We start from the raw sequence: 115343 nt of genomic DNA on the forward strand, positions 1-115343 counted from the left end.
CACTTCTTGGTCAACGAGTGGCCGGACACGCTCAACGAGAACGGATAAATCCATATCCCCGGTGTAAGACACGTTCGCACGCCGCACGCTTCGCCGCCTTCTTGCCATTATCTCACCTCACAACTGAATAAGAGCCTTGACTGCTCCCGGCAGGCTTCGGCCCTCATCCTTGTAGGTTACGGATATATTTCCAACCCGTTCACTGGTGACGCCTTGTTCCCTCATTAGCGTTTGGGCAAGCAAGACACAAGCCAATTCATATTTCTGTGGCAATGTCGAAGCCGGAGCGCCTTCCTCGTCGCTTGGCAGGATATATCCGGCTAAATATTCCACATCAATCAAACGCGCGCCACAAGGCCAGCCGGAGCGTTTAAACAGCATCCCGTTTTCAGATTCGATCTTGAAGGAATCGTTCTGCTGTTCGTTATCATGGATGCTCAGTTTGGATACCGAATGAATCGGGAAGTTTCGAAGCCGGAGGAACTGGGTTCCAGGACCGTCCAACGTCTGTTGGTATGTCTTGTATTCAAAGCTCCGATTACATTCCCGTTCGATCCATTCAGACGCTGCAGCTAATGCAGACAGTAAATAAAGATCCTGTGAAGTGTCGTCCAGCGGAATGGACAACATTCCTTTAGCTCTTTGTAGTGTCGTCAGCATCAGAAGCACCGCCTGCCGTATCATCATCAGCTTTTGTTTTATCTGAAGCAGCTGCCTTTGTTTGTTTTGGCAAGGCTTGTCCTTCGTCATCCTCAGCAATGACACCAGCAGCCCTCAGTTTGTTGGCTCGTTTCTGATCCGCAGGGTATAACTCGCCCGGTTCAATCACGGTATTGGTTTCCTGATCGTTAAAAGCTGAGATAACCGTGTAATTCAGTTCTTCACTTTTAGCAGCCATAGTCCGCTTTCCTCCTGTTAGGCCCGGAAACCCGGGCCAGATAATTTATTGATTTAAGGCGTTGGAATGCCCAATTTGATAAACGGTGACACCTGATATCCGTTTTTCATCTCGAATGGGCCGTTAACCCATGGCTTACCATCCACGTTCCAGAAGGCTTTGATGATTGTTTTATTTTGTTTGAACAATGGATGTTCAGAAGCTTGGATAAAGATACCCGAACCATCCTTGATCAGGTAGTAACCCATGTCTGCAAGTACCAGGTCGCCTTCTTCACCAAGGATTGGCGCGTTCTCTTTGAATCGGATTGGATAACCCAGAAGCGTGCCTGTCATTTTATCAGCAACGTTCGGTTGGAAGATCAGATTCCCCGCTTCATCCTTCATTGTCAGGAGTTGTGGCAAGATAGATTGGGATGCAGCCCAGATCAATGCACCACCAAGCTTGGCCTGAGCAATCATGGCAACAATATCAGCATAGGTGATCAGGTTCGCTGTTTTACGTGCCACTGTAATGGCAGCTGGTGACACCATCGCGCCGCTTGGCTTACCAGTTCCGCTCCCGTACAAGAACGCATCGTCTTCAGCTGCAGCAATTGCACCTCTGAACAACTTTGTGATGATGGTGTTTACTGCCGGAGCGTTTCGCAAAAGTTTGTCTGTAACAACGATATGAGCGGCAACCTCATGAGGGGTCAAAGTCAGGTCTCTGAATTTAGCGCTTGTCTCAGGTTTTTCGTCACCTTCACCGATCCAGTTCACCTCTACGCCGCCATACATGTTGGAACCGGCACCCTGATCAAGTGCAGGGAATGTAGTGCTGGAGTCAGGAGCATTTTCATCAGCCGGAATAACCAATGCACGTGGACGAACCACTGCTTCTTCTGGCGTGATTTCAAACAATTGCGCCGAGAACTTAGGAGGCACGAAAACCCCGCCTGAAGCTTTTGTTCCTGCAGCCATTTCCCGATACTCTTTCAAACGTGGGTCATACGGGTCCGAACGGTAGCAAGAAATCAGTTCGCCCAAGCTGCGGAACTCACTTTCATGAGCTGGATCTTCAGGTGTATGTTTTGCCCCGCTGCCACCCATGGCAAACTGTTGGGCGCGTTCTTCCAGTTTAATTTCATCTTCCAAAGAACGGGCCTCTGCTTCCATGGTAGTAAAGTTGGTTTCTTCATCATCAGTAAAGCCGCGCTTTTCCGTCTGAGCCAACACAATCAGTGAACGCATTTCCTCTTTCTTTGCAGCGAGTTTTTTTCTCAATTCGATAAGATTTTTCAAGCAATCCATCTCCCTTATAGGTTCAATTTTCGTAATCGCATTTCCAGATCATTTGCAATGGCCCGTTGTTCTTCCTCGTCATCTTTTGTTGTCTCAATCGTAGGCCGGGCTTGGAAAGTTTCTTCCGCTGAACGAATACCCACAGAGGACTGAGGATAGGCAGGAGTCGTTACCGGGCTAACTTCGAATAATTCAGCTTCAATAACAGACCGAATCGGCATATCTGGATTTGTTTCGTCCCACTCTTCCTTGGTTGGGCGAAAAATAAAAGACGACCCCCGCACGTCTCCGCGCTCGATCGTCTCCACATATTTTTCCGCCCAACTCGGAGGCGTGATTTCATATCTCAGTCCAATGTCATCCTCAGTCACAAGCAACGTTCCCGGTGTGCGTCCTAAAATCTCACGTGCGTCATGTTGCCACGAAGCATAGACATCCGGGTTAATCAAACTGGCCGCAAATGCCCCACGCTTAAAACGTTCTTGAAACATGCCAAAAATCGGATGTGATAACTGGTCCCACCTCACAGCGTAACCAATGATTTTTGTCGGTTCTCCATCAACTTTCCGAACCTCCGGCCGACTCTCCGGTATGATCAGTTCCCGTTGTTCTTTCGTTTTGTTTCCCATCTTCGTTATCACCTCCCTCCGGTGGAATAGGATCAGGTTTATTCTGATTTTTGTAATACTCGTCCAACATATCTAATGGCAACATATTGAGCGGAACAAAATATCTGTCTCCACCTTCAATTGGGTTGTCGTTTTCCTTCTCCCGAATGTCATTCTGAGAATAGACCCCGATCATGAACATTTCTTTGTAAAATGCTGCACGTGCAGTTGAATCCCCTCGAAGCAATCCTTCAACGAGATGTTCCGCGAAGAACCGCTTTTGCTCATTCAGAGAAAACAACTTCCAGTTGATGGTCTGTTCCCATCTGATCAGCCAAGGCCGGAGAGAATGAATGACAAAATCAGTAGACTGTTGCTCGATGTTAGAAAAGGAAGCTCGTTCAAGGTCCGCCATCATGTGTGGAGGAACACGAAATACCCGCGCAATCTCAAGTATCTGGAATTTTCTCGTTTCCAAGAATTGAGCATCATTCGGTGGAATCGTGTTTTTAGAAAATGTCATCCCTTCTTCAAGCAACATGAGACGGTGAGCCTTCCCAAGTCCTTCGTACTTCTCCCGAAGCGACTTTTGCAGCCTTTCAAATGCTGCATCCGATAAAGTACCAGGAAGCGTTGCGACAGCACCCACGTTTGTTCCATTCTCAAAGAAATCTGCTCCGAACTGTTCCGTAGCCAACGCCAGCTCCACAGCCTGCCGCGCCCAATGAATAACGGAAACTCCTTTTGTACCATCGAATCCAAGACCCGGTATATGGAACATGGCATAAAACGGAACGTTGTGTTGCTTTCCGTCTTTTGTTGTGACTCTGAAGAACGGATCCCCTTCTGCTGTTTCCATATGTTCGACCCGATGAGGTGGAATCGGCCAGAGAGCAACAATTTCCCCAGCTGTGTCATATTCGATTTCCGCGTAACAGTTACCCCACAACAAAATATGAGCCATCATGGTTTCACGGAAGGTAAACGCCGTCATCCTTGAATTGGGCCTGCTCTGTAAAAGCTCAGCAATTTTGTGTTTAGTCCGGATTTTACCTCTTGGGTTCAAACGCTTGTAAACTGGTAGCGGCAGTGAAGCCACAGATTCCGAAAGAATCCTGACACATGTAAGCACCGCCGTTGATCGCATAGCTGTTGATTCTGTGACAGTAGCCCCCCGGCCTGTGAGAGCGCCGAACGCTTTATACATCCACCTTTTCGGGTTCTCCAAATCACTTGTATCGCTTGACTCACTTGGTTGGCTTCTCTTCTCCAAAAACTTTGAAACAAATGGTATCCGCAGTGTGTACACCCCCTTTCATTAAATCGCTCTAACGCCTCGATCTTCGTAAACGGATCTTTTCGGTTTAGCCGAATTGGAAAGCGTCAGTTTGTGGGCATCAATAACAGCGTCCACCGGGTCAATCCTCTTCGTTTTAGAAGAAGGGTCCTTGTCTATCTTGATTTCTCCAAAACTATTGCTGACCGTCTTGGCGTTCGCCATGCTCCATGTCAGCAGCTTGTTCTTCCGGTCATAAATCACGTTCTTGGCTTCAGTTTCCAACCTGAAATCCACCGTAGCGTCATTCAAGCTCTTGGCACTCTGAACGATCTCAACCAGATCCACTCCAAATTCCTCAAGGTCAGACAAAAAGGCATCTGCGTTGTGTGGATCATACGCAATGCCCAGTAGCTTGAGATTATGTTTTTTGATCAGATCCCGGTAATAAGACAAGATGTATTTATAATCCGTCTTCACGCCGCCCATGGTCTCTGTCGGAGTCAGTAACCCTTCCATAATCCACATGTCATAAGGTGCAAAGTCACTCTTCACATGCTCGTCTACTCTTGCTGCAGGGATCCAGCTATGTGAATGGATGTAATACTTGCGCTGCCCGTCGATATCCAACGGAAATTCCAATGCACCACTCGTAAGGTCACCACCTGAAGACAAGTCCAGCCCCAGGTAACATTCTTTGCCTGCCATGTCCTCAATGGTCGTATCAGATTCACATGCCACCCAGTGTTCCATATTCATGTACTGCGTGTCCGAAAACTGCACCCATCTGTTCAGTGACTTGGTCAAGAAGTTGCGAAGCTCTTCGCCTTGCTGAACCTTCGCTTTGATCGCTTCAGCACGCAAGCTGTCCAACGTCTCCGGAGTCCAGAGAGGATTCGCCTTCGGCCAGTTCGATTCTTCCCAAACATCGTCATCCTTGTCCAGCTCACAAATAAAAATAAACTGCGTTTCATCGGCATGAGCGCCAGACAAAACCATCTTGCAATATTTGTACAACTCATAGCATGGACCGTTGATGTTAAATCCGGCTGTTGTGATAACGGAAATAAGACACTGCTTAAGCTTCTTGGTTCCGTCCGCAAGCAGCTTGTACATCTGGTTATCCTTGTGTAAGTGATATTCATCGACGCTCGCAAAGTACGGCCGGAAACCGTCTATGGATTTTGTATCCCGGCCAAGCGCCTTGATTTCCCCTTTGGAAATTGTGCAAAGAATCGTACTTTTGTAATCCTTCACGTCAAATAGGCCGGACTCGTATTCAGTCCCACCTAATTCAGGATCAGCATCGATAAACTTGATACACTCTTTCAAAACAATTCGTGCCTGAGCTTCCTTCGTTGCCGTGCAATACACTTGCGGATAGTTGTATCCATCAAAGTTGCCATAGAACAGGGATGGCACAGCGTTCTTTAATGATTTTCCGTTCTGTCGTGCTACCTGAACATAAGATGTTCGAAAACGACGATATCCATCTAACTTTAACCAGCCGTTCCAGCTCCCGAATATGAAATCTTGGAAACCCCACAACTCAAGCGGCAAAGGTTCTTCTCCCTCAGCCAACGTTAAGGACTCAGCAAAATCAATTAATTCGTGCGCCTTTTCCGGATCAAATACGTACGGGAAATCTTTCGTGCCTTGCCTATCCAAATCCCGAAGGTGACGTTCGCAAGCTTGTCGCTGAGCTTGTCCGGCTATAATTCTCCCTGAAGTAACTTCAAGAGCATAGGCCGTTACCCTGTCCGTTTCCCCAACAGTGTTGTAAGGATAGATCTGAGGGTTAACCACTCCGGTTACCTCCGAATTTCCCGAACTTGCTTGGAGGTTTTTCTTTCTCCTTTGGTTTCGGAACATTCTTGACCTTGGATAACGGGTTCAGAAACAAACGATCCTGCATCTTCAGAAGCATATCCATTTTTTTATTAACGGCTGTCTCGATTTTCAGGATGCCTTCAATGGATGCCAGCTGAGAGAGGTATTTCTGCGCTCTCAGTCCGTACTCGTTCAGATCCTGTTCTGATTCCTCAGCTTTTCGAGTTAATTCCTCGAAATATTCATCGAATACATAATCTTCAATGGAAATTCTCTCGATTTTTTGATACTGTTTCAGCAGTTTTTCATATTCAGAATATGTCCGGCAATACATCCCTAAAAGTCCAACATCTGAGCTTGAAAGTAGATTCACGCCTTCCGCAGCTGCTGCCTTATAATCCTTCATGCATTGTTTCCAATGAGAGAAGGCAACCGTGTCATCCTTTACAAACACTGGCGGTTTCAGCTTTTCCAATTCTGTCTTTCCTAGCTTAACCTCACCTTCTTGTCTAGCTTGGAGCTGCGCTTTAGTTAATCGGTTAGGGTTACCCTCCGCGATGTGGAGACCAACCGGTTTGGCGTTTCTTCCCATCAGGGCATACCTCCTAAACGCCGAAAATATTATAAAACGAGTTTTTACGCGAAATAAGTCCGACGCGGTCTATCAGCCAAAGGGTTTTCAGAGATTTGACCCCCCTACCCCTTGTCGAACAAATTCTTAGCCACCTCAGCTGCAATACGTTTCGTTATCTCATCTGTATCTCTTTGAGTCAGATTCCCTTGGATATCAATCGTGATGTTGTGTTCATTCGGACTCTTATGTGAGTGAGAGATGTACGACCCGCGCCCATCGTAATATCCTACTGGTTGGGCATAGCCTCCACACTTTGTACATGCAGTTCCGTCTTGATTCGTCCAGCCTGTCTGTTCATTCGAACACACTACACAGACCAACCTCATCTCCTTAGCCATTACCAAACCCTCCATCTTCTTTAGCGGTCTTGATATCGTGGCATTGCTTGCATAGTGGCTGCCAGTTGCCACGATCCCAGAACAGTTGCTTATCTCCCTTGTGGGGCTTGATATGGTCAACTACCGTTGCCTCCTGTACATAGCCTTGCTTCCAACAGTACGCACACAGCGGATGCTTCTTGAGGAATCCAACCCTGGCTTTACGCCATCGGCTATCATATCCGCGCTCAGCTGCTGTTCCTCTATGTTGGTCATAGCTATGTACTTGGTCTTGGTGGTCCTCACAGTACCTGCCCTCTGTGATAGTTGCCTTGCATCCCTGCTTACTGCAGAAGCGTTTAAGTGGCATCTTGACCATCTTCTTCTGGAAGCTCTTCAACAATCCATTGTTTGTCTCCACGGTATGGAACTGGCTCCACTTTGCACTTGGTTATCCTGTATGTCTTCCCCAGGACATCTAAAGCATCCATCACTGTTTCCACATCTTTACGACTCCAAAACTTCCCACTGTACATCCTTCATCCTCCTTCCAGCATCTTGGTATCTTGCATACTTGCTTAGTGCCGGCCCACTCGCCCCATATGCAGCCTTTGCATTTCTCTGGCTGATCCGGAGAAGCAATTGGCACAGGCGGGGCCTTTCTCGTCGCTCTCGTAATCATTCCATGTCCTCGAATTTCTGCTTTAACGCTTTTTGTGTTTCTTCCATCTGCTTGTACGCCTTAACCTGCTGACGACTGGCGTAGGCTTGATATGTGTACGAGACAATCGCTGTTATCAGTGCTGTATATAGCAAAACCGTCATTATATCTCGCATATTAGCACCTACTCCTTGCAATCTGACGAACAGGCTTGCGATTTATAACTTGATGCCTCATCGGCTGCCTGTATGGTGCGCTCTTTGTTCGAAGAGGCTGTAATTGCCGTATATGCTTTTCTTGCTCTTCTATTTGACGCGCCTCTGAAGTCAGCATTCTTAAAATCAGTTGAATGGAATCACGGTTTTTATTCAGGAATGCCATGATCCATTGGTGCATCCGTTCCAGCTCTTCGCCCAATGCCCTTAAAGCCTCTCCCACTGTTTGCCCGTGTCGTCGCCTTAGTTCCTCCCATGAATCTGAATCATTCATCCCCTAAACTCCTTTCATATTTACAAGCGCTTGGGATTAGATAAAAAAAGAGCCACCCGATGTTGGATGACTCAAAAAAGGATATGAAGAAAATTTCATCGGCCTTGCCGGGACTCGAACGCCAGCCGCTGCCTGTAGGCCATAATAGTATCCGTACTTCTATCCCGCCCGGATGGAGCGGCTGTGGGGAGTCTAACCCCATTCCCACACCGCACCCTTGACGATCCACGTCTAAGGATATCCCATCCCACAGCACAGCCGAGTTGCCCACGGGATAACGGTGCTAGGCACACCGGGGAAGAATTTTCCTTCCCTATGTGCCTAACTATAAATTTGAACCACAGACGTTGTGCCGACTCACTACAGACGTACTACAGACGCGGTTTTCACTCTATTTGTCCAATCAGCTTCAAGGTTTCTGCTACAGACTCTACACCTCGAACAATTCTCCTGTCCACTGATCTATCTGTTATGTTACCGAATCTTTTGACAGTTCCCCACCGTGTGTTACCCCGGACGAAACGAAACTCCATCACCCTGCGAACATCATCATCTTGAATAAGTTTCACCGCCATTTCTATGGCATCTGCTTTCTGTTGGTACTCTACTTTGACTTGCTGTTCTTTTTCAGTCAGTAGCAAGCGACTATTCAGAGCTTCAGAAGTTTGCCGCATACGCAGGTAACGTTTCAACATGCTTCGTGCAGATTCAAAGTCCGTCTTGTCCGCTTTTGGAAATAACTCCATTTGGATCACCGCCCCCATGCTCTGCACCCTTTCCTGATTGTTCAGTTAGCCTCTTATTTTCAACGAAAAGCAATGTGGCTTGTTTCTGCCAGTACGCTACAGACTCTGTGAGAGAGTCAATTTCACTCTGTTGAATCTTCATGTGCTCAGTGAATTCCTTATCTTGGTTGTACATAGCCTCTCTGTTGCTATCTGCCAGCGCCCTATACTTATCAAGCTGCAGGAGTACCGCACAGAATAATTCATAGTCAGACTCATTAAAGCATTCCCTTGCCAGACCGTCTATTTTGGCTTGTGCTGCTTCCAATGTCGGTTGGGTCATTTTGCTACCGCCTGACCTTTTTCAAGCTCTCTATACTCATCCTCGGGAATCTGACTGATGATTGCTGTCGGTCGTATGCGCTTCTTCTCCGATATCTCAGCGATTGCTCTTGCTGGATGGCTGCTTTCGAACAATTCCACTAGCTTACCGTTCAGCTCAGTTTTAAAATATCTTGTCCTTACCATATTTCTCCCCTCCATTGCACATTGTTACATGTTCAAAATACAAATCCGAATCATCCAACTCTTCATCATCAATGCGGGTGATTTCGAATACCCGGAGACAAACCGGGCATTCTACTGTATCCCCCAACTCATAATCAATGTCCATCATGCTGTCCCCTATTCAAAACATCCGTGCCTGTCGGTATGAAGCACCCCATCCACCATCTTGTAATGGGATCTCGTTTGTTATCTCCAAGCTACTGGGGGGATATGGCGCCGTCACACATGCAGGATCAAAATCTATAACCTTTTCACCTTTGCGATTTGTACGGTATTTCATAGGCCGGTTATCATAGCACCAAAGCATGTCGTCCTGGATTTGATGGACAACCACCATTTTCCCTTTATCTAATCCGCTTTTGAGTCGGCACACCATCCCAGGCTTAAATTCTTCAAAGTAGAAGAACAGGAAGGCCATGCTTTATCACAACTCAGCTTTCATTCGATCAATTAGCCCGTTTGTGGCAGCCTTATACTTGGCGTGCAATTCTTCATCTGTTTTCCCGACGATCTCCAAAGCTCCAAGCAAATTAGCAAAAGCATCATTCAGGTTTTTGAAGTGTGCTTTGAATATGGCTGCTTCCTCACCAGTCCCCTGTGCTACCTTCTTCCGGAGTTCAGCCAACTCGGCCTCAATCTCTGCCGGAACCTTCTCCACAATCGCAGGAACATCGATAGGCTTTGCTTTCAGTTCCTGTTCAAGCTTCTTTATCTGTGCCAAAGACTCAGCGTGTTCCCGTTTAGCCTTCTCAAGTTCTTCCTGAAGCGCAGCGGATTGTCCATCATCTTCACCTGAATCATCTTTTGCAGCTGCAGCCGCCGCTTCCTCTGCTTGGGCTTCTAACCGTTCAACAATCAAAGCATGTTCTGCCTGCTGTGCTTCCAGTTTTTCTCGAAGCTTCTGCTCCTTCTCCATAGCCTTCTTTGCCTTCTCAGCTTCCGCCTGAGCTGCTTTGAGGGCCTTTTCAGCATCTTTACGTGCTTTGACCGCTTCCTGTAGTTCACGAGTAGACATACTATCCACATCATTTTCCTGTACGAAGGCTTCTCGTTCCTCAGCCGGGATCCCAAGCAAGGCCACAGCCTGCGTATAGCTTAAACTTCCAAGCGCTTGGGAATCGGCGTTATCTCCAAACAAAGTGAGCTGATCGGATCCGTATTCCTTAAACAATTTCATCAAGTTATTTGCAGTGCTTTGAGAGTAATCAACAGAGTCAGCCAGCCAGTTCATCCAATCACCATGCTGCATCATCTCTTTCGCTTCTGTTAATCGGCGTCCGATCTCAATAGATCCGTGAAGCATAATCTTTTTCGTTTGATCCTTGATGCTGTTGATTTCGATTGCGATTGTCTCAATGGTACGAATGGCTAATTGGCTCATACGGCTACCCCCTGTGGTTTCTTAGTGTTAGTTTTCTTTGGTTTCTTGCCTAACCTAGCTCTCTTGAACTTCTCCACAAACTCCAAGATGGTTGGATCAGGATCATAATTTTTAAATCCTCTGACTTGAGCAATGAAACCTGATCTGATTTCCACCGTGCAAAGTGGTTCGTCAGGTTGTTCAATCTTGCGAATGAACAGAATGTCACATTGTCCAGATCCATATTGAGCGGAATAACCCCCAACACAATGACTGAGACTTTTTCCTTCTCTGAACAACTCAAATGATGATTGGGCTGCTCTTATTAGATAGCCGTTTGCTTCAAAATAATAATGTTCAAGTTCAGGAAGGCGTGCTTTAATCCTCTTGTTCACTGCCTTGTCTTTTTTGATTTTGATACGTTCCGTTAATTTCATGTGTGCTTCGTGGAGATCGTTTGGAAACAAATAACGTTCCTCTTCCAGACTCATTCCAAGTTCCTTGCATTGATTACGATAATCTCGCCAATCAGACAATATACTTCCAGCTGATCGTTTGGCGTATTGCGGTTTCTTCTTTTGCTTTAAGATGTATTTTTTCACAGTTTCTTCAGGAGCTAACGATAATACCTCTCTGTAATAGGTCTGATAAAATGTGTCCTCTATTTCTCCCAAGAATAAAGCATCCAGTACATTCATCTTTTCGCCCCGTGATTTTAACTTCTGGTAGTAACGAAGTGCTTTAGGTTCTATCCCAATCCCTGCATTTTTGATCTCTCTTAGCTCACTTTTTGTCAGCCTTAGCACGGCGGGTAAGGTTTTTCCTCGCCAGTGGACAGCACCATAGGTGCCACTTCCGGAAAGTTTAGCCCGTACAAGATTACTGAATCCTGCCTTGGTCAGATATTCAATGCAGGGATAGCGGGTGAAATGGTCGAAAAATTCCACCATGTCATTTATGCTGTAATAACCACCCGAGTCCGTGTACTTTTCCCATGTTGAATACTGAAAAGGAGTATCTTTGACAGCTTTTCGGATATTATCAAGATCACGAAATTTCCTCCATGATCCATAACCGTAATGCTTCTCAAAAGGAGACTTAACCTTGCTTTTTTCCTTTCCATACACATAAGCAGTTGATTTTCGGGGTTCAAACAGATACATATGAACAACGTTGTAATGTGTCTCAACCTTTGTGTAATCCCCACTGTAATTTCTACTTACTGTAATTACTCTTGCTGTGATTGCTTCTTTGTTGATAATTGACTTCTCATACCAGATCAATACAGCAGAATCGAATAGATATTTCCGACTCATTCCATGAGAACGAACTTCACATTCTGACTCACATTTTGGACAAGTAGCAAGTTCTTTCTGTTTATGTTTCAGCTTGACTTCAGGGCAGTGTTGCTTTTGGCAATGAGTGCAATATGCGACTTGGATACCTCCGGACGTCTTGTAAAATAAGTAGCGGCTTTTCAGTAGAACCGTATCAGTAACGTAATTGACAAGTGCTGTGGAAATTTTCTCAGGAAAATGTTTTTCAAACTCTACACGCAACATGCTTTATCCCTCCCCTACAAGAAATCATCTAGCTTGACATCAAAACGCACGGTCTTTTGCTCTTCAGGGGCGGGGGTTACTGCCGTTACTCCCCCGCTCAGTCCAAAATAATTCAGCACAATCGAAAAACCTTCCTCATCGGTCAGCATAGCCATCCCACCAACAGCTTTTTTCTTAGCCTCTGCCTGCATAGCAAGCAAGCTCTTCGCAATCGTCTTGTCAGCGGACAGGATCTGATCAACAGAACCAGGATTCGCCTGAATGTGTTTAATCAGAAATTCCCCAATCAGCTTGATATATGTGTTCGTCCCTTTACCGTCCATTTCAGCTTTCAGCTTTGTTATTGCAGCTTCCATGCTTCATCCTCCGTTCAATTTTGCTTTTTGACCCAGGCAAACGCACGTTCACTGCCCGAATCTTGTATCACATAAGACACGCCTTCCGGAACCATCCTATCTGGTGCCACAGCTAACATGCCGTAATCTGTTCGAACTTCCGTATCTGCTGCTACTGGATCCAAGGGAGATAAGACCAGTTTTAGCCGATCCAACTTGTATCCCTGATCTATCAGTGAAGCAACGGCCCTATCTATGCGTGCCCTCATCCCATAACCGGCATATGATTGGCGTACCTCAATGGCCGTCCGTTCCAATTGGGTGAGCTTGTCCGCATCAAGTTGTTCAACAGCCCGTGAGAACAAGGGGACGTATCGGAATTGATCCTTTACCTTGGCTGAATAAATGTATCCGGCAGGAGGTTCATCGTCCGCCACACTAGCCCCCAGCTCTCCGCAGCGTTTAAGTCCCAATAAAATGTCACCAATGGGCCGTTCCATATTCCAGCGCCCGCCCGGAACCCATTCACCGTTGACTTCTACCTGCCGCGGAACGAATATCGGTATACCGCGATTCGCCACTTCTTGCTTGTTCAACCATCGGTGTAGTGGATTCATTAGCGCTCACCCGCCTTTGCGGCCTGTGTAGCTGCTGCAAGACGTAGCATTTCTTGAAATTCTTCCTCACTCGGGCCAGAATCAGGGTTTGTATCATTTTGAACGATCGGGATTTCAGTTTTTCCGCCCCCGCCGCCGGAACCCTTTTTACGTTTCGCCTCATCCGAACGCATCTCTAAAACCAATTTTAAGAATTGATCCCGGAACGATCTGCCCGATAAGACATTTTTTCGCCAGAAAGTATTTGTAGGCAGCCAATCCATCACATCACGAATGAGATTCTTGTCCTTCTGGCCGTCAACTTCGACCAGCAGCCGGAAATCGTCCGCCCATGTCTGCATGTTCGATCGTTTATTCAAATGCGCGATTCCTTCTGCTTGCGCGAATTCATCAATTTTTCCTTTCAGGTAATTCGCCATTTTCAGAAACGAGCTGTTTTCGTCGTATTCCGGTTTTTTCCGAGAACCTTTTTTTCCGGTTTTACCTTTTCCACTTTTTTCCGCTTCCTCACCTCGCTCTTTCGGCTCGGCCGCATTTTCGGCGGTCGGTTCGGATTTCGGGTTTTGATCTTGGTTTTGATTTTGCTGTTGGTTTTCGTCTTGGGGTATATCTTTTTTTATTAATTCTTTTTCTTTATCTAACTCTATATCTAATTCTTTATATACCGGGACAGGGGGTGGACGTCCTTCATCTGTCCCCGGGATGTCCCTAGGTATGTCCCCGGGGACATCAGTCTTTCCCGCTGCTTCGGCTGCCTTCTTTGCAGCAGCCATTTCACGCTGTTTCGCCTTTTTAGCAGCAGCCTTTTTCCGGCTTTCAAGTACCTGTCCGCCAATGTTATGCCAGTTTAAAACCTCATATCCATCAAGGGTTTTCCCTATATAGTTAGCCTCGACAAGTGCATTAAAAAACACTTCGGGATCACCTTCAAAATGAGCAGCGTCAGCCAAATCAATTGGCTCAAAATTGCTTATGTTTCCATCGGGTGCCCAATCCATTGCCCACCACCAAATCATGTGTAACGAACCCACTGCCCGGGGTATATCCAACCCTGTCAAACGACAGAATTTCTTCGTCTGGGGGTCCCTATCAGTCGCCTGATAACTCTTAATCCATAACATCTATGCTGTTCACCGCCTCCTGCAAATGGACTCACTCAGGACAGACATGCGACATCCCAGATATGTCCCCACACTGTCCCCTGCTTGTCCCCGGGGACATCCTAGGGACATCCAAGGGACAAGGTGCGTCCTATTTCCAATGTTCTTGACCCTCTCCGACTGTGTAATAAATGAAAAGTTCAGCCTGCTTGTCCACTTTCCACGCTCGCCCCTCGGCAGTTTCATCTGCCCAGTTATGACATGTACCTGTTGCCGTTTTAGGACCACACAGGATGACGATATTCCAAGGGGCTTTACCTGTTCCGTACTGACTGGCGTTGATCATGTGGCAACGCTCGAACCAATGCTTTGGTCTACTGCACCCGCAGCGTTCACAACATACATATCCCGCCTCGCTGGCGCGTCTGTATGCCTCTTTATCAACCTTATTGCTGATAGATGTATGTTGTTTCTGAGTTGGCTTGAACCGCTTGTGGTTCGGTTTAGGCGTAGGGAGAAATTCAAACTCAGCCATGTACTCCGCCTCCTGTTATATGCATTTCAATCCGCACCCGAAGGCGCAGCTCGTAAATCTTCTCTTTTACCGAATCAAGCTCATTACGCCAGAACATCTTTTGTTCATATGCTTCAGCTTCTATCTGCCTAAGCTCAGCTGTTGCAAGATCTGCAGCAAGTTCCTTTTCACCGCGCTTTGCTTCCGCCCTTGCTTTGGCATGGGTGTTTTGACGCAGTGCGTGGATTTTGGCATAATCGCCATCCTTCTGAGCACTAACACGTCCCATTAGCATGTGGGCGTCCGTCAGCAGACGAATAATCTCAACCATTGCACCTGGGGAATCATCATCAAACTGATCCGCCTGATAACGCATTTTTTTGATCTGACGGATATACTCATCCACGTCCATAATCTTTACCTCCATCAGACTTGTGCTGTTAAATGAAATTTGATATGATTGCCGTATAATTTTTTTGTGAAGTTTCAGACCAAATGACTACGCGGACCAGGCGTGGTCATTTTTCGTTTACAAGGGCAATGTATTCCTTGTGATGACGCTCGTTGCAAAATTTCAGCTTTCCTGCTTGAACATAACTTTCTCCATACTTGATACGATGGAAGCACAACGGACAATTCCCGATATCCCTTCTACTTTTCTTTTTACTTACAATCGGGCCGCCTTCTGCTTTTTGAATTTTGCCTTCAATCTTTTTTCTATCTGCCTGCAGCTGCATGATTAGATTTTCGTCTGTAGCATCAAGGATCTTTCTGCAAATTTCGTTATGCTGTTTGCGAAGTTCCCGCCTTGTGTTCTTCAAGACCGTTCCCTCCTTCGGCAATAGTTAGATAAGCAAGCGATTCATCAAACCAATTCGCTGTTTCTGGATAATCAAATTGCATCTGCTGCAGGAGTTTGATGCGCTGCTGTAACTGCAGATGTATTGACATATTGCTCACCTTCCTCTATTCCAAGATCCTTTTTAAGATCCGATATTTCTTTGTCCAGCCAACAGTTTCCGGCGTCCATCGTGTGAACACTATCACGAAAATTAATCAGACTTTGTAGGTGGACCCATGCAAACCAATTTTTAATGAGCGAGTGATTCAATCTTTTCACCTCTTTTATTGAAGGCTTGTCCTCTAAAACGACCCCAGATTAAGAGTCGTCAACCCTATTCAGTTACTCACGTTTACTTTGGAAAATATCCCACCCAATTCTTTCATATCGCTTTAAGATTTCAGCGACTGTAGTAACGTCTTTAATAACAAAGTCGTCACAAAAATGAATTGTGGTGCTTCCAGAAGTAATTGTTTGGACAATATTTCCTTCATGTGGTTTGTACGGAGCGTTCATCGAATCACCTCTGTAACTATCTATATGCGCCACCGCTTGTACACCCACATTGTTCACCTCTTATCAAATTTAATTTGAGTTCGTTTCAAAAAAAAGATTACATCAAATAAAACCCATTAATTCCGAAAATAACAGTTGCGTAAATTTAAGTTACTGTATATAATTTTACTTGTGAGCAATACTTATAACAAGGTGTTAAATTTAATTTGAGTCGCGGTCAAAAAAAGACGCTTGTGTCAAATCAGGGAAAAGTACATAAACATTCTCGCCAAGATAGTTGCAAATTTTAAAGAGCAACCGAGTACCAGGAACAGATTTACCGTTCTCGATTTCACGCCAATGAACCTCGGTAATGCCAAGATCAGTTGCAACCTCACGCTGAGTACCTTTTGATTTACGGCAGTTTTTCAAGACCAAACGTTGAGTGTTAGTTGTTTCCATCGTCTGCTTTCACCTCCTTGTCACTCATTATATAACTCAAATTATATTTTAGCAACCCCCATTTTATAAAATTTAATTTGAGTTGGAGGTTTTACTTTGAGTCATCCATTATCCATGGGCGAAAGAATAAAAGAATTACGCAGTACACGGGGTTATACCCAAAATCAAATGGCTGAACTACTTGATATGAATCCTGCGAATTTTTCAAGCTATGAAAGGAATAAGAGTATTCCCCCAAGTGACCGCCTAGCTAAAATTGCTGACATACTTGGCACCTCCACCGACTATTTAACTTGTAGAACTGAAATTCAACTTCCAATCGACTTGATCCTAAATGAACAAAGTTCCATTAAGAGTAGAACTGACCTGACCCCTTTAGTTGGTACTATTTGTGCTGGTAACGGTCTAATAGCTGAGAGTAACATTGAGGATTATGTTAGCTACCCTATACCCAAAACTAACGGTGCTGACTTTGCATTGAAAGTAAAAGGAAATTCTATGATCGGTGCCGGTATTAACGATGGAGACGTAGTTTTTTTAAAAAAAGGGCGTTGGGCTGAGTATAATGGCCAGATTGTTGCTGTAGTCATAAATGGAGAGGACGGTTCGCTTAAACGGATGAGATGGACTGAAGGTTCTCCATATATACAACTAATACCAGAAAACCCCGAGTTTGAAATTAAAGAAGTACTACCAAACGAAATTGTAGTGTGTGGACTATATGCGGGTCACTTTAAGTTTGATTCATAATAAGGAGGGAAGTGTTTCATGTTTAGTACCCTTTCATCTCTGATAAATGATGAGTACTGCATGTATTTAAGAAAATCAAGAACTGATACTGAAGCTGAAGCCCGTGGTGAGGGTGAAACATTAGTTAGACACGAACGAATACTACTTGATCTTGCCAAACGCCTAAAAATTAATATTACACATATCTTTCGAGAGGTTGTATCCGGTGAGACTATTGATTCCAGGCCGGAAGTTCAGGAATTATTAAGACAGGTTGAAGAAGGACGCTGGAAAGGCGTTTTGGTTGTAGAAGTCGAACGTCTTGCACGTGGGGATACTATAGACCAAGGTATAGTAGCTCAAACCTTTAAGTATGCTAGTACAAAAATTGTTACTCCTACTAAGATCTATGACCCAAATAATGAATTTGATGAAGAATACTTTGAGTTTGGTCTTTTTATGTCCAGAAGAGAATTCAAAACTATTAACCGAAGATTACAAAATGGTCGTATGTCTTCAATTAAGGAAGGTAAATATCTAGGAAGCATCCCGCCTTATGGATATGAGAGAATAAAACTAAAGAATGCAAAAGGGTATAGTCTAAAACCCATTGAAGACCAGGCGAGAATTGTTAAAATGATTTACGAACTATACACAGTTGGACAACCCGATGAAAACGGAGTTGCTAAAAGAATTGGTACCTCTCTTATTGCTAGAAAATTGAATGCACTTAAAATACCAGCCGCAAAGGGAGGGTTATGGACCGTTCCTACCATTAATTCTGTTCTACGGAATTCTGTCTATAATGGGAAGATAAAGTGGGCTGAACGCCCCCTTAAAAAGAGCAGAAAAGATGGCAGTATACAAAAAACACGTCCTAAAAACTCGGAAAAAAATATTATTTTAGTTGATGGATTGCACGAAGCATTAGTTAGTGAAGATACATGGAATTTAGCTCAACAGTACTTGGCAGAAAACCCTTCAAAACCTATTCCAACACGATATCTTACCAAAAATCCACTTGCTGGGGTTGTTATTTGTGCAAAATGCGGCCGGAACATGATTCGTAGACCATTAGCTAAGCAGCTACCGATAATCATGTGCCCTATACCAGAATGTAAAAATGTTAGTTCTGATTTGGAATTAGTTGAAAAAAGGGTTATTGAATCATTAGAGTATTGGTTGAGATCCTACAAAACAAAATGGGATCAAATGAAATCTGCAAAAGAAGAAAGAACTGATCAAGGAGATGTTTATATATCTGCGTTGAAAACAATTGAAAAGGAACTTAGTGATATATCAACTCAGATGGATAATTTGCATGATTTATTGGAGCAGGGCATATATTCTACAGAGATGTTTTTGGAGAGATCAAAAAAGTTATCGGAAAGAATGGCAGCCTCTAAAAAAGCAAAGGAAGATATCGAAAACGAGATTATTAATAATAAGAAGTCGCTAGATGTTCGAGAAGTTTCAATCCCTAAGTTCGAACATGTAATAAAAGCATACTACCTTACTGATGATCCGGAGTTACGGAATAACATGCTAAAAGAGGTATTAGAAAAAGTGACATATGAGAAAAATAAGGGGACAAGATGGCACGGTTCTCCAGATGATTTCGTGCTTAAGGTTTTCCCTAAGCTTCCGCATGATTATCACTGATAACATCTATGTGCATATTCCTCTGTAGCGATGTCATTCAACAGACCGATAATTTTGTCCGGAATGGTATATCGCTGATTCATATACCGAAGGGCTGCAGCCAGTTCCCCGTCTGCCCCACCATACTGTTCCATCAGCAATTTGGCCATATGAGGATCACATTTACTTACCCTAACAGGATATTGCAGCTTTTTCTCGTATACCCACATGTTGGACGATCCCTCCTTCAAAAATGTGAACTGAATGTGATCCAATTTGGATAGTTGATACTTCCACTTCCCGGGTATCCTGATTCTGCGCTTCCAGAAAACCCGGGTACAGTATGCTTTCGCTATCAACTCAAACGTTCATTACACCTGCCAAGGCCAGGGTGCCTCTGACCACTGCCAAGGATACTTGGAGAACGCATGCCCAAAGTTCATGAGCGGTCCATACAGCTGCTGAAATTCATGGGCTACCCTCATCCGCTCTTGGCTAAACTTGTTATACTGTTCAATACTCTGATAGTCCCCCGGGTGAGTATCCAGATACAGATTCAGCTCCACCAGTACAAAATCCAAGGCTTGCAGTTCCTCCAGCAACTCATAATATCTGGCGTCACACGCTTTTGCTGTTTCAGGCTCCATCTGCTCCTACCTCCCTCCCCTTTGTTTTTTTGGATGTATAAGGACTGTATAGTGCAGGCCACAATGTTCCGAGTCTCAGCGCTTCCGCCGGACTATATTGGGGCCAGCCCATCGGCTGGAAAGGGATAAATAACTGTGGAGGAACAAGGTAGGTTTTAATTTCAATCGGTTTACACGGATCAAACGGCCCCACGAAAGGGGCATATGCGCGAAGCTGTGGATCAGTCATTTCCAAACGCCTCCCTTCACTGAAATTTTGGTCACTCGTCGGTAGGCGACCAAAACCCTTGCTTTTCCCGTCTATTATCCATATGTCATCGTTCTTAAGTTAATCCCAAATCAGCTGAAAAAGCTTTCGGGACTTCTCAGGTTTTGTTCATTAACAAAAAAAAAGACCCTTGGTTACTCCCCACGGGAAGTGTTCCAAAGGTCACATTCATTTCATTATGGTAGTCCATGTACATCACTACTTGTCCGATTCGGGAACGTCCTGAGCCTCATCCAAAGCAGCAGCTTCTTCTTCAGAGACCGGGCTCTTATACACCTTGACTCGGGTAATTCGCAGCCGGGTGGATTCCTCCACTTCAAAAACATAGCCGTTCTGCACCCGCGTTTTACCTTTGGCTGGACTGCCTTCAAGCTCTTTGAACAACCAACCGCCAATGGTATCCACTTCTTCGTCATCAATGATGGCCCCGGTCCATTCATGAACTTCTTCAATGAGGGATCGTCCATCTATGGAGAAGGAATCACCGCTGCGTTCCATATGAGGTCGCTCATCCTCGAATTCATCGTATAGATCCCCTACGATCTCCTCCAGAATTTCCTCCGCCGTCAGTAATCCGGCGGTGCCGCCATATTCGTCAACAACAAGGGTCATCTGGGAATGCTTTTTCTGCATCAGTTGAAGGACGTGACTGATTTCCATGGATTCCGGAACGTTCAAGATGGGCCGCACAAGTGAAGCCAGGTCCTGCTGCTGTTCCGGGGCTGCCAAAAGCAGATCCGTAATATGGATAAATCCGATAATTTCGTCTTTATCCTCAACGGCAACAGGATAACGGGAATGCTTCGTTGCATTAATAATCTTCAAGTTCTCTTCCAGGGACAGATGGGTATACAGACAATCCATATCTGTACGTGGCAGCATGACTTCACGAGCAAGCATATCGGAGAAATCAAAGATGTTATCCATCAGTTTGATTTCATCCTTGTCAATGACGCCACTCTTCGCACTCTGCTTCATCAAGATTCGAAGTTCATCTTCAGAATGGGCTTCTCCTTCACTCGCAGGCTCTATCCCTGCCAATCGCAGCAGCGCATTGGCCGATGCATTGAGAATCCAGATGAATGGAAAAAAGATTTTGTAGAACAGCAGAAGTGGTGCCGACAATAGCAGAGCCACGCCATCTGTTTTTTGAATAGCAAGCGACTTCGGTGCAAGTTCTCCAAGTACAATATGCAGAAACGTAATAATACAGAATCCGACGATAACGGAAACGGTAGAGATCAATCCTGTATCCGCCACGCCCAGTTTGAACATAAGCGGCTCTACCAGTAATTCGGAAATGGCGGGTTCACCGAGCCAGCCAAGTCCCAGGGATGTCAGGGTAATGCCGAACTGGGTTGCCGACAAGTAAGCATCCAGTTTTCCATTTACCTTCAGTGCATACCCAGCCAGCCGATTCCCCTCGCTCTGCAATTGAGTCAACCGGGTCTGTCTGACTTTAACTAGAGAAAATTCCGCTGCGACAAATACGCCATTCAAGAAGACGAGCAGAAAAACGCAAACCAAATTGAACACCAATTGCCCAAGATGAAATTCGGTATGAATATCCAAGTCAACACTCCCCTTTTTCTATCTATTTCAGGAATATACCTGGAATATCAGCGCCTAATCAGCGCGTAATTGCTTTTCTGGATTTGAAATCCACACCTTTATAATACATGTCCGCCACCAGCAGGTTAGGGCCGCAGCAGGACGCAGCATCACAGTGACAGTTAACGGTCTGATTTAGCGGATGCTCCGCTGACCATTCATGGAACACATCATCCAGCTTCCGATCCCGAATGTTGCCAAAGGCAGGGATGTCAGCAAAATCCGTAACGTAAACATTGCCTGTAAACATGTTGACGTTAACGCGATTTCGACCATCTGGATCATTGCGTACGGTCACATTAGGCTCACTGTACAGGCGATTGATCAATTCCCGATCCTGGTCGGCCGCACTGCATGCAAAGAATGGAAGTGTTCCGAACAACATCCACATGTCTTTGTCGCGCACATCCAGCAACCGATGAATGGCTGCACGCATATGGTCCAGAGACAGGACAGGTAATGTGGAAGCAAAATTCGAGTTATACATCGGATGTACTTCATGACGTACACAGCCCATCTCCCGAATCAGTTGATGGATCCCCTCCAACTTATCATGAGTACGGAAATTAATCATGGATTCAGCAGAGATAAACATGCCTGCTTCACTCAGTTTGCGTGAATTTTCTATCATTTTCTCATACATTTTCACCGCTACTTCACGCTTGACAGGTCTGCCGCTGTTGGCAAAACCGACTTGATGGAAATCATCGGCATTCAGGTAGTTAAATGAGATGTGCATCACATCAAGGTATGGCAGCAGTTTCTCGTAACGACTGAGATCAAGCGTCAGGTTAGAGTTGATCTGTGATCTGATGCCGCGCTCCTTGGCATACTTCAGCAGCGGGATGATCATTTCATCAACTGTCTTTTGACTGAAACTTGGCTCACCACCTGTCAAACTGATGGTCTGCAGATGCTCCACTTCGTCCAGCCGCTTCAGCATTAGAGGCAGTGGCAGTGCGGGAGCTTCACGCATCGTGAGCATATCCCCTACAGCACAGTGCTCGCATCGCATATTGCACAGATGAGTCACGGTCATTTCAACACTGGTTAACACGTGGCGTCCATATGTACGCAAAGAGCCGATCGGATCCCATGGATCATTAGTCGGCGATAAAGGCATCGGTTCAACCGATCCTGAGTTTAGCATGGTCATTGTTCTTCACCTTATTCCTTTTATTAACCTAAAAAGTTTTATTTACATCATACTTCGGCATGATCTTTTTGGAGCTATTTTTTATCATAGCACAATTTCGAACGCTTCGGCATGAAGTGCTCTGTCCATTACATGACAAAAACGCCCATACAACTCCAGGGCCAACCCGGCCCGGATATTGCTATGAGCGCAGTCTCCCTGCTGGCAATAACTTAACAGCGATCAAGAAAATTCATCACAGGAAGGAGTCGGAGGCACGCCCTCATCGCCTTCAACACCAGTAATCATAACCGATAGGGCTGTGGACAGATCTATTTCGTAAGGAGCCTTTAACGTTTGTCCATCAGCATTCTTCAACACCCGAATCCGCGGCCGCTGCGGGATACGTGAATCGATGGATGCAACGACGCCGACTTCCCCCGTACTCAGCGTCACAGATAGACCTACGGGATAAATTGCCACACAGTCACGGAATTTCTCCAGCATGCGCTGTTCATACAACGAGCCAGATCCAGTATATAATACCTCCACCGCCTGATGAGGGAGCAATGACTTACGGTATACGCGATTACTCGTCATCGCGTCATACGAGTCAGCCAGTGCAATCCACTTGGCATACTCATGAATTTGAGGACCCTTGAGGCCAAACGGATAGCCACTACCGTCGATTCGCTCATGGTGCTGCAGGGCACAATGTGCTGCCAGCAGCGGTATGCCAGGTTCATCTTTTAAAATACGATGTCCATATGTAGTATGTTGCTGAATGATTTTAAATTCCTCATCCGTCAATTTCGCTGGTTTATGCAAAACAACTGGATCAATCTGTGTCTTTCCTATATCATGCAGCAAGGCACCCAGTCCAATTTCCATCAGCTGCTGTCTGGAATACCCTGAGGCGACGCCCAAAACCAGTGTGTACACACATACGTTCAAGGAGTGGTTGTACAGATCAAGATCACTGGAATTCATATCCATCAGCATAATCATTGCTTCCTTTTGACCGCCGATGTCCTCCAAAATGGTATTCATCAGTCCACTCAGCGCTTTGCCAAAATGCGGAATCCGGCTTTTGGTCTTCAAACCTGACATACTCTGAAACTGCTGCTTGATTTCTACCAGTGCCCTGCGTCTGGTTTCCTCCTGAAGCATATCGGGAACGATAATATCCTCTGTTGCTGCTTCCTTAATATATACGTAACCTACGCCGAGGTCTTTTAGACGTCTAATCAACCGCTCGGTCAGTTCCACATCTTCACTAAGCAGAACCAAACCCTCTTCGCTATAAATCCGTTTCCCCAGCTTCATGCCAGGCTGCAATAGGTTTATATGTACCAAACGCACAGCCTATCCTCTCCCGCTCCGTAGATGTAATTTCCACTAGCCGCCGCTTCAGCAGAAGGCAAGTACTCGTTAATTTCTTTCATGCCAGCGGGATCGCAGGCTATCATCCAACGCCCCTGGTCTTTTTAATTCGATCTCCAGCAGATCCCGTATAAATTCAGGAAGTCGGTATGCAATCTCGGTTCCCCGGGCTAACGAAGGGTATCCCACATTAAATGTAAACATGTCTAGTGTTCCGACCACGTATTCCTGTTCATCACCCATAGGCTTACCACCGACATATAATGCATTGATCTTTTGATATGGGGGACCCGCTGGATCATACTCCACCTCAATCCCATCCACACACAGCGTACCAAGTATTTTTCCGCGAAATCCAAATCCGATGATGGGCTTGTCCGTATACTCCTGAAGCAAAGACTGCTCCAGCGCTTCACGAATCTCTTTGCCTTTCAGCCTTATTGTACAAGCATTGATCGGAGAAGGACATAGGGAATGCAGCATTCCCTTGCTGATGTCCCCTTGCGGAAGTTCACCAAGGAGTTGACCAGCGTTAACCAGCGACAGCTCCGCTCCCGTGAAATGCCTTACTGCCTGCGCAAGCAGCGAAGCGAATGGTGATTCCTTCTCATATTTTATCGGAAGAGTTCGGTCAATCATTACAGCTGTCTGTCCAAGAGCACGCTCTGCCTCCGCGCGATGTGCGGCGATAGCCAGTGCAACCTTCTCATCCAGCATCTGATCCTTCAATGGAAAACAGCCACTACTAACCAGTCTGGGTTTGTTCGCACCGCTATCCCGCTCTAATACGACTTTACCAAGCCACTGACCGAATTTTCCGGCTGCTCCCAGCACCGCATTCCCAATGACCAGAGGTTCTTCGATCACATGGTGTGTGTGTCCGCCAAGAATAACGTCAATGCCCTCAATCTGCTCCGCGAGTTTCCGGTCCGTTGATAGACCCAGGTGGGAGAGTATGATGACAATATCCACATTAGGGCGCAGCGCTTCAACTTGCTCACGCAATGTTTCCACAGGATCAAGCAGCTTCCATCCCAGCAAGTCGTAAAAAGCAGTAAACGGTGCAGTAGCTCCGAGCAAACCTATCCGAAATGGTCCTTTGTCCACAATAAGGGATGATTTCATCCATACTGGAGGCTGACCACTGGCCTCTTCCACGACATTTCCGCACACGACAGGACACAATAGTCCCGAATAGGACTGTGCCAGCTGCTCCGGTGTAAATGTCAGTCCCTCGTTATTGCCAATCGTTATGGCATCATACCCCGTCAAATTAATTACATCGACGTTGGCTCCCCCAAGTGTCCCCTCTGTCTCTACGGCCATACGATCCATATGATCTCCGATATCCAGAACTAGAACGTTTTCGCTGCGTTCTCTCTCTTGTTCAATCATGGCGGCGATAGAGCTCATGGAACCAAAATGACTATGGATGTCATTGGTGTGCAGAATGGTTAACGTTTGTTTTTCCTTGGTGCTCATCACACCGCCTCCTCTCGTCCTTGCTTAACGTACATTCCTCTAATAGATAAGCATAACATTTTCCGCGTCGTTATGATATATTGAAAGGGTTTAGAGATAAAAAAGAGGTGACGCATAAGCATGATATTAACCATACAACTGTTTGCAGGTATTGCTGAACGTCTGGGCACGTCCCTGCTTGAATATGAATATACGGAAAGTCCTTTGACTGCAGCTCTTCTCAAAGAAAGCCTGGCACTGGCCTATCCAGAGGCTGCTTCACAGATTCGAAGTTCCTTTCTGGCGGTGAACCAGGAGTATGCTCCTGCCGATACAATGATTAAGCCCGAAGATGAACTTGCGTTAATTCCCCCCGTTTCAGGAGGTGACGGTACTGAAGGGTCCGAGGATGAGCATAGGTCTTCACCCTCCGAACATCGTACTCCAGACGGTATGTTTATGATTACGAAGTCCCCCCTATCCGTGGAAGAAACAACAGCTCTGGTCATTACCGCAAACCACGGGGCAGCACTGACTTTTGTAGGTACAACTCGTGAAATGACAGGGGAACAGCGAACGGTCCATCTGGAATATGAAGCATATGTACCGATGGCGCTTTCTCAGATGGCTAACATCGGAAGTGAAATCTCCGAGCGCTGGCCAGGTGTCAGATGTGCAATCAGCCACCGGATCGGTCAGGTTGACGTTGCAGAGATTAGTGTTATTATTGCCGTCTCCTCGCCTCACCGCAGTGATTGTTATGACGCCAGTCGCTACGCTATTGAAAGACTGAAACAAACGGTCCCGATCTGGAAAAAGGAAATATGGGACGATGGTTCCGAGTGGAAGGGGCATCAACTGGGACCCTGGAACCCCTTGGACAATTTATAAATAGTCATTCCACCTCTTGCAAGGCTAATTAAATTAGTAAATAAGTCGTTGTCAACCCATTTTTTTCTTGTTATTATAAGCATATATGTCGATATAAGTCGAGGAAAAGGTGGTTTATACGTGAGAGTGCATGTTACTGATCTTAAACCTGGTGATCTGTTAAAAAATGATGTATACAACAGTTCAGGTCTCCACATGCTGATGAAAGGTTCCTTACTCAGCGAAGACGATATTACCAAATTGCTGCAACATGGAATCGATTACGCAGATGTAGAACATACAACATCCGACCTACACTCTGATACGCAAACCATGCCTTCCGATCAGACCCGTCTGTTAACTACCTTGTTTGACGATACGATCAAAGGTACCGAATCTCTGTTTCAACAAGCGATGGAGAAAGGGTTTATTGACGAAGCTCAGGTCGATGAAATATTGATTAATCTGACAACTCAACTGGAGAAACAGAAGGATGTCGTTTCCCTTCTACTTATGCTTGACGGCGATAATGATTATACCTACAACCATTCATTGCAAGTGGGAATGCTCGCATTTTATATTGCTGGCTGGATGGGCTACAATCCTGAAGAATGCCTGACCGTAGCAAAAGCAGGTTATCTGCACGATATTGGAAAATCCAAAATTTCTCCTGAAATGCTACATAAACCGGGAAAACTAACCCCGGAAGAATTCGAAGAAATGAAGAAACATACGTTATATGGATATGAGATTGTTAAAGCGTCCACGCAGGATGAGATTCTGGCAACGGTCGCCCTTCAGCATCATGAGCGGGAAGACGGAAGTGGCTATCCTCATGGACTGAAAGGGAACGATATTCATCCGTATGCCCGTATTACGGCCGTAGCTGACGTGTACAGCGCCATGACGACCAACCGGGTATATCAGACCAAGCAGGAGTTAATCTCCGTGCTGTGCGAGCTGTACAGCCTAAGCTTTGGCCAACTAAATGGAGAAGCTACCCAGGAGCTTATCAAACATATGCTGCCCAATTTTATAGGAAAAAGGGTACTGCTCACCTCGGGGGAAACTGGCATCATCGTCATGAATAACCCTGCAGACTATTTCCGTCCCCTTGTTCAGACATCCACAGCCTTTATTGATTTAGCGAAAGAAAGAGATATCGCCATCGTCGAAATTTATATTCAATAGCTCAAAGGTTTCGTAGCATCACCTAGAAAAATGAATGATTACGAAGAATTACACTACAGGAACTTATTTTATGAAAGTAAAAAGGGAAACCGAATTTTCGGTTTCCCTTTTGCTTTATTCAGGTTTGATACGCGTATTACACACAGAATGCTTTAGTGATGATAACCAACAGAATGAACAATACCAAGATTGCGCCTACCGATGTGAATGGGTTGTATCCACCTACGCCGCCAACATTGCCACCACAACCATATCCTACCTCGCTCATGTGATTGCCTCCTCTTCATCAGGTATACCCTAACATATGATCTTGCAGGGTAAGCGAACCGGGCGAAATGGCAATATTCGATAAATGGTTTTTTGCCTGCTTCAATACGAATCATCGTAATCAGCACGCTGGCCCTCATTGTTTTCCCGAATCGGACGAGACCTGAATTCCTTTTTCCTTGCGATACATAATAACCAGCAGTCTCCAGAAGTCGTAACTGCCTGTATCCGTCATGATATAAGAACGATAGTAATGATACGCCTCAGCTGCCCAAGGCGGACAGGGCATATTGGATAGATTCTTCTGCTGCGCGATCCAGGACGCCTGAGCTTCCAGCGTCTTTTCCATCGCTTCAAAAGCTTTCTTCTCTTCACTTGTCATCGGCAGAGCCTCCTGCTCTTCAGATGTGGAACCGAATTCCGCTTGCAAATATGCTCCAGGCTCAACCACTCCATCCACACTGGCTGTATACCCGTAAGACGGGGTACTCGCTTTGCGAATCTCATAATGGACATGGGGTCCGGTGCTCTGTCCTGTACTCCCTTGATTACCTAAGAGCTGACCTCGTTTCACTTGCTGACCTACCCTTACCGCAATTCGCGACAGATGGGCATAACAATGCAGATACCCACGATGATCCTGAACAGCCACTGTAAGCCCATAACCGCCGAATCCGGAGCCCGTAGCTCCTTCAGCAGCAAATCGTACGGTCCCTTCCATAAAGGCGTATACAGGGCCATTCCAGGGTTCTGTGACGAGGTCAATTCCCCGATGGAACGTTTGTCCACCATGAATTGGATGAATGCGATAACCAAACGAACTTGTAATGCGATATCCTACAAAAGGATTGAAGCTCATAGATTCACCATCCTTTTCTATCAATAGATGCAGCAATCTATGAAATCGCTTGTGCTGTTGAACCTATTTTATGCGAAAAACAGCGATTCAACCATCCGGTTTTCTGCCATACAAGTCCGTTTTTTCATATAAATCGGATTATTTTCGTGCACAAAAAAACAAGGACCGGAGGAATCCCCCGGTCCTTGTGCATGCAGCGCAATTAACCAATGCTGCCTTCCATTTCGAATTTGATCAATCTGTTCATTTCTACCGCATATTCCATTGGCAATTCCTTAGTAAACGGCTCAATGAAGCCCATGATGATCATTTGTGTTGCTTCAGCTTCGGTCAGACCACGGCTCATCAGATAGAAGAGTTGGTCCTCAGATACTTTCGATACCGTAGCTTCATGCTCCAGCATAATGTTGTCATTCATGATTTCATTGTAAGGAATTGTATCCGATGTGGACTCATTATCCAGGATAAGCGTATCACATTTGATATTGGACTTGGCACCTTCTGCTTGACGACCAAAGGAAGCCAGACCACGGTAGGTTACTTTACCACCATGCTTACTGATGGATTTGGATACAATTGTTGAAGTCGTGTCTGGAGCCAAGTGGATCATTTTCGCACCTGCATCCTGATGCTGATTTTTACCAGCTACAGCGATGGAAAGTACGGAACCTTTTGCTCCACGGCCTTTCAGAACAACGGCTGGATATTTCATCGTCAGTTTGGAACCGATGTTACCATCGACCCATTCCATGGTTGCATTTTCTTCAGCAACTGCACGTTTGGTAACCAGGTTGTAGATGTTTGGTGCCCAGTTTTGGATCGTTGTGTAACGGACACGGGCATTTTTCTTACAGATGATCTCAACCACGGCACTGTGAAGTGAATTCGTGCTGTAAATTGGCGCTGTACAGCCCTCAACATAGTGAACGAAGCTGTCTTCGTCAGCAATGATCAGTGTACGCTCGAATTGTCCCATATTCTCGGAGTTAATCCGGAAATAGGCTTGCAGAGGCACTTCACATTTAACGCCCTTAGGCACGTAGATGAAGCTTCCTCCGGACCATACGGCACTGTTCAGTGCTGCAAATTTGTTGTCCGCTGGCGGAATTACCGTAGCGAAGTATTCACGCAGGATTTCCGGGTGCTCTCTAAGAGCCGTATCGGTATCCATGAAGATTACGCCTTGATCTTCAAGTTCCTTTTGCATGTTGTGGTATACAACCTCAGATTCATACTGAGCCGATACCCCTGCAAGGAACTTTTGCTCTGCTTCAGGAATACCCAGTTTATCAAAGGTTTCCTTGATTTCGGAAGGTACCTCTTCCCATGTTTTCCCTTGTTTTTCAGAAGGGCGAACATAGTACTGGATATCGTTGAAATCCAGCTCGTCGAGATCTCCGCCCCATTTTGGCATTGGCATTTTCTCGAATTGTTTCAGTGCTTTCAAACGGAACTCGAGCATCCACTCCGGTTCGTTTTTAATCCGGGAAATTTCGGTAACGACTTCTGCAGTCAGACCTTTACCGGTTTGAAAGATGGATTTGTGCTCGTCGCGAAAACCATATTTATACTCTTCCATTTCTGGTGCTTTTTTAGCCATCTTGCTCTACCTCCCTATCGTTATTGTACATTGTCCTCTTCGTCAATTCCTTTGCGTAAAGCATTCCAGGCCAGAGTGGCACATTTGATGCGTGCAGGGAACTTGTTCACACCGGATAGGGCTTCGAGATCTTCATAATCGTCGAAATCGACTTCTTCCCCTTTCATCAGTGAGGAAAAACGGTCAGCCATATCGAGTGCCTGTTCCATCGATTTGCCTTTCACAGCATCGGTCATCATGGACGCCGACGACATGCTGATGGAACAGCCTTCACCCGTATACTTGGCTTCCTGGACGATTCCGTCTTTCAGTAAAAGCTGCAATGAAATCCGGTCGCCGCACGTAGGATTGTTCAAATTCACCGTGACAGCGTCATTATCAAACGTTCCGCGATTACGCGGATTTTTGTAGTGGTCCATTATAACACGCCGGTACAGATCATCAAGTTGCATCGCCAAAATACTCCTTTGTCTGAATTAAGGCGCTGACAAGCCGGTCCACATCTTGTTCAGTATTATATAGATAGAAGCTGGCACGAGCTGTTGAGCTGACTTGCAGCCAGCGCATAAGCGGCTGGCAGCAGTGGTGTCCGGCACGAATGGCTACACCACTCGCATCCAGTACAGTTGCCACATCATGTGGATGTACATCCCCCAGGTTGAAGGTGACCACACCAACATGACGTTTCGTTGGACCATAGATGGTCAGCCCGTCAATCTCTGCCATACGTTCTGTTGCATAAGCTGCCAATACACTTTCATGATGGGCAATCTCATCCATGCCAATCTGCTCCAGAAAATCGATGGCTGCACCCAGACCTACCGCACCTGCGATAATAGGGGTTCCGCCTTCGAATTTCCAAGGAAGCTCTTTCCAATTGGAGTCATAGAGACCAACCTCATCAATCATTTCACCGCCGAACTCAACCGGTTCCATGGACTCCAGCAGCGCCTTTTTGCCGTAAAGTGCACCGATTCCGGTTGGTCCGCACATTTTGTGACCAGACAATGCATAGAAATCACAGTCGAGATCCTGTACGTCCACCTTCATATGCGGAGTGCTCTGTGCGCCATCTACAACAATGACAGCGCCATTGCGGTGTGCAATTTCAGCAATTTGTTTTACCGGATGAATGACACCCATGACATTGGATACATAAGCGATTGCTACAATTTTTGTTTTGTTCGTAATCGTCTTCTCCACATCTGCCAAATCGATATTGCCATCCGGCTGAAGGGGAATGTATTTCAATGTTGCACCTGTCTCCTTGGCTACCTGCTGCCAAGGAATCAGGTTGCTGTGATGTTCCATCGGTGTGATAACGATCTCGTCGCCTTCTTTGCAGACAGACCGGCCGTAGGACGAAGCCACTAAATTGAGGGCTGTTGTTGTCCCACGGGTGAAAATGATCTCCTGTGTACGACGTGCATTGATAAACTTGGCAACCTTCTCGCGTGCACCTTCATAGGCATCCGTAGCCCGGCTTCCAAGTGTATGCACACCGCGATGCACATTGGAGTTCTCAAATTCATAATAATGCTTAATCGCATTGATAACGGCCAGCGGCTTCTGGGAAGTCGCTGCGTTATCTAAATATACGAGCGGGTGTCCGTTAATTTCCTGGTGGAGGATCGGGAACTGCTCGCGGATGGACGGGTTCATTGTCCCAGTTTCCGTTCAATAAGGGACTGCAATTGGGTACGCAGTGCTTCCAGAGGAATATCCGCCACCACCGGAGCCAGGAAGCCGTAAATAATCAGACGTTCAGCATCCGTACGGTTAATCCCGCGAGACATCAAGTAATGGATCTGTTCAGCATTGACTTGACCTACGGAAGCCGCGTGACCTGCTGTAACATCGTCCTCGTCGATCAGAAGGATTGGGTTGGCATCTCCGCGTGCTTTCGGGCTCAGCATCAGTACTTTCTCTGTTTGCTGACCGTCCGCTTTGGTTGCACCTTTCTCAATTTTCGTGATTCCGTTGATGATGGCAGAAGCTTCTTCACGCATAACTGCGCGAGTAATCATCTGGCTCGGCGTGTTTTTGCCGAAGTGACGAGCTTCTGTAGTGTAGTTGATTTTTTGGGATCCGGAACCAACAGCGATGACTTTCGAATCCGAGCTGGAGCCATTGCCTTTCAGCACGGACATCGTGTTGCTGGCTGTATCGCCGTTGTTCATTTCACCAACGATCCACTCGATTGTTCCATCGTTCTCAACCACTGCACGGCGGAAGGAAACGTCAGTAACATTCGTAGACAGCTGATGAACAGACGCGAAACGTACTTTTGCACCGGATTTTACGAAGACTTCCACGACACCGTTATGGAAAACAGGTGCGGACAGTTCGCCGGAAACATAGTTGTCAACGTAAGTTACAGAGCTGTTCGCTTCAGCAACAACGAGGACATGAGGTGCAAATGTTGCAGTTGCATCATCTGTGAGCAAAACAGCTTGAAGCGGAACTTCAATTTCCACATTTTTAGGAACATACAGGAATACTCCACCGTTCCAGAGAGCCGCATGCAGAGCGGCAAGGGAATGCTCATCTGCCTTCACAGCTGTGTTCAGGTAAGGTTTTACCAGATCACCATGCTCGCGAACCGCAGTAGCCAGATCCGTGAAAATAACGCCTTTGGCTGCCAGATCAGCAGATACCTTGGAGTATACTGTCCCGGAATTGCGCTGGATAACCAGACTGCCTTCAGCTTGATCCTGAACGAGATCTTTAATCGAAGCAGGTACTTCTTCCAGAGAAGAAATAGCCTCACTTGCTTTATATGTGCCATATTCGCTGACATTCCAGCGTTCTATTTTTTGTTTTTCCAGTTTCGGAAGCGCAAGACCACTTGCAAGCTTAAGGGCTTCAAGCCGCTGCTCGGTCAACCAGCCGGGTTCGTTGTTACTTTCCGACAAGGCGCGAAGCGCTTCAGATTCAACCGGAAGAATTGTTTGTGTAGTCATCGATTATCCTCCTCCGTTTTGTCTTTACGCTTCTTGGCCTACAGTTTCATCCGTGATTCCCAGCTCTTCCTTAACCCAGTCATATCCCTCTGCTTCCAGACGGTGAGCCAGTTCAGGTCCGCCGGATTTCACGATACGACCTTGCATCATAACGTGCACATAATCAGGTGTGATGTAGTTCAACAAACGCTGATAGTGAGTGATGATGAGGAATCCACGATCTTCGCTCTTCATTGCGTTTACACCATTTGCAACAATTTTCAGAGCGTCGATATCCAGACCGGAGTCAATCTCATCAAGAACTACGATTTTTGGATCAAGCAGCATCATTTGCAGAATCTCGTTACGTTTTTTCTCACCACCGGAGAAACCTTCGTTCAGGTAACGGTGTGCAAACTCTGGATTCATGTCGAGTTCTTTCATTTTGCCTTCCATTTGACGAATGAACTTGATCAGGGAGATCTCGTTACCTTCACCGCGGCGTGCGTTAATTGCACTGCGCAGGAAGTCGGAGTTCGTTACGCCTGCGATTTCACTCGGATATTGCATAGCCAGGAATAGACCTGCACGCGCACGCTCATCTACTGCCATGTCCAGTACATCTTCACCATCAAGCGTTACTGTACCGTCTGTTACTTCATATTTAGGGTGACCCATCAGAGCCGATGCCAATGTGGATTTACCTGTTCCGTTCGGCCCCATGATTGCGTGGATTTCTCCACCTTTCATTTCCAGGTTAATGCCTTTCAGGATTTCTTTACCTTCGATCGTCGCTTTCAGACCTTCAATGACGAAATTCGTAGCCATGTGTATTGTTTCCCTCCATTGATTAAATTGATGTTTGCTGTCGAAAACGAAAAAGCGCCTATTAAATATCTGAACAGGGCTTCCCCTGAATTTCTACAAGTACCGCAATTTCCAAAGCAATAATCACTTTAGAATAATTCTAAACTGATTCTCATTGATTATCAAGTCATTTCCGAGAACACTTGTCCTCTCAGGAAACATGATTCTACCTGATTCTATAATAAAAGCGGGTTTGAATCAAATGAGAAACTGTTATTTCTTCCAACTCACAGTGAGAAAAATCACTGTAATTCATTATTTCATTCCATATTAATCTGCCAAAAAGGGCTTATCCATAATCTGGACAAGCCCTTTCTCTTATTTCATTTTATATTTTGAGCATATCGTTAATCTTCTGTACCTGTTCGTCAAAATCCGCAACATCCACCACCGGCGTCATTTCGCGCGGCACCGGACCATTCGGAATGGAAATCCAGGAACGGCACCCATTATATTCGGGCAGCACCGGTATTTCCATCGGTTCATTCAAACGGTACACACGGAGTATCAATACATGTAACGGATCTTTCCGTTTCCACTTCAAGCGGTCTTCGGCAAAATCCGATGTCCACATATGAAAGTCATGAAGTCGGTCCAGCATTTCCTGATCTCTGATCTCCAAATCCTGAATCACTTCGGCATATGCAGTGATGCGGATTGTCGAAGCTTCGGGCACCCATTCTGCCAATGATTCTTCAACATACGAATGATCTGAGGACTTAATCAGTTCTTTACGCTGATGTTCATAAGTCGGATACAGATAAAATGCCGGACTTTTCAGCTCAAAATGTCTGGTTTCCTCCACAATACCGCCTTTGCGCATCACCAGAATCTGGCGACCGTTTTCCAGCGCTTTAATTGCGGAAGCCCACTCTTTTAATGCCGGTATCGTTGTGCCTAACATGCGGATCTCCTCCCGTAATCTGTCTTGTCAGCAGTATAGACGCTTTGTCTGTTCCTGACAACAGCTTGAGATCAGGGGTTTGGGAAGTGCTCCTTTATAGAAGACATTAACTTTATTACACAGCTCTATAGCTGCGGCTTAACCCAAGAAGGAACGCAGCATCCACATGTGTTTCTCCAGATCGGCTTTGAAACCGGTCAGCATGTCGGATGTCGGCTGGTCTTCTGCAGCTTCCGCTACTTCGATACCTTCCTGGTACTCATTGGACAGCGTAGCAAAGTCCTCGATCAGGTTTTGCACCATTGTTTTTGCATCTTCGCCACCTGCAGCTTCCTGGATGGAAGCGAGCTCCAGATACTCTTTCATGGTAGCTGCAGGGCTGCCTTTAAGCGTAAGAATACGCTCAGCGATTTCATCCATTTGTACAGTAACTTCATTATAGAACTCTTCAAATTTCACATGCAGCGTGAAAAAGTTTGGTCCTTTTACATACCAGTGATAGTTATGGATTTTGACATACAGGACGTTCAGGTTAGCTACCTGACGATTAATGTACTTGTTCTACTGATTTCGCTTGATCTGTTTTGTTTTTTGTAGCCATGTGAATCCCATCCTTTATTATAAAATTAGTCTATTATGTTGGGTTGACAGATGAATCTGCCTTACATAACAGAGAGTTAAACAGTTCGTCACCGCTGCATAGCGGCTGGCCTTGTAGGTGGTAATTTGTGAACCGTCCGGCCTATTTGTTTTTACCCTGGCACACCTGCTTCGAAACAAGTCCAATAGGGCTGGCCTTAAAAAAAGGGTACAAAAAACGGGTTAATTCCGATATACTGACTTATACCAAGCAAAGAAGTGGGTTTTCCTGTTTCTTCATATATATGGAGGTGGCATCCTTGTCTCAATATCACCCGTTAACCCCCCAAGAAGCAATCGAACTGGCCAAAACCTTACCGGGTCCATTTACGGCAGATGCAAATCTGGAATGCCGTGAGATCGGAGACGGTAATCTGAATTTGGTTTTCCATATCACGGATCAGAACTCCGATAAAAGTATCATTATCAAACAGGCCCTTCCTTATGCGAAAGTCGTTGGCGAATCTTGGCCTCTGTCTCTGGTTCGTGCCCGGATTGAACGCGAAATTCTCCAGGAAGAGTATCGTCTCTGCCCGGGGATGGTGCCAGAAGTTTATCACTATGATGATGATCTCGCTTTGACGGTTATGGAAGATCTCAGTGATCATGTGATTATGCGCAAAGGCCTCATTGAAGGTGTCACATACCCTCTCTTCGCACAGCATATTGGAGAATTCATGGCAAGAACGCTTTTCTTCACATCCGATCTCGGCATGAATCAACAGTTGAAGAAGGAAAAGCAGGGTCGATTCGTGAATCCGGATCAGTGTAAAATCACGGAAGATCTGATCTTTGACGAACCATACCGGATCGCTGAGAAAAATAATTATGAAGCTTCCATCGAGGACGAGGCTGAAGCCCTTCGCACAGACGGAGCATTGCATCTGGAAGTGGCCCTGCTTCGGGAAAAATTCCTCACACATGGGCAAGCTCTGCTTCATGGTGACCTTCATACGGGAAGTATTTTTGTCACACCAGAGTCGACCAAAGTTATTGATCCCGAGTTTGCCTACTATGGTCCAATGGGATTCGACGTGGGTGCTGTACTCGCCAACCTGCTTTTGAACTATGCTTCTCTGCCAGGATGGATTCAGGATAAAAACGCACTGCGTGACCGCGAAGCGCTGTTGCTTGATATGGTTCGTGATGTATGGAATGAATTTGAGACCCGCTTCCGTGCATTATGGGAATCTGATCTCGTTGATCCAATGGCGAAAGCCCCTGGATACCAAGACCTTTATGTACAACAATTGTTCAGAGATTCCATTGGCTTCGCGGGTGCGAAAATGGTACGCCGCATTGTCGGCCTAGCCCACGTGGCAGATATTGATACGATTCAGGATGCTACAGAACGTGAACGTGCTCAGCGCAAAGCACTTGCTATTGGTAAAACGTTAATCAAGAGCACCCGTCGACTGAATACCATTGGTGAAGTGCTGGACCTTGTGTCCACAGCCATCTCCTCAATCAAAGTTTAAACTTAGGAACGGAGGAACATCCATGACAACCCCTAAACATCAGCCTCTGTCCTCCCTCAATTGGAAACAGGACAAGCTTGAAATGCTTGATCAACGCCTTCTGCCTGAAACCATTCTGATGCTTAAGCTATACACGCCTGAAGAAGTGTGGGAAGCCATTCACTCCATGAAAGTCCGCGGTGCTCCAGCGATCGGAATCGCTGCTGCGTTCGGTGTCGTATTGGGGGCTAAAGCTTACGATGGACTTTTCATTCAAGGCTGGCTTGATCATGTAAAATCCACTTGCGCCCATCTGGCCACTTCACGCCCAACAGCAGTGAATCTGTTCTGGGCACTGGATCGAATGATGCAAAAGGCAAGTGATCTGGCCGAAGCTGGAACAAGCATCGAAGATAGCAATGCTGCACTCGAAGCAGAAGCTCTCCTGATTCAAAAAGAAGATGAAGAGGTTTGCCGGATGATCGGAGAACATGCCCTTCCACTCTTCGAAGATGGTATGGGTGTGCTTACGCACTGCAACGCTGGTGGACTTGCCACAGCCAAATACGGCACAGCAACCGCACCAATGTATCTCGCTCAGGAACGTGGCATTCAACTCAAAGTTTTTGCAGACGAAACTCGTCCTGTTCTTCAAGGCGCACGGCTTACCGCATTTGAACTGCAGCAGGCGGGTATCGATGTTACCCTTCTGTGTGACAATATGGCAGGTATGGTGATGTCCAAAGGATGGATCCAAGCCGTTATCGTTGGTACAGACCGCGTCGCGGCAAACGGTGATGTGGCGAACAAAATCGGAACCTACAGCGTAGCGGTGCTTGCCAAAGCGCACAATATCCCGTTTTATGTAGCCAGCCCGCTGTCCACCATTGACTTGTCCACACCTTCCGGGGACCTCATCCCGATTGAGGAGCGTTCTGCCGAGGAAGTAACCGAAGGCTTTGGCAAACGTACAGCACCACAAGGGGTGAAAGTATTTAACCCTGCATTTGATGTAACACCTAATGAGTATGTAACAGCAATCATTACGGAAAAAGGTGTCGTGCGTGCTCCGTTCAAAGAAAACCTTGCCGCCTTGTTTGCCAAGGAAGAAGTATAATGTTGCATCTGACTTAGATGCTGCACATAAAAAAAGGGCTCCGCAGGGGCCCTTTTACTTTTACTTTTACTTTATAAAACCATTGCAGACTATAGTTGAGCCGCAAGCAGCACTTTTTCGAAGCTATCTCAGCTGCTCACTTCGTTTCATCGGACGTTGTCCTGGATCAGATCATCTTCAGCAATGCCTCTACACCTGTCATACCAACCGTTATGCCCATCGCTTCAGCTTCCGTTGTAACGGACTCCATCGGCGCGTGCAGCAGCTGATCCAGCGTTCTCACACCAACCGCTCGAGCTGCAATAATTTTGCGATCCCCAAGCTTTTCGTTAAGTAATCCGACATCAAGTGCTCCACACATGATATATCCTTTGGATGTGTTGATTGTCAGTAACGTCGTTTTGGGTAACTTCACTTCCACCCCAACCAGCACATGTTCTCCAACTACAATCGGCTCCATGCTCACCATAATCTCACGATCCACCTCCTATTCCCGCAGGTCAGGATAATTGTATGCCCCATTCCCAGTCTCGGTGTGGACACCTGCGGAAAACAAACTAAAAGGCTTAAAAAGGTCACTTTAAATTTAAAAAGGAGCCTTTAAGATTCATACTAAACTTCTCACGACATCCCATAAAATTAAATAGATGCAAAATATGTATCTGGCCATATGAAAACTGTATCAGATTCGCAGTATTACTCGTTATTTTCTGCGCCTCTAGTACTATGATTATTGCCACATTAATGATATAGTGAATTGAAGCGTATTTATCGACTGACATATCTACAAACGGGGCTGGGATGAATGAAGGAAACCTTATCCAACGGAGAAGAAGTTGGCTTTTTATTTAATGTCGACATTCTTATCAAAAGCCGCTCGAATGCCTTGGCGCTACAGTCCCTGTTGGAGCTCATGAACAAAGAGGAACAAATTGCGGACTTTCGCATTCAATCAGGCTTAGAGCTTGGCAAGATTATTGAAGCAACGATCCAGTCCAGGAAAGATTCGATCACCTCCCTTCACCACGAACGGAAAAAATCTCAATTGAGCGGACTGAAAACAGCTCCATCGAATCAATCAACAAATTCATCAAACTCGGCAAAACCACAAGACCAAAAGGAAACGGTTTCTTCTCAGAATTTAGCTGCACCAGAGTCAGCCAGTTCTTCTCAGGGAAATTCCTTTGATGAATGGATTGATACCCTCATTAAGGAAAACCGGCTTACCCGAATTGTGGTCAACAACAAGAACGGCAAACATCAGAGTATTCCATGCCGCATTTTGAATTTTGATCGGGATAACAGCATTGTAAGTGTCTACCATGTAGATGAAAAACAGGTCTACTCATTCCGAACGAATGAAATTGACGAGTTTTTGTAGATCCATTACGAACGCAAACCAAAAAAGCAGCTTACGTGGAAATTTCACATTATTCCTCGTAAGCTGCTTTTTCCATTCTCATGTAAGCTGGTTCCTACTTCTCGCTGACAATTGACCAGTTGGGTAGTCACACCCTAATTAGGAGCGCTCTTTCCCTCGTTGCCACACATCTAAGGCAAATAACAGCCATCCAGCAATAAAAGCAACTCCACCAATAGGTGTAATGGCACCTAAAACTTTGATGCCCGTAATACTAAGTACATACAAGCTGCCGGAGAACACAATAATACCGATAAACAATAGACGCGCTGCCCATTTTAGCTTGGAGGACCCCCCAAGTTGACCGGCTGTTAACCCAACAATCAACAGGGCCAGGGCATGAATCATGTGATACTGCACTCCGGTTTCATATACGGCAATCGCATCTGCACCGATTTTTTCCTTAAGCATATGGGCACCGAACGCGCCAATCGCTACAGACAGCATTGTCATTATGGCTCCAACTGTCATCCATACTCGTTGCATTTTCACTTCTCTCCCCTTATGTCATGTCACACTAATGCTTATTTTAGCGAATCTCTGAGCTGTTTACCAGTTCAGTAGGATGTTATGAGCTTCCATACATATGGCGTTGAGATGTGGATCGAAAGGTTGGTCTGGTACGGCATAAAGGAAAGAGAAACCTTGATTTTTATCGGTAGTTGTGGAAAAGTAAAAGGGTCTGTACTCCTGTAACCATCAGGAGAATCACCATGCTTAAATGAGGTTAATAACAATCAATAACGAGTAGGGAGGGATATGATATTAATGGAACATCAAAATACGTATGAACAAGCCGGCAGCAATGATCCGTTTGCGACCAATCCTGCAGATCCAACAGATCCCGTACTGAACAGAACGAAACATTCAGGTCCGGGTATCGCAAGTTTTGTCATTGGACTGGTAGCACTCTTGGGTTTTATTTTGACCTTCTTCCTCGCCACCATTGCACTCAGCAGTGCTCTTGGGACGATAACACAACCTGTGCAGGTTGAGGAAATTGCTTTACATCCAGCTGTATTGATGGCATCCCTGTTTATCCTGGTTTGCCTTGTTCTAAATCTGGCCGGTCTTATTCTCGGAGTCATCGGCCTTGTGCTTAAAAAGCGTAAAAAGGTATTTCCCATTATCGGTACAATCCTTAACGGTATCATGATCCTTACATTTGCAGGACTCATTCTGGCAGGCATTTATATGACGTAAAACAACCAGACCACAACCATTTAGCCAAATTCTCGTATCCAAAGGAGATCGACATGTCAAGAATCAAAATTTTTGCAGATAGCACGAGTGATCTTAATCCAGACTGGATTAAGACTCACGATATTGGGATTATTCCGTTGTACGTTGTATTCGGTGATGAATCGCTGAAGGATGGTATTGAAATCACACCTGAACAGCTGTATGAGCGCGTAAGCAAAGACGGACGACTGCCCAAAACGGCTGCTCCATCCCCTGCTGATTTCATGAAGGCTTTTCAACCATACATAGAACAAGGAGACGACATCCTGTATATCAGTTTGTCTTCTGAGCTATCATCCACTTATCAAAACGCACTGCTGGCAAGTTCAGAGTTTCCCGAAGGCCGTATCTCTGTTGTGGACTCACTTAATCTTTCCTCCGGCATTGGACTACTTGTCATGAAGGCAGTGCATGCTGCGCAGAAAGGTCAGAGTCTGAAAGAAATCACTCATTTGGTTGAAGCAGTGAAGCCCAATGTACGGACCGAATTTGTGATTGATACTTTGGAATATCTGCACAAGGGTGGACGCTGTTCAGGCATGCAAAACCTGATCGGAAGCCTGCTCAAGATTCGCCCGGTCATTCGCGTAACAGATGGCAAGATGTCACCAGCCTACAAAGTCCGTGGAAAAAGGGAAAAGGCGCTGGATCAAATGCTGCAAAATACACTCAGCGAAAAGCATCAGATCGACACAGACCTCATCATAGTTGTACATACCATGGCTGAAGAGGATGCACTTGAGCTGCAGAAATCCCTGCAGGAACAAACGGGTGGACGGGTTGAATTAACTACAGCAGGATGTGTAATCTGCAGCCATTGCGGACCCAAAACAATAGGTATCATCTATAACAAGGTTTTGTAAAAAAGCAATACACGTTGAACGTTGGTTAAACGACGATAACCAAGCGCAATAAAGGGCATCCTGGCTGCACACAGCCAAGGATGCCCTTTTATATTACTCATATACTAATAATTTTTTGTTTTCAAGTCATTCAAGCTCTTGAACGCATATCCTTGTTTCCGTGCTTCATCTATGATTGAGCCCAGTGCCTCTGTGTTATCTTTGGAGACTGAATGCAGGAGAATAACAGCGCCAGGATGTAATTGTTTGAGCACCTGTTGACGTGCATAGTCAGCTCCGCGCTGTACATTGACATCCCAGTCCTTGTAAGCCAGTGACCAGAATACATTGATGTACCCCTGAGCATGGCTCTCCGCAAGCGTACGGTTATTGAAAATACCACGAGGCGGACGCAAAAAAGTGGCTTGCTGGCCGGTTAAACGATTCACTTCCGCTTTCACCTGTTCAAGCTCTGTTTTCAGCTTTTCGTTGGATACCCGGGTCATATCCGGATGGCTCCAGGAATGGTTGCCAACAATATGTCCCTCAGCTGCCATGCGCTTTACCAGTTCCGGCTGATCCTTCAGATAATGACCAGTGACGAAAAATGCGGCAGGAACTTTCTTATCACGCAGCACATCCAGAATGGCAGGTGTAAACCCATTCTCATATCCGTTATCAAACGTGAGATACAATTCTTTTTGTTTGGTATCCCCCAAAAAGATCGCTTCATTATTTTCCAGGATCGACTTAAAACCTTCCTGGTCAATAGAGGGCAGCTGCCCGTTTTGGCTTTTCTTGAAGCCAAAGTGATATGCTCCGGTAACGGGCGATGCTTCGGTGTGCACCGGAAAAATGCTGAACGCCGATACGGCAGTCAACAGCATATATAAAACCAGTCGCTTCATTTTCAACCGCTCCTGTTCCTGAATAATGGGTTGTCGCTTCCTATCACGAGCCCTTCAGGTAATATGCCACCGGAACAGCGAATGTATGTACCTCTTCAATGACACTTGCCATGACCGCATTAGAATCGTTTGTTGCTTTGCTCGGGTTGATGCAGCAATTCAATTAATGTTTGCGGCTTGCCGCTGGAGGACAACCATTCCCTGACCGTTTCGATCGCCTTCGTTTGCCCGTCACCACGGTCACGCCAGGTCAGCAGTTCGATCACCTTAATAATAAGTGCAGACATGCTGTCGTAATCCATCTCTGAACGATCTGCGCGCATCTTATGATATAGCGCCTCTTGCTCCCAATCGAGCAAGATCTCTTCCCCAATCGTTGGTTTCATTAAGGTGTAAGCCCTATTACACCCCGAGCATCGTACGGTACTTATCTGTTGTGCAGCAAAACTCACAAGGATGTCATGCTCACAGTCCGCACATTGAAAGCTAACCTGTATGTTCTGTATTTTTTCGTTCATATTGCTCTTCCTCCTGCTATGGGTGTACTACTTCTATACCCGAAAATGATGAAGTTCACGCTAAACCTCAGATCATTATAGATCGTGCTATATTCTTGTAAATATGTTAAAATATATTACAAATCATGAGTTGGAGAGGCGGATTTCCATGTCGAAGGAAGAGCGCAATATTACTTGGCAGCAATCGAGTTTAAGCAGGCATGCACGGGAATTACATAACGGCCATCGCAGCCGTGCGTTGTGGTTTACCGGATTATCCGGTGCTGGTAAATCCTCACTTGCATTTGCCTTGGAACAGCATCTGCATGGCCGAGGCGTTCGTTGTTATGTACTTGATGGAGACAATGTGCGTCATGGGCTCAATCGCGATCTTGGTTTTTCATCGGAAGATCGACAAGAGAATTTACGCCGCATTGGTGAAGTGGCCAAATTGATGGTGGATGCCGGGTTACTCGTTCTTTCAGCCTTTATTTCTCCTCATGCACAGGATCGGGAAATGGTCAGACAATTATTTGAGCCTGAAGATTTTATTGAAATTTATGTGCAGTGTTCCATCGAAGAATGTGAAAGGCGCGATCCGAAAGGGTTGTACAAAAAAGCACGCAGCGGGGATATTCCCCATTTCACCGGAATCTCGGCACCTTATGATGTTCCAGAGGATCCTTCACTGATTATTGATACGGAACAACTGCCTTTGGACGAAGCCGTCCAAAAGATTGTGCAGTACCTCGAATTGACAGGTGCACTTCAGCTTCCCCTCGCTCCTACTACCAGTCAGATTTAATCCGAATACGTATGGATTCAGGTTATGGACCCATTATAGAAAAAAGGCACAGTGACGATCCTGTGCCTTTTTTGAATGTGCGTGAATATGATTTTATCCATCTGTTACTGGCCTACAACACCGGCCTGCATATTCAACAACTTGCTGAAGGTTCCTACCGGGTCAGTGGATAATTGTTGGTACCCTCCCTGCTGGATTACTCGGCCTTCCTCCAGTACAATCACCCGATCCGCGGTGCGAATCGTGGACAACCGATGGGCTATTACAATAATGGTAACATGTCCTTTGAGTCGTTCAAGCGCCTCATGAATGTGCTGCTCATTCTCACTATCCAGCGCACTTGTAGCTTCATCCAAAATGAGTACAGACGGATTACGCAGCATCGCTCTTGCCAGTACCAGACGCTGGCGTTCCCCTCCGGATAAACGAATCCCACGATCTCCAATCATCGTATCCAACCCGTGAGGAAGTTTGCGGACAAATGCTGATGAGGAGGAAAACTGCAAGGCTTGCCACATCTGTTCCTCACTGGCGTCAGGGTCCACCAGTCGCAGGTTCTCACGAATGCTTGTATGGAACAGAAATGGATCCTGGGACACATATCCAATTGAACTTCTCCACGCCAATAACTGCTCCTCAGACAGTGGAACACCATCGATGAGGATTTGCCCACTTTCTGGACGGACAAGCCCCATAATAAGATCAATCAAGGTACTCTTTCCAGCACCTGATTTACCCACAATGGCTGTCATCCCTTTCGCAGGAATGGATGCACTAACATGTTCGAGCGAATAAGATGAACTGCCCTCATAGCGGTAATTGACATTTATACATTCGATGGATCGCATCAGTTCAAGCGGCTGAATCGGATGAATGTCTTTTTCGGTAGTCCGGTTTGAAGCTCCTGCACCTGTGGTAGAACGACTAATTTCACGACTTAAATTGGTTTCAGCCTGCAGCTTTCTGACGAGCTGAAAGGCGGGCAGCATTGAGCTAATATATTCCAGATTGGACTGAATGGATGTAAACCTGGGCCACAGCCGGGAGAAAATGAGAATGATCAGCAGTAAACTTGCTGGAGGTACAGCAAGAACACGCAGTGACAGGTAGATGAAGGCGGCAATAATAACAGCCGAGGATACGCGGTGAATGAGCTGTGTTCCACTGTTCAACTGGCTGAATTGAATGACATTTCGCTCGATGCGTTTGCATATTTTTTCAAACCATCCGATATGCGACTCCTCAAGCATGTTGCTCTTGATATCCTTGATACCGTTAAAATGCTCTGTAATACCATTGTAATAGTGCTGGGATAGCTCGGATGTCTGATCACCGATCTGCTTGGCCCGCTGCACGAACTTCTTGAGCACGAAGAACAACAGAAGTCCAAAGACGAGTACAATCGCAGTTAACTTCGCAGATAGCCAAAAAGCGAGCCCAATCTGAATAGCTGTAAAAATCAAGGACGCAGCCATTTGCAGGATCAGATTCGTGCCTTGACTGACTCGTGCAAGTTCTGTCGTTAATATATGGTTAAAATCGGATTTTCGTTTTTGGAGAAAAAAAGACCATTTGGCCATAATAATGGCCCGGTACGTTTCCTGTCGCAAAGTTCTTATAAACTGCTGTTGAATTCGGGTATTTCGAATCGTCTGCATACGTTGGAGCCAGGCCTGTCCGGAGAGGATAACCACGAAAATACTCAATATCAATACTAGTTGACTGTTGTCGGAAAGATGACCTATCCATTCGGACAGCCAGGATAACTGTAAACCGGTTGTACCCATCTCAAATATACCGATCAAACTTAACATCGGGACTAGCATGTAAATGCCAATTCCCTCCATTAAACTAATGCAGATCATGCCTAATAAGTTCCAATAGAGAATAGGTCCTGTTACATCACGAAGCTTGCGCATATAAAATCGAAGTTCTGAAATCATTCGTTAACCCCTTTCCGTCATCGCGTTCCTTTTCATTCGCCGCCAGAACCAGAGGAAAGGACGTAACGGAAAATACAGAAAGTGCAAAGAGCGCGGAAGCGGCATTTGTTCCACATCCCAGGTACTTGGATATAATCGTTCAATGAAGAAAAACAACTTCTGTCTGGTACTTCTCAGTGCAAACAGATAGGATCGGTAACTACGTAAATTCGCCGGCGTGTCCAGCATATCATTCATAAATAACACACCATGCTTAGCGAGCCGTTCTCCTGCGCGTTCTTGAGAGGACATTAAGCTGCGATAATCAGTACCCAGTGGTGTGTTCATCAGCACGGATACAAGGCGAAGCGCTTGGGCACCAATAACGAGCCGCCCTTCAGCTTTCAGGCGTCTGGTTAACAGGTTTACATCTACAGGCATGCTGCGAATCATCTGATCGATGTCCATGAGCCAGCGCAGTCTAAACCATCCATGTCGGGCACCGTGAGTTACCAGATATGCCCATAAGTCTTCTCTTTCCAGCATGCGGATCGGGGTTTGCGTATACGTACTGAACCGACTGCGCTGCCACAGCAACTCAAAATCCGTTTCTTTTCCGGAATCCGGATTAAGCCGCCAGTGGATCTCCACTTGAGTTTTCTTGAGAGGATGCTTGTAACAGATATGATGCTCCCGCCACTTCCAGCTCTGCACGGTTGGGCGCCGTTTGCCTTCCTTGGATACATAACCGAGTGTTTCCAGAATCTGTTCGGCAGACTCCACATCATCAAAAGGAATGAGAATGTCCAAATCCTTGGATGTTCTTAAGGATACATCTCCGTAGAGATCGTGGGCGAGCGCTGGTCCTTTTAACGTAATACTCCGAATTCCCTGTTCATTAAAAGCTCCGCAGACCTGTTCCATCTCCGCGGTCAGATGCAGCATGCGAAACGTATTCGCCGTATATTCCTGTCTTAAACTCTCTACAACAGACGCAGGAATGAAGGGAGATTCTAATGTTTTGAGTTTCATATATAGGACCGAGTACAATCTGTGATGGTAGACAAGTCGTAAAAAAAGCTTCCAGTCCATTCCTTCGGTTATAGCTTTGACTGCTTCCGGAGCAAGTCCGTGCAGCTCATCTTTCATAATTGTCAAAATGAGCTTGAGCTCCTGCGGAAACCCTTTTGTATAGTCATCAAATTCAGGATTCATAGACAATTTCTCCAGTTCCCTTCTCCGGACAACGCTTGCCAAATACACCGACAACCGTATATTGGTCCATAGTATCTGCTCCGGTTACGATAATTTTCCCACTTCGCAGCCAGGCATGAGCCATCATTTGTCCTTGCTTATTGCGCGCAGTTCCCATGTACAGCGTACTCTCTATTTTGCGGCGTTCCAGCATCTTCATTGCAGCGATCGCCATGACTAGACAGCGGCTTTCCCATAATGTGTACTTGCTCGCCAGCAAAATGGCCTTGGAAACATGTCTTATCGCTATAATCTGATTTCGATTCAATCCGTTCATCGAGGTTTCATATTGTGCTGTGCCGAGCCCAGGGGCGATTTTGGCAAAAGGTCTTGCTTTGAGGACTCGTGCCCACCCCAAATAAATGTAAGCCTCCCATACCATAAGCCTGACTTCACGGGGCAATGAACGATAAGCTTTGATTTTGCGTAGCATCGTCTTAATCCTCGTGAACAACGTCGATTAATCCCTCACGGGACATGTGCTCAAGAAACGGAATGACTTGCGCATGACATGTATCTGCATCAATCTCGTATTCGGATGCCAGAATATCAACCAAGTCGGCGATTGAACGTTCCTGAGACAGCAGTTCCCAGATACGACCGCCGGTACTGCCCAGATTGTAGTATTTTCCACTCTGGATACTCATCATGACCTTTTCTCCGCCCATATCACTGACAAGATTGCCTTCCTTCTGCTTCACACGATCTTTCCAATCGAATTGTTTTGTACTTTTCATTGTTCTGTGTGCACCCCTTTGCGTACATGATCTGTGATCCGTTCAACCATCTCAAATGCAGTAAAATCAGAACCTGACCTCGTCAATCTACAAATTTCTATGCTCGCTGATAATCTGGAAACGGTCTCGAACAGCCACTGTGCAAGGCCTTGTCTTGCGACAAGAGTACTTCGGAAGGTATGTGTACACAGCAGATGAAGTCTTTCCAATCCGTGAACCTGCGTCAATTGAATCGGCTTCCTTACGTCATCCGGTTTGGGATTCAGCTCGAAAATGCCGGCAAGCGGGACAGCTCTCTCATGAAAATAATGCTGAACCGGTATTGCATACTTGGTTATCTCGGCATGCACGGTGGCATAATTCTCTTCTTTCATGCCAAACCCATCCAGGCTGGGCTGCCACAGCTTCTGCTGTGGATACCCTGGAGATACAATAGCTCTTCCTCCGGCATCCCAGGTTAACGCAACGACGTCATCGGTCAGAAGAGGATACCCGCGTGAAGCGAGAGCTGCCGATAAAGTGGATTTCCCAGCACCTGAATGCCCCACAAATGCATAAGCCCAGCCATCAATAACCACAGCACTTCCGTGTAGTGGCAGGATGCCCCGCTGCATCATGATGACAGCCATGCAAGTACCGAGAATAAACAATCGGACTTTTTTTTCATCAGCGTCCTGTTTAGGGTTAACGATAATTCTGCGTCCTTGCTCAATCAGGAAGATGCCTGTATCTTCAATTCGAAAAAAAAGGCTGCCGTCACGAGATACGAAATTTTCATTCCCCACATTCCACGCTTCCCAAAGCGCGGTTAAATCGGCAGACTGGATATGTACGTCAATATCACCAGCATCCTGACTACTGTTCTGCACGATCTGGAGTTCTGGCATTTGAAATTGGCTTAGCCAACGCAATCCATATGCTTCATACTGCACAGGCAACAATGAATGACTCCTCCTTAGCAATGCTGAATGTAAAAAAGCCCTTATATTCATAGGAATCAAATATAAGGGCGGAGGCGAAAAGATGATGTTGTCTTTCCGCCCTTTAAGTATGATAGCTCTTCGTAAAACTTAATAACTTAGGAAGTTGGATCGTAGAGATCAGCATCGTGATCGGAGATCCAGTCGATTTGTCTGAATCCAGTTCCAGCCATAGTTTGGTTTACTTCCAACACTTCCAGTGCAGGTGCTTGCCATTCTTTCTTTTCCATTGTTGTCACCTCCTTTCAAGAGTCTACAATGCTGCCTAGTATGTAAATCTAACGTTCAAAATTTGCGGATAAAGCGGTAGACGATCAGGCTGTGCATCATCAAACGCATATCCGGGTGTGATGCAAGTTCAGGCCGTGGTTGTGGAATGTTTTTAAGCGCCAATTGTATCCGGTCGGTGTTTAATATGCCGGCTACACGACTATCAGAACAAAGTGTCTGCACTTCTGCGGTAAAGGCACCCCAATCAGGGATCATCCGGTGCAGCCAATCCGCGGGCTGTATGCCGCGAACACGTTGATTAAGCCTTACCTTATCAGGCAGTTCAGGTGAAGTTGCACGTCGGATCAGGGAGCGATCTGTTCCCTTGCTGACATACTGTTCGATGGGCACCGACAGGCAAAACTGTATGACGCGGGCATCACTGGTGGGGTCGCGCTCCCATGCCCGATAACGCAAGGAACATTTGGTGGCGACTGCTCCATTCTTGTTAGCTATGGCCAAATTGTTGAATTTCTCGGCTCTTACTTTCAGCGCATCGGCTCTAGCGCCTCCCTGAAGCATAACCAGTGATCCAAGTCTCTCCAGCACCCCGGTTCTGCTCGCAAATTCCGGATGTATAAGTTGGCTCGTCGCGACATTGGCAGCACCCTTCGAGGCAGTATGGAAACGTTCCGGGTAGGCTTTTTGTGCGGTAATACGAGCAATTCTGGAAAATTTCATGCCTGTTCGCTGGGAGTATTGCCTCATCTCCTGCAGCATGCGGATCCAGCGGCCGCGTTTCATCAGACTGGCGTAATAGTCCAGTGCAGGCCCCCAGGAAATGGTGAAATTCCCCCTGGCTCCTGTAAGGAGAACACCTGCATCCTGCTGGCTTGCCTTTTCGTAAAATCCTCGGATCCAGAATGAATTTTCGAAATACTTATAAGGCATTTCCATCATGTCCAGCCAGGTATCGATCTCACTAAAAGGACTTCTGCCCTCGAAATCAAGATAGTTCTCCGATATATTCCCGATATGATCCACTGTGGAGCGAATGAAAGGTCGTTCATCAGCGAGCAGCGTTTTGGAAGTATAATCCGTAAAATCAGACACAGGCACGTAACTGTACGCATTCAGCCTCTTCCCCTGACTGCGCAGGGAGCCGGAAGCAAAGCCGACAACAGCACCGGAATCCAGTCCACCGCTCAATGCAGCCGCTACCTGCCGATGGGTTCGTAAGCGGGCACTGACTGCCTGAGTGAATACATCACGGAATGCTTCAACGTATTCCCCATCGGATTTGAGAAGCAGCGGCTCTACTTCGTCCCAGCGATGATACTGCTTCAGTTCCACTTGGAGAGTGGCTGCTCGGAAGACCAGTGTATGAGCAGGCGGTAACTGGTTCACTCCACTATAAGCCGTCATGTGAATATCTGCCGAGCCATGCATTTCCGGGATGGCCAGAAATTCGGATAACCAGGTCTCATTCAAATCCTTGGTGACTCCTTCCAGATCAAGCAAAGGGCCAATAAGTGTGCAAAATGAGAAACGTTTGCCGTCATGCCGATAATACAACGTCCTCATGCCGGTGATATCCCTCGCTGCAAACAATGTCCGCTTCCGGTCATCCCAGATTGCAAAAGCAAAGTCCCCAATCAGCTTGCTGGCTGCCTGTTCACCCCATTGCTGATAGGCTCGCAAGATCAGTTCACTGTCCGAGAGGACGGACAACTGGCTTCTGGAGATGAATAACTGATCAGCGAGCTGCTCCCGGTTATCCAAAATAGCATCCGCGGTTATCGTGAGACCACTGACCTCATCAACCAAAGGCAGCTTCTCATGGACTGACTCCGGTGTGATCCACTGAGCATGACAACTCAGGAATGCCTGATTCCCTTTCCAAACGCCGGTTGTATCTGCCGGAATATGTCCCAAGCTCGCGTACAGGCGCCAGCTATCTTCCCAAAACGCTTCCTGACCATCGGTATGAACAATTCCCGCTATGGCACTCATGACTTTCCTCCCCGAAGTAACTTGCGCTGGGATGCCCACGCACTGATTTGGTTACCAAATGGAATCCAGGATTTAATTCGCTGAAGCTTGCTATGAGCAGAAGCCAGCTGCCTCTTCAATCGTTCCTGCTCACTGTATCCTCGCTCCAAGCGGTTATCTGCTGCACGAAGTGCTGCTTCCAATTGTCTGATTGTGGCAAGCGCAGCTAAGGTTGGATCTGTATCGGACTCCGAACGGTGGGCTGCTCCGTGCATCTCATCTCTCGTCGTACTTATGGATGGGGATCCCTGTATGCTGTAATGTGGTTGCCATCTGCAACCCGTTGCTTCCGTAAACTGATGGCCAAGTCGTTCAATGACTTCCTGATCCGGGGCTGCTTCATAACGGACTCCTGTCCATTGTTCCGCCTCTTGCAGCTGTTCAGAGTAACCCATACGATGGAACACGTCTGCCCCCAGAACACGGCAATATGTTTCGACTTCAGTTGTGCTTAGTATACTTTTCCAGTTGTTAACAGAATTTTTGTGTGCTTCTTGATGCGTGGACAAGAACGGATCTCCGACCCCCATACTGTAGAACATGTTGGATTTCGAACTGTTTACATGAAGACCATATTGCTCCATGCCCTCTTCATATCCAACGCCGAGAAACTCACACAACTTTTCGACTTCTTCTTTAGGCTTGGAGACCAGCTGTTCATAACGAAGCTCATGTGCATTTGCATGCTTTACTGCAAAATAATCATTTAAGCGAAGCAAGCCGAGCGTAAGATCAACGGCTTTCATATTCAGATGTGGGCTTTTTAGACTGCTGACCAGATCAAACCCTTCTCCTTGGTTACGATTAACTTTCTTGTAGGAGGCAGCGATGGAGAGTGGATTGCGCTGAAGGTGGATACGCTTGGACTCTGGAAAAAGTCGATCCAGCCATTCGAGCATATAGTAATAACGCGGAGATTTATCGACAACGAAATCTGCTGCATTCCCCTGCAGAAATCCGTTATATATTTCAAGAGCAAAGCTCCTGCATGCCTTTTCATATACATCATCTGAGACCATGGAACTATAAAATTGACGGATAATGGGGCTTCCTCCGTAAGGACGAGCATCCGCTTTCGACAGATCCACCAAATTCATCAGAAACCACATTTCCTGGGTTGCAAATATGCGGCTGTGGTTCTGCAGCATGACGTTGGATAGTGAGCTTCCACTACGAGGGACACAGAGTAATAAGACAAGTCCGTTACCTTGAACATCTACCACCGGCATCCCCTCCTCTGTCCGAATATAATGAGCATGCAGTTGGTCATCGAATTCTCATCCTTTTTTCTGAAGAAACAGAAGAAGTACAAATCCAATTCTATGATGTTTCGACATCTTTCAGATACGTTGTGTATTCATAGTTTTACTCTATGATACAAAATGTATCATGTCAATCTTTTATTTTCACTTTTTCATAATTTCCTTTTCCGTTCACTCTTTTCCCTCCACCGGCAACTCAGCACTCCATACTTATTCCACTGTACCTACGAAATATGACTGTGCACAAACATGAAAAAACTCCGAATCTGTTTCTGATAAACAGTTCCGGAGCAGCTATTTTTTATTATTTCTTTTCGAAAAAAAAGGTTGTGTTTTATTGATCCACTATGCCTTAGCGTTCACTCCAGGAGAAGGGGCAATGGATTCCAAAATACGGCTGGCTTCCCGATCTGCCTCAAGTGCGTCGTTCATGCCTTGCTTCACTTTAACTGTCATTAGAACGGCCATACCTGCAAGGAAGAAAAAGAGCAGGGAAAGAATACCCCACCTGCTTGAACCCGTAATCTGGCCCACCCAGCCAAAAACAAACGGGCCGAAAATGGATGAAAATTTGCCGGTGATGTTAACAAAGCCAAAATACTCCCCTGTTCTGCCTGAAGGCATCAGGTTGCTAAACAATGAACGGGCAGTCGATTGACTGACACCTTGCACTACGCCAACGAGCCCGGCAAGCAAGTAGAAATGGATGGCTTCTGTCATGAAATATCCGAGGATGACAATACACACGTAGATGGACAGACTCAACATCAATATCTGCTTCGCTCCCCAGCGCTGTGCCCATGCGCCAAGCAGCAAGGTGCATGGGAAACCGATAAATTGGGTGAGCAGCAACGCAAGCATCAGATCGGCTGTCCCGATGCCAATACTTGTCCCATAGATTGTCGCCATTAGAATGATCGTATTGATGCCGTCATTAAAAAACCAAAAAGCCACCAGCATTCGGATCAGCTGGGGAAAACGAAGCATCTGGCGAAAGGTTTGGCGCAATCTGCGTATGCCTACCTCTGCGTATCCCTTCCACGATTCAGGCATATCCGGTGCCGCAGGACGACGGGGAGCATGACGGAACAGCGGGATGGAGAATAACAGCCACCAGAGCGCTACGGAGATAAAGGCAAGTCTGGTACCTGCCAGTGTACTTCCCATCCCGAACCAACCAGGCTGCTGGATCATGAGCATGTTGACTGCCAGCAGTAATCCACCGCCAATGTAACCATATGCATACCCTTTGGATGAGATCATATCCCTGCGGTCCGCAGGCACGAGATCCGGCAGCATCGCATCATAGAAGGTATTACTGCCGGCAAATCCAATGGTCGAGATGACAAGCAAGGCTGAAGCCAGCAGCCAGTCCCCTTCCCCAACCGTGCTGAAGCCCAGTGTTGCGATCATTCCTGTGATAGCAAATACGCGCAGAAAATCCCCTTTACGGCCAGACAGATCCGACAACGCTCCCAGCAGCGGGGTTAGCAAGGCCACACATAACATCCCGATCGAGTGCGTATAGGCCAGATAAGATGCTGCTGTGCCTTCATCCAGTGTTGCCGCAGCTACCGAAGCGTAGAAGACCGGAAGAACAGCGGCCAGTACTGTGGTCGCGTATGCAGAATTGGCCCAGTCGTACATAATCCAAGCTTTAACGGCCCGTTTATCCAAGTAGAATCCTTCCTTTTCATGCATTCCTGAGAGAATGCCAATTCAATGCCTGTCCCTATTTTAAAGGAAGTTTGTCATACTGGTTCATCGTTTCTGTAAAAAGTTCGAGCTGCATCAGGCATTTTGAGCCGTGATCGAAATTGCACTCGCGTAAATTGTATCATTTTATCTCCTCTCGCATCACATATCGTCCCCGCCGGTGAATATACTTAATTACCGACAGGCCAAACTGTGCCGCGTAATTAATGGGGGGTGCCTACATGTCAAATTCACACCAGCCTTACTCGTTCGTCGTATCCCGGGAAGATTGGTCGCTTCACCGCAAAGGGTACCAGGACCAGCAGCGCCATCAGCAAAAGGTTAAGGATGTCATTAAGCAAAATCTGCCTGATCTGATTACGGAAGAAAACATTATCATGTCCGATGGACAACAAATCATCAAGGTACCGATCCGCAGTCTGGATGAGTACCGTTTTGTGTATAACTACCAAAAGCAAAAACATGTCGGTCAAGGCGACGGTGACAGTCAGGTCGGAGATGTCATCGGTCGTGATCCTGCCTCACAAAAACCGGGCAAAGGCGAAAAAGCCGGAGATCAGCCTGGTCATGATATCGTAGAAGCCGAAGTCAGTATTGAAGAACTGGAAGATATGCTGTTCTCTGAACTTGAGCTTCCGGATCTGAAGCAGAAAGACAAGGATCAGATTGAAACACATACCGTGGTTTTCAATGATATCCGCAAAAAAGGTATGCAGTCCAACATTGACAAGAAACGAACCATTCTTGAAAATCTCCGGCGCAACGCCACAACCGGGAATCCCGGTATTCATCATATCAGTCCGGATGATTTGCGTTACAAGACATGGGAAGACAAAATTATTCCGCAGTCCAACGCCGTCATTATCGCCATGATGGATACTTCTGGGTCTATGGGTTCTTTTGAAAAGTACTGCGCTCGCAGCTTCTTCTTCTGGATGACCCGTTTTCTGCGCCGCCAATACGAGAAGGTTGAAATTGTGTTCCTGGCTCACCATACGGAAGCCAAAGAAGTGACGGAAGAGGAATTTTTCACACGCGGCGAGAGCGGAGGAACGATCTGCTCCTCTGTATATATGAAGGCTCTTGATATCATTGATCGGCGTTACCCTCCTTCCAGTTACAATATCTATCCGTTTCATTTCTCGGATGGGGATAACCTCACCTCGGATAATGAACGCTGCGTGAAACTGATTGGTGAGCTAATGAAGCGCAGCAACATGTTTGGATATGGAGAGGTCAATCAATATAACCGCAGCAGTACATTAATGTCAGCTTACCGACATATTAAGATGGATCAGTTTATGTACTATGTGATCAAAGAAAAAGGCGAAGTGTACAAAGCTTTGCGCAGCTTTTTCCAGAAACGGGAAGGAGGCAGCGTAAGATGACAGATGAAATCCGCGACCTTGAATACGCCATTGCCGAGATTATGGAGATTGCCGATGGATTCGGCCTGGATTATTATCCGATGCGTTATGAGATCTGCCCGTCAGACATCATCTATACCTTCGGAGCCTACGGGATGCCAACAAGGTTCAGTCACTGGAGCTTTGGGAAAACCTTTCACAAGATGAAGATGCAGTATGATTTTGGCCTCAGTAAAATTTATGAACTCGTCATTAACTCCAACCCTTGCTATGCCTTCCTGCTGGATGGCAATTCCCTGATTCAGAACAAATTGATCGTGGCCCACGTGCTTGCGCACTGTGACTTCTTCAAAAACAATGCCCGTTTCTCCAAATCGAACCGCAATATGGTCGAAAGCATGGCCGCCACGGCGGACCGGATCAGCAACTACGAAATGGAGTACGGAACCGAAGCTGTTGAGTCATTCATTGATGCCGTGATCGCCATTCAGGAACATGTAGACCCTCAACTCATTAAACCCCGTCATTTGGACAAACAACGTTATATGGAGATGAAAATGCGGGAGCAGCGTGGTGAAAAGGCACCACGTCCAGAAGGACGATATGACGACTTATGGTCGCTTGACGATATGCAGAAAGAGGAAGCTCCATCCGAAGGAATTCAGGTTCATCACTTCCCGCCCGAACCGGAAAAGGACATCATGTGGTTTATTCAGGAGTTCTCGGAAGTGCTGACGGATTGGCAGCGGGATATCATGAGCATGATGCGTGAAGAGATGCTGTACTTCTGGCCTCAGATGGAAACCAAGATCATGAATGAAGGCTGGGCCTCCTACTGGCATCAACGCATTATACGCGAGCTGGACCTGAGTAGTGAAGACACGATCGAATTTGCCAAATTGAACTCTTCCGTCGTGCAGCCATCCAAGCAGAGTCTGAATCCCTACTATTTGGGGCTGAAAATATTTGAAGATATTGAACGCCGCTGGGATCATCCGTCCAAGGAAGAACAGGAGCGTTGGGGCCGCAAACCGGGTCAGGGCCGCGCCAAAATGTTTGAGGTTCGCGAATTCGATTCCGACACCTCTTTCATCCGAAATTACATGACGAAGCAGCTGACTGAAGATCTGGATCTCTATGTATTCGAGAAAAAAGGCCCGGACTGGAAAATTACCGACAAGTCCTGGGAAAACATACGTGATCAACTTGTATTCTCCCGTATTAACGGAGGCTCTCCGTATCTGGTCGTTCAGGATGCCGATTACCTGCGGACAGGTGAACTTGTGCTGAAGCACCAGTATGAAGGTATTGAGCTGGACCTGAAGTATATGGAGCGCACCCTCCCTTATCTGTACCGGCTCTGGGGGCGAACGGTTCATCTGGAAACCCGGGTTGAGGATAAACCCATCTGGTTTACCTATGACGGCAAGAAGCATCACCGGAAATTTATGTAAGTTTCTTCTATATAAAAGCGTATCAAAAAAAAGCGGCAAGTCCCTGGCAGATGACGGGGACTTGCCGCTTGGCATGTCTGAACAAACTTACTTATCCAAGAATGATGGGATTTCCCGACAGGCGGAGCGGAACAAAGAAATCATGTTCCACTTCACTTGCTGGCAGTGGACGGCTGAAGTAGTATCCCTGAATTTCCCGGCAGTCGTTCTGCATCAGGATATCCAGTTGTCCTTTGGTCTCAATGCCTTCAGCAATCACGTCCATCTTCAGATTCTGCGCCATGGTGATAATCGTCGCCACAATCGCCTGGTCACTCTGATTCTCGGTGATGTCTGTAACAAACGAACGGTCGATCTTTAGCTTATGAATCGGAAAATGCTTCAGGTAACTCAGTGAGCTGTACCCTGTACCGAAATCATCCAAGCTAATCTTGACTCCGAGTGAAGTAAGTTCATTCAGAATGCCTGTTGAGACTGAAGCATCCATCATCATGCTTTCCGTAATTTCAAGTTCCAGGTAACGGGCTTCCAGGCCTGTTTCCTCCAGGGCATGCTGAACCTGCTCGACGAGATTGGACTGATGAAATTGCTGACTGGACAGGTTTACCGACACCGGAATTAACGGACCGCCGCTGCCATGCCATTGTTTCATCTGTCTGCAGGCTTCCCGCAGCGTCCAGTTTCCAATGTCATAGATGATCCCCGTTTCCTCAGCAATAGGAATAAACACATTCGGTGCCAATATTCCCTTGTGGGGATGCTTCCAGCGAATCAGGGCCTCCACACCGATCATCCGGCTATCAGACGTGCGAATCTGTGGCTGGTAATACAGGAGCAGTTCATTGCGTTCGAGTGCTTTGCGCAGATAACCCTCCAGCTCAATACGTTCATACAACTCGGAATCCAGCTGTGTGGTATAGAACTGAAATCCGTTTTTGCCATTTTTCTTGACTTCATACATGGCGGTGTCCGCATGCTTCAACAGGGTATCGACTTCCGTTCCATGCTCCGGGTACATGGCAACACCGATACTGGCTGTAACATAAAAATCATTCTCTTTTAACCGGTACGGCAATTGGATAGCTTCAACAATTTGTTCCGCCAGGCTGGCCACACGCTCCTCTTTCCCCTGTTCATTCATGACGACCAGTGTGAATTCGTCACCACCCATTCGGGCCAGCATCACGTTATCCATGCCTTTAGGATCGGATGCACGGATTGCCTTAAGAATTCGGTCGCTGACCTCCCGCAGAAAAACATCTCCAATGGAATGGCCTAGCGAATCATTGATCATTTTGAAACGGTCAATATCCATCACCATCACGGCAAATGCATGATTGGATATATCGGAAGCTGCAATCGTTTCAGCAAGCACCTCATCCAGTTTACGTCTGTTCGGCAGCCCGGTTAGTGGATCATGCGTGGCCTGATGGCGTATCATCTCCTGCGCCTGTTTCTCCTCGGTAATATCCTTGATCTGAATATGGCTGCCGACATCGGTTCCTTCAATCAAAACAGGCACTACGCTAATGCTTAAATCCAGATGCTGCCCATGGAATCCTTTCATACTCGCCGTATAATAACGTTGTTCAAGGCTTGCATTCGTCAAGACAGGGCTCTGAGGCTCGTTTGAACTCCAGTGGATCTCAATATGCTTCGATATTTCATCCAGGGAGCGATTAATCACCAGCCGCTCCGGATATCCTGTAATTCGCGTCACCGCTGCATTTATGCCCTTAACCCTTCCCTCATTGTTTACCGATATAATGGCGTCTGAATGGTTCTCATACAGAGCTTGATACCACTGCTCATTTTCACGAATCCGCTGATCTTTTATGGACATTCGTTGATTGATATAAATGCCAAAGAGCGTCAGTCCAAGGGTAAGGAACGTACCAGCAGCAACCAGGTATGCTAATAGCCCCGGTTCAATCTGCATCATGGAATTTACCATCTGGGCATGCGAATGCTGATGAAACTGCGCAGCAGACATCCCTGTATAATGCATACCTGTGATTCCCAGCCCCATAATGAGCCCACTGCCCAATTTGTAAACCCATGTGAACCGTGTCCGGTGCTGGCTCAAATAAAACATAAGCCATAGTGCTGCAAAGGAGGCACCTGCTGCGATTAGTACTGAAGCAAATACCATGTCTGCCTCGTAACTGATTGGAACGGACATGGCAGCCATACCCACATAGTGCATACTAGTGATCCCCGCAGTCATGAGGAGACCGGCAGCAACAATCTGGCGCACATTGCCCGATTTCCGGCCTGCAATGTGTAACGCAATCCCTGAAGCAGCGACTGCGAGCAGGACGGACAGGACAACTTTGTCCATGGAATAAGAGACATGCATGGGAAGAACAAAAGCCAGCATGCCCACAAAATGCATGGACCAGATGCCAAGTCCCATGGACATGGCACCGCTGGCAAGCCATACCCTTCTGGATATTCCTTTCGCCAAGCTTACCCGGCCGGCAAGGTCAAGTGCAGCATATGATGCTAGAGCAGCAATAATGTAAGATAAGACAACCAGTTCCAAGTTATACGTTCCATGTAGGTGTTCCACTCTGTCTTTCCTTTCAACCGGGAAGTATCTTGTATGTAGGCATAATGTAAAAAAGAAGGCAGTGCACTGTCCGGGTGACAGGCACTCCCTTCGTTTCATTTTGACTCGTGACCACCAGCTTCCATAGCACGGCAGCCATACATCAGAAACCCGTTAATAGTGATGTATATAGTCTAAACGTCCTAGTGACGAAAATCAACACTTTTTTCCAGTATTAAGGAACATGAATATATGTTGTTAAACTTCAAAAAATGAAGCGATTTTGACATGAAGATCCCTTACGGCATCTATGTATTCTGCATTCGTTCTACATACCCAATAAGCACAGCCAGCAGCTGTGCTTACTTCGTGGACCGTTACCCTTTGACAGGTGCAGTGGTCTGCCGGACAACCAGATTGGACGGCTCCGTAATAACCGGCGGAGAATAATCCGGATTTTCAATCATCGCAATCAGATACTCAATCGACTTGATGCCGATCGAATAGATGTTTTGATTAATCGTGGTTAACCCCGGCTTAAATACCTGAGCGTAATACGTATTGTCGAAGCCAACGACTGAAATGTCTTCAGGCACGCTTAGACCGTGTTTCTCAATCTCATGAATCGCGCCGAATGCGGCCATGTCTGAAGCGCAGACGATTCCTGTTGGTTGATCTTTCAATGCCAGCAATCGCCGTGCAGCCTTGCTTCCCTCTTCAAAGGAGTAGTCACATACCTCCAGATACACGGTTGAATACGGAATTCCGCACTCGCGCAATCCTTCACGGTAGCCTTCCAACCGAAGATTGGCTACGGCGGGGCCGAGTGTACCCGAGATATAGGCAATCTTGCGATGACCCAACTCATGCAGATGCTTAACACTCATTGCAATCGCATTGGAATTATCCGTAGTAATATATCCAGCCCGTTTGCCAAACAAGTCTGTATCAATAAACATGGTCGGAATCTCAGCTTGAACCAATTCCTCAATACTTTTGTTGTCTCTTCCTTCTCCGAACACAACAACGCCATCCACATTCCGGCTGCGGCAATGTTTGATAAACGAGTATCCCGGATCGTCGAACCGTGTGGACAAACGCACAAGATCATAACCGCTATTCTCCAGTGCTGTCTTAATCCCTTCCAGCAATTCCGAAACAAACGGATTGGTAAAAGGAACTGTGAGCAGCACCCCTACCGTCCATGAACGGCGTTTTACAAGTCCGCGTGCCACCACATTCGGTTGATATTTCAATAGTTCAATAGCTATATTGACTTTTTTGCGAGTTTTGTCACTTACATCGGGATAATCGTTCAGCACTTTGGAAACGGTTGCAACAGATACGCCCGCTTCTTTGGCCACATCATGGATAGAAGCCACCTGATCACCTCAACCTCTTTCAAATCCCCTGTCTCCGGCTGCATTTACTATGACATTCGGCAGGTTTGTCTACCCATTATAGCTTAAAACAGCCAGAAACGGTATCGCAGGATCCTGGGATACTAACAGCCTATATTTGCCTGTCCAGTTTTCTCAGATCTAGTGCGAGTTTCTCCATCGTGGTTGCAAATACCGCAAGTTCCTCCGAACGTGAAGCTTGGCGTCTCGCTCCTTGAGATGTGTGCTGCGACTCTTGTTGTACACTTCCAAGCTTCCTCATAATCTGTTCGAGATTCGTCTGAATTTTTCCCTGTGCCTCACGGGAACTTGCGGCAAGCTTCCGGACTTCACTTGCAACAACCTCGAACCCCCGCCCGAATTCGCCTGCATGTGCAGCTTCGATGGCGGCATTCAGGCCAACCAGATGACTTTGCTCCGAAATTTCACGAATGAGTTCTCCCATCTTGCCAATCTGATGGATCTCATCTGTTAATGCCTCCAGCAATTCATGGGCTTGATCCTGCGAGGCAGCGGTTTCTCTCGCGACGTCCGAAATAGCCTGGGCATTCTCGTTCAATTCACAGATCATTCCCGTCAGTTGCTGGGTAATCTGCGTAACAGCCGTCAGAGTATGCTCCTGTTCTGCAGCAAGCTGGTGCAGCTTTTCCTTTTCCTTCTTCTCATAAGCTTCAAGGACCAGCTGGGCGTCGAGATTAAACATTTTGCTCAGCGCCTGAATCACACGATGCCAGGAATCAGGGATGACTTGCTGAAATATGCTTGTGGCAATATCAAGATAAACCATATATGTCCCCAGGTAATAATCTTCAGATAATCCAATGCGTGAATGTACCAATCCAATCGCAATACGCTGTTCAATATAAGCCTCGTCCACTATGCCGTCCGTCATGGACAGCCAGTACATTTGCTGCGTTTCTTTCAACCGTTCAATGGAAGAAAACCGTGTAATCATCTCTGCGAGTTCAGGATACCCTCCGACATGATTATAGAAGTGATCCACCACGTCATGTACAACCTTTTGGAATACTGGCCTGTGGTCGGCAAGCAATTGCAGATCCGCTCTGGTGAGTCCAATATAATCGAGTTGCTTTTGTCTTGCTGCAGTAATACTCATAACTAGTTCCGTCAACTCCTTAATAACTACTAAAAAACACCAATTTGTAAAATTACTGTACCGATTATAGACTAAATGGCCTAAATTTACATATACCATTAGAACTAATTTGTCATGAATTTGACTTCTTGTGTCAGTTTTTCCGCGAGTTTCATCGATTGTTCATGCAAAAAGACTCCTTCACCTGCCGTGAAGGAGCCTCACAGCAGGCATCAGGAGCCTGATCCGGAATGGTTTTGAACCTGTTAGCGATTCAGCAGACTGCCCACATAACGCAGCAGTTCATTTGCGCTGGCTGCCGTATATCCATGTTCTTCGATTAGGCGTTTGATAACCTCGTTCATCCGTTTCAATTGTGTAGCATCCGGTGTTTTGGTTGAAGTTGTAATCTTGACGATGTCTTTCAGGTCTGCGAACAGCTTCTTCTCAATCGCTTCCCGCAGTCGGTCGTGGCTGCTGTATTCAAACTTGCGCTCTTTGCGGGAGTATGCTGAAATTCGGATTAGAATCTCTTCCCGGAATGCTTTTTTCGCATTTTCGGATATGCCGATCTGCTCCTCAATCGAACGCATTAAACGCTCATCCGGATCCATCTCCTCATCGGTTAACGGATCACGGATTTTGGACCAGTTGCAGAAGGCCTCGATGTTATCGAGGTAATTTTCGAACAGCGTTTTGGCAGACTCTTCAAACGAATACACAAATGCTTTTTGCACTTCCTTTTTGGCCAGTTCATCATATTCTTTACGCGCCAGGGCAATAAAGTTCAGGTAACGCTCGCGTTCTTCTTTGGTAATGGAAGCATGCTGATCCAGACCGTCCTTGATTGCCCGCAAAATATCCAGCGCGTTAATGCACTGAAGGTTTTGCTTAATCAAAGCACTGGATATCCGGTTGATGACATAACGTGGATCGATGCCGGACATGCCTTCATCCAGATATTCATTTTGCATTTCACGCAGATCGGCTTCCTTGTAACCCTCAACTTCCTCACCATCATACATCCGCATCTTTTTGACGAGATCCATACCTTGTTTTTTCGTTTCCTTCAGGCGGGTAAGTATGGAGAAAATGGCTGCGGTCCGCAGCGCATGCGGCGCAATATGAACATGTTTCATGTCACTTTGCTGAATGAGCTTTCCATAAATCTTCTCTTCTTCGGAGACCTTCAGATTATATGGAATAGGCATCACAATCATCCGGGATTGCAGGGCTTCATTCTTTTTATTCGAAATAAACGATTTGTACTCAGACTCATTGGTATGAGCAACGATCATCTCATCGGCACTGATTAAGGCAAACCGGCCTGCTTTGAAATTGCCCTCCTGCGTTAGCGATAAGAGGTTCCACAGAAACTTTTCATCACATTTCAGCATCTCCTGGAACTCCATCAATCCACGATTCGCCTTGTTTAATTCCCCGTCAAAACGATACGCACGCGGGTCGGATTCGGAACCAAACTCGGTAATGGTCGAGAAGTCGATGCTGCCCGTGAGATCTGCGATATCCTGGGACTTCGGATCGGACGGACTGAATGTTCCGATCCCTATTCGGTTGTCCTCGGAGATGATAACCCGTTCTACCTTGACCCGGCTGATATCCCCGCCATATTCGGTACGAAGTCTCATCTGGCAGGATGGGCACAGGTTGCCCTCAATACGGACACCAATCTCTTTTTCCACTTCGGGACGAAGCTCCAGAGGGATTAAGTGCAGGGGTTCCTCATGCATCGGGCATCCCTCGATGGCGTATACGGCACCCTTTTCCGTCCGCGAGAACTGTTCAAGACCGCGCTTCAGCAAAGTGACGAGCGTCGACTTCCCTCCACTTACCGGACCCATAAGGAGCAAGATCCGTTTCCGTACATCCAGACGGCGTGCTGCCGAATGGAAATATTCCTCGACCAGCTTCTCAATGGAGCGATCCAGTCCAAAAATCTCCTGTTCAAAAAACTTATACCGCTTATGCCCCCCGACTTCTTCCACGCCAAATGATTCAATCATCTGATACACTCGTGCGTGAGCCGTCATTGCCGGAGTCGGGTCCTCTCTCAGCAGAGCAATATAATCTTCAAATGTTCCATTCCAAGACAAACGGTCACTCTCTGCCCGATATTCCGCAACGCGTTCAAAAATATTCATGCTTGGTACCTCCCATGGCTCCTTTAGTGTGATTGTCAACCATTCCGAATGGTATGAAGAAATCAATAGAATTGCAGCTCCTGCTTGAATACCAATCTGCGGTCCGGATTAGTCCCGCCACCCTCTGTCCAAACGTCTTGTATTGTTGTGAAAAGTGTATTACATACCTATGCGGCAAATCGGATAAGTTGACCTCTTTTTTTCAATTCACGATTCAGAATTTCAGCTTTTCCCTGTTCTATCAGACATCTTGTGCCCTCAGAAAAAAAAGCACGGTTATGATATAATTAAGGTTCTAAATTCAGGGAACCGGACAACGTCCCGCCATGGACGACTTCTTGGGAAAGGAGGAGGAATGATGGCAGTAAAATACGAGACCGAGTTATATTCGCCACTAAAAGCCTTTTTTGAAAAGCAGGGATTCCTGATCAAGGCTGAAGTCAGACATTGCGACCTCGTCGGAGTCAGATCCGATCAAGACGAGCCCCTTATTGTGGAGATGAAAAAAACCTTCAATCTCTCGCTGTTGCTTCAGGGGATGCAGAGGCTAAAACTTAGTCCATTCGTTTATCTGGCTGTAGAGCGCAATCGGAGCAAACGCGGGGCTGTTAACCAGCGCTGGAGCGAACTCACAGCACTGTGCCACCAGCTCGGGCTTGGCTTGATTACGGTGACGTTCTATAAGACCAAGTCACCATTCATTGATGTGCTGTGTGAGCCTGCGGCATTGAACGGTACACACCGGATTCCTTCCCGTAAAGGTGGGGTAAGGCGTCAACGGCTGCTGAGGGAATTTGAAGAACGCAGCGGAGACTACAACACGGGCGGCAGTACCCGCAGGCAGCTGGTAACCGCATACCGGGAGAAGGCGCTGCGTGTTGCCTCTGCCCTGCGAAGCCAAGGTGAAGCTTCTCCTGCCCTACTCGCAAGACAAACCGGCGTCGGATCGGCTGCAGCCATTTTGCAGAAAAATTACTATGGGTGGTTCGAACGTTTGTCACGCGGTAAATACGTACTTACGATCAAAGGGGCACAAGCCCTAACAGAGCATTCTCATATGCTTGAAGACCATGATACGTTGGAACATGATCTAATGGTGCCAGGGAGTCTGAACTCCTCAGAGGATTTTATTGTGGAAGAGCTAGGAGAAATTGCGGAGGCAACGGAGCAATATCGGGTACTCCAAAACGAAGCTTTTGGCTCATTGTCCAAAAATAAATAAACAGTTAAATAAATAAAGAAAAATATTTCAGCAATCATGATGCATACAAAAGAGCCTGTCATCTCGGAGGAGATCACAGGCTCTTGATCAATGATTCTATATAATAGCGATTAGAAGCTTGCTGCTACTTCAGCTGCCAATTTCAGGCCAGCATCTACGATCTCTTGGGAACGATCAGGTGAAGCATTGTGACCTTCAACGATAACGAGCTCAGGGTTTTGGATACCCCAGAAGTTCAGTACGTTTGTTACATATTTTACGGACATTTCAGCAGATGCCATTGGCTCAACGGAGTAAACGCCGCCACGTGCATTCAGCAATGCCACTTTTTTGTCGCCAACCAAACCTACAGGGCCTTCAGCTGTGTATTTGAACATTTTGCCAGCTTGGCTCAGGTAGGAAATGTAGTTTACCAGTGGTGCAGGAACAGTGAAGTTCCACAGTGGGAATGCAAATACTACTTTGTCAGCTGCCAGGAATTGATCTTGCAATTGTGCTGCGAGTGCAGCAGCTTGCTGCTCTTCAGCAGTTGCTTCGATACCGTTAGCTGCTTTATATCCACCTGTAATTACAGTGTTACCGTAGTAAGGGATATCTGTATTGTAGAGATCCAGCTCAGTGATGGTGTCACCTGGGTGGGATTCTTTGTATGCGCTCAAAAATGCATCGTACAATTTTACGCTGACTGCTTGATCCGCAGGACGGTCGTTTGCTTTTACAAATAGAATATTGGACATTTTCGTTCCCCCGTTAATTAAAATATATGAGTGTTTCTCCTGAAATCGCGTTGAATACAACCTATATAAAGAAAACAACAACTCATTAATACATATTATATATAAAAATGTTAGTGGATGCAATAACGTAATTACTTTGGGTAATGAACTCTTTTTATTTGTTCTTCAAAATTTCATATATTTACTTAGGAATCGCAGTTCTCACTTTCTTTTGAAGAAAGCCGCTCTCGCTCTCTTAATCATTCTGCTAATTGCGAGCAGTGAATTCTGAGATAGCTTCACTGATCAGGTTCATGCCCAGCAGCAGCTCGTCGCGTCCAGGATGACTAAAATTCAATCGAATATGACGGTGATCCTGGACACCCGTGGAGCAGAGAGAACCTGGCAGAAAGGACACACCTTTGGAAAGTGCCACTTTGAGCAATGCTCCGCTATCCAGCCCCTCGGGAAGTTGAACCCACAGGTACATGCCCCCCTTGGGGATGGTATATTGAACCCCTTTCCAGCCAGGCCTTTTGAGCAACTCAAGCATCAGCTTCAGTCTGATTTTGTACTCCCGGTTTAGCATGGAGAGATGGTCACTCCATTTAAATGGAGACTGGGCGAGCAGCTGGTATAATAACCGCTGATTCATTGGACTGGATTGCCCGTCAGCAATCCGTTTGACTGAAGCCATGGCTTGTATCAAGGCAGGATGTCCTGCTGCCCAGCCCGTGCGCAGTGCAGGTGCAACCGTTTTGCTGAACGAACCAATATACAGTACATGCCCGCCTTGATCAGCAGTATCGAGCGCAAATAACGAAGGAAATCTGCGATAGAAGTCGGCCGTCTCCAGACCGTCGAAGTGAAGCTCTCCATACGAGTCATCCTCAACAAGCAAAACCCCGTAACGAGAGCACAGATCAAGCACAGCCTCTCTCCGTTCCATGGACCATAGCACGCCCGTCGGATTCGAGAAGCTTGGCGCAGCAAAAAGCAGCTTCGGTCTAAGCTGCTGCATGTGGTGCTCCAATAGATCTGGCAATATGCCGTCTGAATCGCCAAGGACAGGCACAATTTTGGCCCCTTGCATTTCCAGAACTTCAAGACAACCCGGAGAGGTAGGGTGTTCTACCAATACGGAATCCCCTGGCTCCAGCAGCAGACGCATCACCAAATCAATTGCCTGCTGGGTTCCTGTGGTTAATAAAATCTGCTCTGGCACTGTACGTATGTCTTTTCGGATATTCCAGTCCGTGTCCAGCCACTCTCTCAGAGGTCTGTAGCCTGCTGGCTCACCATACTGAAGAGCAGATGGCCCAGAACTGAATACAGATACGGCCGCTTCTTCCAGCAGCTTGAACGGAAATAATTCCTCTGCAGGTAACTCTTCGGCCAGAGAAATGAAATAATCCCGGCCAGACATCTCACGAATATCCCGGAGTGGTGAAGACAACAGCCTGTTTGTACGGGAGGCGAAGAAATATTTCATCGGTCCGTTCCCCTTTCATCAATTCCGAACTGGTGCTCGCAGTCCACAGCCTTCAACCTATTCCTGCTGAGCGCCGAATATGACGATTGGACCTGCCTCCTGATTCATATCCTGTACCTTTATAAATGAAGTACGGTTATCAGGATAGCGTCTTGGCCTGTCTCGCATATAAGGCATAGCGTTCAATAGCTTGCGCACGGCTGCTTACATCCAGCTTCACATAAATTTTGCGCAGATAGTTATCAATGGAACGTCGGCTGACGTTAATCTCACTGGCTATTTTATCATAGGTTACGCCCTGAACAATTCTTTCCATGATAAAAGTTTCGGTTTCTGTCAGTTCCACCAGAAATTCTTCTCCCGGAGAGTCAGACGGCTGAGCCCATTCAGTGCTTGTAAGCCAGGAGATTGGAATGGATACGCATCCCTCCCGCAACCCGGAAATTAGGTGAATCAGCTGGCTAGGGGAAGCCTGTTTCGACAGCATGCCGCTTGCACCAAGACCCATAAGATGACGAAACAACTTCACATTGTCTTCATCTGTCAAAATAATAACATGACTATGCACGGATGCATTCTTCATCTGAGTAATATATGGATCTGCTTGCCCTTCAGGAAGCCGATAATCCATCAAAATGAGATCAGGTTGATGAATCTTCACCAATTCTAGTCCTTCTGTACCTGTTGAGGTCATTCCCCGTACAAGTAAATCCTGCTGCTCTTCCAATATCAATTTGGTACCCAGCATGCTGGTGGGGTGGATATCTACGATGACCACCTGCCATACTTTTTTCATGATTGTTCCCCCTGGTTATGTATTGGACAAATACTTTTCTACTTTTTTGCCTTGATTCTATCACCATACTTGCGACAGTCCACGTATAGAAGAAGCAAAGTCGAATAATGTCGAAATATGATGAATAAATGGATGAACAGCCATGCAGCTGCTTTATTTCACCAAAACTGCATCATGACATTGCAATATATATGCCTCACTCATGCAAAATATAGTATAATTTTCCTGCATCTCTAGCTAAAAAGGTCGAAAATCCTGCCCAAAGTTCCTACTTATTGCATCTATAAGAAATTGTATCCTAGGACTTCCATCCGATGCAATCTCTTTTTATCCTATTACTTAAAGAATTTCATTTTTGCGTAATCAATAGTGGCATGATAGAATGAGGATTGGTATTTTTTTTACCTATTAATAACCAGGAGTGATGATATGAAACCTTCTGCTCAACCTTCTGACATCCATCACACCCGGAGCGCCAAAGGCAAGGCCGGATCTTCAGTCAAGCTTTTTCTGGTCATGTGGATTGTTCTCATTGCACTGGGAGTTGTGGGAACCTACTACTATAGTAACCATCTTCAGAAGCAGATGCTTAGTCAGATTCAGGCCCATAATCAGCAGCAGATTGCCGCGCTAAAAGCGGACTATGAAAATCAGCTAACAACGATATCGAAGGAAGTAGCCGACCTACAGGGACAAGTTCAATCCTTCAACGAGCTGCTGACGTTTACTAAGGATAATGCAAGCGACAAAACGGATAACAGCAATAAGTTGTACACCCAGCTGAGCGAAGTCAAAAAGCAACTGGAAACCCTCCAGAAAAAGATGGACCTGCTCAAATGATTACACCCGTAAAACAGGTTAATCGTTTTTTTATGCTTGCACTTGCTCCTTTTATTGGATTGATCATCTGTTTGCTGCTGCTTCGCCCCCCGCTTGAACCCGGGGATGTGATTCATTCCGGACTGTCAGAGGAAACGATTACTCCCCAGACCCAGGCTATACGCCAGGAGCTTACTGGGGCCAAGGAAGCTGCCGTTCAAACTTCTTCTTCTATTAAAAGAACGACAGAGCTGTATAATCGTACGACCAGTACGATGTCTACCATTGTACAATCGGCGTCGGTACAAGCCGCACGTCCGGAAACGATATACAACCAGCGCATTTCGTCCAAGCTTGGCGTTCCCATCGAAAGGGTTAACAGTGACCGGCTAACGATTGAACTCTATCGAGTGAACCCTGGCACGTACAAGGGTTACGCGATGAAAGTTAAACTGAAGGACCCTACGGCCATGAAAATGGCTATGAGCAGTGAACCAGGAAAAGCCGAGACAACCATGCAGGCCGTTAAGCGAAATGGTGCGATCGCCGGAATCAATGCAGGCGGATTCGCAGATAGCGGTGGCAAACGATACCCGCTCAGCACAACGGTCATGGACGGTAAATATGTGAACGGCTTCCAAGCCAGTTTCAAGGATCTGTTTTTTGTAGGTCTTAACGATACGGGCAAACTGGTAGGCGGCAAATTTTTTGATAAAAACTCCCTGGACCGCCTTAAACCACAGTTCGGCGCAACTTTTGTACCTGTCCTGCTTCAGAACGGCAAGAAAACAGCCATTCCTGCCAAGTGGAAGGTATCGCCCAAGAGGGCTCCGCGTACCGTAATTGGCAATTACAAGGATGATCAGCTGCTTATTATCGTCGTGGATGGATATAACGAAAGCGGAAGCTCTGGTGCGACTCTTGAGGAGCTTCAGGGTCGTCTATACAAGCTTGGCGTAGTGGATGCCTACAATCTGGATGGCGGCGGCTCCTCCTCGCTAATCCTGAACAATCGGGTTGTGAACAATCCATCAGACGGCAATCTCAGACCTGTACCTACTCACTTTTTATTTTACAAATGATTCTGTATAGGCATTCCTTTTCTTCCTTTATTGGTTATAATAGAAGAAAGTGCTAAATGTACAGGAGGTGGCAAGTGTATGTCGTTCTCATTGACATTCTGGATTATTGCAATTGTACTTGCATTGTTCATGACAGGCATTTTCACTGCAGCCTACAACAACGACAAAACCAAGGGCCTTTAATGGCCAAGCCTCTCCTTGTGAGAGGCTTTTTTATTGTGTTCATATACCAAGAGACAAGGCTTAAAAGAATGCTGTAATTCTTCTAAGCCTTGTCTCTCGGGGTACAGCACTGACATCGTTGAAGCTATTCGTGATGATACAACTGACGTAGTCATCCTCTCGCATCAAGAGCTAACCACCCGTTCATGGCGAATAGGCAATGGGATATCTTGTGGAACCTGTCTGCAAACTGAACCACCCTCCACCAATGTAACGTAGATTCGTTCATGATCCACCGGTTCTCCGGCAATAATTTTAATTAACTGCTCCGCTGCAAGGGAACCCCATTTCCTTTTGGAATAATCAATGGTGACCAGCCTTGGTTGAACATATTTGCTCAGTTCAATGTTGTCAAAACCGATGACATCAATATCCCGGCCAATTTGCAGCTCACTTTCGGCCAAGCGATTACACAGACCAATAGCCATCTCGTCATTGAGACAGAATACTGCAGCCGGTCTCGTATACTCTTGAATAATGAACTCAGCAGCCTGCTCTCCGCCACTTTTCTCAAAATCTCCCACAATCTCGATCCATTCCACATTTGCTTCCCGCTCGGTCACTTGTCTTACCGCTTTCATCCGCTGTGCCGAGTCAAATGAACCCTCCGGACCGGTTACAACATATATCTTCGTATGTCCCTGCTCAATCAGATGTTCCATAGCCAGTGTAGCTCCTGCCTTGTTATCCAGCAGTACCTGATTAATGTTCGGATGATGGAGCTCTCGGTCAAGAACGACAATTTTATGTCCCCGATCGGCATATTGCAGCAGCTCTTCACTGGCAAACGTATGATCGAGTATAACGGCTCCATCAATCATTCGCTCCGGAAGCATCCGGTGGGACTGCTTACCACTGCAGACAATCAAGTCATAACCCTGAGCGTTGCAAACCGTTTTCATGCCACTAAGCAAATCCCCGTATACATCTCCGCTAAAGTCTGTCAGAAATACACCGAGAATTTTGGATTCCCTTTTCTTCAACGTTCGTGCGGCAGCGTTCGGAACATAGTTCAGCTCTTTGGCAATGGCCAAAATTTTGGAGCTGGTCTCATCTGTCACTTTATTGCTGCCATTCAGCGCATAAGACACGGTGGAGATCGAAACCCCCGCCTTTTTGGCGATATCCTTGATACTGACCACAATCTTCGCTCCCCTGTTATGTTCATCAGGCCCTCCGGGCTGGAGGACCTGACTTCTTGAATAGTTGGTAAACGGACTAACCTCTTATCTGATGACACTCCGGTTACAGAATCTTCTTTCGATCGCTGTTACCCCAGAAGAGGTCTTCTGCCATTTTTAGCTGTAAATCTCGATCACATTACCTTCGGCCAGACCTTGTTCAAGGGTTGTACGTGAAATACGCAGTCCCCCCTGACGATAAGGCTGCCGCAGTCTCGTCGAATCCAGTTCCTTGCCGTTCAACAGCACACGTTGTACCGTTTCTCCGCCAAGATGATAAACAAAGGTCACGTTCTTTCCGTTATATTGGAAATCAAAGTGCAGGCCATCCAGACTTGCCGGAAGGATGGGATCAATGACGAGATCCTCTTCCTCTTGACGAATGCCCAGTGCGTTCGAGATCAGTTGGTTCATGTAAATCCCTGGTCCGCTGGAATAGATTCTCCAGCCGCCTTTTACCTGAACATCACCGGTGCGAAGCTTATCGAACTGCTCCTGTGCATCGTAGCGGTTGTTAAACTTACCATCAGAACTGCTGAAGTAAGCATTGCTCTGGCGGAGATCCGAATTAGGCACGACTTGCTGAATACCCACAGGGTTGATGATGCCAAGGCCGTTCCATACTTCCTCGGGATTACCAAGTTTCGCCATGGCTTCAATGTAGCGAATATGTGCATGCACATATTGCAGACCAACTTCACGACCGAAGTTGGACGCCTGTTCTGCACGTTTGAAATGTGTGCTTACCCCTCCATCGTATTGGGCTGGACGGTTCATAAGCCGCACGCCGTCCGGGCAGAACAATTTTTCCTTAATCAAACGATAGTGAGACGCAGCTTGTTCTGGCTCCAGAAGCTCTGCAATCATGCTGCGTGTCATCGGCAGCAGACGGTACTGAATGCCAGTCTCGCTGTCATCCGGATGCAGCATCCGCTTGGCTTGCTCTGGATCTTCCATATATACGAAACCAGGAATAACGTCGGTATCCAGCATATATTTGTTGAAGTCCTTTTTAACTCCTGCAGCCATGCTGCTTAATTCTGCCGCTAGTTCCGGCTTCACAGGCACAAGTGCTCTGGATAGTTGACTCAGTGTTTGATACGTAAGGGCAACGGTCCAGCTGCTGACCATATACTGTTTCAGTTGTGCATTCGCGGGTTGAAGTGTATCATCCCAGTCTCCATCACCATACGAGGAAAGGAATGTATCGTGCAGGAAGTGGCTGCGGATATATTCGAGCTCTTTCTGCGCATGCTCCAGCACTGATGCTTTCTCTTCACTAAAATGGAAACCAAGTTTAACGGTGTAAGGAACCTCTTCATCCAGAATGGAGTAATCCTTGGTCGCAATCAGGTAGTCACTCAGTACTTTAAGCGGCCATACAATGATGTCTCCATGGCTCTCTTCCTGCTGAATTTTGAAATAACGGTCAAACATGAACCATTGCGGCCAGTTGCCGTCATCCTCATACTGATGCGAATACACCATTTTCAAAATATCGCGGACCTGTTCATATTTCTGCGTAGCCATAAAGTATTCGACCGGCCCCTGACATACATCCCGTGTACCCCAAGCTGCGCCGCCATATTGCTCCAAACCGTGCGGAACGGAGTAATGGACCAGCATATTATGGGTATACCACCATGCAAGCGCATTGACCTTGAACAACTCTTCTGCATTTGGCTTCCCAGGACGCGACAGATGGAACCCGTTCATGACTTCCGCATAAAACGCACGATAAGCATTAACTTCCTCCTCGAAGCTGCGTGTGGACAACACCACACTTTCTCCTTCAAGCAGGCCTTGAATGGTCATTGTCCATTCAGCCGTACTCCCCAGCTGCAAGGTGAAAATAGATCCGTCACCCGAATTCACACCACTCGCCAGTCGGGTCTCATCGCCAACTTTTACTCCCGCTCCGCTCACAGACATGCGATATTCCAGATTCGGGTATTCCTGGGTGCTGAGGCTGTCCGTATTCGCCTTAATGCGAAGTTCACCGTTCTGTTCGGTGACACGGGCAGGTAGTTCATATTCATTCACATTCATGGTGATCTGATTGGTGATCAGGTAGCGATAAGCGATTCCTTTTTCCGATTTCACATGCAAACGTATTTCAGGAGTATCCAGTGTTGTATAGTTCGTGACAATCAGCGTGTCCTGATCCGTTTTGTAATACCAACGCACATAGTTGAAGCCCATCTCGAAGAGAGACGGCATGGTGAGCAGATGGAAGACTCCGTCCATCTCCACGTAGATCCGCTGACCGGAGGATTTCGCGATATTCAGCGCACTGCGGGCATTGCTCATCATTTTGTTAAAGTTCGTATTGCCCACAACGATGTGTGAGTTAAAAATACCGTACATATAGGAAGTCGTCGTAATCACATTCTCGCCCAGTTTCACATTGTTTCCGCTCATCAGAATATGACCGTGCGGACGCTCCACGCGCATTTCCTTTTCCTTGAGGACGATATGCTCATAAGTGTCTGTGAAAAATGCCAACAGTTCGCCATCGGCACGTTCTTCCTGTTGTCTGGTTGAAGCCGGGAAACGGGCATTCACTTCGTCATCAGACATAGCCAAAGTACGAAGCGGCTCACCCAGAGTCGGGTTCAGGGACACTTTAGGCAAAGCGTTGGCAGAGCTAGCTGCAACAGCTCCGTTCCCTGTACTTTTCGCTTCATATTCGTTCCAGGCCTGTTCCACAACATCCTTATATTCCAGTTCCTTAATGGCTGCCGCATGATTCGCCTGGAACAGGCCGTAGAATACAAAGCGGGCTTCGCCATTCAAAACCACGGTTTCTGACTGAAGGGCTGTATATGCAAATTCATATTGATACACTTCATTCGCCAGCGACGGTTTAAGCAGGCTTTCAGGAATATTCGTTTCCTTGTAGCTTAAGCCAAAGAATTGGAATCCATCGGTTGAATACCCCGTAGCACGAGTTAGAGATCCCTGCTGCACATACGGAAATACTCCGCCCTGGGGTTGATTTTGCCTGGATGCTACGACATAGCCCCATTTGTCATCCTCGAAGACCGTATGATCAATATATTGCGAAAGATAGGCTTCATTGCTTCGTACCGCTCCGGGGTCAGCTATGCCAATGTCTTGGCCGTAGATGACGTCCACTTTTTCCCCGTGGCCGTTAACCGTTACATCCCAGAACCAGACTCCCCGAGCTGTCGGTGCAAAAACAACCTGATAAGTCACACCTTCCGCATTTCCCGCCCACACCAAGCGGTCTCCGTCCTGTTGAACCTGGCTCTCGGAATGGATGCCGAGCATGGGAACATAACGAATACTGGATTCGTCATGAAAACGCAAATAGAGATTATTCATGGACCCGTCCACCGGGCTTGTCATTAATTGATTGATCATGGCCTGTCCACTTACTGCCTGGAACAGATCACCGCTCTCCCAGAATGTGAAGTTCAGCTCGCCGGCTTGAATGTTGATTTGCGATCTAGTCATCGTCTTCATGTATCTATTCATATCCTCCTATCCTGCCTTCTTCCCCTGCCAAGCAGCCTTGAAGAAGGCAGTGCATCTTCACTGCATTTTTATGCCAAATTCCAATAACTTGCGGTAACTTGCATTCATTACACCAACTTGAATGTGCTTTCCAGGGTATCGCGGCTGTTAGGCCCGACAAAAATCTGGAATGTCCCTTTGTCACTGCGGTAAGTCAGATCGGAATGATGATAGCGAAGTTGTTCCTCATTTAACGAAAATGTAGCCGTACCGCTCTCGCCTGGCTCGAGAGCAAGTTTCGTATAGCCCTTCAGCTCACGCATCGGACGTACGACCTCACCGGTTACATCACGCACATAGAGTTGAACTGTCTCCACACCTGCGCGCTGTCCGGTATTCGTTACACGAACCTGGATGCTGATTGGTTGATCGGCAGTCATCTCCTGGCTGGAGACTTCCAGATCAACGTATTCAAACGTGGTGTATGACAAGCCATAGCCAAACGGAAGCAGTGGATCGTTCGGGCTATCAATATACTTTGAAACATAACGTTCTTCTGTTTTCTCCGGGTTCAGTGGGCGTCCTGTGTTGAAATGGTTATAATACACCGGGATCTGACCGACGGACTGCGGGAAAGACATCGTCAAACGTGCAGATGGATTCACTACGCCTGTGAGAACATCAGCAATCGCTGCTCCGCCTTCACTGCCCGGGAACCACGCTTCAAGTACGGCGTCCGATTCTTCAAACACGCCATGCAGATCCAAAGGACGACCATTAAAAATCACGCTAGCTATCGGTTTACCTGTCGTCTTCAACTGTTTGATGAGTTCAAGCTGAGCTGCTGGCAGACGAATATCGGTACGCGAACCACCTTCACCGCTCATTTCAGAATCTTCACCCAGAGCCAGAACGATAAGGTCAGCCTTACTCGCCGTTTCCATGGCTTCAGTGATTTGTTCCGAGGTGATCGTGTGAACGCCACTTCCTTGGGCCATGTGAACCTGTCCATGCTGCAGACGCTCCTGCAGTGCCGTTCCCAGCTTGACAGCATCCGCCTTCACGCCTTCACAAGACCACCAGCCGAGAATGTCTTCACTCTGGGCAAAAGGCCCAATCAATGCGACATTCGCTTCCGGCTGAAGCGGAAGTACACTGTTATCATTTTTCAGCAAAACAGCCGATTTGGTTGCCAGCTCGTAGGATACCTGACGATGTTCCTTCGAGAATACAATCTCGCGCTCGCGTTCCGGGTCAGCGGCACGAAGTGGATTGTCGAACAATCCCAGTTTTTCTTTGAGCTGCAGAATACGGAATACAGCTTCATCGATAAGCTTCTCTTCCACTTCACCGCTCTGGATCAGCTCAGGCAGATGATTAACATAACAAGGGGTCATCATCTCGATATCCACGCCTGCGCGAATGGCACGGTATGCCGCTTCGCGATCATCTTCAGCTGCACCATGTGCAATCATCTCGCGGATGGAAGCCCAATCCGAAATCAATACACCATCGAAGCCCCACTCGTCACGTAAAATGTCACGCATCAACTTTTCATTGCCGCTCGCTGGGATGCCATCTACTGTATTGAACGAAGCCATCACCATTTCGACGCCTGCATCCAGGGCAGCTTTGTATGCTGGCAAATAATACTCACGCAGATTGCGCTCGGACATATCTACGGTGTTATAGTCACGTCCGCCTTCAGCAGCACCATACGCTGCAAAGTGTTTGACGCAAGCAGCGAGACGATCTGGCTCATCTTTCAAATTGTCTCCCTGATACCCACGTACAAAAGCCGCCGAGAACAGGCTGTTGAGGTACGGATCTTCGCCTGTCGTCTCCATCACGCGGCCCCAGCGCGGGTCACGAACCAGATCCACCATTGGAGAAAATGTCACATGCAAACCGGACACTGCGGATTCGCGTGCAGCAATCTCTGCACTTTTCTCAGCCAAGTCCGTATCCCATGAACACCCAATCGCCAGTGGAATCGGGAAAATCGTTTTAAAACCATGCACGACATCTGCCATAAACAACAGTGGAATACCGAGACGGCTTTTTTTCAAATAGGCTTGCTGTACATCAATAATGGCCTGTGCGCCTGACAAGCCCAGGATGGAGCCACTGGCAACGACAGATTGCTCTGTAATCCCCATTTCTTCCATCGGTCCAGTAATCTGGCCTTGGGCATCCGTCCCTTCGTAAAAATTGGCGGTCAATTGAAGAAGCTGAGCTGTTTTCTCCTCCAGCGTCATCTGTTTGACCAGGTCAAGCAACTGCTCATTATTCATATCCGTTATCCTCCACTGCATGTTGTTGAAATAAAGAACCCGGCTGCGTTCGGGGAGAGACCGCGCACCGGGTTCAGAATGGTGGGCTGACAGAATCGTCCTGTCATGTCCCATCTTGTTAACTACTGAATGATTACTTGAATTCGCTGTTCAGTTCATCCAGGTAAGGTTGAACCAGGGACATCTTGCTGTTCACCCATTCTTTCCAGTTAGCTTCCAGATCTCCACTTTTGAGGATCAGGTTGGCATATTCGTTCTGGTAATCGAATGAAGCTTGACTCTTAGCTTTGGAATCGTACAGGTTGACATCCCAGTCGTATGTTGCGAGCGATTGACCTTCTGTACCGAGTTTTGCTTTTTCCTCGAACAGTTTTACGGCTCTATCACGGTAATCCTTTTTAATAGCAGGGTTTACAACACTGAAGTCGTCACCCAGGAGATACAGACCTTCGAAGCGTGCTGGGTATTTGTCTTCCAGAACTGTTCCTTCTGGCAACAAGCTAACCAGTTCGTTGTTCTCATCATATTTCCAGTCCGTTCCTTCGAAGCCCATGTTAATAAGCAACTGTCCTTCTTTTGTCGCGGAGTAGTCGATCAGATCCATAATTCGTTCAAATTTCTCGTCACTGATCTCAGGGTTGAAAATCAGCGCGGACCAGAAGTTTGCTTGCTCCAAGTTGCGATATTTCCCGTCATCTCCAAGAACGATTGCAGTGTGTACCAGCTCATCACTATCTACACCCAGGTTCTTTCTCATATCGGTGTCCAAACCTTGTCTGTATGAAGCCAATCCACCCAGACTTGTAACTGCAGCAGTACCTGTTACTTTAAAGTTGTTTTGACCTTCATTGTTTTTCCATGTGTAGAACTCTGGATTGAGCAGTCCATCCTTATAGGCTTTTTGCATCAATTTCAGTCCTGTCAGCGTCTCAGGATCCGCTGGTCCCCAGTGGAACTGACCATCTTCACCTTTATAGAACGGAGCATCCGTCATGGCATGCACACTGTTCGGCATAATCATGTTTGTCATAGCGTCTGCAGCATTGTAGGACAGAGGTACAAGTTTGCTGCCTACTTTGCCTGGATCTTTTTCTTTCACAAGCGCAGCATATTCATTAATTTCAGATGTTGTATATGCATCTTTCAACTCGAAACCAACCGCTTCAGCCCAGTCCTTACGGAGAGCAATAACCCCGATTTGGTTTGTCAGTGGATCAGCAGGTTTGTTCTCATAATAAATTGGTCTAGGCAAGAGATACGTTCCGCCAGTCAGTTCTTCCAATTTATCTCCGAGTCCTGTCAAGTTGTAAGCTGCTGCCACGTTCGGCCAGCGTTCCTTCCAGTCATCCGGGAATTTGTAGAAGAGTCCTTGATCAATATTGTTCAAGGCATCACCGTGAACATAGTTCCATACGGATACATCCGGCAAATCACCTGAGTTGATCCACAGGCGAAGTTTCTCGCCCCATGAATCCCAGTCAATATAGTTGTAGTCCCAAGTTACATTGAACTTGTCTGTCCAGAATTTATGGAACTCATTATCCATGTTCCCGTTTTTTACTTCCGTAAGGTTAGCTACAGAGATGGTCAGGTTATCTGTATAATTTCCCTCTGCATCCTTCTCGTTGCTACCTTCCGAACTACTACTGGAACAAGCTGTCACCACCAACATCAACATACAGAGCGTGATGGCAAAAATGGATCTAACAGACAACTTTTTGTTCGTCTTCATGCTTTTACCCCCATGTTTTTTAGTAGAATTTTAAGTCAAAATCCTATACGTATAATCAGGTCTTGATAGCCCCTGTTAATACCCCTTTGGCAAAGTGCTTTTGCAGCATTGGGAAGAAACACATAATTGGCACCATAGTGACAAATACCGCAGCCATTTTCATCCCCATTGAGAAATTGCTGACTTGCGTTGCATCCACGCTGGAAGCATTGGAGGCATTGGTTTGTGATGTAGATATAATCGTCCTAAGTACATTTTGCAGTGGTAACTGATCTGCCTTTCGCAGGAAGATCATCGCATCGTACCAACTGTTCCAGTAGGCCACCCCATAGAACAGCGTGATCGTAGCAATGATTGGTGTGGCCAGAGGAAGAACGACGTTGAACAGGATTCTCCACTCCCCTGCACCATCCAGTCGCGCAGATTCCATTAGCGATTCCGGCAAAGTGTAGAAGTAGTTCATCATCAGGATCATGTTAAATGCACTGAAGCTTCCCGCAAGAATAACGGACCATAGCGATCCCGTCAGATGAAGTGATTTCATGATCAGGTAGAGTGGTACGATACCACCATTGAAGATCATGGTGAACAGCACTAGGAAAAAGATAAATTTCTTAAATGGAAAGTTGCTGCGACTTAGTCCATACGCCATGCTTGTTGTCAGGAACATACTGAGAGGCAAGCCAATCACCAGCAGGATCAGTGTATTTTTGTACCCCGAAAGGATAGTCCCGTCCGCAAACAGTGCTTTATAGGAATCCAAAGTGAACTCTTTAGGAAACATCAATAATGGATTGTCGGCATATTCTTTCTGTGTTGCAAACGAGATCATGATGACATTCCAGAACGGAATCAGAATCATCAGGGCAAGCACAAGTAAGATGGCGAAGATAACGTAATCCAGAAGCGTCATTCGTTCTGTACCAATCTTCGACTTTTTGTTAGCTTTCTTGCTCATTTCATTTTTCCTCCTTTCTTATCGGAACAATCCATCTCCGCCAAGCAGCTTCGCAAATCTGTCAGCAAGAAGCAGCAAGATCATATTCACAAGGGAACGGAACAAGCTGACCGCTGTCGAGAACGAGAAGTCGGTTGATGATTGGAACGTAATCCGATAAATATATACATCGAGTACTTCCGATACATTTTTGGTTGCGGCATTTGCCAAGTTGAAGATCTGATCGAAACCGGATGACATCAAACCACCGACAGACAGGATAAACATAACGGTGATGGTCGGTAGGATGTTCGGCAGCGTAATGCGGAACATTTGCTGCAACCGTGATGCTCCGTCGATCTGTGCAGATTCATATTGATCCTGATCGATACCCGAGATCGCAGCGAGGAAGATGATGGCACTCCATCCGCTTGATTTCCAGATATCTGTTAATAGAAGCATCGGTACAAAGTTGGATTCGGAACCCAGGAAGTTAATCGTTGGCAATCCAAGCAATGCTAGCGTGCTATTCACCAATCCGTCATACGCCAATACGTTGATGACAACCCCGGATACGATAATCCATGAAAGGAAGTGAGGGAACGTAAGAATCGTTTGGAACCACTTTTTCCCTCTGCGCATACGTAGTTCGTTCAGTAACAGAGCCAATATAATCGGGAATGGGAATTGGATAATCAGCTTCAAAATGTTGATATACAATGTCCGCCATACCGCGTCGATAAACGTTGGATCCCGGAAAACGTATTTGAAGTTCTCAAATCCGCTCCATGGGCTTCCCCAGATTCCCAGGTTCGCTTTGTAATCCTTAAATGCCAGAGACAGACCGCCCATTGGCATATACGCAAACAGGATGAGCCAGACAAGCCCCGGAATTAGCAGGGTGTACGTCATTCTGTGCTTCCAGATTTCACTCCAGAGCGAATTCCCTTTCAAGTTTCCCTTCAGCTTTTTGCTAGGTCCTTCGGCTGCAGGTTTCAATTTGCATCTCCTCACTCTACTTTGGTCTTGTCGTTATACAGAAAATCAAACATGGTTCTCAGGTGATGCTCCCAAAATCTCCATTCATGAGCTCCCGGAGATTCAACGTACCGGAAATGATACGCAGTTCCCTGCATGTACTCGGCAAATCTGCGGTTCATTTCAATAAATGGATCACTTTCACCGCAGCAGCTAAGCACATCTGGTAAAGGCCTGCCCTCTTGCAGCAATTTGTCTGACAGTGCGTAGATGTCCTGGTCGGGCTTTACCTGTAACCGTTCTCCAAAAACCGCTTTCATTTCCTTGATCATACCGGGTGGCATATTGGGATCATGAAGCCTTGTCTGAATGTCGGTTACTCCGGATAAAGAAACCACCTTGCGATAACGTTCGGGATAAGTCAGTGCACATTTCAGAGCACCATATCCACCCATGGACAATCCCGCAATGTAAGTCTTCTCGGGATCCGTGTTCAGGTTGAGCTGACGTCTGCAAAACTCAGGCAACTCCTGAGTAATGTAATGGAAGTAATTCAGGCCGTATTCCATATCGGTGTAGTAGCTTCGGTTTGCCTCCGGCATGATGATGGTACAGCCATATTGTGCAGCGTACATTTCAATTGTAGTCAATCGTTGCCATGTACTCGCATTATCGCCTGCCCCATGCAGCAGATATAGCGTACCGCCTGAAGTCTCTCCGGAGTCACTGGACACTACATGTATGCTTGTGTTCATGCATAATGTAGGCGATCCGGTTTCGATCGTGATGTGTGCCATATGCAACCCCTTTCATCATCAGCTGTCGCCTGTACTCTCTCTACTCTCGCTTTTCTGCTACGACTTTTTGCCGTTCCCCCATACCCTACTAGTTATCGAAACGATTTTCTCGAATCGTTTCAAAACATAGCTAACGTTGATTCACATGGACTTAAAAACAGCACTTTTTACTTGGAAGCGATTTCTTCGAATCGTTTCGAATAAATCATAATCCCGATGAGTAAATCCTGTCAATAACCTTTTTACAAATTTCGCGTTATTTTCTCAAAAAACTTCTTTTTCAAGTGTAAATTTGCGTCAAAAGGCACTTTATTTGTGAAAATTCACCCTTTTGGTAACCGTTTGCACATCTTTCGTTGACATCACCTTCGGATTGTACTAACATAATTTCTGATTTTGGTTCCAGATTACGGAAACGTTTCACCAGTCCTAAAATGTCGTCTTTTTTAATGAAAGGATGTTATTATGTCCAGCATTGTTAATCGCTTTGTTCAACATATTGAGGCTCAGCAATTAAACGTACTGTCGGTTCGTGTGCTGCAGCATGGAGAAACACGTGGAATGTGGGATCGGACTGAGGATAAGCGGCGCTTACAGCATTCGATCAGTAAGTCGTTTACCTGTATGGCTGTAGGATTGGCACTCGAAGAAGGCATATTCACACTCGAATCCAAACTGGGAGAATACTTCACATGGCCAACACCTGCTCCGAACCTAACAGCATTCTCTCCTGCGGATCTCACACTGTATGATCTGCTGCGGATGTCTTCAGGACATGATGTGCCTGTGCTCTGGGCGGAGGAACGGGCCACACTTGCGGAGAAAGATTGGGCTAAATATTACATGTCACTTCCAATTGACAGAGTCCCTGGCGAAGCATTTACATACAGCAGTGCCGATACTTTTATGATCTCGGCCATGTTTCAGGCAGCCTCGGGCCAGACCGTAAAAGATTATCTGATTCCCAGACTGTTTGAACCGCTGGAGATTTACAACGTCGAATGGGAAACCTCTCCAATGGGCATTACATTAGGCTGTGCGGGCTTGCAGCTTACGAATGAGGAATTAGGCCGGTTCGGACAGTTCTTGCTTCAGAAGGGCAATTGGAACGGCAGTCAGCTGGTTCCTGTGGAATGGATAGACCAAGCAACAACTCGCCAGATAACGACGCCGGGTGAAGGCGATTGGGGACAAGGATACGGATATCAATTTTGGTTATGTTCTCACAATGCATACCGTGCTGATGGCGCTTATGGTCAACTATGCGTGGTCCTGCCCGAACTGGACGCTGTGGTTGCCGTTAGTAGTGACGAATTGAACATGCAGGCCATTTTGGACCTGATCTGGTCCGATATCCTTCCCCATCTTGAAAGTGAACATTAAGCTACTCAATAGGATTATAAATTATTGTATTTTTTCAAAACATATTGAAAAAACAAAAGAAGTATCATGCCTTTATCGGTCATGATACTTCTTTATTTTACCCGTGCTGTGGAAGCTGGGTCATTTCATCTAGACATTGTGCGCATATGTAACGCTCTTTGAACTCATTGACTTCTTCCATTGATCCGCAGAAAATACATTTTGGACGGTATCTCTCCAGAATGATATGGTCCCCTTGTACTAAGATCTCTACAGGATCTCCCTCATTCATTTGATACCTTTTACGCAAAGATTTAGGCAATACGATCCTACCCAATTGGTCAACTTTGCGAACTACTCCAGCTGGCTTCATAGCTACGGCACACCTCTCCTATCTTACTCTAAATTTCTAGGTACAATTGTACTATGTTTAAAGATTCGCCAAGATTTTGTCGAATCCTGCTGGAAATAAACATTTTTTGTCCTTTTTTTTGAAAAATGTTTTTTTAGCGAATTCTAACAAGCACTTGAAGGCGAATATGGATCAATCCAGGCCCGGAAAATTCAATTGTCGTAATGCTTCATATACGATAATTGCTGCCGAATTGGACAAGTTTAATGAACGTACATCACCTGTCATAGGCATTCTCATGCAAGTTTCCGGATTGGCAGCAATCAATTCAGGAGGTAGTCCTTTGGTCTCTTTGCCAAAAACCAAAAAATCTTCATCCTGGAATGTAAAATCGCTATAGTTGTTCTTCGCCTTCGTGGTTGCGTAGAAAAAGCGACCCTCCGGATACTTTTCCTGAACCTCTGCGAATGAATCATGATATTCAATGTGAACTGAATGCCAGTAATCCAGGCCAGCCCGCTTCAAGGTAGCATCATCCGTCCGAAACCCGAGTGGGCGAACCAGGTGCAGATGGGTTCCCGTAGCCGCGCAGGTGCGAGAAATATTGCCGGTATTCGCGGGAATCTCCGGTTCAACCAGAACGATATGCAAAGCCATATGTGTTCAATCTCCTTTAAGTTCATGTATCTGTTGCAATCCTCTAATTCTAAAGAAAAGCCCCCCACACGTCAATGTGGAAGGCTCTGGAAGGGCTAGATTGGAAGGCTAAGGCCTCTCATCCATTCCCCTATGATTTATCCATTTGTCTTCTGAAAGTGGCTCATAAAGTCAGTCAGTGCCTTAACACTCTCATAAGGCGCAGCATTGTAGATGGATGCACGAAGGCCTCCAACACTGCGGTGTCCTTTTAATCCAACGAACCCTTCCTGTTCGGAAGCCTTGATGAATTGTTTCTCCAATTCTTCCGAAGCAAGGCGGAATGTCACGTTCATCAGGGAACGATCTGCAGCATCAACACAGCCGCGATAGAAGTCGCCAGAGGAATCAATTGTATTATAGAGCAATTCCGCTTTCTTGATGTTCTTTTGTTCGATCCCTTTCAGTCCACCTTGTTCTTCAATCCATTTCAGAACTTCATTGACCATGTAAACAGAGAAAGAAGGAGGAGTATTATACAGGGAATTGTTTTCGGTATGTGTGCTGTAACGAAGCATCGTTGGAATCGTTTTTGGTGATTCGCTTACCAGCTCCTCCCGAGCAATTACCACAGTAATCCCGGATGGTCCAAGGTTTTTCTGTGCACCCGCATAAATCATGCCAAACTGATTAAGATCGAATGGTTTACAGAAAATATCACTCGACATGTCAGTAATTAGCGGTACAGATCCCGTGTCCGGAAAAGACTTGAACTGTGTACCCTCGATCGTTTCATTGGATGTCAGATGTACATAAGCTGTGCGGTCAGGCAAACTCAGGTTCGATACATCAGGCAATTTCATGTATTTATCAGCCTCGGAAGAAGCTGCAATGTGGGTTTCACCGATCAGCTTCGCTTCAGACAACGCTTTTTTCGCCCAGCTGCCTGTCATGACATAACTTGCAGTTTGGCCTGCCCCCAGAAGGTTCATCGGCAACATGGCGAACTGGGTGCTTGCTCCGCCCTGAAGAAATAGTACCTTGTATCCCTTCGGATTGCCTAAGAGCGACAGCAAACGCTCCTGAGCTTCATTATGTACGGACTCGTACACTGCCCCACGGTGAGACATCTCCATAATCGACATGCCTGTGTTACGAAAATCAACAAATTCTGCTTGCGCACGCTCCAAAACCTCCAGTGGCAGTGCCGCTGGTCCTGCATTAAAATTATACGCTCTCTTTGTCATTTTTCCCCCGCCCTTTCCATCCGTAGCTTACATATGAAGTAAATATTATCGCTATGATATCAGTATTCCCTATCCGCATCAAGGGCAATAAGCACTGAAGCTAGCAATTAGGGTCATCAAAATACTTTATCACCCTGCAAAGTTAACGTACTGCATCGTCCATTCATGGAAAAGCCTCCGAGAGCGAGTCCCGGAGGCTTAAATTGTAGCTACCCTTGTTTCGATCGGATTAGCAATCGAAGTAAAGGCTGTACTCGTGTGGATGAATGCGGATTGCTACAGCTTTTGCTTCATCACGTTTGAGGTTGATGTAGTTCTCGATGAATTCTTTAGTGAATACGCCGCCTTCAGTCAAGAACTCGTTGTCTGCTGCCAGAGCATCAAGCGCCTCTTCCAGGGAAGCTGGAACGCTGCGGATGTTTTCTTTGTCAGCATCTGACAAGTCATAGATGTTTTTGTCGAGTGGACCGTAACCAAGCTCAGTTGGGTTAATTTTGCGTTTGATTCCGTCCAGACCAGCCATCAGCATTGCGGAGAATGCCAGGTAAGGGTTAGCAGTGGAGTCAGGCGTACGGAACTCGATACGACAGCCTTTAGGTGTCACAGCTGCAACCGGGATACGTACTGCTGCAGAGCGGTTACCTTTGGAGTAAACCAGGTTTACCGGTGCTTCGTAACCAGGTACAAGACGTTTGAATGAGTTTGTACTTGGGTTAGTCAACGCGATCAGAGCTGGTGCATGGTACAGGATTCCTCCGATGTAGTGCAGAGCCATTTCGCTCAGGTTTGCATATCCCGCTTTGTCGTAGAACAATGGGGAATCGCCATCGAAGATGGATTGGTGAACGTGCATTCCGCTACCATTATCACCGAACAATGGTTTCGGCATGAATGTAGCTACTTTGCCATATTGACGTGCAGTGTTATGCACGATGTATTTGTATACAAGCAGGTTATCTGCTGTTTTCTTCAAGGTATCAAAACGGAAGTTGATTTCGGCTTGACCAGCTGTTGCCACTTCGTGGTGATGACGCTCGATCGACAGGCCAGCTTCTTCCAACAAACGACACATTTCACTACGGATATCTTGTTGAGTATCCACTGGTGCTACAGGTACATATCCGCCTTTAGTGCGAACTTTGAAGCCCAGGTTACCGCCTTCTTCCTTGCGGTTCGTGTTCCAAGATGCTTCTTCGGAATCAACGTAGTAGGAAGAGCTGTTCGTGCCGCTCTCATAACGTACATCGTCGAAGATGAAGAATTCGGACTCAGGTGCGAAGAATGCTGCAGTACCTACACCGCTCTCTTTCAGGAAAGCTTCAGCTTTAACAGCGATGCTGCGTGGGTCACGCTCATAGCGCTCACCATCTGGTGTAAAGATATCACACATAACATTCAATGTAGGGTGTGCTGTGAACGGATCGACATAAGTCGCTTCAGGATCAGGCATCATAACCATATCGGACTCTTCGATTCCACGGAAACCTTGGATAGAAGAACCGTCAAAAGCTACTCCATTTACGAATGTGTCTGCATCAACAGCCGAAGCTGGCAACGAGATGTGATGTGCACGACCAGCTAAATCTACAAAACGAAAATCTACCCACTCGATGTTGTTCTCTTGAATTGATTTCAATACGTTTTCAACCGACATGTATTCGTCCTCCCAAATATTCCGAACAATAAACAACCCCACGAAAGAAAATGTCCATATTCGAATTTTTTTCTGTCGTCATTATAAATTCTTAAACATGACATCGTCAATACTTATGTAAGGTATTTTTTGCGACTATGTTAGCTATACTTACATTTTATAAATCAGATAAATTCACTTAACAACGAATTGATTATACATTTAACCGAGTTAATGCGGTAAAGTAACCATAATAACATCCTAAAACATGGGAAAAACATTACATCATAAATGTTTCTTATCACTATTGATTAATAAATGTATTCAATCCCCCCTTGATATGAAAAACCGGACATCCCCCTGCTTCATTCTCAAGAATGAAACGAGGAAAATGTCCGATTGTATCGTGGCTAACTATAAGATTAGACGCCCACTCTTGCCGGGAAAAACTCGGCAGGTTGTTTGGCTGTATTAAACGTTTTGCCCACGATTGGAGCGAGTTTCTCCAGATCCTGCAGCAAGTTGGCGAATTGGTCAGGGAACAGAGATTGTACACCGTCGCCTGTCATGGAGTTGTCTGGATCTGTGTGCATCTCGATAATTAATCCATTGGCACCAGCAGCAACAGAAGCTTTTGTCATCGGTTCTACCAGTTCACGGCGTCCCGTACCATGGCTAGGATCGGAAATGACAGGCAGATGGCTAAGAGACTGCAGCACAGGAATCGCCGACAGATCGAGCGTATTGCGAGTATAGGACTCAAACGTACGAATGCCGCGCTCACATAGCATTACATTAGGGTTACCGCCGGCGAGGATGTACTCAGCCGCGTTCAGAAGCTCATCATATGTCGCACTGAAGCCGCGTTTCAGCAATACGGGTTTTCCGCATTCGCCCAGCTTACGCAGCAAATCGAAGTTTTGCATGTTCCGTGTACCGACCTGCAGAATATCCGCGTACTCCGCACAAATATCCACGTATTCCGGAGTCATGACTTCCGTGATGGTCAGCAGGTCATGTTTTTTGCCAGCTTCAGCCATCATGATGAGCCCTTCTACACCTGTTCCCTGGAAACTGTAAGGACCGGTACGAGGTTTAAATGCACCGCCGCGCAGTACCTGGCCACCAGCAGCTTTCACAAGACCGGCAATTTCATCAATTTGGGCAGCAGATTCAACCGCACATGGTCCACCCATAACGACGAGTTCTTTTCCGCCGATATCCACTCCCTTAATGGAGATGACTGTATCTTCAGGATGGAAGTCACGGCTGGCCAATTTGTAGGATTTCGAGATTCTTACGACATTCTCTACGCCCTTCATTTGACGAAGATGTTCCTGCATTTTGGGTTCCACTTTGCCAATCAATCCGATAATGGTACGATCCTCCCCGCGGGAGATATGCACCTGAAGCCCTTCCTTTTCAATCACAGCGACGATATCCTGAATCTGTTCCTCCGGTGTTGCCTTACCTGCAATAACGATCATAATTAATTCCCATCCTTCCTTGTATGAGAGCACCAAACTGTTTCGATGTGCATCTGATTATAATTAAAAGTTCTGTCTCGCTTAAACGCTTGTTCGCTTTTAAGCTTTTATCCACTAAAGTAAATATATCATAGTAAACCGTTCTCGTCAAGATGACTACGGGTGCGCTTAATACAAAAAAATCCTGTGCCGCATGCCCAAATTCAGGACTGCAACACAGGATTCTTCGATAGTTGTTACGTTGTGCGGGTTTTCTCCCGCACTGGGGGCAGCAGTTTGCTCATGTTGACGGTACGCTTGATTTCCCACGTCTCCGGTTGATCATGCTCATATTGCTCCAGATAACTGATAACTTCCTTCGTAATCGGAGTCGGCGTCGAAGCACCTGAAGTTACGGCTACCTTGTTTACCCCTTTCAGCCATTCCTGCTTGATCTCGGACACATCCGATACCCGATAGGCCGTTACACCCGCAATCTCTTCCGAGACTTGTGCAAGCCGGTTCGAGTTGTTACTGCGCGGGTCACCCACAACGATAACCAGATCAGACTGACCGGCCTGCTCAGCCACTGCTTCCTGACGAACTTGGGTAGCCAGACATATCTCGTTATGAATTTCAGCGCCAGGGAATTTCTCCAGAAGACGGCTCATGATATGTTTGATATCCCATTGGCTCATCGTCGTCTGATTGGTAATGAGAATCTTGCCAGCTGGCACATTCAGTGCATCAATCTCTTCTTCCTTCTCAATCAGATGCACCTGGTCAGGCGCAACTCCAATAGCCCCTTCGGGTTCAGGGTGATTCTTTTTGCCGATATAGATGATCTGATAACCTTCAGCCGTTTTCTCCCGGATCAGGTCATGCGTCTTGGTTACATCCGGACATGTGGCGTCTACTGTAGTGAGCCCTTTGTCCCGTGCCATCTTGCGTACCTCAGGAGATACACCGTGGGCCGTAAAGATGACCGTACCGCTCTCTACCTGACTCAGGATTTCAATCCGGTTCGGACCATCCAGTGTAATGATGCCCTCATCTTCAAAGGAATCCGTCACATGTTTGTTATGCACAATCATACCCAATATATATATAGGCCGTGGTAAATCAAGATTACGTGCTGCCTGACGTGCCAATACCATGGCATCCACAACTCCGTAACAATACCCTCGCGGCGAAATTCGCAGTACTTCCACTTGGTTGCCACCCGCTTTCTTTTTCAGCATCACTGCCGATGTAATTGCAGTCCAGTCTATTATACCTTTATTCGATAGGTGGAGCAAAGACAACTGGCATCCAGATGATGAAAGTCGTTCCTTCACCGCGTCGGGTCACGACCTCAACGGAGCCCATATGCTCCTCAATAATCCATTTAGCGATGGATAACCCCAGTCCAATGCCCGGTGTAGCTCCGCGGGATTCGTCTGCACGATAGAAACGATCGAAGATAAACGGCACCTCATCCTTATCCATACCGATGCCTGTATCACTGATCCGGAGACCAACCTGGCCTTTGTATAGGATAGCATCAAGCGTTACCGATCCGTCCGGTGTGTATTTGAACGCATTTTCAATGAAAATAAAGAGCACCTGCTGAAGATAGTCTTTGCTGCCGTTCACATAAATTCCATTTAAAATCGATAAATCTCCAACCCGCCATTCTGCGTGGTGATCGAGGAAATGTGCTCTGCGAGCCACTTCTTGCACCAAAATTTGCAGCGGAATCGGATTCAATTCTATTTTCTGTCCTGTATCCGCCCTAGCCAGTGACAGCATGTCACTAATCAACCTGCTCATGCGTTTGCCTTCGTCCGCCATATCTTCAATCGCTTCAAGCGACATCTCCTTGACGGTCTCCTCATCCAGATTCGGTCGGTCATTTCCTTCTTGATCCCATAACTTTTTCAGGAAATCCACGTTTCCCCGGATCGTGGTCAGCGGTGTACGCAGCTCATGAGAGGCATCGGATACAAATCTGCGCTGAGCAGCATTGGTCTCCTCCAGGCCGCGGAAGGACAGTTCTGTCCGTTCGAGCATGTTATTCACCGTTTCAATCAGACGGCCGATTTCATCCTTGGGACCCGTATATTGTATCCGGACACTCAGATCGTCACCGGATTGAATCTGATTGGCTGCATCAATGACATTGACGAGTGGGCGCATCGATTTGCGGGCAAGAATGAGACCTGAAGTAATGGCCAGTGCCATGGCCACAAGCCAGCCAAAGATCAGAATATTAAGCAGCGCCTCCAGCAATCGTTCCTGTGAACTTACATTGGCACCGACCTGAAGAAGCCCCCTAATTTCATTGGTTCCCGAAAGAGAAAGGGGCTGCTGATTGACCAGAAAAGGAGTGCCATTCACGTAAATCTTGGATATCCCGCGTTTTTCTACTATTTCATTCGTCTTCAAAACCGGAAATTGGATGCGAACCTTCTCCATGTTTCCTGAGATTTTGCCAGACTGACTTTGGTAATCCCAGAGTTGAATGTAAATTTGGGCTTCCTGCAGCTGACTCTCGGTAAACGGGTCCAGATCAAGCGTCTGAGATAACGGGTTAACTCCGATCTGGTCCGTAATTCGCGCACTCTTCGACTTTAACTGCTGTTCGACTTCCTGATACGTATTGAAATAAACAAAGGCATAGATTACGACACCCCAAAAAATAAGCACAGCTGCCAAGATGCCAGAATACCATGCGGTTAGTTTTAACCGAATGGACATGTCAGGAGTCACCTCTCAGAATATAACCCGCTCCACGAATCGTTTGGATTAAGCGTTTGCCTCCATACTCTTCTGTTTTTTGCCGGAGCATCGCAATATATACTTCAAGTACGTTGGACTCGCCACTATAATCATAGCCCCAGATCTTATCCATGATCAGATCACGGGAGAGCACTCTTTTCGGATTTTGCATAAACAAGTTCAATAGTTCGAATTCCTTCGCTGTCAGCTCAAGACGTTTCCCGTCACGCAGCACTTCGCGTGAGTCATTATCCAATATAATATCTTCGTAGACGAGCCGGTTATCCGGCGTTTCTGCAATATCCGATTTACGACGCAGCAAGGCGCGAACACGGGCCAGTAATTCTTCCAGTGCGAATGGCTTCACCAGATAATCATCCGCTCCGGTATCCAGGCCGGTCACCCGGCTCTGAACCTCATCCTTCGCGGTTAACATGAGCACAGGTACTTTGCTTCCTGCTTCCCTTAAACGGCGACATACTTCGAAACCATCAATCTGAGGCATCATCACATCCAGCACCACTACATCCGGTTCCTTATCCATTAATTTACTGAGACCCTCAGCCCCATTGGAAGCAGTCTGTACCTCATAGCCTTCAAACGCCAGCCCCCGGCGGAGCATGGACACGATTTTTTCATCATCATCCACAATCAAAATAGTTGAGCGCATGGTCTTTCTCCTTTATTCTCACATTTTAATCTCATTGTAACAGCCAGAAGCCTAGTCTGCATCTTGGCCGCATTTTTCGCTTCTCCAAGCCTTGCTTGGTATCTGTAATCATGCCTTCATTAGGACAAAAAAAGCGAAAGGGCCCTCAAACCCTTCCGCTCTTCTGAATCTCGAACCACCATTCAAATTATGGTTGTGTTTGTTGTTGTTGATCAGTTGTTTGTGAAGTATCATAGTCATTTTTGTTGCCGATTTTAATTTTGATATCCATCTTCTTACCATCGCGTACCACATTCAATGTAACTTCACTGCCGATTTCCTGAGTTTTGATGAAATCAATCAGGTCTTGGCTAGTGCTGTACGGCGTTCCATTTGCACCCGTGATGATATCATAGGCACGCAGATCGGCTTGGTAAGCCGGAGACTGATAGATCGTGCTGGCTACGACAGAACCTTCAGTAATATCGGTTCCCATTTGTTTCGCCACTTCAGGCGTCAGCGCCATCAGGGACGCACCGATGAACGGTACCGGCTCTTTTGGAACTTCTTTGTTTTCTTTCAGATATTTCACGGCATCCGAGATAACGCTTGAAGGGATCGCAAATCCAATACCTTGCGCATCAGCGCTAACGGCTACGTTCATACCAATGACTTCACCGTTAAGGTTAAGCAGCGGACCACCAGAGTTACCTGGGTTAATCGACGCATCGGTTTGCAGCAGATGGCTGTATTCGCGGGTTTTACCTGTTTCTTCGTCCGGAATGCTGATTGTACGTTCTTTGGCACTCAGTACACCTGCAGTTACAGTATGCTCGAACCCTTCTGGGTTACCAATGGCAACAAGCCATTCACCAACTTGAGTGCTGTTTGAGTCGCCAAGCGGAGCAACAGGGAAATCATCGTCTCCGCTGTTTTTCTCGATTTTCAATACAGCAAGGTCAAGATCGAAGCTGCTTCCCAGCAGTTTGGCTTCGTAAGGTTTGCTGTTGTTCTCCAGTGTAACCTGAATGACATCTGCACCTTGAATAACGTGCTGGTTCGTTAGGATATATCCTTCTTTGTCAAAAACAAATCCGGAACCAATGCCGAGTGGAACAAGCTGATTGCTTCCCTGCTGCTGCTGCTCGCCTTGGTTGCTATCCGTGCCACCGCTTCCGTTACCTCCATTACCGAAGAAGTATTGATATAACGGATCACTCATCGTGGATCCACCTTGGCTTCCACTTCGCGTGGACTGCTTAGCTAATGTTTCAATCTTTACAACCGCAGGACTTGTGCTCGTCACTACAGAAGAGACATCCTCTTTACCTGTTGGCAGAAGTGATGCAGTCACATTATTGCTGCTGCCCGTATTCGTAGAAGTCGATTCCTGACTTGTGCTTTGATTCTCTGCACTTGTTAAGGCTTCTTGCGGAGTAAACATGTTCGTGCGGTCTGCCGTGTACATCAGTACTGTAATGACCAGCATCCCTGCTATAAAGGAAAACAATAATGATCTGACCGAGGAGCGAGGCTTACGGTTGTTGTAGTTCCAGTTTCCATTTCCGTTTTTGCCACCGCTGCCACCATCTCCACCGTTTCCGGAACCGCTGCCTCCGTTGCCGCGGCCCGCCTGTTCGGAAGATCCATTATTGTAATACATCGGAAGCGGCTTGACAGGATCGGGTCTTGTGATCTGTACATTGCCCTCTTCACGCTCGCTAGGGTTCACATGACTGCTTGCTGTATCTTCCTGATTCACGGACTGAAAAGGTCCATAAGAATAATAGTAAGAGGATTCGTCCGTTCCGGATGTATTGCGGTTATCCGCATGCTTTGTTTGGTCTTCCTCGTCTTGACGGTTCGGTCTATAATTACGTTCGTCCATGCTTTCTACCTCCCAATCTCTTTTTCACAAGAGATATTCTTTAACTGTCCTTATTTTGTACTTTAAACCTTAACCGTACCTTAAAAACAATTAAAAAGGAGATAAAAGCACGCAATAATAGCACATTTTTCCCGATAAATCAGCATTTTAGTCCTTGTTCTTCACCCAACCCTGACGATGAGCGTAAATGGCCAGTTGTGTCCGATCATCCATTTCGCACTTCATTAGCAGGTTGCTTACATGTGTTTTAACGGTTTTGATACTAATATGTAGTTCTTCTCCAATATCTTTGTTGGTTTTGCCTTCTGCAATGAGCAAAAGAACTTCCTTCTCCCGTTCGGTCAGACCGGATTCGTTCTCTCTCGCTGTGCGCTGCCTGATTCCCCGGGTTAACGCCTGGGACACATCTCCCGTCATGACAGGCATTCCCCGATAGGCTCCCTGAAGCGCATAGATTAATTCTTCAGCAGATACAGTCTTCAGGACATAGCTGACTGCTCCCGCCTCAATGGCCTGCACCACCAAATCATCCTCGAGAAAACTAGTAAGCATAACTATTTTGGAACCCGGAAATTCACTCATGATGGCTTGCGTTGCCTCGGCCCCGTTCATGACAGGCATCATCAGGTCCATCAATATAAGATCAGGCATCTCGCTCTGATCCAGCTTGCGCAGCTGGTTAAGCGCATCCTGTCCATTTCCCGCTTCTCCCATGACATGAAATGTTGGCTCAAGCATCAGGTACGTTTTCAAGCCCATTCTCACCATATCATGATCGTCTACAATCATTACATTCACTTTTCCGTTCATTCCGTTTCCCCCTCTGGTTCATCCGGGAATTTCGGGATAAGCACCCGTACTGTCGTTCCCGCTCCCGGTTTTGAAATAATCTGGACATCCCCGCCAAGCTTTTCTGCCCGTTCACGCATGGTGGACAATCCATAGGACCCTGGCCGCTCAACTTGCTGCAAGAAGCCCTGACCGTCATCGCTTATGCTCATGCTGATCTGATGCTCGCTCTCCCGTATGGACAGACTAACAAGGCCAGCCTCCGCATGCTTCACTACATTGGCGACGGCCTCCTGAATAACAAGAAACAGCTGGTGCTCGATGGCATCCGAGACGCCGCCATCCAGTTCCAGCTCTTTCACTCCCTTTAATCCATTCTGTCTGCAATAATCAGGAAACCATCGATCCAGTGCCTCAGCCAGGTCCCTTCCTTCAAGTTCTACCGGACGAAGCTGCGCAATAAGACCACGCATCTGACGTTGTGCAATATGCGACATTTGGATTAATTGGTCCAATACTTTGTTTCCGTGCTCCGGATTCATCTGCAGCAGTTTGGGCAAGGAAGACGCTGACATATGAATGGCGAACAACTGCTGGCTGACCGTATCATGCAGGTCCCTCGCCATCCGTCTGCGTTCTTCAAGAACCGCTCGTTCGGAAGCCTGTTCTTTCTCGATCACTTCCTGCTCGCCCAGACGCTGGAGCAGCCTCATTTTTTTCTCAATCGAATCCATCATGACGTTAAACTCCTGGTATACCCGGCCGAAAGAGGCATCATCTGCCTCAGGCATGCGAACGGCCAAGTTACCCTTGGATACTTTCAGCATATTCAGATCGAGCAGGTCGATTTTGCGCTGAAGCCGCAGTGCAGCAATATATCCGGTAACTATAGTCGCCAGCACAACGACAGCCACATACGTCCATGCGCGCTGTCGTCCTGTTCCCATTAACACCTCTCCGTACAGCAAGTAGAACCCGCCCAGTGTAATCAGCCCGGTCAGGACAAAATACATCATCAGTTCCCACTTGTTGGCCTTGAGAATCGTTCGAATCATGCGTTAACCCACCTTATTTACTTTGACGTCTCCGATAAATACACTTACTACGATTCGGACCTTTTTTCCTGCTTCGCGGTAATGGGAAGTTTCCGCCTGGGCACTACTGAGAAATCCACCTCGTTTTTGGTTCAACAGCGACATATCTCCTATAAAGGAGTTCGTGGTGACCGTGACTCCCAGATCCATGTCTTCCGGCACGAATACCTTTACATCCCCAATAAATGAGGAAATGTTGATTTTGGTTTCGCCATAAGGGATTTGGGCCTTCGTCAAGTCAATAACCGTATCACCGATAAACGCCGAGATATTCATCGGTTTAAGGGAGAACACTTCCTGTCCCATGTAGAGGTCACCGATAAATGCTGATTTGTTAAAGGTATTTCTGTTGCCGTAATCTTCATATTCATTACCGTATCCGCCATCATTATAGTGACTTCCATAGCCGTTTCCATCTGGACCATGTGAATGAGTATGGCTATGGGAATGAGAATGATGCTTTTTCTTATGCTGATGTCCCTGATGCAATTCATCTTCAGCCGCATTGGCGTATGGATCGTAATGGTGGTTTTTCGGCTCCTGTCTGGGTTTCCCAAACGTCTTTTCGAATTGCTCATCAAAGGAAGAAGGCATTTCCAGGTCCTCGGAAGACAAGGGCTGGTAAGGTTCAGGCGGCGGAGGTGGCTGCATTTTGTCCTGATGTTTGCGATCACGGCGACGAGGCCCAATCAGAACAAACAACCCTCCTCCAATTAACATGATTGGAATGAGGTAACGAATAAACTCACCCATGGAATAATCAATCCAGCCGAGATTTCGTGACAGGAAGTATCCGCCTATAGCAAGTACAATGACAGGTCCAATCATGGCATAACCGCCATTGCGACGAATTTCAGTCACTCCTTTTACGCCCCACCAGATTAGAAACAGCGGCCAATATGTTCTAAATATATATCCTATATCAATGTCATAACCCAACTGCCGAAACAAAATGATTGCACCAACGGCAATCAACGGTATGCCAACCCACCAGCGGTCTCGCATAGATCGTTTCATCGCTCATGTCTCCTTCGTCTGTATTCTGTATCCAGTGTACCTCAGACAAGGATTCGATAACAGCGGCGGCAGATGGAATTCGTCTCGGTCTCCAGACTGAGGACTGAGGATATTTATGTAAAATTTATCAAAAACCAAAAACACCCTGGAGCGTTTGCTCCAGGGTGCCTGAATCATTATTTATTTTTGAAATTTGCCTGCACGGCCTACTTGGCCTGTTTGTCCAGTGTTTTCTACACCGAACTCTGCATTGTATTTTTCATCAGGTGTTTGGAAATTTTCTTGTACTTTGTTTTGCTGGGATTGCTTCACTTTGCTTGCCGCAGGTTCTTGTCCAAACTCAGCATTGTACTTCTCGTTTGGCGTTTGGTACCCTTGTCCTTGTGTTCTTTTAGCCACAACGAATCACCTCTCTCTTCATATTTACGCTGCACTGCTGCTGCGCGGGGTTCGTCCCCAGTCAGTATTATGTGAAGAGAACACTACAGTTATTCATCCTTAACATCCCAAATTAAACGGCCTTGTCTAACCATGAATCCGGCACGGATTTGTACACATCGATCGCTTCAGACAACTCGTCCAGCATCTTTTCCGTGCACTTTCCGTCACCTTGTTTAATCACCTGTACCTCGACGTCCTTTTTGCCCCATTCCTTATACACTTGCTTCGTGGTCGGAAAATAAAGGTCAATTTTATTACCCTTGATGGCAGAACCTGTGTCCGCCACGATACCGTAACCATACCCGGGAATATAAAGGATAGAACCAAGCGGGAATAATTTGGGGTCAGCAGCAATGGTTGACACCGTTTCTTTGTCTCTACGTACCTTCACCCCAGAGTAAGTAATACCATACTGAGGATGTTTTGGTCCTTTACCGGTTGACTCTACACCTGCCGTGTAACCCGTCGCGGTCACCTTTTGGGTTCCCAGTACCTGTTCTGAGCGCGGCGCCATCACAGGCATCGATGGGTCGAGTACAAGCTGCTTGCCTGGGACATCCGGCTTAGGAATGACAATGGGCTGCGGAGACCACAATAAAGCCATATAAACCATCGTCGTGACCTGTACCTGATCACTGTATTCATAATCATGGATCGATAACTCGGACTGACTTTCAACCTGACGCGTTGCAGCTTGATTCTGCCGCTTGATTACATGGAGCACTTCATTTTCCTCTTCAAATGTATACGCCTCTGCCTGATTCCAGGACAATACCAACCCAATGGACATGACCATAATTGAAATCAGAACCCGTAATTGTTTTGTTTTCATTGCATTTTGCTTTTTCATTTTAAAACCTCCCCCTTACTGCAAAGGTTTTCCAAAAAGCAAAATGCTTATACATTTTCTACTCCACTAGGTTCCAGCACATGAGAAATAGAAAAAAAACCGTCTAGAGCGTGGATTAGGCCACGCCCTGACGGTCTTTCTCAAATGCATATATTTATATTGATCTTGTGCTGATTTCTTCTTTCAGTTGAGCTACGATTTCATCCACAGGTTTCATGCCGAGATCGCCTTCTCCGCGTTTACGCACAGACACGGATTCGGCACTGCGCTCATTCTCACCAACAACAAACATATAAGGCATTTTCTCCAGTTGTGCCTCACGGATTTTGTATCCAAGCTTCTCGTTGCGCAAATCAGCCTCAGCAGAAATTCCCGCGCGTTTCAGTTTCGCTTCCACTTCACGTGCGTAATCATCGAAGTTTCCGGATACCGGAATGACTTTTGCTTGAACAGGAGACAGCCACAGTGGGAATGCTCCCGCAAAGTTCTCCAGCAAGAATGCAGTGAAACGTTCCATTGTACTGATTACGCCGCGGTGAATAACGACCGGCCGATGTTTCTGTCCGTCATCTCCGACATATTCCAGTTCGAATCGTTCTGGAAGCAGGAAGTCCAGTTGTACGGTGGACAATGTTTCTTCCTTGCCCAGTGCTGTTTTGATCTGCACGTCGAGTTTGGGACCATAGAATGCTGCTTCACCCTCTGCTTCATAGAAAGGCAAGTCGAGTTCTTCCACAACTTCACGCAGCATGCGTTGGGACATTTCCCACATTTCATCGTTTTGGAAATATTTCTCAGTATCCTGCGGATCACGATAAGACAGACGGAAGCGATATTCCTGAATACCAAAATCCTTGTAAACCGTTTGGATCAATTCAATAACACGAGCGAATTCTTCCTTGATCTGATCTGGACGACAGAAAATGTGTGAGTCGTTCAAGGTCATTGCACGAACGCGGTGCAAGCCAGTCAGAGCACCAGACATCTCGTACCGGTGCATCATGCCGAGCTCGGCAATCCGGATTGGCAGGTCACGGTAGCTGTGCATGCTGGACTTGTACACCATCATATGGTGCGGGCAGTTCATTGGACGGAGAACGAGTTCTTCGTTATCCATTACCATTTTAGGGAACATGTCCTCTTGGTAGTGCTCCCAGTGTCCAGACGTCTTGTACAATTCCACATTACCGAGAACCGGTGTATATACGTGCTGGTATCCAAGACTTTCTTCCAAATCCACAATGTACCGCTCCAGCGTACGACGCAGTTTGGCACCGTTTGGCAGCCAGATTGGCAGACCTTGTCCAACCAGTTGGGAGAACGTGAACATTTCAAGCTCTTTACCCAGCTTGCGGTGATCCCGTTTACGTGCTTCCTCCAGGAAGTGCAGATGCTCATCCAGCTGAGCCTTTTTCACAAAAGCTGTACCGTAGATACGCTGCAGCATTTTGTTTTTGCTGTCACCACGCCAGTACGCACCAGCGACATTCATCAATTTGAACACTTTGATCTTGCCTGTGGAAGGTACATGAGGTCCACGGCACAGATCGAAGAACTCGCCCTGCTCATAAATGGTAATTACGCTGTCTTCCGGCAGATCACGAATCAATTCGAGTTTGTAAGGATCGCCCACTTCTTCAAACGTTTTGATTGCTTCAGCACGGCTGACTTCCTTGCGCACAATCGGCAGGTTTTCACTTACGATACGTTCCATTTCCTTCTCGATCTTTTGCAGATCTTCCGGGTTAAGCGGGTGTTCCAGGTCCATATCATAGTAAAATCCGTCTTCGATGACAGGTCCAACGCCAAGGTGAACCTCTTTGCTGCCATATAGGCGCTTCACAGCTTGAGCGAGCAAGTGAGCTGTACTATGACGCATCACTTCAAGTCCGTCTGGTGAATCAAAAGTTACGATCTCTACCAAAGCTCCCTCGTTAAGCTTGGTCGACAAGTCCACCACAATTCCATCCAGTTTCCCTGCTACGGCGTTTTTGCGCAATCCGCTGCTAATGGATGCTGCTACGTCCTCAATACTGCTGCCATCGGCGTACTCACGTACTGAACCATCCGGTAGTTTAATGTTAACTGCCATTTGTCTCATTCCTCCTGTAAATGTAACCTTGTCCATCAACATCATGGACTGATGATCTATTGCTATCCCTGCTGATTGGCAAAGAACGCAAAAAACACCCGTCCCGGCAAAGGGACGAGTGTTGTATACTCGTGGTTCCACCCTAATTCAGCTGCTTCATTCTTCATTGAAAATACAGCCCTCATTGGCATGACGGTAACGGGCATGACCCGGCATATCCTTACTCACGGAACGATTACATTCATCTCCGTTTTCAAAACTGCAGCTACAAAGGGGTAAACCAAACGTGGCATCCGGAGGAAATTTCAGCCTGGTTCCCTCTCTCTGCACCGACCGTGCGTATGGTCCTTGTCTTTGTCAACGCTTTTGCTTATTGGTAAAAGTTCATCCATAAAAACATGTTCATTAATTCATGGATCAACAGTTATTATAATTGCCGAGATCACTTGCGTCAAGGCCTGACAGCAGGCCGGAACGAAGCACTTCACACTCCGGGCAATGATGGCATAATTGAACCTTGTCCTCGAAGATCTGGCGAATCGTCGATATAATCGGCAGATCGGGTGTGTTTGTATGAAGCATCACTTTTTCGGGAGATATCGATATAAGTGTGCTTACAATCATGTCTTCAATATCCATTTCCAGTTCAAGACCAGGCATCTCCACGACGACTTGCTCATCTTTTTGTACAGGGAGCTGGTTAAGCCCTGCATCCAGAACCTGAAATTCATGCGAGCCTTTGTGCACCAGATGGACCAAAGGAACTTTGGCTTCCTGAAAGAACACAAAATATTTTAACAGTCCCATGAATTCTTCGTATTGACGATCCATCCAGAATTCATCCAGTGCATACTCCACCAGTTCGTGCAGTTCCTGTTTGTATTGCTTCATTCGAAAATGAAGAATGCCTTCCAGGTGAAAGAAATGAACCTCCTCCAGATCATGTCTAAGACCACCTGCGAGGGTTAAGCGCCGTTTCTCTCGAAGCCCTGGTTGATCCAGATCACCGTTGAATAACAAGGGCATGCAGATCCGGTGTACCTTCTCCACTTCATATTCATCCATAACCGAACAGGCCTTGGAAATCATGTTTTCTACAATGGAGCGCTCCCGGGTATCCATAATGAAATCGGCCAGTCCTTTGGCAAGCAAATCACTGATCTGAGGCAGCCACTGCTGAAAATCCGCGTGATTTTCATTCCCTCTGCAGACCCAGGCTGCTTTGCCGTCATTATGTTTGAAGGTGAGCCGGAAACCTCTTTTGCTTATATGTAAACCTTTGGTTTTTTCTTTGATGCAGCGGTAAAATTGATCTGCTTCCTCTTGCCCTGACACATCGGTCCATACGGCGAACAGCTCCACAAGAATCACTCCTTTCCTTCCTCTTCAAAGTATATGGCAAGGCCGATGGGGATATACGAAGCGGATTGATGGAAAGCGTGTCATCATTTCTCAGTATATTTGTAAAGAGGTTTGGAGTTCAGACAAAAATGTGTTATTATTTTGATAACAGTATGTTTCACGGAAAAGGAGGGAAGCCAAAATGAGACAACAACCTAGAATGCTCCGCAGTGCTTTTATCATCATTTTGTGTTTGTTCCAAGCGTTGTGCTTCCCTATTCCAATGCAGACAGAATCCGCTGTTGGCGTATCCGTTGATGCCACTTCCAATAAGGAAGTGTTATTACAAATACCCGAAACTCAGCAAAAACCTGCTATCCGCAAATACTCGCAAGTCATGGTCAAGCTGATTGCAGTGACGAATAACAAGCCTGTATTTTTGGTGCTTGCCTTATTGCTGATGCTGCGAATTCCTACTCCGCGTCTGCCCTTTAAACCGTTGATTTGTCTGTTTAAGCGCAGATTATTTCTGCTACCCATTAAATTCACCAGTATGTATTTGTCCCTCGCCCCTCATGCACCAAGATACGTAAACGCCCTTCACTAGGCGTTGCTCCGTATGTTCGGTTGCCATGCATAGAGACATCTCTGTCCATCAGACGGTGTACTTGTGCATAACTTATAACCCTTTAAGCAAACGTTAGTTAACGACAAGGTTAACAGTGTGTCACGATGTTGTATTTGTCATATCCAATTTTGTTCAAAATTCAATGTATACGGCTGTGTGTCAGGAGTACCTGGCTCTGTTTGCCCGCATCATTTAATGTTTCTTCCAAATACAGATCATTCTATTTTCGGGAAATAAGCCTGTCTTCTGTGGCCAGCCCTCAATTTAAGGAGGCATATTATCCATGGATGTACGTGAAACTGATTTGCCGGGAATCGGCAAGAAGTTCCAGATTGAAACGAGCAGCGGAGATAAAATTGTGATCATTATTCATGATGACGGACGGCGTGAAATGTACCATTTTGAATACGACGATCCGGATCAAAGCATCTCCATGATTACGCTCGATGATTATGAAGCCAGACAAATTGCCGCTATCGTTGGCGGATTGACCTATAAGCCAAAACAGCTTGAAAATATTGAAGTTACTTTTGATGATCTGATCATCGAATGGTACAAAGTCGAATCCTCCTATGGATGCATCGGCAAGTCCATCGGTGAACTGGACGTACGTCAAAACTCTGGGGCAACGGTTATTGCCGTTGTAGAGAAAAACCACAAAAAACATATCAGCCCCGGTCCTGAGGTCGTGATTACTGCTGAGTCTACCGTTGTTGCCGTTGGCGAACGCAACCAACAGAAACTCTTCAAATCCCTCCTCCTGACCGGAAGGGGGTGAGTCGATGGATCATCTGATTTTTGAAGTAGGTCTGGCGCTCGTTCTCATTGCTGCCGCTGGCCTCTTATCTGCCAAATTGCGTTTTTCGGTCGTCCCTTTTTACATTCTGATCGGGATGGCGGTTGGTCCACATGCCATGAAAATATGGCATCTGGACTTCCGTTTTATTGAAAGTCAGCCTTTCATCGAATTTATGGGCCGGATTGGTATCCTGTTCCTGCTCTTCTATCTCGGATTGGAATTCTCTGTAGGACGTCTGATCAAATCCGGTAAATCCATTGCCGTCGGCGGTTCGATTTATATCGGGATTAACTTTACGCTTGGATTAGTTTTCGGATTTGCTTCCGGCTTCCCACCTGCTGAGGCACTTGTTATTGCTGGGATTACCACCATATCCTCCAGTGCCATCGTGGCCAAGGTGTTAGTCGATCTGAAACGTACAGCCAATCCGGAAACGGAAATGATACTTGGAATTATCATGTTCGAAGATGTGTTCCTGGCTGTCTACATCTCCATCCTATCCGGATTGGTGCTCAGTGACTCATCCTCGATCGGAGGCGTCATCGTATCCGCGCTTATCGCGCTTGGATTCATGCTTATTGTCATCATACTGGGGCGCAAAGCGACTCCGCTGCTCAACAAACTGCTTAAAATACGTTCCAATGAATTGTTTTCACTTGTGATTTTTGGTGCATTATTCCTGGTAGCCGGATTCTCCGAAACCATTCACGTGGCCGAGGCCATCGGTGCATTACTTGTTGGTCTGGTCCTTGCAGAGACAGAACATGCCAAACGGATTGAGCATCTAATCCTGCCGTTCCGTGACTTCTTCGGAGCCATCTTCTTCTTCAGCTTCGGATTGTCCATTGACCCTCTGTCCCTTGGCGGAGATGCCGTGTGGCTGGCTTTGATTGCTGTTGTTATTACGCTATTTGGTAACTTCCTGGCAGGCATGCTGGCCGGACGCAGTGCGGGACTGTCTCCGAAAGCTTCTGCTAATATTGGTTTAACCATTGTATCCCGCGGTGAATTTTCGATCATCATGGCCAACATGGGTAAAGCCGGTGGACTCTTGCCGCTTCTCCAGCCGTTTGCCGCACTGTACGTACTGATTCTGGCCATTCTTGGACCGTTATTAACCAAAGAGTCCAAACATGTGTTTAGAATTTTGGATAAAATATTCAAGTTCAAAGATCCTCGGAAGAAGAAAGAAGAACCGAAGGTTTTACAGAAAGAAGGATAAAAACCTGTGCCTGTTCAGAACAGGCACAGGATCGTAACTGCGGCTCCTCGCCGATCTTCTGTGATCAACCCAGGGAGAATGGCTCGCCAGCCGCACAAAGGAGGATGACGTATGAAAGTACCTCTGATATCGGCTAATCCGGTGCCACAAACCGCTAAGACCAGAATATCATCCACGCGACGCTTCCTGAATCTTTTGCTGGTGATCGCCGGTGGGATTCTGGCCTCCGTGGGACTTGAATTATTCCTGCATCCCAATAAGATTATTATTGGAGGCATTACAGGCATATCTTCTCTGTTCGCCCATTGGACTGAGATGAGGATTGGATTGTTCCTGTTCTTATTTAATGTTCCGTTTATATTTTTATCCTACAGGCTGGTGCAAAAGAAATTTGTACTTGTTACTGTACTGGGTCTGGTTGTCTTTTCGATTGGTGCCATCGTGCTTCATCCCATGCCGCCTCTGGTTGAACATCCGCTGGCTGCCGCCATGTTCGGCGGATTATGTCTTGGTGTTGGAATCGGACTTGTGGTGCGGTATGGCGGGACACTGGATACGCTGGAAATCGGTGATCCGTCCTCCCGGCCACCTGAACGGGTGTTTAGCGGGAAACGGATGCTTATCGAAAAAATAATCATGCTGCTCAACCTGCTGATTCTGACAGCCGCTGGTGTTGTCTTTGGTTGGGATCAAGCGATGTACTCTGTTATTGCCTATCTTATTGCGTATGAAACGGTCTATATCGCGTTCCGCGGATTTACGACCACTCGCAAATTGTACATTCTGACTACCCAAAGCTCGCAGGTTGAAAAAGCCGTTCGCAAGCGTCTGCGACGGGAACCCGGATCTCCTGTACCCTCTTCAGAATCTGCTTCCTTATTGCCTGCTGAAGGATGGATTCATCACATTCCGGGGGCATTGTACTATGAAGTTCATTTTCTGGAGATGATCTGGTTGAAATCCATTGTGCGCCATATTGATCCGCACGCTGGTATTATCACCCATCCGGAGAAATGACCCAACGACTTGAACCCCAAAAACCTCTCTCTAACCCTGTGATAAAATATCACTTTAGGTTAGTGAGAGGTTTTTTTTATTCCTGCTTTTTATTCCTGTTTCTTTATTTTCGATATCCTACACTTTTACAGTTCAACTATAGCTTTTACCACATGTGTATCTGGGAGCAACCACTTGTCCATGGCGGAAGGAAGCTCAGTTAAAGGCTCCCGATGCGTAATGTAGCCATCCATGCTGAGCTTTTTCTGCCGCAAAGTCGATATCACTTGCTCAAAATCTGCACGCGTTGCATTACGGCTGCCCAGTATGCTCATCTCCCGCTTATGAAACTCAGGATCATGAAACGTAATATCGGCTTTGACCAATCCCACATAGATCAATTGTCCGCCATGAGCTACATACCGAATGGCCTCATTCATGGACTGCACATTGCCTGTTGCATCAAATACAGTGGCAGCGTAATCCCCTTCTGTCACTTCAGCTACCTGCTCCACCACTTGATCTGTTGCCTGTATTACAACATCTGCCCCAGCCCAGGTGCGGCTTAGTTCCAATCGGTCCAGGTTCCGATCAATGGCGATTACTCGGGCCCCGGCCTGTTTCGCAAAAGCCATGACCCCAAGTCCGATCGGTCCTGCCCCGATGACTATAATCTGCTCCCCTGGCTGCACACCTGCTCTTCTTACTGCATGAGCACCGATACTGAGCGGTTCAACCATCGCTGTTTCATCCAGGGTCAGTCCTTCCGCCTTAATCAAATGGGAAACAGGCACACTGATTCTTTCGCGCATCCCTCCGTCCACATGTACTCCCATGACCTGCATGGATGCACAGCAATTGGTTTTCCCTGTTCGACAGGCAATACAGTGACCACAGTGCAGATAGGGAATAATGCTTACCTGATCTCCAACTTGAAGGCCAGCAGTATTCGGGCCAATGTCATCAATGATCCCTGACAGTTCATGTCCCAGAATACGAGGATAGGTAAAATAGGGCTGGTTGCCTTTATAAGCATGCAGATCCGTCCCGCAGATGCCAATCCGCTTGATGGATACAATAGCCTCATGTTCAGCTCGAATCGGTTCGTCGGTATCCTGTATTGTCAAACGATTGATCTCTTCGCACACAACAGCCTTCATCCCTGTTCCCCCTTCGCTGCTTTCTGTTGTGGTTCGTTATACTCGGGACGACCACTAGTCCACGTTATATTATGAACGGGTGCCAGAATGCGCAGTACCTCTGCCAAAAGCTCTTCTTCGAGTGGTTCATCTACCCACTCGGCATTATGACGGATATTATTTACACTTGCGCTGCTCACCAGTGTGGTTGGGATCTGTTCATTTGCGGTAGCAAACTGCACAGCCAGCTTGGCAATATTCGCACCTTGCTCTGCACAGAACTGCGCAGCTTCAAGACAGACTTGTTTGACGCGTTCCTCTGCTGGATGCCAGGCGGGCGTCCCTCTTGTACCTAATAAGCCCATGGAGAGAGGCGAAGCATTAACGAGGCCAACTCCCTCTTTTTCCAATAACGGCAGCAAGGACAATAATGAGGTATCATTCAATGCATAATGACAATACGAGATGATGGCATCGGCATCAATCTGCGGCAGCACTTTCTCGAACAAGGGCAGGGGCAGACCACAGACTCCCGCATGACGAATTACACCCTGCTCTTTCAGTTCCAGCAAGGTTGGATAGGCTTCTTCAATAATGATCTCTGCTGGTGCAAACTCAATATCATGCAGGAACAGAATATCGATATAATCGGTGTGCAATCGGTCCAGACTTTCCTTGACACTATCCTGAATGCGCTTACGGGAAAAATCAAACTCATTCTCTCCGTATCGTCCCGCCTTGGTTGATAAAATATATGAACTGCGCGGCTGGCTTCGTATCGCTTCCCCCAGTACCGTCTCTGCCTTGGTTAGACCATAATAGGGTGACACATCTATATAGTTCATTCCTGCATCCAGAGCTGCATGTACCGTACGAATACCTTCCTCGCGGTCAATATCGCGAAATACCGAACCCAGGGAAGACGCGCCAAAACTCAACACAGGTACATCAAGACCGGTCCTGCCAAGCATCCTTCTCTTCATTCACTTGCTCCTTTCCAGCATGTCTGTTGCTCCGTTTCTTTCATTTTAACAGTTCAATATCATTATAAAATATCGCCATATGCGTAATATGTACTCTTTCATGACCTAGGAATGGCCCCTTATGGCAAGCATCCAACAAAAAAACCACGGATTACCCTTCAATGGGCAGCCCGTGGTCTTCATTCTAGTACCTAGATATAAATAAATCCTCTTATTAGTTCTGCATGACAAAATCTTGCTGCACGGAATTCTCTTCTTCATCAAACATGCGCAGAATATCGTATCTTGTATTACGCTGTGCCGGAATATAACCCGCCTCACGAATAAGCTGAAGAATCGAGCCAATATTGACTTTGTATGTAGCACCCGCTGCGGATACGACATTCTCTTCAATCATCGTGCTGCCGAAATCATTACAGCCAAATTCAAGCGATTTCTTACCGATTTCAGGACCCATGGTTACCCATGAAGATTGAATGTTTTTGATATTATCAAGTACAAGTCGGCTGATCGCTACCGTCTTCAGGTATTCTTCCGGAGTTTGGCGCTCCAGTTTCAGATTCGTATTATCCGGCTGGAATGTCCAAGGAATGAATGCCAGGAAGCCTTCTGAGTCATATTTGTTCGCAATACACTCATCCTGGGCTTCACGTACACGAAGCAGGTGAAGTGCACGCTCTTCCATCGATTCGCCCAAACCGATCACCATGGTTGCGGTTGTGTTCATCCCGATCCGGTGAGCTGTCTGCATAACGTCCATCCAGTCGCGCCATGAACCTTTCAGACGGCTGATTTTGCGGCGTGTACGGTCATCCAGAATCTCAGCGCCTCCACCTGGCAAGGAATCCAGTCCTGCTTCGTGAATGGCACTTACGACCTCTTCCAGCGTAAGACCATCCGAAACTTCTACCATTTTCATAATCTCCGCTGGTGAGAAGGAGTGCATGGTGATGTTCGGGAAACGTTCTTTGATTGCTTTTAACAGATCCGTGTAATAGCTGAAAGGCAGATTGGGATTCGTTCCGCCTTGCATCAGAATCTCAGTACCGTTCACATCTTGTGTTTCCTGAATTTTCTGGAAAATCACTTCGTCCGGCAATACGTATCCTTCATCTGATCCAGGTCTGCGATAGAAAGCACAAAAACGGCAGTACACATCACACACGTTGGTGTAGTTGACGTTACGCCCAATGACAAATGTTCTGTATGGCTCAGGGTGCATACGCTTCATAATAACATTGGCAGCTGCCCCGATTTTGTCGACTTCATTCGATTCAAACAGCTGAATTGTGTCTTCCAGGTCTAATCGTTCGCCCCGAAGGGCTTTATCTAAGATACGGTCTACCGTACTCATCGTAAAAAGCCTCCCTCATGAAGAGAAAATATGTTCACGATCCGTCCCGACTTGTATATATGCCAGCCTTGTGCATGATTGGTTGGTTCCAAACGATTGCGTAGAAATAGAAATTCTAGGTGGATTGGAACCTTTCGATCCATTCTGGGTTAATGAAAAAACGGCTCATTGAATCTATGCATAAGACGCATCGCTTGCAAGTGCTGGTGGCAACATCGCATTTCTGTACTCTGTCTATCGTAACACAGGTTACATGTGAAAAAAAGCACCTTATGGAAAGGTGCCCTAATTTTAAGTAAAAATATTGACATATTCATTCTATTATAATTGCAGCTTTTTTAGACTGATTTATTGATTGTTCGGCTAGCCAAAAAAAATGATGATTATGATTCCTGAAGCGCCTGATCCAGATCAGCAATCAGATCATCGATATCTTCCAGCCCCACTGAGAAGCGCAGCAGCCCATCGGTAATGCCCCGTTCAAGGCGAACCTCAGCAGGCATCGCTGCATGGGACATCATCGCAGGATAGGACAGAATACTCTCCACAGCACCCAGACTGACTGCCACAATTGGCAGTTTCACCCGGTTAAGCACCGCTTTGGCACGGTCACCCGAGCCTACGTCAAATGAGACAACCGCTCCGTAACCCGTGGATTGGCGCTCGTGAGCTTCACGACCCGGATGCTCCAGCAGTCCAGGATAGTATACTGCGGTAATATCGCTGCGTCCGCTAAGCCAGGCAGCCAGCTTCGCCGTGCTTTGTTCACTGTGTGCCATACGAGCTCCAAGTGTTTTCATGCCGCGCATTAGAAGCCAGGATTCTTGAGCACCCAGCACGGTACCAAGCCCATTTTGAAGCTGTTTGAGTTGTCTCCCCAGCTCTTCGGTACGGGCAACGGCAAGTCCGGCAAGTACGTCACTATGTCCACCAAGAAACTTGGTTGCACTATGTACAACAATGTCCACGCCGAGCTCAATCGGGCGCTGATAATATGGCGTCATAAATGTGTTATCGAGAATGGTGATCAGCTCATGTTCCTGTGCCCAGGATGTGACGGCAGCAATATCCGTGATCCGCAGGGTCGGGTTGGAAGGTGTCTCCATATAGACTGCCTTCGTATTCGGCTTGATGGCCGCCTTCACCTCTTCAAGATTGGTCATATCCACAAACGTCGTCTCAATTTGCATTCTGCTAAGAATGGACGTGAGCAGGCGGTATGTTCCTCCATACACATCTTCTGTTACGATCATGTGGTCGCCTGCCGAGAACATCAGGAACACACTGGAGATTGCAGCCATTCCTGAAGAGTAGGCGAATCCTCGAGCTCCACCTTCAAGCAGTGTGATGTAATCCTCCAATGCTTGACGTGTCGGATTACCCGAACGGCTGTAATCATGCTGTGGTGGATTAAAGATATCAAAATGATGGAATGTGGATGCCTGGTAGATTGGTACGCTGGAGGCTCCCGTTGTTTTATCCACTTCGTCACCAAAATGCAGCAGCTTGGTATCAAACTTCAATTCGGATTGCTTGTTGTTCTGCTCACTCATGATGTACGCCTCCTTCAACCTCACGCTGCGCAGCTTCCAGGGCATTCCCCAAATCCGCAATCAGATCGTCTGCATGCTCAATTCCTACCGAGAATCGCAGCAAGCGGTCATCGACACCTACAGCGTCGCGTATTTCGAGCGGGATATCTGCATGCGTCTGCACCGCAGGATACGTCATCAATGATTCAACGCCGCCAAGACTCTCGGCAAAAGCAATTAACTTGATATGGCGCAGCAACGGTTCAACTAAACGGGCATCTTTGACTTTGAAAGAGAAGATGCCTGTGTTTCCTCTAGATTGTTTCTTCTGCACTTCGTATCCCGGGTGATCTGACAAACCAGGGTGATATACTTCCCCCACGGATGGATGTTCCAGCAAATACTTGGCAATCGTAAGTGAATTATACTCATGACGCTCCATACGCAGCGCGAGTGTCTTCATGCCTTTCATCAACTGATAGGAATCACTTGGAGATAGTACCGCACCAATGGAGTTATGCAGGAATGCCATTTCGGCTGACAATTCCTCGCCCTTGGTGATAATCAATCCGGCAAGCACATCGTTGTGTCCACCCAGGTATTTGGTTGCACTATGAATAACGATATCTGCTCCGAGTTCGATAGGACGCTGGAAGAACGGCGTCAGCAGTGTATTGTCCACAATCGTCAACAGGTTATGGCTTTTCGCCCAGGAGCTGACCGCTTCAATATCCGTAATCATCATAAGTGGATTGGTTGGCGTCTCGATAAATACAGCTTTGGTGTTCGGCTGACGAATGTCTTCCATGGCCACCAGATCATTCGTGTCCACGTAGCTTGCCGTTACGCCAAAACGAGACAGGATACGCTCTAGAAGACGATACGTTCCCCCATACAGATCCAGCGAGACAATCAGATGATCCCCCTGTCCAAACATGGCGAAGATCGTTTGCAGCGCTGCCATGCCCGAGCTACAGGCAAAACCGGCATCACCTGATTCGAGTGCAGCTGCAGCTTCTTCCAGTACCTTACGCGTTGGATTGGTTGTACGAATGTAGTCAAAGCCTGTGCTCTGCCCGAGCTTCGGATGGCGGAATGCCGTTGATTGATAGATGGGGAAATTCACGGCACCAGTCACCGGTTCATTGACGGATCCGATTTGAGCCAAGCGGCTTTCGATTTTCAACTTATTGTCTTCCATTGCAGTATCCTCCTGTAATCTCGATTAGATTTGCGGGCCAATATCGTAAGGCGTTTCCTGATACACATAGTAATTGAGCCAATTAGAGAATAATAAGTTTGCATGTGCCCGCCAGGTTGCCGGAGGAACACGGGATGGGTCGTCGTTTGGAAAATAGTTTCTTGGCAGTGCGATATCCAATCCCTTGGATGCATCGCGGTCATATTCCCATTTCAAGGACAATGGATCATACTCCGCATGCCCTGTCACAAAAATTTGTTTGCCATCTTTGGTGGCAACCAGGAAAATGCCAGCTTCCTCCGATTCGGCCAAAATTTCGAGGTTATCGTTCTTCTCAATATCCTCGCGCCGAACTTCGGTATGACGGGAATGTGGGACATTGAACACTTCATCAAATCCGCGAAGCAGCTGTACGTGAGATTTGTTAATCGTATGTGGAAATACGCCAAAACACTTCTCTTCCAGCGCTACCTTAGGTACACCGAAATGATGGTACAGACCAGCCTGAGAAGCCCAACAGATGTGCATGGTCGATGTGACGTTGGTTTTGGTCCAATCGAAGATCTCCTGAATTTCCTTCCAATAATTCACGTCTTCGAAATCCATTTGCTCAACAGGGGCACCTGTAATGATCATCCCGTCAAAACGGCGGTGTTCAATCTCATCAAAGGTTTTATAGAAAAGATTCAGATACTCCTGTGACGTGTTCTTCGATATGTGGGACTTGGGATGAACCAGAACGATATCAACCTGTATAGGGGTATTCCCCACCAAACGAAGCAGTTGGGTTTCTGTTGTTTCCTTGGTAGGCATCAGGTTTAATATAGCAATGCGTAGTGGACGAATATCCTGCTGGTAAGCATGTGTCTCGTCCATTACGAAGATGTTCTCACCTGCGAGGACTTCCTTGGCAGGCAGTGCGTCTGGAATTTTAATTGGCATGATGTACAAACTCCTCCTTGTGCATAGATAGATGCAGCCATCACAGGCTTGATGTGTTACACATCAAAATTGTTCTAGACTGCCATGAGCTTGTCTATAGGTGGCGAATTGCAAAAAGCGCAACGCTCTAACCTGACAAACTCAAGTTCCATAGCGAAAATCAGTGCTGAGAAGTCGGTGCATATAACAAAGACCTTCCTCGGATTCCGAGAAAGGTCATATGTAAATAGATATGCGCCTCTCTCATCTCTCAGTTACAACAGTGCCTCAATGGACACTTAGTCGCTGCAAGAATTAGCACCGTGCGGTATACCGCCGGTTGCCGGGTTTCATCGGGCCAGTCCCTCCACCTACTCTTGATAAGATTTCGCCTTATTCAATTGTGTATTTAGTGTACTTCACCGTCTACTTTAAAACATTAATCCTCTCACGTCAAGCATGTAGTTTTATGTCTGTTCATGTAGGCCGGAACCGTTTGTCTATCACTGTCATACACTGCTTCAGGGCGCGAAATAGACACATTTTTGCGCTTGAAAGCACCATGTACCAGCGGTATACTAAACAAGTGTTGCAAACCCTTATGTGAGAGGTGACATATTCAATGGATGGCGACCCGAGGCCTGACTGTCAGCCGTATTCCGACAAACTGCATAGAGAATTGACATCAGCATGCCGGCAGCGGGACGTTATTTCCGTTTGATTATAGAGCGAACGCAGTCCTGACTTCCAGGTTCCGCTGCCGACCGGCTGATCTGTTCTTTTTGCGCCCATATTGATGAAAATCCGCCTGTTTGGCGGGTGCAGAAGGAGTGGATGAACGATGAAAATCCGGTTGGTAAACAACGGTGTATTTATCCCGGTGGACGATATTGAGCAGGCGCTGACGCCACCAGCTGAGGGATTTTACTGGATCGATGCAGACGTTGATGATCTGGCGGTACTTCAGCCGCTGTTCATGATGCATGATCTGGCTGTAGAGGACTGTTTGAGTGATGAAGAACAGCGTCCGAAGATTGAAATTTATGAGAGCCATTATTTTATTGTCGTAAACAGCATTCGATTTGATGACGAAGAGATCTTTTTGCGTGCGGTTAACATGTTTCTAGGGAGACACTATATCATTAGTGTTACGAAGCAGAAGGTCAGCGAACTGCGGACCTTGAAGCCTATTCTGTGGGAACAGGAAGTCAGCACCCCGGATCGTCTCCTGTATCTGTTGGTCGATTTGATTGTGGATAACTACTTTACCGTCGGCGACCGGATCGAAGCACGCATTGAGAAATTGGAAGAAGATATTTTGATGCATACGAAAAAGTCCCATTTGAATGAAATTATCGGGCTGCGCAGTGAGATTCTGTGGCTCAAAAAAGTTCTGGGACCTCAAAAAGAGGTCATCAACACGCTGAATAAAAAAGACTTGCGTCTGATCGATGATCAACTGCAGAAGTATTTCAGTGACATCTATGAGAATGCTGTGAAAATATCCGAGACGTTTGAGACTTATCGAGACCTGATGGGAAACTTGCGAGAAGCTTACCAATCCAGTATCGCCAACCGGGCGAACGAAATCATGCGCGTGTTTACCGCCATTACAACGGTGTTCATGCCCCTGACGGTCATTACCGGCATCTATGGGATGAACTTCAACAACATGCCTGAGCTGGACTGGAAGTATGGATATTTTGTAGTCATTGGCCTGATGGTGACCCTCGGCCTGAGCATGTTCTTTATTTTCCGCAAAAAAGATTGGATCTGAACGTATTCATTCAAAAAGACGAAGCGCTCCATCCAGGGAGAAGCGGCTTCGTCTTTTTTTCTGTACTCAAAAACTTCTCTCGAAACGATATGGGGTGTCTACCCGACGTTCTGCTCTGTTTCTACATGTCTTCGGAATCGAATGCGGATCATGCGCAATCTCTCGTACACTTGCTCCAGATTGCCGCTAACCGGCTTATCTCCGCCGTATACTCTATGTAATACAGGTTTCAGGAAACTGTCTCCCAGCTCCTCGTATGCACTCCAGACCGCCTCCTGCTCCTGCTCAGGCATTATCGCAAGCTCTGCATCCAGGAGGCTATCTGTATCATAACCTTCCGTATCGAGTGTCTCCAGCAGTTCAATCAGCTCTCTGCGGGATAGTCCGGAGCGGTTCACAATCTCTTCCAGCGTATACCCTTCCTTCATACCCTCAAGCACCTGCTTGCGAGTGGTGAATTTGTCCAGCTCCTGCTTATATTTCTGTTCTTTTTGCTTGTACAACCAGCTCTCATATTCATCTTCGGACAAGACAGACTGTACCCAATCAAGTGGAAAAGCAGTCGAACGCTCTACTCCGCTTGTAAGCTCCATCCACTCCTGACCGTATTCACTTGCCTTACTCTCCCCAACACCTGGTAACTGCATGAGTTCATCCATGGTTTGTGGAACGAATGCACTGATCATGCGTAGCAAACGATTCGTTGCAATAAAGTATGGGGCCTTCCGGTCAGACGCAGCCCTTCTTCTCCGCCAAGTGCATAGATCAGCATATAATTCTTCATTGCCGTAGCGTTCACTATAACAATGAAGACGCTGTCCACCATAACTGCGTAATTTCAGATCTTCCGTCTCATGAAACAGTCCCTGAATCAATGGCCGGTAACCTTCACTCATTCGAATCGCCAACTGGTGGCGATAAATATGGAGCAGTTCTTCCCAGGAGCTCCCCTCATACCAGATGCTGTCTTCGCGATCTCCTTCCTCATAATGGCTCCACCCGAGATGCCAAGCACCTTCCTCCTCACCAATCCATAGCTGAGCGTGTTCCTCATGTTGACCTGACAATTTAGACAATCTGTTCATGAAAATGACTTCCATCGATTTCCCCTCCTTAATATTGCAGCCTATTCACAGTTAGATGAGCCGCCTCCAGGCAACAAAAAAAGCACCTCCCCTGCAAATTCATTGCAAGAGAGGTGCTTCCTCATTAACCGTAGTATGCTGTTGCTCATATCTTACCACAATGGAAAAATTCGTCAACCTCTTGTGATCAATTGAATTACTTGTTCAAAGCCAATTTGGCCAAGGCCAGCGATCCGCACAAACCGGCATTGTCACCAAGGCCTGGCGGAACGACATACTCTTCGATCCCCGAGTGAAGGGCC

The 115343-nt window shown here is 46.6% G+C and carries 112 protein-coding genes, 2 pseudogenes and 1 riboswitch (1 of these 115 running past the window's edge); of the genes and pseudogenes, 21 read left to right on the plus strand and 93 right to left on the minus strand.

Features of this window, described 5'->3' with window-relative positions:
- Positions 1-117: 117 nt before the first annotated feature.
- From ABIC22_RS00005 to ABIC22_RS00130, 26 genes are all read right to left on the minus strand, one after another.
- Positions 118-660: a phage head-tail connector protein gene (locus tag ABIC22_RS00005; protein WP_354476922.1), complete on the minus strand. Its 543-nt coding sequence runs from the start codon at positions 658-660 to the stop codon at positions 118-120.
- Positions 635-898: a hypothetical protein gene (locus ABIC22_RS00010; protein ID WP_354476925.1), complete on the minus strand. Its 264-nt coding sequence runs from the start codon at positions 896-898 to the stop codon at positions 635-637. Before ABIC22_RS00010 ends, ABIC22_RS00005 begins: the two co-directional genes overlap by 26 nt.
- A gap of 53 nt (positions 899-951) precedes the next feature.
- On the minus strand, positions 952-2181 hold the full coding sequence (locus ABIC22_RS00015) for a phage major capsid protein (RefSeq protein WP_354476927.1): 1230 nt from the start codon (positions 2179-2181) through the stop codon (positions 952-954).
- Positions 2182-2195: 14 nt separating this feature from the next.
- Complete coding sequence (locus ABIC22_RS00020; RefSeq protein WP_354476930.1) at positions 2196-2810, minus strand: HK97 family phage prohead protease; 615 nt, start codon at positions 2808-2810, stop codon at positions 2196-2198.
- Complete coding sequence (locus ABIC22_RS00025) at positions 2740-3996, minus strand: phage portal protein (protein WP_354476933.1); 1257 nt, start codon at positions 3994-3996, stop codon at positions 2740-2742. The genes ABIC22_RS00020 and ABIC22_RS00025 overlap by 71 nt, the downstream gene beginning before the upstream one ends.
- Before the next feature lie 111 nt (positions 3997-4107).
- Complete coding sequence (locus ABIC22_RS00030; protein ID WP_354476936.1) at positions 4108-5871, minus strand: terminase large subunit; 1764 nt, start codon at positions 5869-5871, stop codon at positions 4108-4110.
- Positions 5864-6487 carry a terminase gene (locus ABIC22_RS00035; protein ID WP_354476939.1) on the minus strand — a complete coding sequence of 208 codons (624 nt, stop codon included), beginning with the start codon at positions 6485-6487 and terminating at the stop codon, positions 5864-5866. The genes ABIC22_RS00030 and ABIC22_RS00035 overlap by 8 nt, the downstream gene beginning before the upstream one ends.
- Positions 6488-6591: 104 nt before the next feature.
- Positions 6592-6867, minus strand: a complete 276-nt coding sequence (locus tag ABIC22_RS00040; protein WP_354476941.1) for a hypothetical protein — start codon at positions 6865-6867, stop codon at positions 6592-6594.
- Positions 6860-7216, minus strand: a complete 357-nt coding sequence (locus ABIC22_RS00045; protein WP_354476943.1) for an HNH endonuclease signature motif containing protein — start codon at positions 7214-7216, stop codon at positions 6860-6862. Before ABIC22_RS00045 ends, ABIC22_RS00040 begins: the two co-directional genes overlap by 8 nt.
- On the minus strand, positions 7206-7382 hold the full coding sequence (locus ABIC22_RS00050; RefSeq protein ID WP_354476945.1) for a hypothetical protein: 177 nt from the start codon (positions 7380-7382) through the stop codon (positions 7206-7208). Before ABIC22_RS00050 ends, ABIC22_RS00045 begins: the two co-directional genes overlap by 11 nt.
- 142 nt (positions 7383-7524) lie before the next feature.
- Complete coding sequence (locus ABIC22_RS00055; protein WP_354476948.1) at positions 7525-7683, minus strand: hypothetical protein; 159 nt, start codon at positions 7681-7683, stop codon at positions 7525-7527.
- A 1-nt stretch (position 7684) separates the two neighbouring features.
- Positions 7685-7996, minus strand: a complete 312-nt coding sequence (locus ABIC22_RS00060; RefSeq protein ID WP_354476951.1) for a hypothetical protein — start codon at positions 7994-7996, stop codon at positions 7685-7687.
- A 386-nt stretch (positions 7997-8382) separates the two neighbouring features.
- Positions 8383-8760 (minus strand): hypothetical protein, encoded by a 378-nt coding sequence (locus ABIC22_RS00065; protein WP_354476954.1) that lies wholly within the window; start codon positions 8758-8760, stop codon positions 8383-8385.
- Positions 8705-9064, minus strand: coding sequence for a hypothetical protein (locus tag ABIC22_RS00070; protein ID WP_354476957.1), 360 nt, complete (start codon positions 9062-9064; stop codon positions 8705-8707). The genes ABIC22_RS00065 and ABIC22_RS00070 overlap by 56 nt, the downstream gene beginning before the upstream one ends.
- Positions 9061-9249 (minus strand): hypothetical protein, encoded by a 189-nt coding sequence (locus ABIC22_RS00075; protein ID WP_354476960.1) that lies wholly within the window; start codon positions 9247-9249, stop codon positions 9061-9063. Before ABIC22_RS00075 ends, ABIC22_RS00070 begins: the two co-directional genes overlap by 4 nt.
- Before the next feature lie 463 nt (positions 9250-9712).
- Positions 9713-10669, minus strand: a complete 957-nt coding sequence (locus tag ABIC22_RS00080) for a DUF3102 domain-containing protein (protein ID WP_354476963.1) — start codon at positions 10667-10669, stop codon at positions 9713-9715.
- Positions 10666-12210, minus strand: coding sequence for a PcfJ domain-containing protein (locus tag ABIC22_RS00085; RefSeq protein ID WP_354476966.1), 1545 nt, complete (start codon positions 12208-12210; stop codon positions 10666-10668). Before ABIC22_RS00085 ends, ABIC22_RS00080 begins: the two co-directional genes overlap by 4 nt.
- Positions 12211-12224: 14 nt before the next feature.
- A complete protein-coding gene (locus ABIC22_RS00090; RefSeq protein ID WP_354476969.1) occupies positions 12225-12566 on the minus strand; it encodes a hypothetical protein in 342 nt (113 codons plus the stop codon).
- 14 nt (positions 12567-12580) lie between these two features.
- Complete coding sequence (locus ABIC22_RS00095; RefSeq protein WP_354476972.1) at positions 12581-13162, minus strand: hypothetical protein; 582 nt, start codon at positions 13160-13162, stop codon at positions 12581-12583.
- Positions 13162-14160 (minus strand): hypothetical protein, encoded by a 999-nt coding sequence (locus tag ABIC22_RS00100; protein ID WP_354476974.1) that lies wholly within the window; start codon positions 14158-14160, stop codon positions 13162-13164. Before ABIC22_RS00100 ends, ABIC22_RS00095 begins: the two co-directional genes overlap by 1 nt.
- 253 nt (positions 14161-14413) lie before the next feature.
- A complete protein-coding gene (locus ABIC22_RS00105) occupies positions 14414-14797 on the minus strand; it encodes a hypothetical protein (protein WP_175397634.1) in 384 nt (127 codons plus the stop codon).
- A complete protein-coding gene (locus ABIC22_RS00110) occupies positions 14790-15188 on the minus strand; it encodes a hypothetical protein (protein WP_354476977.1) in 399 nt (132 codons plus the stop codon). The genes ABIC22_RS00105 and ABIC22_RS00110 overlap by 8 nt, the downstream gene beginning before the upstream one ends.
- Positions 15189-15294: 106 nt before the next feature.
- Positions 15295-15597 (minus strand): hypothetical protein, encoded by a 303-nt coding sequence (locus ABIC22_RS00115; protein ID WP_354476980.1) that lies wholly within the window; start codon positions 15595-15597, stop codon positions 15295-15297.
- Positions 15560-15727 (minus strand): hypothetical protein, encoded by a 168-nt coding sequence (locus ABIC22_RS00120; protein WP_354476983.1) that lies wholly within the window; start codon positions 15725-15727, stop codon positions 15560-15562. Before ABIC22_RS00120 ends, ABIC22_RS00115 begins: the two co-directional genes overlap by 38 nt.
- Positions 15728-15959: 232 nt before the next feature.
- Complete coding sequence (locus ABIC22_RS00125; RefSeq protein ID WP_354476986.1) at positions 15960-16181, minus strand: hypothetical protein; 222 nt, start codon at positions 16179-16181, stop codon at positions 15960-15962.
- Between the two features lie 153 nt (positions 16182-16334).
- Positions 16335-16574: a helix-turn-helix transcriptional regulator gene (locus ABIC22_RS00130; protein ID WP_354476989.1), complete on the minus strand. Its 240-nt coding sequence runs from the start codon at positions 16572-16574 to the stop codon at positions 16335-16337.
- A 96-nt stretch (positions 16575-16670) separates the two neighbouring features.
- Here ABIC22_RS00130 and ABIC22_RS00135 point away from each other — a divergent pair, with 96 nt between their 5' ends.
- Together ABIC22_RS00135 and ABIC22_RS00140 are read left to right on the plus strand one after the other, a co-directional pair.
- Positions 16671-17324, plus strand: coding sequence for a LexA family protein (locus ABIC22_RS00135; RefSeq protein WP_354476992.1), 654 nt, complete (start codon positions 16671-16673; stop codon positions 17322-17324).
- Between the two features lie 18 nt (positions 17325-17342).
- Positions 17343-18965, plus strand: a complete 1623-nt coding sequence (locus ABIC22_RS00140; protein ID WP_354476994.1) for a recombinase family protein — start codon at positions 17343-17345, stop codon at positions 18963-18965.
- 8 nt (positions 18966-18973) lie between these two features.
- On the opposite strand, the pseudogene ABIC22_RS00145 reads toward ABIC22_RS00140, so the two are convergent.
- The 7 genes and pseudogenes from ABIC22_RS00145 to ABIC22_RS00175 form a co-directional block, all read right to left on the minus strand.
- Positions 18974-19174: pseudogene (locus ABIC22_RS00145) on the minus strand (manganese catalase family protein); the annotation flags it as partial.
- Positions 19175-19315: 141 nt separating this feature from the next.
- Positions 19316-19591: a spore coat protein CotJB gene (locus ABIC22_RS00150; RefSeq protein WP_127536541.1), complete on the minus strand. Its 276-nt coding sequence runs from the start codon at positions 19589-19591 to the stop codon at positions 19316-19318.
- Positions 19581-19820, minus strand: coding sequence for a spore coat associated protein CotJA (locus ABIC22_RS00155; protein WP_095288153.1), 240 nt, complete (start codon positions 19818-19820; stop codon positions 19581-19583). Before ABIC22_RS00155 ends, ABIC22_RS00150 begins: the two co-directional genes overlap by 11 nt.
- A gap of 237 nt (positions 19821-20057) precedes the next feature.
- Complete coding sequence (locus ABIC22_RS00160) at positions 20058-21431, minus strand: hemolysin family protein (RefSeq protein WP_127536542.1); 1374 nt, start codon at positions 21429-21431, stop codon at positions 20058-20060.
- A gap of 58 nt (positions 21432-21489) precedes the next feature.
- Positions 21490-22626 (minus strand): radical SAM/CxCxxxxC motif protein YfkAB, encoded by a 1137-nt coding sequence (yfkAB, locus tag ABIC22_RS00165; RefSeq protein WP_095359031.1) that lies wholly within the window; start codon positions 22624-22626, stop codon positions 21490-21492.
- Positions 22627-22848: 222 nt separating this feature from the next.
- The gene (locus tag ABIC22_RS00170) at positions 22849-23967 is read right to left on the minus strand and encodes an HD-GYP domain-containing protein (protein ID WP_354477000.1); all 1119 of its coding nucleotides are present in this window, start codon (positions 23965-23967) and stop codon (positions 22849-22851) included.
- A gap of 69 nt (positions 23968-24036) precedes the next feature.
- Positions 24037-25470 carry a bifunctional metallophosphatase/5'-nucleotidase gene (locus ABIC22_RS00175; protein ID WP_354477002.1) on the minus strand — a complete coding sequence of 478 codons (1434 nt, stop codon included), beginning with the start codon at positions 25468-25470 and terminating at the stop codon, positions 24037-24039.
- A 120-nt stretch (positions 25471-25590) separates the two neighbouring features.
- Here ABIC22_RS00175 and ABIC22_RS00180 point away from each other — a divergent pair, with 120 nt between their 5' ends.
- Both ABIC22_RS00180 and ABIC22_RS00185 read left to right on the plus strand, forming a co-directional pair.
- Positions 25591-26340 carry a molybdenum cofactor biosynthesis protein gene (locus ABIC22_RS00180; RefSeq protein WP_354477005.1) on the plus strand — a complete coding sequence of 250 codons (750 nt, stop codon included), beginning with the start codon at positions 25591-25593 and terminating at the stop codon, positions 26338-26340.
- Positions 26341-26460: 120 nt separating this feature from the next.
- Positions 26461-27510 carry an HD-GYP domain-containing protein gene (locus ABIC22_RS00185; protein ID WP_127536545.1) on the plus strand — a complete coding sequence of 350 codons (1050 nt, stop codon included), beginning with the start codon at positions 26461-26463 and terminating at the stop codon, positions 27508-27510.
- Between the two features lie 136 nt (positions 27511-27646).
- Here ABIC22_RS00185 and ABIC22_RS00190 read toward each other — a convergent pair whose 3' ends face one another.
- The 9 genes and pseudogenes from ABIC22_RS00190 to ABIC22_RS00230 form a co-directional block, all read right to left on the minus strand.
- Positions 27647-27778: a YjcZ family sporulation protein gene (locus ABIC22_RS00190; RefSeq protein WP_212676985.1), complete on the minus strand. Its 132-nt coding sequence runs from the start codon at positions 27776-27778 to the stop codon at positions 27647-27649.
- 135 nt (positions 27779-27913) lie between these two features.
- Entirely contained in the window at positions 27914-28636 is a 723-nt protein-coding gene (locus ABIC22_RS00195) for a M23 family metallopeptidase (RefSeq protein ID WP_127536546.1), read from the minus strand.
- Positions 28637-28838: 202 nt separating this feature from the next.
- Entirely contained in the window at positions 28839-30236 is a 1398-nt protein-coding gene (gene sufB / locus ABIC22_RS00200) for a Fe-S cluster assembly protein SufB (protein ID WP_095288223.1), read from the minus strand.
- A 20-nt stretch (positions 30237-30256) separates the two neighbouring features.
- Complete coding sequence (sufU, locus tag ABIC22_RS00205; protein WP_127536547.1) at positions 30257-30688, minus strand: Fe-S cluster assembly sulfur transfer protein SufU; 432 nt, start codon at positions 30686-30688, stop codon at positions 30257-30259.
- Complete coding sequence (locus ABIC22_RS00210; RefSeq protein WP_354477012.1) at positions 30678-31898, minus strand: cysteine desulfurase; 1221 nt, start codon at positions 31896-31898, stop codon at positions 30678-30680. The genes sufU and ABIC22_RS00210 overlap by 11 nt, the downstream gene beginning before the upstream one ends.
- Complete coding sequence (gene sufD / locus ABIC22_RS00215) at positions 31895-33199, minus strand: Fe-S cluster assembly protein SufD (RefSeq protein WP_154895938.1); 1305 nt, start codon at positions 33197-33199, stop codon at positions 31895-31897. Before sufD ends, ABIC22_RS00210 begins: the two co-directional genes overlap by 4 nt.
- Positions 33200-33223: 24 nt before the next feature.
- Complete coding sequence (sufC, locus tag ABIC22_RS00220; protein ID WP_095288227.1) at positions 33224-34006, minus strand: Fe-S cluster assembly ATPase SufC; 783 nt, start codon at positions 34004-34006, stop codon at positions 33224-33226.
- A 367-nt stretch (positions 34007-34373) separates the two neighbouring features.
- The gene (locus tag ABIC22_RS00225) at positions 34374-34949 is read right to left on the minus strand and encodes a DUF1802 family protein (protein ID WP_127536549.1); all 576 of its coding nucleotides are present in this window, start codon (positions 34947-34949) and stop codon (positions 34374-34376) included.
- Positions 34950-35087: 138 nt separating this feature from the next.
- A pseudogene (locus tag ABIC22_RS00230) lies at positions 35088-35550 on the minus strand (Dps family protein).
- 298 nt (positions 35551-35848) lie between these two features.
- Here ABIC22_RS00230 and mtnK point away from each other — a divergent pair.
- On the plus strand, positions 35849-37066 hold the full coding sequence (gene mtnK / locus ABIC22_RS00235; RefSeq protein WP_354477017.1) for an S-methyl-5-thioribose kinase: 1218 nt from the start codon (positions 35849-35851) through the stop codon (positions 37064-37066).
- A gap of 22 nt (positions 37067-37088) precedes the next feature.
- Positions 37089-38162, plus strand: a complete 1074-nt coding sequence (gene mtnA, locus ABIC22_RS00240; protein WP_354477020.1) for an S-methyl-5-thioribose-1-phosphate isomerase — start codon at positions 37089-37091, stop codon at positions 38160-38162.
- A gap of 166 nt (positions 38163-38328) precedes the next feature.
- Here mtnA and ABIC22_RS00245 read toward each other — a convergent pair whose 3' ends face one another.
- Positions 38329-38631, minus strand: a complete 303-nt coding sequence (locus ABIC22_RS00245; protein ID WP_095359044.1) for a YunC family protein — start codon at positions 38629-38631, stop codon at positions 38329-38331.
- A 336-nt stretch (positions 38632-38967) separates the two neighbouring features.
- Here ABIC22_RS00245 and ABIC22_RS00250 point away from each other — a divergent pair, with 336 nt between their 5' ends.
- Positions 38968-39543, plus strand: coding sequence for a hypothetical protein (locus ABIC22_RS00250; RefSeq protein ID WP_154895934.1), 576 nt, complete (start codon positions 38968-38970; stop codon positions 39541-39543).
- 138 nt (positions 39544-39681) lie between these two features.
- Here ABIC22_RS00250 and ABIC22_RS00255 read toward each other — a convergent pair whose 3' ends face one another.
- Positions 39682-40068, minus strand: a complete 387-nt coding sequence (locus ABIC22_RS00255) for a DUF423 domain-containing protein (RefSeq protein WP_354477024.1) — start codon at positions 40066-40068, stop codon at positions 39682-39684.
- 282 nt (positions 40069-40350) lie between these two features.
- Between ABIC22_RS00255 and ABIC22_RS00260 the strand changes: the two genes are divergently transcribed.
- Positions 40351-40785, plus strand: coding sequence for a hypothetical protein (locus ABIC22_RS00260; protein WP_354477026.1), 435 nt, complete (start codon positions 40351-40353; stop codon positions 40783-40785).
- 53 nt (positions 40786-40838) lie between these two features.
- A complete protein-coding gene (locus tag ABIC22_RS00265) occupies positions 40839-41687 on the plus strand; it encodes a DegV family protein (protein ID WP_354477029.1) in 849 nt (282 codons plus the stop codon).
- A 104-nt stretch (positions 41688-41791) separates the two neighbouring features.
- Here the strand turns inward: ABIC22_RS00265 and pdaA are convergent, their stop codons facing one another.
- Positions 41792-42574: a delta-lactam-biosynthetic de-N-acetylase gene (pdaA, locus tag ABIC22_RS00270; RefSeq protein ID WP_354477032.1), complete on the minus strand. Its 783-nt coding sequence runs from the start codon at positions 42572-42574 to the stop codon at positions 41792-41794.
- 119 nt (positions 42575-42693) lie between these two features.
- Positions 42694-43092: a hypothetical protein gene (locus tag ABIC22_RS00275; RefSeq protein ID WP_127536557.1), complete on the minus strand. Its 399-nt coding sequence runs from the start codon at positions 43090-43092 to the stop codon at positions 42694-42696.
- 148 nt (positions 43093-43240) lie between these two features.
- Here ABIC22_RS00275 and cysC point away from each other — a divergent pair, with 148 nt between their 5' ends.
- Entirely contained in the window at positions 43241-43876 is a 636-nt protein-coding gene (cysC, locus tag ABIC22_RS00280; protein ID WP_354477036.1) for an adenylyl-sulfate kinase, read from the plus strand.
- A gap of 104 nt (positions 43877-43980) precedes the next feature.
- On the opposite strand, the gene ABIC22_RS00285 is transcribed toward cysC, so the two are convergent.
- The 9 genes from ABIC22_RS00285 to ABIC22_RS00325 form a co-directional block, all read right to left on the minus strand.
- Positions 43981-45819 (minus strand): ABC transporter ATP-binding protein, encoded by a 1839-nt coding sequence (locus tag ABIC22_RS00285; protein ID WP_354477039.1) that lies wholly within the window; start codon positions 45817-45819, stop codon positions 43981-43983.
- A gap of 3 nt (positions 45820-45822) precedes the next feature.
- The gene (locus ABIC22_RS00290; protein ID WP_354477041.1) at positions 45823-47013 is read right to left on the minus strand and encodes a nucleotidyltransferase domain-containing protein; all 1191 of its coding nucleotides are present in this window, start codon (positions 47011-47013) and stop codon (positions 45823-45825) included.
- Entirely contained in the window at positions 47003-47485 is a 483-nt protein-coding gene (locus ABIC22_RS00295) for a lasso peptide biosynthesis B2 protein (RefSeq protein WP_354477044.1), read from the minus strand. Before ABIC22_RS00295 ends, ABIC22_RS00290 begins: the two co-directional genes overlap by 11 nt.
- Positions 47486-47489: 4 nt before the next feature.
- Positions 47490-47789, minus strand: coding sequence for a lasso peptide biosynthesis PqqD family chaperone (locus ABIC22_RS00300; RefSeq protein WP_354477046.1), 300 nt, complete (start codon positions 47787-47789; stop codon positions 47490-47492).
- The gene (locus ABIC22_RS00305; RefSeq protein WP_127536563.1) at positions 47786-48730 is read right to left on the minus strand and encodes an HPr kinase/phosphorylase; all 945 of its coding nucleotides are present in this window, start codon (positions 48728-48730) and stop codon (positions 47786-47788) included. Before ABIC22_RS00305 ends, ABIC22_RS00300 begins: the two co-directional genes overlap by 4 nt.
- A 137-nt stretch (positions 48731-48867) precedes the next feature.
- The gene (locus ABIC22_RS00310) at positions 48868-48999 is read right to left on the minus strand and encodes a paeninodin family lasso peptide (RefSeq protein ID WP_110821067.1); all 132 of its coding nucleotides are present in this window, start codon (positions 48997-48999) and stop codon (positions 48868-48870) included.
- Between the two features lie 55 nt (positions 49000-49054).
- Positions 49055-50992 (minus strand): asparagine synthase-related protein, encoded by a 1938-nt coding sequence (locus tag ABIC22_RS00315; protein WP_354477051.1) that lies wholly within the window; start codon positions 50990-50992, stop codon positions 49055-49057.
- Positions 50989-52260: a sulfotransferase family protein gene (locus ABIC22_RS00320; protein WP_483312519.1), complete on the minus strand. Its 1272-nt coding sequence runs from the start codon at positions 52258-52260 to the stop codon at positions 50989-50991. The genes ABIC22_RS00315 and ABIC22_RS00320 overlap by 4 nt, the downstream gene beginning before the upstream one ends.
- 378 nt (positions 52261-52638) lie before the next feature.
- On the minus strand, positions 52639-53970 hold the full coding sequence (locus ABIC22_RS00325; RefSeq protein WP_354477057.1) for an MFS transporter: 1332 nt from the start codon (positions 53968-53970) through the stop codon (positions 52639-52641).
- 260 nt (positions 53971-54230) lie between these two features.
- Here ABIC22_RS00325 and yhbH point away from each other — a divergent pair, with 260 nt between their 5' ends.
- Together yhbH and ABIC22_RS00335 are read left to right on the plus strand one after the other, a co-directional pair.
- Positions 54231-55397 carry a sporulation protein YhbH gene (yhbH, locus tag ABIC22_RS00330; RefSeq protein ID WP_095288248.1) on the plus strand — a complete coding sequence of 389 codons (1167 nt, stop codon included), beginning with the start codon at positions 54231-54233 and terminating at the stop codon, positions 55395-55397.
- Complete coding sequence (locus ABIC22_RS00335) at positions 55394-56830, plus strand: SpoVR family protein (RefSeq protein ID WP_154895923.1); 1437 nt, start codon at positions 55394-55396, stop codon at positions 56828-56830. Before yhbH ends, ABIC22_RS00335 begins: the two co-directional genes overlap by 4 nt.
- Positions 56831-56921: 91 nt before the next feature.
- On the opposite strand, the gene ABIC22_RS00340 is transcribed toward ABIC22_RS00335, so the two are convergent.
- The 4 genes from ABIC22_RS00340 to ABIC22_RS00355 form a co-directional block, all read right to left on the minus strand.
- Positions 56922-59402, minus strand: coding sequence for an EAL domain-containing protein (locus tag ABIC22_RS00340; RefSeq protein WP_354477061.1), 2481 nt, complete (start codon positions 59400-59402; stop codon positions 56922-56924).
- Positions 59403-59758: 356 nt separating this feature from the next.
- Positions 59759-60763: a LacI family DNA-binding transcriptional regulator gene (locus ABIC22_RS00345; RefSeq protein WP_095359062.1), complete on the minus strand. Its 1005-nt coding sequence runs from the start codon at positions 60761-60763 to the stop codon at positions 59759-59761.
- Positions 60764-60893: 130 nt separating this feature from the next.
- Positions 60894-61898 carry a protoglobin domain-containing protein gene (locus ABIC22_RS00350; protein WP_354477065.1) on the minus strand — a complete coding sequence of 335 codons (1005 nt, stop codon included), beginning with the start codon at positions 61896-61898 and terminating at the stop codon, positions 60894-60896.
- Positions 61899-62143: 245 nt separating this feature from the next.
- Positions 62144-64039: a PrkA family serine protein kinase gene (locus ABIC22_RS00355; protein WP_095288253.1), complete on the minus strand. Its 1896-nt coding sequence runs from the start codon at positions 64037-64039 to the stop codon at positions 62144-62146.
- Positions 64040-64397: 358 nt separating this feature from the next.
- Between ABIC22_RS00355 and ABIC22_RS00360 the strand changes: the two genes are divergently transcribed.
- Positions 64398-65261: a DUF2161 domain-containing phosphodiesterase gene (locus ABIC22_RS00360; protein ID WP_154895920.1), complete on the plus strand. Its 864-nt coding sequence runs from the start codon at positions 64398-64400 to the stop codon at positions 65259-65261.
- A gap of 110 nt (positions 65262-65371) precedes the next feature.
- Here the strand turns inward: ABIC22_RS00360 and ABIC22_RS00365 are convergent, their stop codons facing one another.
- From ABIC22_RS00365 to ABIC22_RS00375, 3 genes are all read right to left on the minus strand, one after another.
- The gene (locus ABIC22_RS00365) at positions 65372-65998 is read right to left on the minus strand and encodes an FMN-dependent NADH-azoreductase (RefSeq protein ID WP_127539458.1); all 627 of its coding nucleotides are present in this window, start codon (positions 65996-65998) and stop codon (positions 65372-65374) included.
- Positions 65999-66245: 247 nt separating this feature from the next.
- Positions 66246-67469: an aminotransferase-like domain-containing protein gene (locus ABIC22_RS00370; RefSeq protein WP_095288256.1), complete on the minus strand. Its 1224-nt coding sequence runs from the start codon at positions 67467-67469 to the stop codon at positions 66246-66248.
- Positions 67470-67608: 139 nt separating this feature from the next.
- Positions 67609-68265, minus strand: coding sequence for a response regulator transcription factor (locus tag ABIC22_RS00375; RefSeq protein ID WP_095359066.1), 657 nt, complete (start codon positions 68263-68265; stop codon positions 67609-67611).
- Between the two features lie 429 nt (positions 68266-68694).
- Here ABIC22_RS00375 and ABIC22_RS00380 point away from each other — a divergent pair, with 429 nt between their 5' ends.
- Both ABIC22_RS00380 and ABIC22_RS00385 read left to right on the plus strand, forming a co-directional pair.
- A complete protein-coding gene (locus ABIC22_RS00380) occupies positions 68695-69105 on the plus strand; it encodes a uroporphyrinogen-III C-methyltransferase (protein ID WP_095359067.1) in 411 nt (136 codons plus the stop codon).
- Positions 69102-70166, plus strand: a complete 1065-nt coding sequence (locus ABIC22_RS00385; protein ID WP_354477073.1) for a phosphodiester glycosidase family protein — start codon at positions 69102-69104, stop codon at positions 70164-70166. The genes ABIC22_RS00380 and ABIC22_RS00385 overlap by 4 nt, the downstream gene beginning before the upstream one ends.
- Before the next feature lie 347 nt (positions 70167-70513).
- Here ABIC22_RS00385 and ABIC22_RS00390 read toward each other — a convergent pair whose 3' ends face one another.
- From ABIC22_RS00390 to ABIC22_RS00420, 7 genes are all read right to left on the minus strand, one after another.
- Positions 70514-71530 (minus strand): LacI family DNA-binding transcriptional regulator, encoded by a 1017-nt coding sequence (locus ABIC22_RS00390; RefSeq protein WP_354477076.1) that lies wholly within the window; start codon positions 71528-71530, stop codon positions 70514-70516.
- A gap of 156 nt (positions 71531-71686) precedes the next feature.
- Complete coding sequence (locus tag ABIC22_RS00395) at positions 71687-75058, minus strand: GH36-type glycosyl hydrolase domain-containing protein (protein WP_354477079.1); 3372 nt, start codon at positions 75056-75058, stop codon at positions 71687-71689.
- A 119-nt stretch (positions 75059-75177) separates the two neighbouring features.
- Entirely contained in the window at positions 75178-77343 is a 2166-nt protein-coding gene (gene bglX / locus ABIC22_RS00400) for a beta-glucosidase BglX (protein WP_354477082.1), read from the minus strand.
- A gap of 133 nt (positions 77344-77476) precedes the next feature.
- A complete protein-coding gene (locus tag ABIC22_RS00405) occupies positions 77477-79075 on the minus strand; it encodes a type 2 periplasmic-binding domain-containing protein (protein WP_127539452.1) in 1599 nt (532 codons plus the stop codon).
- A gap of 55 nt (positions 79076-79130) precedes the next feature.
- Positions 79131-80033: a carbohydrate ABC transporter permease gene (locus ABIC22_RS00410; protein WP_095288264.1), complete on the minus strand. Its 903-nt coding sequence runs from the start codon at positions 80031-80033 to the stop codon at positions 79131-79133.
- An 18-nt stretch (positions 80034-80051) separates the two neighbouring features.
- Entirely contained in the window at positions 80052-81011 is a 960-nt protein-coding gene (locus ABIC22_RS00415; protein ID WP_127539451.1) for an ABC transporter permease, read from the minus strand.
- 11 nt (positions 81012-81022) lie between these two features.
- Entirely contained in the window at positions 81023-81787 is a 765-nt protein-coding gene (locus ABIC22_RS00420) for an alpha/beta hydrolase (RefSeq protein ID WP_154895914.1), read from the minus strand.
- A gap of 465 nt (positions 81788-82252) precedes the next feature.
- On the opposite strand from ABIC22_RS00420, the gene ABIC22_RS00425 reads away from it, so the two are divergent.
- A complete protein-coding gene (locus ABIC22_RS00425; protein WP_354477086.1) occupies positions 82253-83170 on the plus strand; it encodes a serine hydrolase domain-containing protein in 918 nt (305 codons plus the stop codon).
- A gap of 97 nt (positions 83171-83267) precedes the next feature.
- Here the strand turns inward: ABIC22_RS00425 and ABIC22_RS00430 are convergent, their stop codons facing one another.
- From ABIC22_RS00430 to ABIC22_RS00505, 16 genes are all read right to left on the minus strand, one after another.
- On the minus strand, positions 83268-83522 hold the full coding sequence (locus ABIC22_RS00430) for an AbrB/MazE/SpoVT family DNA-binding domain-containing protein (protein WP_024629045.1): 255 nt from the start codon (positions 83520-83522) through the stop codon (positions 83268-83270).
- 171 nt (positions 83523-83693) lie between these two features.
- The gene (gene trmL, locus ABIC22_RS00435) at positions 83694-84158 is read right to left on the minus strand and encodes a tRNA (uridine(34)/cytosine(34)/5-carboxymethylaminomethyluridine(34)-2'-O)-methyltransferase TrmL (protein ID WP_354477089.1); all 465 of its coding nucleotides are present in this window, start codon (positions 84156-84158) and stop codon (positions 83694-83696) included.
- 137 nt (positions 84159-84295) lie between these two features.
- Positions 84296-85384 (minus strand): 3-phosphoserine/phosphohydroxythreonine transaminase, encoded by a 1089-nt coding sequence (serC, locus tag ABIC22_RS00440; protein ID WP_354477092.1) that lies wholly within the window; start codon positions 85382-85384, stop codon positions 84296-84298.
- A 229-nt stretch (positions 85385-85613) separates the two neighbouring features.
- Positions 85614-87038 (minus strand): type I glutamate--ammonia ligase, encoded by a 1425-nt coding sequence (gene glnA, locus ABIC22_RS00445; RefSeq protein WP_095288270.1) that lies wholly within the window; start codon positions 87036-87038, stop codon positions 85614-85616.
- A 401-nt stretch (positions 87039-87439) separates the two neighbouring features.
- A complete protein-coding gene (gene aroF / locus ABIC22_RS00450; protein ID WP_095288271.1) occupies positions 87440-88504 on the minus strand; it encodes a 3-deoxy-7-phosphoheptulonate synthase in 1065 nt (354 codons plus the stop codon).
- 236 nt (positions 88505-88740) lie between these two features.
- Positions 88741-89694, minus strand: coding sequence for a 4-hydroxy-3-methylbut-2-enyl diphosphate reductase (locus ABIC22_RS00455; protein WP_095288433.1), 954 nt, complete (start codon positions 89692-89694; stop codon positions 88741-88743).
- 67 nt (positions 89695-89761) lie between these two features.
- A complete protein-coding gene (locus ABIC22_RS00460; protein WP_354477096.1) occupies positions 89762-91222 on the minus strand; it encodes a sensor histidine kinase in 1461 nt (486 codons plus the stop codon).
- A 1-nt stretch (position 91223) separates the two neighbouring features.
- Positions 91224-91913 carry a response regulator transcription factor gene (locus tag ABIC22_RS00465; RefSeq protein ID WP_095288273.1) on the minus strand — a complete coding sequence of 230 codons (690 nt, stop codon included), beginning with the start codon at positions 91911-91913 and terminating at the stop codon, positions 91224-91226.
- Positions 91914-92100: 187 nt separating this feature from the next.
- Positions 92101-93780, minus strand: a complete 1680-nt coding sequence (locus ABIC22_RS00470) for a S1C family serine protease (RefSeq protein ID WP_354477099.1) — start codon at positions 93778-93780, stop codon at positions 92101-92103.
- A gap of 147 nt (positions 93781-93927) precedes the next feature.
- Positions 93928-94590 (minus strand): response regulator, encoded by a 663-nt coding sequence (locus tag ABIC22_RS00475; protein ID WP_095359079.1) that lies wholly within the window; start codon positions 94588-94590, stop codon positions 93928-93930.
- Complete coding sequence (locus tag ABIC22_RS00480) at positions 94587-95624, minus strand: HAMP domain-containing sensor histidine kinase (protein WP_354477102.1); 1038 nt, start codon at positions 95622-95624, stop codon at positions 94587-94589. Before ABIC22_RS00480 ends, ABIC22_RS00475 begins: the two co-directional genes overlap by 4 nt.
- 3 nt (positions 95625-95627) lie before the next feature.
- Positions 95628-96680, minus strand: a complete 1053-nt coding sequence (liaF, locus tag ABIC22_RS00485) for a cell wall-active antibiotics response protein LiaF (RefSeq protein WP_354477105.1) — start codon at positions 96678-96680, stop codon at positions 95628-95630.
- A gap of 180 nt (positions 96681-96860) precedes the next feature.
- On the minus strand, positions 96861-97079 hold the full coding sequence (locus ABIC22_RS00490; protein ID WP_354477108.1) for a hypothetical protein: 219 nt from the start codon (positions 97077-97079) through the stop codon (positions 96861-96863).
- A 112-nt stretch (positions 97080-97191) separates the two neighbouring features.
- On the minus strand, positions 97192-97917 hold the full coding sequence (locus tag ABIC22_RS00495; RefSeq protein ID WP_483312573.1) for a 3D domain-containing protein: 726 nt from the start codon (positions 97915-97917) through the stop codon (positions 97192-97194).
- A gap of 208 nt (positions 97918-98125) precedes the next feature.
- Positions 98126-100063 (minus strand): threonine--tRNA ligase, encoded by a 1938-nt coding sequence (thrS, locus tag ABIC22_RS00500; protein ID WP_354477114.1) that lies wholly within the window; start codon positions 100061-100063, stop codon positions 98126-98128.
- Between the two features lie 417 nt (positions 100064-100480).
- Positions 100481-101434: a putative sporulation protein YtxC gene (locus ABIC22_RS00505; protein ID WP_127539441.1), complete on the minus strand. Its 954-nt coding sequence runs from the start codon at positions 101432-101434 to the stop codon at positions 100481-100483.
- Positions 101435-101606: 172 nt separating this feature from the next.
- Here ABIC22_RS00505 and ABIC22_RS00510 point away from each other — a divergent pair, with 172 nt between their 5' ends.
- From ABIC22_RS00510 to ABIC22_RS00525, 4 genes are all read left to right on the plus strand, one after another.
- Positions 101607-102011, plus strand: coding sequence for a hypothetical protein (locus tag ABIC22_RS00510; RefSeq protein WP_095359083.1), 405 nt, complete (start codon positions 101607-101609; stop codon positions 102009-102011).
- Between the two features lie 304 nt (positions 102012-102315).
- Positions 102316-102810, plus strand: a complete 495-nt coding sequence (locus tag ABIC22_RS00515) for a cation:proton antiporter regulatory subunit (protein WP_110821088.1) — start codon at positions 102316-102318, stop codon at positions 102808-102810.
- Between the two features lie 4 nt (positions 102811-102814).
- Entirely contained in the window at positions 102815-104053 is a 1239-nt protein-coding gene (locus tag ABIC22_RS00520; protein ID WP_127539439.1) for a cation:proton antiporter, read from the plus strand.
- 111 nt (positions 104054-104164) lie between these two features.
- On the plus strand, positions 104165-105070 hold the full coding sequence (locus ABIC22_RS00525) for a YitT family protein (RefSeq protein WP_354477119.1): 906 nt from the start codon (positions 104165-104167) through the stop codon (positions 105068-105070).
- Positions 105071-105195: 125 nt separating this feature from the next.
- On the opposite strand, the gene ABIC22_RS00530 is transcribed toward ABIC22_RS00525, so the two are convergent.
- From ABIC22_RS00530 to metA, 6 genes are all read right to left on the minus strand, one after another.
- Positions 105196-106209 carry a zinc-binding alcohol dehydrogenase family protein gene (locus ABIC22_RS00530; protein WP_354477122.1) on the minus strand — a complete coding sequence of 338 codons (1014 nt, stop codon included), beginning with the start codon at positions 106207-106209 and terminating at the stop codon, positions 105196-105198.
- Positions 106206-107171, minus strand: a complete 966-nt coding sequence (locus ABIC22_RS00535; protein WP_354477125.1) for an aldo/keto reductase — start codon at positions 107169-107171, stop codon at positions 106206-106208. The genes ABIC22_RS00530 and ABIC22_RS00535 overlap by 4 nt, the downstream gene beginning before the upstream one ends.
- 214 nt (positions 107172-107385) lie before the next feature.
- The gene (gene mqnC, locus ABIC22_RS00540) at positions 107386-108525 is read right to left on the minus strand and encodes a cyclic dehypoxanthinyl futalosine synthase (RefSeq protein ID WP_354477128.1); all 1140 of its coding nucleotides are present in this window, start codon (positions 108523-108525) and stop codon (positions 107386-107388) included.
- Positions 108526-108908: 383 nt separating this feature from the next.
- Positions 108909-110078: a trans-sulfuration enzyme family protein gene (locus ABIC22_RS00545; protein ID WP_354477131.1), complete on the minus strand. Its 1170-nt coding sequence runs from the start codon at positions 110076-110078 to the stop codon at positions 108909-108911.
- Positions 110071-111258 carry a PLP-dependent transferase gene (locus ABIC22_RS00550; protein ID WP_127539434.1) on the minus strand — a complete coding sequence of 396 codons (1188 nt, stop codon included), beginning with the start codon at positions 111256-111258 and terminating at the stop codon, positions 110071-110073. The genes ABIC22_RS00545 and ABIC22_RS00550 overlap by 8 nt, the downstream gene beginning before the upstream one ends.
- 24 nt (positions 111259-111282) lie before the next feature.
- Entirely contained in the window at positions 111283-112200 is a 918-nt protein-coding gene (gene metA, locus ABIC22_RS00555; RefSeq protein WP_127539433.1) for a homoserine O-acetyltransferase MetA, read from the minus strand.
- Between the two features lie 240 nt (positions 112201-112440).
- Positions 112441-112566, minus strand: a riboswitch (SAM riboswitch).
- 454 nt (positions 112567-113020) lie between these two features.
- Between metA and corA the strand changes: the two genes are divergently transcribed.
- Entirely contained in the window at positions 113021-113956 is a 936-nt protein-coding gene (corA, locus tag ABIC22_RS00560; protein ID WP_127539432.1) for a magnesium/cobalt transporter CorA, read from the plus strand.
- A 98-nt stretch (positions 113957-114054) separates the two neighbouring features.
- Here corA and ABIC22_RS00565 read toward each other — a convergent pair whose 3' ends face one another.
- Positions 114055-115056, minus strand: a complete 1002-nt coding sequence (locus tag ABIC22_RS00565) for an HRDC domain-containing protein (RefSeq protein ID WP_354477136.1) — start codon at positions 115054-115056, stop codon at positions 114055-114057.
- Positions 115057-115237: 181 nt separating this feature from the next.
- A protein-coding gene (locus ABIC22_RS00570) for an ROK family protein (RefSeq protein WP_127539430.1) crosses the window boundary here: on the minus strand, positions 115238-115343 show its 3' end. 773 nt of this gene lie beyond the right edge of the window; 106 of the gene's 879 nt are visible here — the last part of the coding sequence; its start codon lies beyond the right edge, outside the window; its stop codon occupies positions 115238-115240.

The sequence above is a fragment of the Paenibacillus sp. PvP094 genome (genome assembly GCF_040546835.1).
GTDB lineage: Bacteria > Bacillota > Bacilli > Paenibacillales > Paenibacillaceae > Paenibacillus > Paenibacillus illinoisensis.

Coding starts and splice junctions, on each gene's coding strand:
- ABIC22_RS00005 (WP_354476922.1), bottom strand. CDS start 660: ATGCTGACGACACTACAAAGAGCTAAAGGAATGTTGTCCATTCCGCTG.
- ABIC22_RS00010 (WP_354476925.1), bottom strand. CDS start 898: ATGGCTGCTAAAAGTGAAGAACTGAATTACACGGTTATCTCAGCTTTT.
- ABIC22_RS00020 (WP_354476930.1), bottom strand. CDS start 2,810: ATGGGAAACAAAACGAAAGAACAACGGGAACTGATCATACCGGAGAGT.
- ABIC22_RS00025 (WP_354476933.1), bottom strand. CDS start 3,996: ATGTATAAAGCGTTCGGCGCTCTCACAGGCCGGGGGGCTACTGTCACA.
- ABIC22_RS00035 (WP_354476939.1), bottom strand. CDS start 6,487: ATGGGAAGAAACGCCAAACCGGTTGGTCTCCACATCGCGGAGGGTAAC.
- ABIC22_RS00040 (WP_354476941.1), bottom strand. CDS start 6,867: ATGGCTAAGGAGATGAGGTTGGTCTGTGTAGTGTGTTCGAATGAACAG.
- ABIC22_RS00045 (WP_354476943.1), bottom strand. CDS start 7,216: ATGCCACTTAAACGCTTCTGCAGTAAGCAGGGATGCAAGGCAACTATC.
- ABIC22_RS00050 (WP_354476945.1), bottom strand. CDS start 7,382: ATGTACAGTGGGAAGTTTTGGAGTCGTAAAGATGTGGAAACAGTGATG.
- ABIC22_RS00055 (WP_354476948.1), bottom strand. CDS start 7,683: ATGCGAGATATAATGACGGTTTTGCTATATACAGCACTGATAACAGCG.
- ABIC22_RS00060 (WP_354476951.1), bottom strand. CDS start 7,996: ATGAATGATTCAGATTCATGGGAGGAACTAAGGCGACGACACGGGCAA.
- ABIC22_RS00065 (WP_354476954.1), bottom strand. CDS start 8,760: ATGGGGGCGGTGATCCAAATGGAGTTATTTCCAAAAGCGGACAAGACG.
- ABIC22_RS00070 (WP_354476957.1), bottom strand. CDS start 9,064: ATGACCCAACCGACATTGGAAGCAGCACAAGCCAAAATAGACGGTCTG.
- ABIC22_RS00075 (WP_354476960.1), bottom strand. CDS start 9,249: ATGGTAAGGACAAGATATTTTAAAACTGAGCTGAACGGTAAGCTAGTG.
- ABIC22_RS00080 (WP_354476963.1), bottom strand. CDS start 10,669: ATGAGCCAATTAGCCATTCGTACCATTGAGACAATCGCAATCGAAATC.
- ABIC22_RS00085 (WP_354476966.1), bottom strand. CDS start 12,210: ATGTTGCGTGTAGAGTTTGAAAAACATTTTCCTGAGAAAATTTCCACA.
- ABIC22_RS00090 (WP_354476969.1), bottom strand. CDS start 12,566: ATGGAAGCTGCAATAACAAAGCTGAAAGCTGAAATGGACGGTAAAGGG.
- ABIC22_RS00095 (WP_354476972.1), bottom strand. CDS start 13,162: ATGAATCCACTACACCGATGGTTGAACAAGCAAGAAGTGGCGAATCGC.
- ABIC22_RS00100 (WP_354476974.1), bottom strand. CDS start 14,160: ATGGATTGGGCACCCGATGGAAACATAAGCAATTTTGAGCCAATTGAT.
- ABIC22_RS00105 (WP_175397634.1), bottom strand. CDS start 14,797: ATGGCTGAGTTTGAATTTCTCCCTACGCCTAAACCGAACCACAAGCGG.
- ABIC22_RS00110 (WP_354476977.1), bottom strand. CDS start 15,188: ATGGACGTGGATGAGTATATCCGTCAGATCAAAAAAATGCGTTATCAG.
- ABIC22_RS00120 (WP_354476983.1), bottom strand. CDS start 15,727: ATGTCAATACATCTGCAGTTACAGCAGCGCATCAAACTCCTGCAGCAG.
- ABIC22_RS00130 (WP_354476989.1), bottom strand. CDS start 16,574: ATGGAAACAACTAACACTCAACGTTTGGTCTTGAAAAACTGCCGTAAA.
- ABIC22_RS00140 (WP_354476994.1), top strand. CDS start 17,343: ATGTTTAGTACCCTTTCATCTCTGATAAATGATGAGTACTGCATGTAT.
- ABIC22_RS00150 (WP_127536541.1), bottom strand. CDS start 19,591: ATGGAGCCTGAAACAGCAAAAGCGTGTGACGCCAGATATTATGAGTTG.
- ABIC22_RS00155 (WP_095288153.1), bottom strand. CDS start 19,820: ATGACTGATCCACAGCTTCGCGCATATGCCCCTTTCGTGGGGCCGTTT.
- yfkAB (WP_095359031.1), bottom strand. CDS start 22,626: ATGACCATGCTAAACTCAGGATCGGTTGAACCGATGCCTTTATCGCCG.
- ABIC22_RS00175 (WP_354477002.1), bottom strand. CDS start 25,470: ATGAGCACCAAGGAAAAACAAACGTTAACCATTCTGCACACCAATGAC.
- ABIC22_RS00180 (WP_354477005.1), top strand. CDS start 25,591: ATGATATTAACCATACAACTGTTTGCAGGTATTGCTGAACGTCTGGGC.
- ABIC22_RS00190 (WP_212676985.1), bottom strand. CDS start 27,778: ATGAGCGAGGTAGGATATGGTTGTGGTGGCAATGTTGGCGGCGTAGGT.
- ABIC22_RS00195 (WP_127536546.1), bottom strand. CDS start 28,636: ATGAGCTTCAATCCTTTTGTAGGATATCGCATTACAAGTTCGTTTGGT.
- sufB (WP_095288223.1), bottom strand. CDS start 30,236: ATGGCTAAAAAAGCACCAGAAATGGAAGAGTATAAATATGGTTTTCGC.
- sufU (WP_127536547.1), bottom strand. CDS start 30,688: ATGCAACTTGATGATCTGTACCGGCGTGTTATAATGGACCACTACAAA.
- ABIC22_RS00210 (WP_354477012.1), bottom strand. CDS start 31,898: ATGAACCCGTCCATCCGCGAGCAGTTCCCGATCCTCCACCAGGAAATT.
- sufD (WP_154895938.1), bottom strand. CDS start 33,199: ATGACTACACAAACAATTCTTCCGGTTGAATCTGAAGCGCTTCGCGCC.
- sufC (WP_095288227.1), bottom strand. CDS start 34,006: ATGGCTACGAATTTCGTCATTGAAGGTCTGAAAGCGACGATCGAAGGT.
- ABIC22_RS00225 (WP_127536549.1), bottom strand. CDS start 34,949: ATGTTAGGCACAACGATACCGGCATTAAAAGAGTGGGCTTCCGCAATT.
- mtnA (WP_354477020.1), top strand. CDS start 37,089: ATGACAACCCCTAAACATCAGCCTCTGTCCTCCCTCAATTGGAAACAG.
- ABIC22_RS00245 (WP_095359044.1), bottom strand. CDS start 38,631: ATGGTGAGCATGGAGCCGATTGTAGTTGGAGAACATGTGCTGGTTGGG.
- ABIC22_RS00250 (WP_154895934.1), top strand. CDS start 38,968: ATGAAGGAAACCTTATCCAACGGAGAAGAAGTTGGCTTTTTATTTAAT.
- ABIC22_RS00255 (WP_354477024.1), bottom strand. CDS start 40,068: ATGCAACGAGTATGGATGACAGTTGGAGCCATAATGACAATGCTGTCT.
- ABIC22_RS00260 (WP_354477026.1), top strand. CDS start 40,351: ATGGAACATCAAAATACGTATGAACAAGCCGGCAGCAATGATCCGTTT.
- ABIC22_RS00265 (WP_354477029.1), top strand. CDS start 40,839: ATGTCAAGAATCAAAATTTTTGCAGATAGCACGAGTGATCTTAATCCA.
- pdaA (WP_354477032.1), bottom strand. CDS start 42,574: ATGAAGCGACTGGTTTTATATATGCTGTTGACTGCCGTATCGGCGTTC.
- ABIC22_RS00275 (WP_127536557.1), bottom strand. CDS start 43,092: ATGAACGAAAAAATACAGAACATACAGGTTAGCTTTCAATGTGCGGAC.
- cysC (WP_354477036.1), top strand. CDS start 43,241: ATGTCGAAGGAAGAGCGCAATATTACTTGGCAGCAATCGAGTTTAAGC.
- ABIC22_RS00285 (WP_354477039.1), bottom strand. CDS start 45,819: ATGATTTCAGAACTTCGATTTTATATGCGCAAGCTTCGTGATGTAACA.
- ABIC22_RS00290 (WP_354477041.1), bottom strand. CDS start 47,013: ATGAATCCTGAATTTGATGACTATACAAAAGGGTTTCCGCAGGAGCTC.
- ABIC22_RS00295 (WP_354477044.1), bottom strand. CDS start 47,485: ATGCTACGCAAAATCAAAGCTTATCGTTCATTGCCCCGTGAAGTCAGG.
- ABIC22_RS00300 (WP_354477046.1), bottom strand. CDS start 47,789: ATGAAAAGTACAAAACAATTCGATTGGAAAGATCGTGTGAAGCAGAAG.
- ABIC22_RS00310 (WP_110821067.1), bottom strand. CDS start 48,999: ATGGAAAAGAAAGAATGGCAAGCACCTGCACTGGAAGTGTTGGAAGTA.
- ABIC22_RS00315 (WP_354477051.1), bottom strand. CDS start 50,992: ATGAGTGCCATAGCGGGAATTGTTCATACCGATGGTCAGGAAGCGTTT.
- ABIC22_RS00320 (WP_483312519.1), bottom strand. CDS start 52,260: ATGCCGGTGGTAGATGTTCAAGGTAACGGACTTGTCTTATTACTCTGT.
- yhbH (WP_095288248.1), top strand. CDS start 54,231: ATGTCAAATTCACACCAGCCTTACTCGTTCGTCGTATCCCGGGAAGAT.
- ABIC22_RS00335 (WP_154895923.1), top strand. CDS start 55,394: ATGACAGATGAAATCCGCGACCTTGAATACGCCATTGCCGAGATTATG.
- ABIC22_RS00350 (WP_354477065.1), bottom strand. CDS start 61,898: ATGAGTATTACTGCAGCAAGACAAAAGCAACTCGATTATATTGGACTC.
- ABIC22_RS00355 (WP_095288253.1), bottom strand. CDS start 64,039: ATGAATATTTTTGAACGCGTTGCGGAATATCGGGCAGAGAGTGACCGT.
- ABIC22_RS00360 (WP_154895920.1), top strand. CDS start 64,398: ATGGCAGTAAAATACGAGACCGAGTTATATTCGCCACTAAAAGCCTTT.
- ABIC22_RS00365 (WP_127539458.1), bottom strand. CDS start 65,998: ATGTCCAATATTCTATTTGTAAAAGCAAACGACCGTCCTGCGGATCAA.
- ABIC22_RS00370 (WP_095288256.1), bottom strand. CDS start 67,469: ATGAAATATTTCTTCGCCTCCCGTACAAACAGGCTGTTGTCTTCACCA.
- ABIC22_RS00375 (WP_095359066.1), bottom strand. CDS start 68,265: ATGAAAAAAGTATGGCAGGTGGTCATCGTAGATATCCACCCCACCAGC.
- ABIC22_RS00380 (WP_095359067.1), top strand. CDS start 68,695: ATGAAACCTTCTGCTCAACCTTCTGACATCCATCACACCCGGAGCGCC.
- ABIC22_RS00385 (WP_354477073.1), top strand. CDS start 69,102: ATGATTACACCCGTAAAACAGGTTAATCGTTTTTTTATGCTTGCACTT.
- ABIC22_RS00395 (WP_354477079.1), bottom strand. CDS start 75,058: ATGAAGACGATGACTAGATCGCAAATCAACATTCAAGCCGGCGAGCTG.
- bglX (WP_354477082.1), bottom strand. CDS start 77,343: ATGAATAATGAGCAGTTGCTTGACCTGGTCAAACAGATGACGCTGGAG.
- ABIC22_RS00405 (WP_127539452.1), bottom strand. CDS start 79,075: ATGAAGACGAACAAAAAGTTGTCTGTTAGATCCATTTTTGCCATCACG.
- ABIC22_RS00410 (WP_095288264.1), bottom strand. CDS start 80,033: ATGAGCAAGAAAGCTAACAAAAAGTCGAAGATTGGTACAGAACGAATG.
- ABIC22_RS00420 (WP_154895914.1), bottom strand. CDS start 81,787: ATGGCACACATCACGATCGAAACCGGATCGCCTACATTATGCATGAAC.
- ABIC22_RS00425 (WP_354477086.1), top strand. CDS start 82,253: ATGTCCAGCATTGTTAATCGCTTTGTTCAACATATTGAGGCTCAGCAA.
- ABIC22_RS00430 (WP_024629045.1), bottom strand. CDS start 83,522: ATGAAGCCAGCTGGAGTAGTTCGCAAAGTTGACCAATTGGGTAGGATC.
- trmL (WP_354477089.1), bottom strand. CDS start 84,158: ATGGCTTTGCATATCGTTCTGGTTGAACCGGAGATTCCCGCGAATACC.
- serC (WP_354477092.1), bottom strand. CDS start 85,384: ATGACAAAGAGAGCGTATAATTTTAATGCAGGACCAGCGGCACTGCCA.
- glnA (WP_095288270.1), bottom strand. CDS start 87,038: ATGTCGGTTGAAAACGTATTGAAATCAATTCAAGAGAACAACATCGAG.
- aroF (WP_095288271.1), bottom strand. CDS start 88,504: ATGATCGTTATTGCAGGTAAGGCAACACCGGAGGAACAGATTCAGGAT.
- ABIC22_RS00460 (WP_354477096.1), bottom strand. CDS start 91,222: ATGTCCATTCGGTTAAAACTAACCGCATGGTATTCTGGCATCTTGGCA.
- ABIC22_RS00465 (WP_095288273.1), bottom strand. CDS start 91,913: ATGCGCTCAACTATTTTGATTGTGGATGATGATGAAAAAATCGTGTCC.
- ABIC22_RS00470 (WP_354477099.1), bottom strand. CDS start 93,780: ATGGACGAACGTAATTATAGACCGAACCGTCAAGACGAGGAAGACCAA.
- ABIC22_RS00475 (WP_095359079.1), bottom strand. CDS start 94,590: ATGAACGGAAAAGTGAATGTAATGATTGTAGACGATCATGATATGGTG.
- ABIC22_RS00480 (WP_354477102.1), bottom strand. CDS start 95,624: ATGATTCGAACGATTCTCAAGGCCAACAAGTGGGAACTGATGATGTAT.
- liaF (WP_354477105.1), bottom strand. CDS start 96,680: ATGAAACGATCTATGCGAGACCGCTGGTGGGTTGGCATACCGTTGATT.
- ABIC22_RS00495 (WP_483312573.1), bottom strand. CDS start 97,917: ATGGTCATGTCCATTGGGTTGGTATTGTCCTGGAATCAGGCAGAGGCG.
- thrS (WP_354477114.1), bottom strand. CDS start 100,063: ATGGCAGTTAACATTAAACTACCGGATGGTTCAGTACGTGAGTACGCC.
- ABIC22_RS00510 (WP_095359083.1), top strand. CDS start 101,607: ATGAGACAACAACCTAGAATGCTCCGCAGTGCTTTTATCATCATTTTG.
- ABIC22_RS00515 (WP_110821088.1), top strand. CDS start 102,316: ATGGATGTACGTGAAACTGATTTGCCGGGAATCGGCAAGAAGTTCCAG.
- ABIC22_RS00520 (WP_127539439.1), top strand. CDS start 102,815: ATGGATCATCTGATTTTTGAAGTAGGTCTGGCGCTCGTTCTCATTGCT.
- ABIC22_RS00525 (WP_354477119.1), top strand. CDS start 104,165: ATGAAAGTACCTCTGATATCGGCTAATCCGGTGCCACAAACCGCTAAG.
- ABIC22_RS00530 (WP_354477122.1), bottom strand. CDS start 106,209: ATGAAGGCTGTTGTGTGCGAAGAGATCAATCGTTTGACAATACAGGAT.
- ABIC22_RS00535 (WP_354477125.1), bottom strand. CDS start 107,171: ATGAAGAGAAGGATGCTTGGCAGGACCGGTCTTGATGTACCTGTGTTG.
- mqnC (WP_354477128.1), bottom strand. CDS start 108,525: ATGAGTACGGTAGACCGTATCTTAGATAAAGCCCTTCGGGGCGAACGA.
- ABIC22_RS00545 (WP_354477131.1), bottom strand. CDS start 110,078: ATGAGTGAGCAGAACAACAAGCAATCCGAATTGAAGTTTGATACCAAG.
- ABIC22_RS00550 (WP_127539434.1), bottom strand. CDS start 111,258: ATGGAAGACAATAAGTTGAAAATCGAAAGCCGCTTGGCTCAAATCGGA.
- metA (WP_127539433.1), bottom strand. CDS start 112,200: ATGCCAATTAAAATTCCAGACGCACTGCCTGCCAAGGAAGTCCTCGCA.
- corA (WP_127539432.1), top strand. CDS start 113,021: ATGAAAATCCGGTTGGTAAACAACGGTGTATTTATCCCGGTGGACGAT.
- ABIC22_RS00565 (WP_354477136.1), bottom strand. CDS start 115,056: ATGGAAGTCATTTTCATGAACAGATTGTCTAAATTGTCAGGTCAACAT.